Origin of the sequence: Citrobacter sp. Cpo142 (genome assembly GCF_030332425.1) — a bacterium.
Lineage (GTDB): Bacteria > Pseudomonadota > Gammaproteobacteria > Enterobacterales > Enterobacteriaceae > Citrobacter > Citrobacter portucalensis.
Map to the genome: position 1 here is coordinate 173,014 of NZ_JAOWHW010000124.1, position 115,343 is coordinate 288,356.

Consider the following 115,343-nt stretch of genomic DNA (forward strand, 5'->3'; position numbering starts at 1 on the left):
GGCGACATCTGTCGCATGACCTTTTCCGGTCAGGGAAAGCGATCCATAAAGATCGACCACAATATGCGTAGCTTTGGGAAGTTCCCCGCTGCTGACCAACAGATCGATAAAGCTTTTACCTGCGTTCATTGGCCCCACGGTATGGGAGCTGGAAGGTCCAATGCCAATCTTAAAAATATCGAATGCGCTAATCATATCCACACCCTCGGATTGCCGTTCAGTGAAGACCAGGTTTCACACTCATTAAGGATCGGGGCGATCCTGAGATCGCCCCGCAAGGGATTACAGCGTGTCGCCACGTACGGCGATGGCTTCAATCTCCAGCTTCACATCCTTGGGTAAGCGGGCGACCTGCACGCAGCTGCGCGTGGGGTAGATTGCCTTATGCTCATCAAAGAACTGCTGGTACACCTGATTAATGGTGGCGAAGTCGTTCAGGTCAGAAACGAAAACGGTCGTCTTCACGATATCGCTCACTTTCAAACCTGCAGACTCGACGATCGCTTTCACGTTCTCCAGGCTTTGACGTGCCTGATCCGCCACGTTTTCAGCCACTTCACCTGTCTGTGGACACACCGGGATTTGACCTGACGTCAACACCATGCTGCCCAGATCCACACCCTGTACGTAAGGCCCAATCGCCCCTGGCGCACATTCGGTTGCAATTACTTTTCTCATAGCCCCTCCAGCGTCAAAGCGCCTGGGTGAAAGTACGTGAAATAACATCCTGCTGCTGTTCGCGGGTCAGCGCGTTGAAGCGCACCGCATAGCCAGACACGCGGATCGTCAGGTTCGGATAGTTTTCCGGGTGCTCAATGGCATCCATCAACATTTCACGGTTCATAACGTTAACGTTTAGATGCTGACCACCTTCCACATGTGCTTCATGGTGGAAGTAACCGTCCAGCAGACCGACCAGGTTGGTTTTACGCACTCCATCCTCTTTGCCCAGCGCTGCCGGCACAATGGAGAAGGTGTACGAGATACCGTCTTTGGCATAGGTGAACGGCAGTTTGGCAACCGAGGTTAACGACGCTACCGCACCTTTGCGATCGCGGCCGTGCATCGGGTTCGCCCCTGGCGCAAACGGCGTACCTGCGCGACGTCCATCCGGCGTGTTACCGGTTTTCTGTCCGTACACCACGTTGGAGGTAATGGTCAGAATGGACTGCGTCGGCACCGCGTTACGGTAGGTTGGCAACACCTTAATTTTCTTCATAAAGCGTTCGACCAGGTCGCAGGCAATGCTGTCTACGCGCTCGTCGTTGTTACCGTATTGCGGATAGTCGCCTTCGATTTCGAAATCAACCGCCAGACCATTTTCATCGCGAATCGGTTTCACGCGAGCGTATTTGATAGCCGACAGAGAATCCGCCGCCACGGACAGACCCGCCATACCACAGGCCATCGTGCGATAGACATCACGATCGTGCAGCGCCATCAGCGAAGCTTCGTAGCTGTACTTGTCGTGCATATAGTGGATGATGTTCAGCGCGCTGATGTACTGCACCGCCAGCCAGTCCATAAAGTGGTCCAGGCTCTCCATCACGGTGTCGTAGTCCAACACGTCATCCATCAGCGGTGCCGTTTTCGGCCCGACCTGGATTTTCAGCTTCTCATCCACGCCGCCGTTGATTGCATACAGCAACGTTTTGGCGAGGTTGGCACGCGCCCCGAAGAACTGCATTTGCTTGCCGATAACCATCGGGCTGACGCAGCAGGCAATGGCATAGTCATCGCTGTCAAAGTCGGCACGCATCAGATCGTCGTTTTCATACTGCAAAGACGAAGTGATGATAGACACCTGGGCGGCGTACTTTTTGAAGGCAATCGGTAGCTGCTCAGACCAAAGCACCGTCAGGTTCGGCTCAGGTGCCGGGCCCATGGTGTGCAGCGTATGCAGATAGCGGAACGAGTTTTTCGTCACCAGCGTGCGGCCATCCAACCCCATACCGCCGATAACTTCGGTCGCCCAGATAGGGTCGCCTGAGAACAAGGTGTCGAATTCCGGCGTACGCAGGAAGCGCACCATACGGATCTTCATAATGAAGTGGTCGATCAGCTCCTGCGCCTGCTGCTCGTTTAAAATTCCCGCTTTGAAATCGCGCTCAATGTAGATGTCGAGGAACGATGCGGTACGGCCCAGCGACATAGCGCCACCGTTCTGAGATTTCACCGCAGCCAGGTAAGCAAAGTACACCCACTGCACCGCTTCCTGCGCATTACGCGCCGGACGGGAGATATCGCAGCCGTATTTCGCCGCCATTTCCTGCATTTGCAGCAGGGCGCGACGGTGTTCAGACAGCTCTTCGCGCAGACGAATCGTGGCTTCAAGATTCTGGCCCCACTCCAGGTTCGACTGGAGATCGGCAAACTGCAGTTCACGCTCACGCACCAGATAGCGGATACCGTACAGCGCGACGCGGCGATAGTCACCGATGATACGACCACGACCGTAACCATCCGGCAGGCCGGTCAGCACCCCGGATTTACGGCAGCGCAGCATATCCGGAGAGTAGGCGTCGAATACGCCCTGGTTATGGGTTTTACGCAGTTCAGTAAACTGGTATTCAAAATCAGCATCCATCTCACGACCATAAGCATCAAAAGAGCTTTTGATCATGTTGATGCCGCCAAAAGGATGCAGAGCGCGCTTGAGCGGCTTATCCGTTTGCAGACCGACGATTTTTTCCAGTTCTTGTTCAATATAACCCGCATCATGCGCGGTTATCGTGGTAGCAATATTGGTATCGAAATCAACCGGCGCGTGCGTCGAGTTTTCAATACGGATGCCCGCCATAACTTTTTCCCACAATGCAGTGGTCGCAGGCGTTGCTTCGGCGAGGAAAGATTCATCCCCTTCATAAGGCGTATAGTTGTGCTGAATAAAATCACGGACATTAATTTCTTCTTTCCAGTCCGTACCTTTAAAGCCATTCCAGGCTTCGGCATACAGCATATCGCTGGTATCGATATTTACCTTCATGAAAAATAATCTCTCTGCTGAAAATTAATTATGCAAATTCTACTGGTGTATTAATTTTGCCTAAGGCAATGGCATCACGTGCAATCATTTTCTCTTCATTTGTGGGAATTACCGCACAAATAACACGAGCATCTTTATTAGAGATAATTCTTTCGCCATGGGAATTTGGCAGGCTATTCATCTCGCTGTCGATATTCACGCCTAAAACGGCAAGGTGTTCAATAACCAGACGACGAATTAATACCGAGTTCTCACCTATTCCGCCGGTGAAAATAATCCCATCAAGACGATGCAGCGATGCGGCATGTCCGGCGATATGGCGTGCAATACGATGCACAAACGTTTTAATCGCCAGCTGCGCACGCTCATGTCCCTCGTGCCAGGCTTTTTCTAACGTACGTAAGTCAGAGGACAAACCGGAAATACCCAGTAAACCGGACTCTTTATTCACTACGCGCTCAAGGTCGCTCAGCGTCTGGTTGGTTTCGCTGGCAATCCACGCCATGGCGCCGAAATCGACGTCGCCGCTGCGTGTGCCCATCATCAGCCCTTCCAGCGGCGTCATGCCCATTGAGGTATCAACGCTCTGTCCATTACGTACCGCACAGATTGACGCGCCGTTGCCCAGGTGCGCCACAACCAGACCGGAGTCATCACTCTGCAGGTCGAGAAGCTCATGCGCTCGCTGAGAAACATAGCGATGCGACGTGCCGTGGAAGCCATAACGACGAACGCCCAACTCCTCAAAATATTTCCACGGTAAACCGTACAGATAGGCCTCAGGAGCCATCGTCTGGTGGAAGCTGGTATCAAATACCGCAACCTGCTGCACACCCGGGAAAAGGTGCTGAGCGGATTCGATCCCACTCAGGTTCGCATAATTATGTAGCGGTGCTAATGGTGATACCCGGCGAATATTATCGATAACTTCGTCAGTAATAATTGCTGATTCAGTAAAGATATTTCCGCCGTGGGCAATGCGGTGGCCAATTAAGGCCACGCTGTCCATTAAATTACGTTTCTCTAGTTCAACGGCAATTGCTTTTAATGCATCTTCGTAGCTGTGGTGAGCCAGCTTAGCTGGCTCTCCTCCATTAATTGCTATGAACGCATTTTCAGAGTTAATACCGTCTGCGATCCCCGCCATTAAAACTTCACAGTTTGCTGCATCCAGCACTGAGAATTTAATAGAAGACGAACCACAGTTAATAACCAGTACTACCGGAAACTCATTCATTTCACTACTCCGCTCATCCTGAGCTTAAGGATTAGAACAGTTTGTAGACGATGTTCAGGATGGTCAGCAGACCAATCGCGGTAACAAACACGTTATCCAGACGGCCACGGTATTTCGCCAGTGATGGCGTTTTACGGATGGCATACATCGGCAGCAGGCAGAGCAGAGAGGCAATAATCGGCGCGCCCATTGCTTCAATCAGGTCCAGGATGTTCGGGTTGGCGTAAGCCACTACCCAGGTGGAGCCCATGATGAAGATCATGCTGATGGTATTAAGTTTGCCGGCAGAAACTTTCGTTTTATCGCCTTTGTAACCAAACTTCAGCACCAGACCGTTCAGACCTTCCAGCGTGCCCAGATAGTGGCCGAAGAAAGATTTGAAGATAGCAACCAGGGCGATGATTGAAGCACCGTACTCCAGAACGGTCGCGAAGGTGGACTTCGTACCGGACAGTGAAGCGAAGTGGTTTGCCAGGTAAGACAGTACTGGAATGTTCTGTGCTTTCGCATCCGCCATGTTTGCCGGAGACAGCGTGAACAGGCAGCTAAAGGCGAAGAACATAACCACGGCAACCATCAGCATACTGGCGCGAGAGATGATTTTAGAACACTTCTGCTCGGTGAACTCGCGACCAAAATCTTTCTCATACTCTTCACGTTTGGAGACCACGAAGGAAGAAACAATCGGTGAGAAGTTGAAAGAGAACACCATGATGGAAATACCCAGCCACACGGTAACCAGGATACCGTCATGGCCGGTCAGTGCGATATTGCTGAGATCAACCTGATCGATAACCGCAGAGTTCCAGTATGGGATCAGGGACAGAGAAATAAGCACCAGGCTGGCAATGAACGGCCATACCAGGTAGCTCATCACTTTAACCATCAGATCTTTACCAAACCAGATGACGAATGCCATCAACAGCAGCAGGAAGAGTGCCACGAAGCCACGGTTTAACGCTGGCATCTGCAGCTGGTTTTCCCAGAAGGTCATAAAGGTGTTGGTAATGGTAACGCCATAAATCCACAGCAGCGGACAAATCGCAAAGAAGTAGAGGAACGTGATAACCACGCCACCCGTTTTACCAAAATGCTCTTCAACCGTTTCTGTGATGTTGCCGGAAGGGTTAGAACCGGAAAGACACAGGCGTGCCAGCGCACGGTGGCAATAGAAGGCGATGGGGTATGCTAGCACCAGCATGATCAGAATGGGGATCAGTCCGCCAAAACCTGCGCGGATAGGGAAGAACAGCACCCCAGCGCCGATGGCTGTACCAAATAAACCCAGTGTCCAGGTGGTGTCCGATTTGCGCCAGGACGACTGTTTTGTCTGGCTGGATACAATGCTATCAGTAGTACTCATATCCTATCCTCAACGAAGTATATTAAGCGTCAACTAAACCAGTAATTTGAGATACACGAGAAAGGTCGATATTACCGCCAGAAATAATGCTGACTGTTTTTCTGTTCTGGATATAGCTATCTAATTTCCCGCTTAATAATGCTGCGCATGCCAGCGCGCCGGCACCTTCAGTCACAACTTTATTTCGCTGAATTAATGCCACCATGCTGTTGCGAATTTCGTCTTCGCTGACCAGGACAATGTCATCCACCAACTCACGAACAATTTCATACGTTAAAGTACCCGGGCGGGAAACGTCACAACCATCCGCCAGGGTGCCGGTCGTTCGGTGCGTGGTTATTTCTCCAGCGTGGAAAGAAGCCGCCATGCCGTGAACGTTTTCAGACTGCACGCCAATAATTTTAATGGTCGGGTTAATAGATTTAATTGCCACCGCAATACCAGCAATCAGTCCGCCACCGCCAATTGGCACAATCACGTTATCGACATCGTACAGATCTTCCAGAATTTCCAGACCAATAGTGCCCTGACCAGCAATAACTTTCGGGTCATCATAGGGTGGAATAAAGATACGGCCTTCAGTTTCCACAATCTCGCTAACCTTAGCGATGGTGTCGTTGAAGTTGTCGCCGTGCAGTACAACTTCTGCAGAATAATCGCAGGTTGCCGCTACTTTAGACTTCGGTGCGCCTTTCGGCATCACCACTTTGCCGTCGATTCCGAGCATAGCGCAGGAGAGAGAAACGCCTTGCGCATGGTTACCTGCAGAGCAAGCCACCACGCCCTTACATCTTTCAGCTTCGGTTAATGAACTGAGCTTGTTAAAAGCACCACGGATTTTAAATGAACCGGTACGCTGCATGTTTTCAAATTTGAGGAAAATTTCCCCTTTGCAACGTTCACTAAAATAGTTAGAGCGAGGCATTCCCGTTTTATAAATTTTCCCCGCAAGTCTTTTTTTCGCTTCGAGGATATCTTCAATTGCAACTGGGAGATCGTATGTAATGTGCATTAGAACCTCTTACCTGGGTATTAAAGTAAATAGATAGCCGTGACCATTGTCAGATATAGACAGATGGCGTTTATTTCGTGTTAAAACAAATTCAATTTTTAATCAATTTCAATTAATTGCCTTCGTCTCCGACAATTATATGATGAATACTCTTTGGCTAATTCCACCAAAATAGATGCTGCTTTTTTAATTCGATAATTTTTCGACCACACGGCGGCATAACGCGCGACGGGTAAAGTTTCTTCTACCGGGATAGTAATAAACTGGTTTGAGCCAAACGGTGTGGTCATATCGCAGGGAATTACTGTTAAGAAATCAGCATTGAGAACAAGATTATAAATCGTAACGACAGAGTCTGTTTTAACGATGTTTTCACTGCTGATGCCATTATTCTGTAACGTGGTAAGAAGTTCGCTGTAGTACCCCATATTCGTTTGTGGCAACACCCACTGTTCGTTTTTCAACGCGCTCAGCGAGGTGATGCCGGTGCATGTTCGGGACTTGCTGGCAACCAGGATAAAGTCTGACTCAAAGAGCGGCTCAACGTGCAGATCATGCAGTTTCATCTCATCACTCAGCGTACCGATGGCGAAATCCAGACGTCCGTCACGAATCGCCGGTAAGAAGGAGGAGAGCTGAGCTTCATACATAGAAACCTGCGCCTTCGGGAACACTTCTTTGAATTTTTTAATCATGCCGGACATGATGGTGAAGGCAATCAGTGAAGGAAAGCCAAACGACACATCAACGACCGCGTTGCTCGTCATGCTGTTCATCTCATCAACCATGTTTTTCATTTCACGGGTAATAGATTCAGACCATGAGAGCATCACCTGACCTGCCTGAGTCAATGTCACACCAGTATTTTTACGTACTACCAACTCAATACCAAAATAAGCCTCAACATCATTGATGATTTTACTGACAGCGGGTTGAGTTAAACCTAATTCTTTTGCAGCTGAGCCGATAGAACCGCTTCTAATGACTTCCTGAAAGACCACTAAGTGCTGTGTTTTAGGGAGTGTAATAGTATTCATATCGACCTGCGTTAATTACTTTGTTGACGGCAGGAAGTGTACCAAATTAAGCGAACAAGGATATGTGCTACCCCTCACAAATCCCCTTGACTTACATTTTGTAAGACTATCGTTAAAATTTAAATCACTTAATAATCATATAGATATGAATTATCGATCTCGCTTTATCTTGACTTTAATCAAAAAAAGATGGGGGGATAACGATTTTTTATGGCTATAACACCTCCATTTTTTCCACTATTTTTTAAAACCATGAAAGGCTATATTTCAATCAATTACAGAACAATTATCAGGCAAGATGGCGCTTAAATTTAATAAACAACTTATCAAATTTAATTATATTTTAATGATTATGGCGATTAAATAACGTTATGCATCACATTTTTTCGCCATATTTGTTTGTAAAGAAACATTACATTTATTAAAATTCAATCTAAAAAACACAAACAATTATCATATGTAACATCACATTAACACTGATTTTGTGCGATTTATTAGCAAGTAATTTTGTGATGGCGATCGATTGCGTTCGATTATTCTCGATAAAAACGTATCGCGCAGCGTTTTGTGTTGGTCGTCACAAAATTAGAAATATCCACCGACACATTCCCCTCAGATAAAAGAAATTCGGTGCATAAATAATAGGGATATAAAAATTAGATAAGAAGGAAATAAGCGCCTGCATCCTCGAAAACCAATCTCAATGCTCGCTGTAAAACCTCTGCCGGATGGCGGTGTAAACACCTTATCCGGCCTACAAAACCAGTCTCTCCCCCACTAGGCCTGATAAGCACAGCGCCATCAGGCATGGCAACCGCCCAGAAAGCAAAAACCTCACCGAAGTGAGATTTTATAACGAGTGAAGCTGACCGATAAGTCAGGAAAAATCAACCATACGTCAGGCATCTGTGGCGTTTGTGTTGTCTTGTATCACAGACTGTATCCCACTTTGTATCACAACGATAGTCCTGAAATTTACTCGCTATCAGCCGTGTCGAAGCTTTTGCTGTACGGGCAATGTTTCGACTTCGTGATATAGGTAAACGTGTAAATGCTATTGCTATAAACACAGAGAGTCCGACCATTTTCCATCGTCGATTGATCTGGGTTACTCATCGTTATTCGACCCGCGCTGGCGTTAAACGGCAACAACAAACTGCAAAACATCAATACAGAACCTTTCATCCTTAACCCCTCAATGTTCGTTTTTCACCAATCACTACTACTTAGCAATCTTCAATCTCCTTAGGCGATTATAGTAACCATATTGATCAATTTTACCGATCGATTTTATAATATCAATCGATTAAAGTAATCTAAGCACATCCATGTGTTTGCCTATGGTGCACAAACTTTACTCAACTAATGAGGCTGTTATGAAAAAGATTGTTGCGGTATTTCTGGGGGTTAGCATGTCCAATTGCGTGCTGGCGAGTGATGGATCGCCTGAACTGAAATCAGAAAGCCAGGCTGTTATTCGTAATGCTGGTTATCAATGTGACAAAGTGAATGGTGTCTTCCCTGCTGCTTTTGGTGGCTCAGTCACTGTGTTCTGCGATGACGTATATCAGTACATAATTAAGGACAAAGGCGGGCGGTATACCGTCGAAGTTAATGATTAAGGACTTGTATCATGGCAATGAGGTCTTGCAGAGAGTGTGGGTAAAACTCAAGTAGCCAAAACGAAAACGGCTGGAGTGTTTACTGTTTCATACATGCGCCCTTCGGATAACTAGCGTTTTTCATTCGACTGTAAATTATCTGATGACAACGTGATTTGGACAGAGTCAGGTCAAAGTTCTAACCGTTGGCGGGGCACTGGTAATGTTGAATTTAATGTGGTGTTTATGGTTCGAAATGACGAACTCACAGTGAAAGAGTTACACGCGGACTCTGACGACGTAACGTACAAATTCAGAATGAAAGATATCCGATGACCCATCTCAGGGGCTGCATCTAGCGGCCTCCTTTCGTAACGTCATGTTGAAAACAAAACAAGATGCAAGATCAGCTAAACGACTCCATATTTATTGAATTAGCTACTCATTCTCTTGACCAAATATCCTTTTGAAAATATTGATAACCAACTGATAATATGAAGGTTTAATCAGAGTAATCTGAGGAGGTTATTCTGCTAACCCAGTCAAACATGATCTGCATATGGTTGCCATTAGGTCTAATCATTCCGACTTGACAAGCATTAACGCCTGTTGTTTCCCCTATCAGAATACGCCCATCTAGCATATGTACTTTTATACCCACCCCTTGTTTAAAGCACTTATTGCAGATAGAGAAAAAGTCTTTCCTTGTTGGGTCACATGGCTGAACATTAAAAACATCAGCAGCAATAAGTCTTGCGGTTAAACTTTCGCCAATCGGCAATTCTTCGAGTGATGTGAGAAACTCAAGTTTTACCTCAATCCTATTGCTTCCCTTAGCTTCATCAGATGCCAAGATCATATTTTCTTTCTGATTAAACTTTGAAATATAACCGATTATTGATTGCCCGTTGCCGCTTACCAACTTTACAGGATAATCATTGAAGCGTAGAAATTGTATCCTGCGAGCAAGCGTAGAATATTCACGGGGCCATTTTTCCGCTTCTCGACCATATGAGATATCATTCATAACAGTTGTACCTTAGAACCAGTTTTAGCACATTAAACAAAAAAGCCCCGCAATCACGGGGCTTAGTACTATAAACTATATTAACGCAGCAGAGACAGTACGTTCTGCGTGGTCTGGTTAGCTTGTGCCAGAACAGAAGTACCAGCCTGTTGCAGGATCTGTGCACGGGACATGTTGGATACTTCGGTCGCGTAGTCAGCATCTTCGATACGGCTACGAGCAGAAGTCAGGTTGTTAACGGTGTTGCCCAGGTTGGTGATGGTAGAATCGAAACGGTTCTGCACAGCACCCAGGTCGGAACGCAGGGAGTCAACTTTAGCCAGAGCGTCATCCAGCGCTTTCAGCGGGTCTTTGGTGGATTCTGATTTGGTGGTTTCTGCAGTGGTCAGTTTACCATCAGCAGTCTGGTAGATTTTAGAACCCGTTGCGTTGGTCACGTTGCCGTTTGCCTGCGCGTAGTAATGCACGGTTTCTTTATCAGTGGTGGTCAGGGCGCGATCGTTGTTAACATAAGCAGGATCAGCACCACCCACAACAGCTGTGTCAGCGTCATAGGTCACCGCACCGGTAGAACCATTAACAGCATACTGAGTCGTGCCGCGAGTCTGTGTATAGCTCTGGTCTTTCAGCGCTGCGCCCATCTGGTCAGCGGTAACTTTAGCGCCAGTCACATTGACGGTGTCAGTATCTTTAACAGTGCCAGCAGCCAGCGCGGTTACAGCATTATTACCTGCTGATGTTGCAGTAGTGTTAGCAGCTGCTGCAGCGCCTGTGTAATCAGTTCCTTGACCACTAACTGCCAGATAAGCAGCGTATGCGGTATCATAACTGGTAGCATAAGCAGTAGAGAACGTAGCCTGACTCACTGTGTTAGCGTTGCCACCAGCACTTTTGATTGTCATGCCTTTTGCTTCAATGGTAGTCGCAACAGCAGTGCTAACAGTATTACCGTGAGCGTCTTTACCAGTGCTATCCGTGTTAGCAACTAATTTATCCCAAGTGGCCGGAGCAGTTGCACCATTGCCAGTCTGAGTAAGGTTTCCTTTCGCATCCAGGTAAAGTGCTTTACCATCAGTTGAAGTGATGGTGCCGTCTTTGCTGACGTTAACATCCTGAGATTTAGAATTGATGGTCACTTTCGCAGTGAAAGAATCACCCGCGTTCGGTGCCAGGAAGTTCAGAGTATCGCTTGCTTTTGCACCAGTGGAGTCGAAACCATAGGACTTAGTGGCTGCGTTATACCTGTAGTTAGCACCGTCAGCAGCAAGACCCAACTTAGCTCCAGCTGTCCCGGAGTTGATAACGTCCTTATCCTGTGAAGAAGCCAGTACATCCGCTGAGGTTGCTTTGTTATATGTTACGTCTTTGCTGAAAGTTGTGCTGCCATCTGCGTTAGCAACACCGGCTTTAGCGAAGCCAGCCAGCGTCAGGCTATCTGCAGTAGCAGCTTTGTTCGCTACTTCACCTTTACCGTTCACGTTGAAGCCAGTCAGGCCAAGAGTCTTAGAGGTGATTTCTTTCAGGTCGATAGTGATGGTTTCGCCATCGTTCGCACCAACCTGGATTTTCATGGAGCTGTCGGACGCCAGCACTTTCACGCCGTTGAACTGAGTCTGACCGGATACGCGGTCGATTTCGCCCAGACGCTGGGTGATTTCATTCTGGATAGAGTCCAGGTCGGACTGGGAGTTGGTGCCGTTGGTTGCCTGAACTGACAGTTCACGAACACGTTGTAAGTTGTTGTTGATTTCAGACAGCGCGCCTTCAGTGGTCTGAGCGATGGAGATACCATCGTTGGCGTTACGGGAAGCCTGAGTCAGACCTTTGATGTTGGAGGTGAAGCGGTTAGCAATCGCCTGGCCAGCGGCGTCGTCTTTAGCGCTGTTGATACGCAGACCGGAAGACAAACGCTCAATAGCGGAGCTAAGGGAAGACTGGGATTTGTTCAGGTTATTTTGGGTCAACAGCGACAGGCTGTTAGTGTTGATAACTTGTGCCATAAAATTTTCCTTTTGGGTATATAAGTCAGGCTTACCTGTGTCATTCAAGTTATCGACCACTTTGGCCTAAACTTTATCTTTTTTTCATTTTTATCAATCTATTGTTTTTATTTGGTTTTTAGCAAACTAAGAGCAGCTAACAGTACATAACCAATTATGTGAATTTTTTCATCAAGTCTTACTCTCTTTTGCTACTTAACAAAAAATTGCTAAGCGATTGCCAGATCAGTCAAGCATGCTCCACCAGCTTCAAAAGGCAACTCTCAATCTTTTACAAATATCATACAGGCCAATGACATTGACCTGGTTAGTGTCAACAATCGAACGTTTTATGACACCAGTAAACCCTACCCTAAATTAGTATCATTAAATTAGCACATTGACATTATGATACCACTAGTTGATTGTGATACCGTTTTTGATACCAATCAGGAGAGCGATTATGAGCCGTACATTTGCATATTGCCGTGTGTCTACCAGCGAACAGTCAACAGAAAACCAGATTATGGCGATTCGTCAGGCTGGTTATGAAGTGCCTGAGAATCGTGTTGTCTCGGAGACGGTATCCGGTGGCGTACAGGCAATGAAGCGTAAAGGCTTTGCCGATATGGTTACTCATAAGCTGGAAGCTGGGGATCGACTGGTGGTGCTGAAGCTAGATCGCTTAGGTCGTGACAACATCGATGTGCAGCAAACTATAGCGATGTTGGTAGAAAAAGAGATAGATGTAGTGTCGCTGGATCTGCCTGTGCGTAACCTTTCCAGGGCGGAAGGGAAGCTGATGCTACAAATGTTTTCAGCGTTTGCGGAGTTCGAAAAATCCCGCATTATTGAACGCACAAAAGAAGGATTAGTAAGAGCCAGGAAGGAAGGGAAGAAGTTAGGCCGTCCGGTTGCGGCAGATACCCTTCAGCGTGTACAGGAAGCCAGAGCTAAGGGGCTGAGTCAGTCCAAAGCGGCGTTAGCACTGAATTTAAGTCTCCCGACTATCAAACGAAACTGGAACATCAAAGAGGCGTAAGATTTAACCTGTCTTCACTCAGATTCAGATGCTGCCCTGCCAACGTTTGAGGCTTAATTATGGCTATTTTCGGGTCAATTAATTCGAAATATTCCGGCGACAGTAAATCCAGCGGAGCCGCACACCAGCTTAAATCTACGTGGAAAAGATAAAGATGTGGTGCTATTTTTAAAAGTTAAGCCGTGATATATGAGAGAAGGCATTATTAAACGCAATGAGCGCTATCGTGAGCGCTTTTTGTGGCGTGGGTAATGCGAAGGTACTACCTTCTGATTTGAAGGCCGTAGAGAGCATTACGCGAAGGATTTAACGATTATGGTATTCAGGATGCTTTCATTTGTAATCTGGAACTGGAAAACATTTTTGGTTGTCCTTTCTGATCAGATGATTTTCCGCGATTCTTGGCAAGATAAGAAATTCGCTTAACCATCTCCACCAGTGAAGCATGGTCACATTGCCTGATTATATATCTGCCATGTGGAAGATGAACCCTTGAAACTCCGTTTGTCAGGTCAGTCCATATCCGGCTGATACGCCCGATCATTCCATCATCACCAAAGCCTGCCGTTCTGACTTGGAAGTAAGGCAGGGCAATCCAGCAGTGATAGTGTACCTGTTTCGCCTTTTCTTTTTCGCGAACCCAGCCGTAGGCAAACTTCCTGATTGGCTGATTACTCCACGCTTTCGCTGTAAACTCGCCACGCAGGCGGGTGAACAGTTCGCTGATTAATTTATTGCTTTCCTTAGTGCTCATTTCTTCCGGCACTGATAGGTCAAAGCGAAAACCATAGACTTCACGGTAGTGTGACTGCATGGCGCGGAGCTGAGTAATAAATTTATCTATGATCTCTTTACGGATGGGGTTGCTGTTTTTGTCATCCGGGTCGTGGTTGAGCTGGTATTCGAGACCACCAAGTGAATAAACGGGGCTATGGATCAGAGAGTAACGCCCACTACTGTCACGGTGATGCGAGATGTACTGAGTTAATGACAATTCATTAAGAACAGAAATAACAACCCCCACTTACCAGATATCTCTCTTTAAGATAATAATAAAAACCAGTACGCGACGAGCATAAGGGATGGCCCCCGAGCAGGCACCGGCGCTGGCTTTTACGGACAGAAATGTTTGTTTATTTTTACTCAGAAAACATGGCACAAACAAAACTTAACCAAGAATCATATTGTTTTTTTTATTTCAATTCAATGATTATTTTCTTCGTCGGCATTTTTCAGGTTTGTTTCTGCCATTTTTCCGCTTTTGCTATAGCCTAATTCAATGCTTCACAAGCGATAAGTTCTTGGCTACGGTCCAGCAACCCCATTGAATTAGAATGACTATCACTAAAACCAATCAACACTATCAACAACTGGAAGCAAATCCGAAACTTTCATCTTGCCCGTGTAAACCTTGGTTTGCCCTTGGTTTGAATGTTCGTGGCCTATCGTTTGCTGAACAAGTGTGAGGGTGTGCTTTGCCTGAATCTCAGTTACGAAAGTGTGACGTAAGCTGTGCACAATACGTCTATTTTTATAATCATCAAGATAATCAATACCCAATTGCTCACGTATCGCATGGAAAAACCGCGTTACCTGACTTGTATTAGTGATTTCTGGGAACAAGTTGGCATCTGCCTGTTTGCTATCCAAATAATCCAAAAAACCCATATTGATCAAACGTTTTGAGATAGGAACCTGCCGAATCCCCGCCTCAGTCTTACTATCTCCGATCATGATGTAATACCGTTGGCTATCGTCGTCCAAGCGCACATCTGAAACCTTCAGTTTTGCGATTTCAGAACGACGGGCCCCTGTATACGCTAGCAACAAAAAACCCCATTTATTCCAACCATCTAATGTCGCGAAGTGTTCTACCATCTTTCTCATTTCTGTACGATTGTAATGGCCGTAGCTGTGACTTTTTGCTTCATACTTGACGTTGTTTGTAGGCGGTAATTCAAGAATATCCTCTTCTTTGGTCAGGTAGGTTGAAAATAACCCCTGACAAAGTTTCAGATAATCTTTGACCGTTTTTGATGAAACTAAGTCTTCTTCTGGAACCTCATCCAAATCTAAACATTGCTGGATAGTCATCCTGTTGTATGGCCTCTTGTTTTGGCGAGGAAGACCTTCAACGACTTCAAGCAAGTGTTTAATATCGCGCCGAGTGATTTCAGTAACTAACGTATCAGCACCAAGAACCATCTCTATCACTTCATAATATTTCTCATTACCCTGTCGAATCTTAGGCACCCAATTAGGCTTAAATGCGAGAAATCCCTGCCATGCCTTAGATAAAGTAATCCCAGAGGCCAATGATTCTTCAAGTTTATCGGCTACGGTAGGCGCATAGTGGTTGTCTGGACGCATGGAGTTAACAATCTGTTGGTAATCAGAATGTCGCTGATCCATAAAGGCTATATGTGCATCGCAATAGTGTCTCCAGAGGAGGTCATACTGTGAAGCCACATTATCGATTTCATCCTCCATGCCCGTAAGATCAAACTGGCTACCAAGTTGTTCTATAACTGAATCTGTCGATAGCGGCTCAACATCTTGTTTGAAGGTTCCATCAAGTAGCAATCCAACATCAAGAGCAATACGTTTTTCACGGGCCAATGAACCTGATTTTCGCAAGGTACTACGTACAGTAGAGGGGATTTTTTTCGCTGCGGCATAAAAACCTGCCTGAATTTCAAGCAAATACTTATCAATATCGTCTTGTTCTAACTTCTTCATTTTCTGCACTATATCCATTAATAGCGTTGCTTCCATCTTGGATGATTTTACAAGAGAAATAAACATCGAGAGACGGGAAGATATAAATCTTGCTCTACTGGCTGAATCGCAGCCCAGCGACACACGAAAGAAACCGCCTGAAGGCAGTCTAAAATGAAGGCTGTAACGGTTGCCACGCTTTAGAATATTCGGGATGGAACAGCCGTTGGTGTGCCTCGTCTGTATCACAGTTTGTGTCACATTTTCACCTATTACGGCCTGAGACACACCAACGTATTGTTTTTGAATGAGTTGAAGCTGACCGATAAGCCGGGTTCTGTCGTGGACAGTCATTCATCTAGGCCAGCAATCGCTCACTGGCTCAAGCAGCCTACCCGGGTTCAGTACGGGCCGTACCTTGTGAACCCCTATTTGGCCTTGCTCCGGGTGGAGTTTACCGTGCCACGGACTGTTACCAGCCGCGCGGTGCGCTCTTACCGCACCCTTTCACCCTTACCTGATCCCACTTGCGTGGGCCATCGGCGGTTTGCTCTCTGTTGCACTGGTCGTGGGTTTCCCCCCCAGGCGTTACCTGGCACCCTGCCCTATGGAGCCCGGACTTTCCTCCCCTCCGCCCGTCTCCCCCGAAGAGGACGACGACGAAGCGGCGACTGTCTGGTCAGCTTCGGCGCGCAGTATAGAGGGTTTGCGGGGCAATGTCACCCCGCACTGCGCATTCCTATCGCTAACGTGGCAGCGATGTTTCTTGAGGCGCGATAAATATTATCAAATGCCCCACGGAAGGCCTCTTCCAGCGTGCTGATGCTGGTCAATACGCTAAACACCGCATCGATACCATATTGATGCACTACCTCCACATCGCGCGTCAGGCTACCACCAATACCAATAACCGGCTTGTGGTACTTCTTCGCGACATTCGCCACGCCGACCGGCACTTTGCCGTGAATGCTCTGGCTGTCGATCCGCCCTTCGCCAGTCACCACCAGCGTACAGTCGTGAATATGCTCTTCCAGATTGAGCGCCTGGGTCACAATCTCGATACCGCTGCGCAGCTCGGCACCTAAAAAAGCCATTAACGCCGCGCCCATTCCGCCTGCCGCACCGGAGCCTGGCACATCTTTCACATCGACCCGCAGCGATTTTTTAATGATGTCGGCATAATGAGACAGATTACGGTCCAGTTCGAGAATGCGTTCTTCCGTCGCCCCTTTCTGCGGGCCAAAAATGCGCGAAGCGCCAGAATCGCCGATGAGAGGATTAGTCACATCGCAGGCCACGCGAATGGAACAGGTTTTTAAGCGCGGATCCAGACCCGAGATATCGATGGAGTTCAGACTCATCAGGCTTCCACCACCGTAGCCAATCTCAGTCCCGTTGGCGTCGCAAAGTTTTGCCCCCAGTGCCTGCACCATACCCGCGCCACCGTCGTTGGTCGCACTGCCGCCGATGCCAATAATGATGCTCTGCGCACCGCTATCCAGCGCCTGCAAAATCAGCTCTCCGGTACCGCGTGACGTAGTGACTAAAGGGTTGCGCTTTTCAGGAGGCACCAACGCCAGACCGCTGGCTGCCGCCATTTCGATAAACGCGGTTTTACCATCTCCAGACATGCCCCAGCAGGCATTCACTTTTTCGCCCAGCGGCCCCGTTACTTGCGCTGAATGTTCACTCCCTTGCGTCGCGGCAATCATGGCTTCGACCGTTCCTTCGCCGCCATCGGCAACCGGAACAGAAACATATTGCGCATCGGGGAAAATTTCCCGAAATCCTTTTTCTATTGCCTGAGCTACCTCGGTGGCAGAAAGGCTTTCTTTATAAGAGTCTGGGGCAATTACGATTTTCATAGTTATGTAGCCTGACAGTGCCGCGCAAGGCAAGAAATACAGGGCGCACATCCGCGCCCTTCTTGTTAGCGAGTGACTTCCACTTTCGCCAGTTTTTCGTAGTAGCATGCGAGCGCACTGTGATCGGCTGTACCCAATCCATCTGCGCGTAGCGCCTGCATCATCTCCATGACTGCAGCAGTCAGCGGCAACTGAGCGCCAACGCCATGAGAAGTATCCAGCGCGTTCGCCAGGTCTTTGATATGCAGGTCAATACGGAAACCTGGTTTAAAGTTGCGATCCATCACCATCGGCGCTTTCGCATCCAGCACGGTGCTGCCTGCCAGCCCGCCACGGATCGCCTGATACACCAGATCCGGATTCACACCCGCTTTGGTCGCTAGCGTCAGCGCTTCAGACATCGCGGCAATGTTCAGCGCCACAATCACCTGATTTGCCAGCTTGGTGACGTTACCCGCGCCAATTTCACCGGTATGCACCACGGAGCCTGCCATCGCTTTCAGCAGATCGTAGTACTTGTCGAAAATCGCTTTATCACCGCCGACCATCACCGACAACGTGCCGTCAATCGCTTTTGGCTCGCCGCCGCTGACCGGCGCATCCAGCATATCCACTCCTTTCGCTTTCAGCGCGTCGCTAATTTCACGGCTGGCCAACGGTGCAATGGAGCTCATGTCGATAAGCACTGTGCCCGGTTTCGCCCCTTCAATAATGCCGCCTTCACCCAGTGCCACTTCCTTAACATGCGGAGAGTTCGGCAGCATGGTGATGATCACATCACACTGCTCAGCGATATCTTTCGCCGTGGCGGCGGTTTCAGCGCCTGCGGCAATTACTTCCGCAATGGATTCCGGGTTACGGTCAGCAACCACCAGCGAGTAACCTGCCTTGAGGAGGTTTTTACTCATTGGTTTACCCATAATACCGAGGCCAATAAAACCAACTTTCATTGTCATGTCTTTATCTCTCTCTACTGTCGATGGTGGTTATTTCTTAAAAGAATCAGCCAGTTTCTGCGTGGCTGAACGGAACACGCCAAGGTCGCTGCCAACGGCAACAAACGTCGCGCCCCACTCCAGATAACGACGCGCATCCGCCTCTACCGGGGCCAGAATGCCGCTTGGTTTGCCGTGTGCTTTCGCGCGGGCAAAAATGTGCTGGATAGCTTTCTGCACATCAGGATGTGACGCATTGCCGAGGTGGCCTAGCGCCGCGGCCAGATCGCTTGGTCCGACGAAGACACCGTCAACGCCTTCTGTCGCCGCGATTGCGTCAACGTTATCAACGCCCTGCTGACTTTCGATCTGCACGATGATGGTGATGTTCTTATTCGACTGCGCAAAGTAGTCCGGTACGGTGCCAAACATATTGGCGCGATGGGATACGGACACGCCACGAATACCTTCCGGCGGATAGCGGGTCGACGCCACAGCGTTAACCGCTTCTTCTTCCGTCTCAACGAACGGGATCAGGAAGTTGTAAAACCCGATATCCAGCAGGCGCTTGATAATCACTGGCTCGTTGGTTGGTACACGCACTACCGCCGCGCTGTCGCTGCCTTTCAGCGCCATTAATTGCGGAATAAACGTCGAGATATCATTCGGCGCATGTTCGCCATCCAGTACCAGCCAGTCAAAACCTGCCAGACCTAAAACTTCGGTACTGATTGGGCTGGCCAATGCAGACCAGCAGCCAATCTGAATTTGTTGCGCCGCGAGGGCCGCTTTAAACTTATTCGGGAAAATCGTGTTATTCATCGCCTATACCTTTGTTTATTTCTGCAATTCCATACGTTTAATGTCACCGACAATAAACAGGTAGCAAACCATTGCCATCAGCGCCGAGCACCCTACAAACATCAGCGCAGCATTAAATGAGTGCAGCTCGCTCACCAGATACCCAATCACCAGCGGGGTGACGATGGAAGCCACGTTGCCAAATACGTTAAATACCCCACCGCACAGACCGACAATCTCTTTCGGCGCGGTATCGGAAATCACCGGCCAACCCAGCGCGCCGAAACCTTTACCGAAGAAAGCCAGCGCCATCAGCGCCACCACAAGAGCGGTATTATCGGTGTAGTTACACAGAATAATGGTCGATGCGAGCAACATGCCGAGCACTATCGGCAGCTTTCGCGCCAGGGTAATGCTGAAACCACGTTTAATCAGATAATCAGAGAACACGCCGCCGAGCACGCCACCGAAAAACCCGCACAGTGCCGGAATCGAAGCCACCATGCCCACTTTCAGGATCGACATACCTTTTTCCTGAACCAGGTAAATCGGGAACCAGGTGAGAAAAAACCAGGTAATTGTGTTGATAAAATACTGGCCAAAGAACACACCAAGCATCATACGGTTCGTGAGCAACTGCTTGATATAATGCAGTTTAGGACCACCTGACTTCACATCGCCCGGCTTTTTATGGTCCATATCCACGACCGCGCCGTTTTCAGAGATAAACTTCAACTCTTCTTGCGACATGCGCGGGTGATCGGTTGGGTTATGAATAAACTTTACCCACAGTCCGGTAAGCACAAAACCAATCACGCCCATTACGGTAAAGACGTGCTCCCAGCCCCAGGCGAAGGTCAGCCAGCCCAGCAGCGGGGAAAACAGCGCCAGGGAAAAATACTGTGCAGAGTTAAAAATCGCAGATGCCGTACCGCGCTCTTTCGTTGGGAACCAGGCCGTCACGATACGGGCATTAGCCGGGAAGGATGGCGCTTCCGAGAAGCCCAGCATAAAGCGCATGATGAACATTGAAATACCCGCCCAGGCCAGCGGGAACATGTCCACAAAGCCCTGCAGGAAGGTAAACAGTGACCAGAAGAACAAACTGTAGGTGTAGACTTTCTTAGAGCCGAATTTATCCAGCAGCCAGCCGCCGGGGATTTGCATCAACAGGTAAGCCCAGCCGAAGGCGGAGAAAATGTAACCCATTGAGATGGCGCTGAGATGTAACTCTTTCGCCACTTCAGTTCCGGCAATAGACAGCGTCGCACGGTCCGCATAGTTAACGGCTGTAACAATAAATATTATCAGCAATATTAAATAACGGGTGTGCGTACCTTTCTTTTTCTCGACAACTGTATCCAATATCATTCTATTTACCTCGGGTACATAAAAGGTTTTTATTATTTTGTGGGTATTTTTCGTGATAAATTACCGATAATAGAAATAGATAATAATTTATCAGGCGTTATGAAACCGTGATTTAGTATAATCATCAACACAACGTTAATCATTGTTCAAACGCTCATTAAACTAGCGTTATTTAATTAATGTTTTGGGCATATGCACACATGCCTGGGCGCTAATGCACACATTTACGTATTGCTACCCCTGGCGACGCGGCCTTGCTGAGTTTAAGTGATCATCATCACATTCTTCACGTTAAACTCCTGACATTCTTATTTCACGATACCGAATCTTTATTACTTACAATTAGATTCAAAATATAAATATCCACACTATTATCACCACCTTGTTGGAGAATACTGGACAATGGCCGACATCGAAATCAGACAAGAATCGCCAACGGCGTTTTATATTAAAGTTCACGAAACAGATAATGTGGCGATAATTGTCAATGACAATGGTCTGAAAGCCGGAACGCGTTTTCCGGACGGACTGGAACTCATTGAACATATTCCCCAGGGTCATAAAGTGGCGCTATTGGATATTCCTGTTCATGGCGAAATCGTGCGCTATGGCGAAGTGATAGGCTATGCCGTTCGCCATATCCCACGTGGCAGCTGGATTGATGAATCAATGGTTGAGCTGCCCAAAGCCCCGCCGCTGGAGACGCTGCCGCTGGCAACTAAAGTGCCAGAGCCGCTGCCGCCTCTTGAGGGCTACACCTTTGAAGGTTACCGCAATGCAGACGGTAGCGTCGGCACCAAAAATCTGCTCGGCATCTCCACCAGCGTGCACTGTGTGGCGGGCGTGGTGGACTATGTGGTGAAAATCATTGAACGCGATCTGTTGCCCAAATACCCGAACGTTGACGGTGTGGTGGGGCTCAATCATCTGTACGGCTGCGGTGTGGCGATTAATGCCCCAGCTGCCATCGTTCCGATTCGTACCATTCACAATATTGCGCTAAATCCGAACTTTGGCGGCGAAGTGATGGTCATCGGCCTCGGTTGTGAAAAACTGCAGCCAGAGCGCCTGCTGGAAGGCACGCACGATGTGAAAAGTATTCCGGTCGACAGCGCCAGCGTCGTCAGCCTACAGGATGAAAAGCACGTCGGCTTTCAATCAATGGTCACCGATATTCTGCAAGTGGCCGAACATCATCTGGCAAAGCTCAATCAGCGCCAACGTGAAACTTGCCCGGCTTCAGAACTGGTGGTCGGCATGCAGTGCGGCGGTAGCGATGCGTTTTCCGGCGTGACGGCCAACCCGGCGGTGGGCTATGCCTCCGACCTGTTAGTACGCTGCGGCGCGACCGTAATGTTCTCTGAAGTAACAGAAGTGCGCGATGCCATCCACCTTCTGACCCCGCGTGCGATTAACGAAGAAGTCGGTAAACGCCTGCTCGAAGAGATGGCCTGGTACGATAACTACCTTGATATGGGCAAAACGGATCGCAGTGCCAACCCTTCTCCGGGCAACAAGAAAGGCGGTCTGGCAAACGTGGTGGAAAAGGCGCTAGGTTCGATTGCCAAGTCTGGCAAGAGCGCGATTGTCGAAGTATTGTCGCCGGGTCAGCGTCCAACCAAACGTGGCCTGATTTACGCTGCAACCCCCGCCAGTGATTTTGTTTGCGGTACACAGCAGGTCGCTTCCGGGATCACCGTGCAGGTGTTCACCACTGGTCGCGGTACGCCGTATGGCCTGATGGCCGTGCCGGTGATTAAAATGGCGACACGCACCGAGCTGGCCAACCGTTGGTTTGACCTGATGGACATTAACGCAGGTACCATCGCCACCGGAGAAGAAACCATTGAAGATGTGGGTCTGAAACTGTTCGAATTTATTCTCGACGTCGCCAGCGGGCGTAAGAAAACCTTCTCGGACCAGTGGGGACTGCATAACCAGCTGGCGGTGTTTAACCCGGCGCCAGTGACCTGATTATCTACCGTATTTTCTTAATGAGCATGCCTTCGGGCATGCTTTTTTTTTCGCCGCAACCTTTCGTAAACCTCCCATTTCTTTCGAAACTTTCATTTATCAGATCGAAATCACAAAAAAACGTTACGAAACCCTATACTTTATTTCGAAGAAAGAAATCGAAAGACTTCGGAGGAAGTATGTTTATCATCTCAAGCAAAATGATGCTGAAGAAGGCGCAGCAAGAAGGCTATGCCGTACCGGCGTTTAACATTCACAACCTGGAGACCTTACAGGTTGTCGTGGAAACAGCAGCCGAACTACGCTCTCCGTTGATCGTCGCCGGCACACCTGGCACTTTTAGTTATGCCGGGGTCGGTAACATCGTTGCAATCGCCAGTGAACTGGCAAGAAGCTGGAACCATCCTCTCGCCGTCCATCTCGATCACCATGAAAGCGCCACCGATATTGAAGCGAAAGTCACTACAGGCATTCGCTCCGTGATGATCGATGGTTCCCATCTGCCGTTTGCCGACAACATTGCATTAGTTAAACACGTAACAGACTACTGCCACCGCTATGACGTTAGCGTTGAAGCTGAGCTGGGACGGCTGGGTGGGCAAGAAGATGACCTGATCGTGGACGGAAAAGACGCGCTATATACCCACCCAGAACAGGCTCGGGAGTTCGTGGAAAAAACGGGTATCGACTCACTGGCTGTCGCGATTGGCACAGCTCATGGTCTGTATAACGCTGAACCTAAACTGGATTTCGATCGACTAGCCGAGATTCGTCAGCACGTTGATATCCCACTGGTTTTACATGGCGCATCTGGCCTGCCTACACATGATATTAAGCGCGCAATCTCCTTAGGGGTCTGCAAAGTTAACGTCGCTACCGAACTTAAAATCGCCTTTGCCGGCGCACTCAAAACCTACCTGAGCGCACATACCGATGCGAACGACCCACGGCATTACATGATGCCAGCAAAAGCGGCCATGAAAGAGGTAGTACGTAAGGTGATTGCCGACTGCGGCTGCGAAGGAAAGTTGTAATTGATTAATTAATTCGAATTGTACGGGTTCTGACAAAGGTCTGTTTTTAAAGCTGGATCACGAAAGATGCTTTTACCCTTTGCCTTCAATCCAAAAATATTATGAAGATAAACAAAAGATATCGGAGATAGAAGTGAAAGAAATAATCTCTCGTCATAAAGCAGGTGAGCATTTAGGTATTTGTTCTGTTTGTTCAGCCCATCCGCTGGTTATTGAATCTGCATTACGTTTTGATCTCAATACGAACACGAAAGTTCTAATCGAAGCGACCTCTAATCAGGTTAATCAGTTTGGTGGTTATACCGGGATGAAACCCGCTGATTTCCGTGACTTTGTCTATAGCATCGCACAAGCGGTTGGTTTTCCTCGCGAAAGGCTGATTCTGGGTGGCGATCATCTCGGCCCTAACTGCTGGCAAAACGAACCTGCGGCAGAAGCGATGGAAAAATCCGTAGCCTTAATCAAAGCTTACGTTGCCGCAGGGTTCAGCAAAATCCATCTTGATGCTTCGATGTCCTGTGCTGACGACCCAACGCCGTTAGATCCAATGGTTGTTGCCCAGCGAGCAGCCGTACTTTGCCAGGCCGCAGAAACAACGGCAACCGAAGAACAGAAACACCATCTGACTTACGTTATTGGAACAGAAGTTCCCGTACCAGGCGGAGAAGCCAGCACCATTGGCACCGTTCATGTCACACACGAAGAAGATGCCGCCCGGACACTGGAAACCCATCAGGTTGCCTTCCGCGCATTAGGGCTTGAAGAGGCGTTAACTCGTGTAATCGCCATTGTGGTTCAACCCGGCGTCGAGTTCGATCACACCCAAATCATTCACTACCAACCACAAGCAGCAGAAGCGCTATCCGCCTGGATAAAAGAGACACCAATGGTCTACGAAGCGCATTCTACCGATTATCAAACCCGCCAGGCATACCGTGCTCTGGTACGCGATCACTATGCAATATTGAAAGTGGGTCCGGCACTCACCTTTGCCCTGCGCGAAGCTATTTTTGCTCTTGCGCAAATGGAAAATGAACTGATCTCCCCAGAACAACGGAGCCGGGTTCTGGAAGTAATTGACGAAGTAATGTTGAATGAACCGGACTACTGGAAAAAATATTATCGCCCAACCTGGAGCCAGGCAATGGTCGATATTCACTTCAGCCTCTCCGACCGTATTCGTTACTACTGGCCGCATCCCCGCATTCGTCAAAGTGTAGAGAAATTAATCACCAACCTTAATGACATCGCTTTACCACTGGGACTCATTAGCCAGTTTATGCCCGTGCAATTTGAACGCCTGACTGAAGGGACGTTAACCGCCACACCACACAATCTGATTATCGACAAAATCCAGGACGTTCTGCGCGCCTATCGCTTTGGTTGCGCACCAGTAATTGCCTGAAATCTGGAGAATATATGAGCCAACTTTTTGTTCGAACAGGAATTAACTTTAGCTCGTGTCAGCATGCGCTGACACATATTGGGGAGGAGATGCTGGCCAAAGGGGTCGTGTATGAAAGCTATCCGCAGGCCCTGATTGAGCGTGAAGCAACTTTTCCAACCGGAATAGCGCGGGAACGTCATGCCGTTGCGATTCCACATTGTGAAGCTGTGCATGCGATATCCCCTGCTATCTATCTGATTCGCCCGGATACACCGGTCAACTTTCAACAAGCAGATGATGACGAAGAGATAGCCGTCTCTTTAATTATCGCCTTAATCGTTGAGAACCCGACTGCGCAGCTGAAGCTCCTGCGTCGTCTGTTTAGTGAGCTACAAAACCCGAACACCATTGAAGCATTGCTGAATGCGCCTGATGCAGAACTGGCCATGCTCTTTCGGGAAAAAATCCTTGAGTCTGAGCCCTGCGCACAGGCTTGATAAAAAACTGATAATAAAAGGAATACCCTATGAAACGTAAAGTAATTGTGGCCTGTGGCGGTGCTGTAGCAACTTCAACAATGGCGGCAGAAGAAATTAAAGAACTCTGTGAAGCCAACAATATCCAACTCGACCTGGTTCAATGTCGGGTAACAGAAATCGAAACCTATATGGATGGAGCGGATCTTATCTGTACCACCGCCCGCGTTGACCGTACGTTTGGCGATATCCCAGTGGTCCACGGCATGCCTTTTGTTTCAGGTGTGGGTATCGAAGCATTACAGCAAAAAATACTGACTATCCTCGTGGGGTAACGCCATGTTTAGCGAAATAATGCGTTATATCCTCGACTTAGGTCCAACGGTTATGCTGCCGTTAGTGATCATCATCTTCTCAAAATTGCTGGGAATGAAGCTCGGGGATTGTTTTAAATCAGGTTTGCATATCGGGATTGGCTTCGTCGGTATCGGTCTGGTGATCGGCCTGATGCTGGACTCTATTGGCCCTGCCGCAAAAGCAATGGCAGAACAATTTCAAATCAACCTGCATGTCATCGATGTCGGTTGGCCTGGCTCATCACAAATGACCTGGGCTTCGCAAATTGCGTTAATTGCGATTCCAGTCGCCATTGGGGTGAATATCCTGATGCTGGTTACCCGCATGACCCGTGTGGTGAACGTCGACATCTGGAATATCTGGCATATGACGTTTACCGGTGCCATGTTGCATCTGGCGACCGGCTCATACTGGCTGGGCATTCTCGGCGTGGTTGTTCATGCCGCCTTCGTCTATAAACTGGGTGACTGGTTTGCCAAAGACACGCGCGACTTTTTTGGCCTGGAAGGCATTGCCATTCCACACGGTTCCTCGGCATACCTGGGCCCGATAGCTGTCCTGGTTGATACGATCATTGAAAAAATCCCCGGACTGAACCGCATTCATTTCAGCGCGGATGATGTCCAAAAACGCTTCGGACCCTTCGGCGAACCTGTAACCGTCGGTTTTGTGATGGGATTAGTGATCGGCATGCTGGCTGGATATGACGTTAAAGCTGTGCTGCAACTGGCGGTGAAAACGGCTGCCGTTATGTTGCTCATGCCGCGTGTCATTAAACCGATTATGGATGGCCTGACTCCTATTGCTAAACATGCCCGTAAACGCCTGCAGGCAAAATTTGGCGGACAGGAGTTCTTAATCGGTCTGGATCCTGCACTACTGCTCGGCCATACGTCGGTGGTTTCCGCCAGTCTAATCTTTATCCCGCTGACCATTCTGATTGCTGTTCTGGTACCCGGAAACCAGGTTCTGCCATTCGGCGATCTCGCGACCATTGGTTTCTTTGTCGCCATGGCGGTAGCCGTTCATCAGGGGAACCTGTTCCGCACGCTGATCTCTGGCGTCATCATTATGGGTATCACCCTGTGGATAGCCACACAAACTATTGGTTTACATACCCAGCTTGCCGCTAATGCAGGCGCATTGAAAGCCGGTGGCATGGTGGCCTCAATGGATCAGGGCGGCTCCCCAATCACCTGGCTGCTAATCCAGCTCTTCACCTGGCAGAACGTGGTGGGCTTCATCATCATCGCTGCTATTTACCTGTTGGGTGTATTGCTGACCTGGCGTCGGGCACGTAATTTCGTGGCGGCTGAAAAAGCGGCAGCCATAACGGAAAGCCAGACCGCATCTTAATTTCTGGGGAGCATTTGCTCCCCTTCACATTTCTGGAGACACTTATGAAATCAGTGGTTATTCACGCTGAGGGCGACGTACGCGTTGAAGAACGTCCCATACCACAACTGCAAACTGATGAAGATGTATTGGTCAAAGTGGTCAGTTCAGGGCTTTGCGGCTCAGACATTCCCCGTATCTTCAATCATGGTGCGCACTATTATCCAATCACGCTCGGGCATGAGTTCAGTGGTTATGTTGAGTCCTACGGCGCAAGCGTAACCGACTTACAACCCGGTGATGCCGTGGCCTGCGTACCGCTGCTTCCCTGCTTTCATTGCCCTCAGTGCGAGCGGGGATACTTCTCGTTATGTAAACAATATCAGTTTGTCGGTTCACGAAGCGAAGGCGGGAACGCAGAATATGTGGTTGTAAAACGCGCCAACCTGTTCCGCCTGCCTTCAGATATGCCGATTGATGATGGCGCATTCATTGAACCGATTACCGTCGGTCTGCATGCTTTTCATCTGGCTCAGGGATGCGAAGGGAAAAATGTGATTATCGTTGGTGCTGGTACTATCGGTTTGCTGGCAATGCAATGTGCCCGTGAACTCGGTGCAAAAAGTATCACGGCGATTGATATCAACCCGCAAAAGCTGGCATTAGCAAAAGAACTGGGGGCAACCCATGTGTTTAATAGTCGTGAGATGAGTGCGGCTGAGATCCACGCGGGCCTGGAAAATATTCAGTTTGACCAACTCGTGCTGGAAACAGCGGGAACCCCGCAAACTGTGACGCTGTCGATTGAGATTGCAGGCCCTCGTGCTCAACTAGCGTTAGTCGGCACATTGCATCACGATCTGACGCTTGCTTCAGGTGTCTTTGGGCAAATATTACGTAAAGAATTAACCATTCTTGGCAGTTGGATGAACTATTCCAGCCCATGGCCTGGAGAAGAGTGGGAAACCGCTGCCCGTTTATTGACGGAAAAACGCCTACAGCTTGAGCCGTTAATTGCTCACACTGGCGATGCCGAAAGCTTTGCCAGCACCGTCAAGTCACTCCACGGCGCGCCGATGCAAGGAAAAATTCTACTCAAACTATCCTGAACCCATGAGCCAGCAACCTGCGCTGGCTCACATTTACTTTCGAAATTTAGCGTTCACCTTTCGCAATCCTTCGATTAAACTAGTGATAATTAAATTATCAGGCAAATCAATATGAACTCATTTGAGAGAAGGAATAAAATTGTCGACCTGATTAACACGCAAGGCAGCGTACTGGTAATGGACCTTTCGAATACCTTTGGTATTTCTGAAGTAACCATTCGCGCCGACCTACGGTTATTAGAAGAGAAGGGTCTGGTCACCCGTTTTCACGGCGGTGCGGCAAAACCAGGAAGCCATCTGGCTGAAGGTGACAATCAGGAAGTGTTATTAGAAGATCGGTATCAGCTTGCCAGCGATCCCAAAAAACGGATTGCCCAGGCCGCAACGGCAATGGTTGAGGAAGGAATGACCGTAATTCTGGATAGCGGAAGCACCACTTTATTGATTGCTGAAGCGCTAAACCGAAAAAGTAATATCACCGTTATTACCAATAGCCTGCCTGCCGCGTTCACGTTATCGGAAAACAAAGACATTACGCTGGTCGTCTGCGGCGGCACTGTGCGCCACAAAACGCATTCAATGCATGGCACTATCGCTGAACGTTCCCTACAAGGAATAAGCGCTGACCTGATGTTCGTGGGCGCTGACGGGATTGATGCTACTAACGGTATTACGACCTTCAACGAAGGTTATTCGATTAGTAGCGTGATGGCGGCGGCAGCACATAAGGTCATTGCCGTACTGGACGCGACAAAATTTAATCGACGTGGTTTTAATCAGGTGCTGCCAATGGAAAAGATTAACTGCGTAATAACCGACGACAGTATCAGCAAACAGGATAAATCAGCGCTGGCCAAAACAGGCGTTGAACTGCTGGTCGTTTAAATTACCCGCCACATCTCCCCTTTTGTCGCGCCAACGCGTTGCAGTTTACCTTTTAGCTGCAACGCTTTCAGATAGCGTTCTACGGTCCGGACTGAGATTTCACACTCATTAGCGATACCTTTGGCGGATCTGCTCGGCTGATTCGACAATATTTGTAGAATGCGTTTGTCTATATCCAGTAAATCAGCCGACATTTCTTCCGACAAGGCTGATGGTTTTCCCAATCCCTCCTGCAAAGCAGAGATAAAGAGGAGATGCCCTACCAGCCATCGCAGCCCAATGCCCCATCAACTCAGCAATTTCAATGACCTGGATGAGGATCAATGGAGTGACCACGAAAGGCGGTTGGTAGGTGCTCACTTTTACTCTCCCTGCTGTTCCAGCGCGTGCTTATACAACGCATTTTTTTTCACGCCATGGATTTCAGCAGCCAGCGCGGCGGCCTTTTTCAGCGGCAGTTCTGCCTGCAATAAGGCCAACGTACGCAGCGCATCGGCAGGAAGGTCGTCTTCCTGCGCTTTATGCCCTTCGACAATCAGCACCATTTCACCTTTACGACGGTTTTCATCTTCCTTGACCCACGCCAGCAATTCACCGACCGGTGCACCGTGAATAGTTTCCCAGGTTTTGGTCAGCTCGCGCGCCAGCACCACGTAACGGGATTCGCCCCAGACGGCAACCATGTCTTCCAGGCTATCCAGCAAGCGGTGGGTAGATTCATAAAAAATAAGCGTACGCGGCTCTGCCTCAATGGCTTTCATCGCATCACGACGCCCTTTCGATTTGGCAGGCAGAAATCCTTCATAGCAAAAACGGTCTGAAGGCAGGCCTGCAGCGCTCAGGGCAGCAATCGCCGCACAAGGACCAGGCAGAGGAACAACGCGGATCCCCGCTTCGCGACAGGTACGCACCAGATGGTAGCCAGGATCGTTAATCAGCGGCGTTCCGGCATCGGAAACCAGCGCAATGTTTTGTCCTTCTTTGAGCTTCGCGACCAGCGTTTCGGCCTTTTGCTGCTCGTTGTGGTCATGTAGCGCGAACAGACGCGCGTTAATCGCGAAGTGTTGTAACAATAATCCTGTATGACGAGTGTCTTCAGCGGCAATCAAATCAACGGCTTGTAAAACTTCGAGCGCTCGTTGGGTAATATCAGCCAAATTTCCTATAGGAGTAGGTACAATAAAGAGTTGGCCTTGAGAATTATCCGCCGATTCGTGTTGTTTCATTGTGTCGTCCGTATTGCCGATTTAATATTGAGCATTGAGTAAAAAATATCACTGGATACAGTATGGTACCCTCAACATTTTCTCGTTTGAAAGCCGCACGCGCGCTACCAGTCATTCTGGCAGCACTGATTTTCGCAGGCTGTGGCACCCAGGCGCCAGACCAGAGTGCAGCCCATATGCAGGGCACTGCGCAGGCTGATTCCGGCTTTTATCTGCAACAAATGCAGCAAAGCTCAGATGATAGCAAGACCAACTGGCAATTACTCGCCATTCGTGCACTGCTGAAAGAAGGCAAGAGCCAGCAGGCAATCGAACTGTTTAACCAGCTACCGCAGAAGCTAAGCGATACCCAGCAGCGTGAGCAGTCACTGCTGGCCGTCGAGATTAAGCTCGCGCAGAAAGATGTCGCTGGCGCACAGGCCCTGCTGGATAAGTTAACTCCCGCCGATTTCGATCAAAACCAACAGGCACGCTACTGGCAGGCGCAAATCGACGTCAACCAGGGTCGCCCATCTCTGACGCTGCTGCGCGCCCTGATCGCCCAGGAACCGCTGCTGGCCGCGAATGCTAAGCAGAAAAATATGGACGCCACCTGGCAGGCGCTGTCGTCCATGACCCAGGAGCAAGCGCAGGCGCTGGTCATCAATGCTGATGAAAATGTGCTGCAAGGCTGGTTGGATCTTCAGCGCGTCTGGTTCGATAACCGTAACGATCCGGACATGATGAAAGCCGGTATTGCGGACTGGCAGAAACGTTATCCGCAAAACCCAGGGGCAAAACTGTTACCAACACAGTTGGTTAACGTGCAGAGCTTTAAGCCCGCCTCCACCAGCAAAATCGCCCTGCTGCTGCCGCTGAACGGTCAGGCCGCTGTATTTGGCCGGACTATTCAGCAAGGCTTTGAAGCTGCGAAAAACATGGGCACTCAACCTGTCGCAGCCCCTGTTGCTGTCGCACCTGCCGCAGTTCCAGCTGCCGCGACCACCACAGAACAGCCGCAAACGACTGACGGCGTTGCCAGCCCCTCTCAGGCGTCAGTAAGCGATCTGACCAACGAGACGCCGGCTCAGCCAGAAACCCCTGCTGTGCAGCCCGCAGCATCCGCTCAGCCAACAACCGCCAGCGCACCGGCGAATCCATCCGCTGAGCTGAAAATCTACGACACTTCATCACAGCCGCTGAACCAGATCCTGACTCAGGTTCAGCAGGATGGCGCCAGCATCGTGGTTGGCCCACTGTTGAAGAACAATGTTGAAGAGCTGATGAAAAGCAACACGCCATTGAACGTCCTGGCGCTTAACCAGCCGGAGTCGGTGAAAAACCTGCCGAACGTCTGCTACTTCGCCCTGTCGCCAGAAGATGAAGCGCGCGACGCCGCGCGCCACATCCGCGATCAGGGAAAACAGACGCCGCTGTTGTTGATTCCACGGAGTTCATTAGGCGATCGCGTTGCCAACGCCTTTGCACAGGAATGGCAAAAACTGGGTGGCGGCGTGGTATTGCAGCAGAAGTTCGGCTCCACCGCTGAACTTAAAATGGGCGTCAACGGCGGCTCAGGGATTTCCCTGACAGGCAGCCCGGTGGCCTCCTCTGTGCCAGCCCAACCCGGCGTGACGATTGGCGGTGTGACCATCCCGGCAGCACCTACCGATGCGCAAATCACCGGCGGTAGCGGTCGTGTTGATGCCGTGTATATTCTGGCGACGCCGGAAGAAATTGCATTTATTAAGCCGATGATCGCCATGCGCAACGGCAGCCAGAGCGGAGCAACGCTGTACGCCAGCTCTCGTAGTGCGCAGGGCACTGCCGGCCCGGATTTCCGTCTGGAGATGGAAGGCTTGCAGTACAGCGAAATTCCGATGCTGGCAGGCGCTAACGCGCCTCTCATGCAGCAGGCGCTTGGCGCGGTTCGTAACGACTACTCGCTGGCGCGTATGTATGCCATGGGTGTCGATGCCTGGTCGCTTGCCAACCACTTCTCGCAAATGCGTCAGGTGCAGGGTTTCGAAATTAACGGTAATACCGGGGCCTTAACCGCAACGCAGGATTGTGTGATTAACAGGAAGTTATCATGGCTCAAATACCAGCAAGGACAAGTCGTCCCCGCCAGTTAACGAGTAAACAGACCGGTGACGCGTGGGAATCCACCGCGCGTGACTGGCTGCTGAGCAAGGGACTGCATTTTATCGCCGCCAACGTGCGTGAACGTGGCGGCGAAATCGACTTGATAATGCGTGAAGGCAACACCACCGTATTTGTTGAGGTTCGCTACCGACGCTCAGCACAGTTCGGCAGTGCGGCGGCGAGTGTGACCCGGAGCAAACAACACAAATTATTACAGACCGCCCGCTTGTGGCTTGCGCGCCACAATGGGAGTTTTGATACTGTGGATTGCCGGTTCGATGTGTTAGCCTTCACCGGAAATGATGTTGAGTGGTTTAAGGACGCGTTCAACGACCGCTCATAGTTGAAGATTCAGAGCCTGGTTCTTAAGGATTAGCGTGTTAGATAGAATTAAAGTCTGCTTTACAGAAAGCATTCAAACTCAGATAGCTGCGGCTGAAGCACTTCCGGATGCAATCTCCCGTGCCGCCATGACGCTGGTTCAGTCCCTGCTCAATGGCAACAAAATTCTCTGTTGTGGTAATGGGACGTCCGCTGCCAACGCACAGCATTTTGCTGCCAGCATGATCAATCGTTTTGAAACAGAACGCCCAAGTTTACCTGCGATTGCACTAAATACTGATAATGTGGTCTTAACTGCGATTGCCAACGATCGCCTGCACGACGAAGTTTATGCAAAACAAGTCCGTGCGCTGGGACATGCAGGTGATGTTCTGCTGGCAATCTCTACGCGTGGTAATAGCCGCGATATCGTAAAAGCCGTTGAAGCCGCCGTGACACGCGACATGACAATCGTCGCGCTGACCGGGTATGACGGAGGGGAACTGGCCGGATTACTGGGGCCACAGGATGTTGAAATCCGTATTCCCTCACACCACAGCGCCCGCGTTCAGGAAATGCACATGCTGACGGTCAACTGCCTTTGCGATCTTATCGATAACACGCTTTTCCCTCACCAGGATGATTAAGGAGTACACATGAAGGCATTTTCGCCGCTTGCTGTGATTATCGCTGCACTGCTGCTGCAAGGCTGTGTCGCTGCCGCCGTTGTTGGAACTGCAGCTGTCGGGACTAAAGCCGCGACGGATCCTCGCAGCGTCGGCACCCAGGTAGATGACGGAACCCTGGAATTACGCGTCAATACGGCGTTGTCGAAAGATGCCCAAATCAAGAAAGAAGCGCGAATCAACGTGAGCGCTTATCAGGGTAAAGTGCTGCTGGTAGGTCAGTCGCCAAATAGCGAACTGTCTGCGCGGGCAAAACAGATTGCGATGGGTGTAGAAGGAACGACTGAGGTCTTTAATGAGATCCGTCAGGGCCAGCCAATTGGTCTGGGCGATGCGTCCAACGATACCTGGATAACCACCAAAGTACGTTCCCAGTTACTGACCAGCGATCAGGTGAAATCCTCTAACGTGAAAGTAACGACTGAGAACGGGGAAGTGTTCCTGTTAGGTCTGGTGACCGAGCGTGAAGCGAAGGCGGCGGCGGATATCGCCAGCCGGGTAAGCGGCGTGAAACGCGTCACGACAGCCTTTACGTTTATTAAGTAACACGCCTGTAAATGGCATCTTATCCGGCCTATAGAACGTAATCGTTTGTAGGCCGGATAAGCGTCAGCGCCATCCGGCATTTTTTTATTTAGCCCTTTCGCGTAGCTCAGAAGAGGTCAGGATCGAAACCCCTTCATGCCCAGGCGCCAGCGCTTCTGCCAGCATTGCCCGAGCAACATCGCGCGCTTCAATCGACTTCCAGTTACCCGGCAGCAGCCTGAACAACGGCGCTAAAAACATCTCATTCGTCCGCTGCTTGTCCCTATCACCCAGGAGCATTGAAGGCCGGACAATCGTCAGCCGTGGCCAATTCTGCGCGATCAGCGCCTGCTCCATTTCACCTTTCACCCGATTATAAAAAAACGGTGAATTCGCATTGGCACCCATCGAACTCACTACCAGCATATGCTGGGCGCCTAACCTACGTCCCGTCAGGGCCGTATCTACCACCAGCGTATAGTCAGCATGGATAAACGCCTCTTTGCTGCCCGCTTCACGCCGGGTAGTCCCCAAACAACAAAAGACAATATCGACCGGATCGGTGACCTGCGCCAGAGCATCGGTTAGCTGCGGATCATGGGGGTTATAGATACCAACCGTATCAGCCAGCGGTCGACGCGTTGGTGCCGTGATGGCATTGACCCGGGGTTCATTGAGCAGCATACGCAGCAAATGTCCGCCCACCAGCCCCGTGGCTCCCGTTATTAACACCTGACTCATCGCTTATCTTCCCCAGGGTCTTCAATCACTCTTCTAACTATAGATCACGCAGCCAGTGCATCTTTTTACCGAAGCCCAGCGTGTTGTCCGTAAATTTGACTTCATCCAGTCGAATCTCCCATACGGGCGCTGGCAGCATTCTGGCAACGGGGAAACGGCGGTTGTAGGCTTTACGCGCGTCTTCGCTCTCCTGCCCCTCAAGACGCCGGATTTCCCCTTTAAACTGTACGCCACGAATCAGAGCGACGGTTTTAGGCTGACCGTTTACTGTACCGGCAATCGGCGCGCGGGGTCCGGACATCTGCGCATGACGCGTTTTCTCTTCAGTCAGCACATAGAACACCATCTTCTGCGCATCAAACAGGTAAAACGCATTGGCGCACCACAATTCACCTTCATGGTGTACGCACCAGGTCACGACGTGCTGTTTTGCCAGCCAGCGAGACACCGCAGTCAGTGTTTCCATTTCTGTTCTCTTTTATACTGTAGGCCTGAAAATTATCACGTCGATGGTGACAATGACACCCTGGTATCTGTACCTGATCCGTACCGCGGACAACGCCTTATACACCGGAATAACCACCGATGTGCAGCGCCGCTATAAGCAGCATCAAAGTGGGAAAGGCGCGAAGGCGCTACGCGGAAAGGGGGAACTCACGTTGGCATTTGCGGCGCAGGTCGGCGACCGTTCACTGGCCCTGCGCCTGGAGTATCGCGTCAAACAGCTCACCAAGCGGCAGAAAGAGCGCCTTGTCGAAGGCGAAGGGCTTGAGGCGCTACTGAGCAGCCTGCAAACCCCGGAGCTTAAAAACGATTGAAGTGGTCGTGGTATTCCACAAGGCCCGTCACGCCTTCCAGCGCATCGTCCGCCAGGCGATGAACCTGGAACGCGCTTTCGGTGCCCGGCCAGCGGCAACGCAGGTCATGATGGGCCGCCAGCTCAAAGCCAAAGCGGCTGTACAGGGCCGGATCCCCCAGCGTAACCACAGCTGCGTAGCCAAACTCGTTCAGTGAATCGAGTCCTTCATAGACCAGCTGACGCGCCAGGCCCTGCCCCCGGTAGTTTTCATCCACCGCGAGCGGCGCCATGCCGACCCATTGCAGATCTTCACCCTGAACATCGACTGGGCTGAACGCGACGTAACCCACTACCTGACCTTCGTCATCGGTAGCAACCAGACCCAGCGTTAAGAAACCATCTTCACGCAGGTCGTGCACTAATTTCGCTTCCGCATCGCTCTCAAATGAACGGCGCAGCAGCACATCAATACCTGGGGCATCAATGGGAATTTCAACTCGAATCAGCATGGCTCACCTACCGAGGTCTGTTTGGTTTCTGGCGACGTTTTCATCCCCGCCTCAACAAAATCTGCCAACTGCATCAACATGACGCGCAACGCTTTAGGCATCTGCTCCAGTTCGATGGCATCCATCAGATTTTTTACGTATAGCCCTAATTCTGTATCACCTTCAATCACCAGACGACGCTGGAAGAAAAGCGTATCCGGATCCTGCTTGCGGGCCACGATCATCAGCAGATCGCTGGCATCGGCGCTAAAACTCACATCCGCATCTGCATTCTGGCTGACGATAAGTTTATCGTTCTCAACAGAGGTATACCATTTGAGGTCAATGTCACGCACATGAATGCTCAGCCAGCGACCTTCGAGAAACTCCAGCTCCCCATCGGCCAGCGCCTGACTAAACTGCCAGCTCAGGACCTGCTCCAGAACCTGGCGCTTCAGCGCAAAGGGCGTCAGTTTAACTGGTACACTCATCAGAGAAGGACCAAATTGTACTAAGCGTGAACGCAGTTTATCCAACACGAGCTTTACTCCCTGTTTCAATAGTCCTGCTATTTTGCCATATCAAATAAACGACATAGCGGCATAAATCAACAATTCGATGCGAAATTGTTACCTCTTTATTGGTGTCACCAATACGACTTTAACTGCCTTAAATCAAAAATTGTCTCAGCAAGGTTAACTAAAATCCCCATTCGTTAACATTTCTGCGCCCATCACGGCGCAACGTTCAGGATAAATTATGGAGCTGCTCTGCCCTGCCGGAAACCTACCGGCGCTTAAGGCGGCCATCGAGAACGGCGCTGATGCTGTCTACATCGGGCTGAAAGATGATACCAACGCCCGTCATTTCGCCGGCCTTAATTTTACCGAGAAAAAATTGCAGGAAGCGGTGAGTTTTGTCCATCAGCACCGCCATAAGCTGCACATTGCGATTAACACCTTTGCGCACCCGGATGGTTACGCGCGCTGGCAACGTGCCGTGGATATGGCAGCGCAACTGGGTGCAGACGCGCTGATCCTTGCCGACCTCGCCATGCTTGAGTATGCCGCAGAGCGCTACCCGCATATTGAGCGCCATGTCTCTGTTCAGGCATCTGCAACCAATGAAGAGGCAATTAATTTCTATCATCGCAACTTTGACGTCGCCCGCGTGGTGCTGCCGCGCGTGCTGTCTATTCATCAGGTGAAGCAGCTCGCTCGCGTCACGCCAGTTCCCCTGGAAGTGTTCGCCTTCGGTAGCCTGTGCATTATGGCGGAAGGCCGTTGCTATCTTTCGTCCTATCTGACGGGTGAGTCTCCTAATACGGTTGGTGCCTGCTCGCCTGCCCGTTTTGTCCGCTGGCAACAGACCCAACAAGGGCTGGAATCCCGTCTTAATGAAGTGCTGATCGACCGCTATCAGGACGGGGAAAACGCCGGTTATCCGACGCTATGCAAAGGCCGCTATCTGGTTGACGGCGAGCGTTACCATGCGCTGGAAGAACCCACCAGCCTGAACACGCTGGAGCTGCTGCCGGAACTACTGGCAGCCAATATTGCCTCGGTGAAAATCGAAGGACGTCAGCGCAGCCCGGCCTATGTCAGTCAGGTGGCGAAAGTGTGGCGTCAGGCGATCGACCGCTGTATGGCCGACCCGCAAAACTACGTCCCGCAGGCCGCGTGGATGGAAACGCTCGGTTCAATGTCCGAAGGCACACAGACCACGCTTGGCGCGTATCACCGTAAATGGCAGTGAGAGAAGCAATGAAATATTCCTTAGGGCCGGTGCTGTGGTACTGGCCGAAAGAAACGCTGGAAGATTTTTATCAGCAGGCTGCCGTAAGCCAGGCCGACGTTATCTATCTTGGTGAAGCGGTATGCAGTAAACGCCGCGCCACCAAAGTGGGCGACTGGCTCGATATGGCGAAATCGCTCGCTGGCAGCGGTAAACAAGTTGTGCTGTCAACACTGGCGCTGGTGCAGGCCTCTTCTGAACTGGGAGAGCTGAAGCGCTATGTCGAAAACGGTGACTTCCTGCTGGAAGCCAGCGATCTCGGGGTGGTAAACATGTGCGCCGAGCGTAAGCTGCCGTTTGTCGCCGGGCATGCGCTCAACTGCTACAACGCGGTTACCCTGCGTATGCTGCTCAAACAAGGCATGGTGCGCTGGTGTATGCCGGTAGAGCTTTCCCGCGACTGGCTGGCAAACCTGCTCAACCAGTGTGATGAGCTGGGTATTCGCAATCAGTTTGAAGTTGAGGTGCTGAGCTACGGGCATCTGCCGCTGGCGTACTCTGCCCGCTGCTTTACCGCACGCTCTGAAGACCGTCCAAAAGACGAGTGTGAAACCTGCTGCATAAAATACCCGAACGGGCGCAATGTGCTGTCGCAGGAGAATCAGCAGGTCTTTGTCCTCAACGGGATCCAGACCATGAGCGGCTATGTTTACAACCTCGGCAACGAACTGACATCAATGCAGGGGCTGGTTGATATTGTGCGTCTGTCCCCTTCAGGCACTGAAACATTCGCCATGCTCGACGCCTTCCGCGCCAATGAAAATGGCAGTGCCCCATTACCGCTTGCTGCCCACAGTGACTGTAACGGCTACTGGAAGCGACTGGCTGGACTGGAGCTGCAGGACTAGCCGGATACGGCATAAATGCCTTATCGGGCCTACAAATAGCGATCCCGTAGGCCCGATAAGCGCAGCGCCATCGGGCATGTTATATTCGGTACCCGCCGTATAAAGCTCACTTTGTTAACAACATTCGCTAATCTTTAATGCAGTATTAAAAGATTAACCGGTAACAAAGTGAGCCGTTATGACTGACAAAACTATTCCGTTCTCGGTGCTAGATCTGGCGCCGATCCCTGAAGGATCCTCGGCAAAAGAGGCCTTCGCACACTCGCTTGATCTCGCTCAACTGGCCGAAAAACGCGGTTACCACCGCTATTGGCTGGCGGAACATCACAACATGACCGGCATCGCCAGCGCTGCTACCTCAGTGCTGATTGGTTATCTGGCTGCTAATACCACCACGCTGCATCTCGGGTCTGGCGGCGTGATGCTGCCTAACCATTCGCCGCTGGTGATCGCCGAGCAGTTCGGTACCCTGAATACGCTGTATCCGGGACGAATCGATCTCGGGCTTGGTCGCGCACCGGGCAGCGATCAGCCAACCATGCGCGCACTGCGCCGCCATATGAGCGGTGATATCGATAACTTCCCACGCGACGTCGCTGAACTGGTGGACTGGTTCGACGCCCGCGATCCTAACCCCCATGTACGTCCGGTTCCCGGCTACGGCGAGCAGATCCCCGTCTGGTTATTAGGCTCCAGCCTGTACAGCGCACAACTGGCGGCCCAGCTTGGTCTGCCGTTTGCCTTCGCCTCGCACTTTGCTCCGGATATGCTGCACCAGGCACTGCATCTGTATCGCAGCCAATTCAAGCCCTCAGCGCGTCTGGCAAAACCGTATGCGATGGTGTGCATCAACATTATTGCCGCCGACAGCAATCGCGACGCCGAGTTTCTTTTCACCTCCATGCAGCAGGCATTTGTGAAGCTGCGTCGTGGCGAAACCGGCCAGCTACCGCCGCCGGTAGAGAATATGCATCAGCTGTGGTCCGCTTCTGAGCAGTACGGCGTACAACAGGCGCTGAGCATGTCGCTGGTCGGTGATAAGGCAAAAGTGCGTCACGGTCTTGATGCCATTTTGCGTGAAACCCAGGCCGATGAGATTATGGTTAACGGCCAGATTTTTGATCATCAGGCACGTCTTCATTCGTTTGATTTGGCGATGGATGTGAAGCAGGAATTATTGGGATAGTACTATTTGTGCCGGATGGCGGCTACGCCTTATCCGGCCTACACGGTGATGTAGGCCCGGTAAGCGTAGCACCACCGGGCAACGGTTTTACTGATAAACCGGTAACAAATTAACGCTCGACAGAATATGGATAACCGCGTTGCCGATACCGAATACCAGGATCAGCGCAATCATCGGCTTACCGCCCCAGACACGGAATTTCGGGCTACCGAAACGCTCGCGAGATTTACGGGCCAGCAGCGCCGGAACAATGGCGGCCCAGATGGTTGCCGCGAGTCCTGCATAGCCAATGGCGTACAGGAAACCGTTCGGCCATAGCAAGCCACCGATAATTGGCGGGACAAACGTCAGCAATGCCGTTTTGAAACGTCCCATTGCCGAGTCATCAAAGCCAAACAGATCCGCCAGATAGTCAAACAGACCGAGCGTAACACCGAGGAATGAACTCGCCACCGCAAAGTTGGAGAACACCACCAGCAGCAGATCCAGACTGCGGCTATTTAACACACCGCTCAGCGCCTGTACCAGCACATCAATGTTACCGCCTTGCTGTGCAATACCAATAAATTCCGGACGCGGGATATTACCCATCGTCCCCAGTAACCACACGGTATACAGCACCAGCGCCAGCAGCGTGCCGTAAACCAGACACTTAACGATGGTCTTCGGATCTTTGCCGTAGTACTTCATCAGGCTCGGGACATTGCCGTGATAGCCGAATGAGGCCAGACAGAACGGCAGCGTCATCAGCAGGTACGGCGTATACGAAGCGTTGCTTTCCGCCACGTTAAACAACGTTGTGGGCTGAACGTGCCCTAATAAACTGCCGAAAGTCAGGAAAAAGGTAATTACCTTCGCACCCAGCACAATCGCCGTCATGCGGCTCACCGCTTTGGTGCTTAACCACACCACAAACGCCACCAGCAGCGCAAAACCAAGACCTGCCGCACGTGCAGGAACGTTCAACGACATCTCCGAGAAGGTGTGGTGCAGGATTGATCCGCTCGCCGAGATATACGCGTAGGTCAGAATATAGAGAACGAAAGCAATCGAGATGCCGTTCACCACGTTCCAGCTTTTGCCCAGCAGATCTTTCGTGATGGTGTCAAAACTGGAGCCAATGCGGTAATTGAGGTTAGCTTCAAGGATCATCAGCCCGGAGTGCAGCATGCAGAACCAGGTAAAGATCAGCGCCGCCATTGACCAGAAGAACCACGCCCCGGACATGACCACTGGCAGAGAAAACATCCCCGCGCCAATAATGGTGCCGCCGATGATCACCACGCCGCCGAGCAGCGAAGGTGACGTTTGGGTGGTGGTTAGTGTTGCCATTTAGCCATCTCTCCAGTCATTTATCTTGTGACTACATCTCAATGTGCTGCACTGTACCAGTACACGAGTACAATTGAAATAAAAAAAGCCCCGATTGTTGAGATCGGGGCCGTATATTTTACTTTACAGCTATAAAGCTAAAAGGCTTATGCATCACCGCCGAAACGACGACGACCAGCAGAGTCATCACGGCGCGGAGCAGAAGAATCGTCACGACGCGGACCACGGTTGCCTTCACGACGTTCGCCGCTGAAACGACGACCATCGCCACGACCGCCTTCACGACGTTCACCGCTAAAGTTACGACCTTCACCGCGACCGCCTTCACGACGCTCACCGCTGAAACGACCACCGCCACGACGCTCACCACCGGTGTGCGGAACTGCATCGCCAACCAGCTGCATGTTCATCGGCTTGTTCAGGATGCGAGTACGGGTAAAGTGCTGCAGCACGTCGCCCGGCATACCTTTCGGCAGTTCGATGGTGGAGTGGGAAGCAAACAGCTTGATGTTACCGATGTAACGGCTGCTGATATCACCTTCGTTAGCAATCGCACCAACGATATGACGAACTTCAACACCGTCATCACGGCCCACTTCAATGCGGTACAGCTGCATGTCACCAACGTCACGACGTTCACGACGCGGACGGTCTTCACCACCACGGTCATTACGGTCACGAGGGCCACGATCGTTGCGGTCACGAGGGCCACGATCGTTGCGGTCACGCGGACCACGGTCATCACGGTCGCGGAATTCGCGTTTCGGACGCATCGGCGCATCTGGCGGCAGGATCAGAGGACGTTCGCCCTGAGCCATTTTCAGCAGTGCAGCTGCCAGCGTTTCGATATCCAGCTCTTCTTCCGGCTGCATTTTCGCCAGCAGAGCACGGTACTGATCCAGATCGCTACTTTCCAGCTGCTGCTGTACTTTAGCGGCGAATTTTTCCAGACGGCGTTTGCCCAGCAGATCTGCGTTCGGCAGCTCTACTTCCGGAATAGTCAGCTTCATGGTGCGTTCGATGTTACGCAGCAGACGACGCTCGCGGTTCTCAACGAACAGCAGCGCACGACCCGCACGACCCGCACGACCGGTACGGCCGATACGGTGAACGTAAGACTCGGAATCCATCGGGATGTCGTAGTTGACAACCAGGCTGATACGCTCAACGTCCAGGCCACGGGCCGCAACGTCGGTGGCAATCAGAATATCCAGACGACCATCTTTCAGACGCTCCAGAGTCTGCTCACGCAGGGACTGGTTCATGTCGCCGTTCAGTGCAGCGCTGCTATAACCGCTACGCTCCAGCGCTTCTGCTACTTCCAGGGTCGCATTTTTGGTGCGAACGAAGATAATCGCCGCATCAAAGTCTTCTGCTTCCAGGAAACGCACCAGCGCTTCATTTTTACGCATGCCCCACACAGTCCAGTAGCTCTGGCTGATGTCAGGACGGGTAGTAACGCTGGACTGAATACGTACTTCCTGCGGCTCTTTCATAAAGCGGCGGGTAATACGACGAATCGCTTCCGGCATGGTTGCAGAGAACAGAGCGGTCTGATGACCTTCCGGGATCTGCGCCATGATGGTTTCAACGTCTTCGATGAAGCCCATACGCAGCATTTCGTCAGCTTCGTCCAGTACCAGACCGCTCAGTTTGGAGAGGTCCAGAGTACCGCGCTTCAGGTGATCCAGCAGACGGCCCGGCGTACCGACGACGATCTGTGGCCCCTGACGCAGGGCACGTAATTGCACGTCATAACGCTGGCCGCCGTACAGGGCAACCACGTTCACGCCGCGCATGTGTTTAGAGAAATCCGTCATGGCTTCTGCTACCTGAACCGCCAGTTCGCGGGTCGGTGCCAGCACCAGAATCTGAGGTGCCTTCAGCTCAGGATCAAGATTGTTGAGCAGCGGTAAAGAGAACGCTGCAGTTTTGCCGCTACCTGTCTGGGCCATACCCAGAACATCGCGGCCGCCCAGCAGATGCGGAATGCACTCTGCCTGGATTGGAGATGGTTTTTCGTAACCCAGATCGTTAAGGGCTTCAAGGATAGGAGCCTTCAGGCCCAGATCTGCAAAAGTGGTTTCGAATTCAGCCATGTAGTACGTGTGCCTCAAAATTAATGGCGGCCAGTCTACATAACTCATCATGAAATTGATCTGCAATTTTCATTGAAAAGTGTGAACCGGCTCAAAGTAGGTGTATTAACGAACAACAACGCCCTCACCCGTGAAGGTGATGGCAATCAAAAAAGATTACGGGCTGATGTGTACGTCAGCTATTGCTGGTCCGATTCTGCCAGGTCATCTTGGTCCTGGCCCAGGAGCGATAATTCCAACAATGCGTATCGGTGCTCAACAAAGTTATGAACGTTGTTAGCCACCGCCAGTTTGAACAATGCCGTAGCGTTGTCCAAATCCCCCAGACTTAGGTAGTACTTACCTAAATAGAAGTTGGTTTCACTGAGATGCTCAGCGAGCGAGGTGTTATCCGTTGCGTCCGCCTTCAGGCGTTCCATCAGCGTTGCTTCGCTAATGTTGCCCAGGTAGAACTCGACAATGTTCCATCCCCATTGCTCTTTATCCGATTTCTCAAAGCGTTGTTTCAACGCTTCTTTAGCCTGCTTCTCATCGAGCTTCTGCTCGGCAAGATAAAGCCACAGACTACGGAAAGGATCATTGGGATCGTCTTGATAAAACGCTAGCAGATCATCTTGCGCTAACTTGTCGCGACCGCCGTAATACAATGCGATACCGCGATTTAAGTGCGCGTAGTTGTAAGTTGGATCAAGCTCAAGTACAGAATCAAACGCTTCATAGGCAGCATCAAAATTGCCTGCCTGCGTTAAATATATACCTAAGTAATTGAATACTTCAGGCATATCTGGTCGGATTGCCAGCGCTTGTGAAAAATCATTTCGCGCCAGTGCCCTCAGACCGAGACTATCATACAACACTCCGCGCTCATATAAAAGCTGTGCGCGTTCGTCATCGGTTAAAGCCCGACTGGCAAGAATTTGTTCCATACGTGCCAGAATCACTTCCTGCTGCAAAGTCGGTTGCAATGGTACTGCGAGGACTTCACTCTTTCGCCAGGCGGAATTACTGCATCCAGCCAGCGTGAGTGCTGTCGCAACGAAACACCAGCGCAAAAAAGGCTTCATTTCCCACTCCCGAAGACAACGATTGAATGAACGTCCAGGTTCCCCGGTTGCTAACAAGGCATCCTGCCGGGTTAAAGGCCCTCCGCTTTCACGGAGGGCAATGGCAACCTTACTCGCCCTGGCTTGCCGGAGCTTCCGGTTCGCCTGCAGGCTGAGACTGCTCAGTTGCTTCTTTAATGCTCAGACGTACACGGCCCTGGCGATCAACTTCCAGAACTTTGACCGGTACTTCCTGGCCCATCTGCAGGTAGTCGGTCACTTTCTCTACGCGCTTGTCAGCGATCTGAGAGATGTGTACCAGACCTTCTTTACCGCCACCGATGGCAACGAACGCGCCAAAGTCAACGATACGGGTCACTTTACCATTGTAGATACGGCCAACTTCGATCTCTGCGGTGATCTCTTCGATACGACGGATAGCATATTTCGCTTTCTCACCGTCGGTCGCAGCAATCTTCACGGTACCATCATCTTCGATTTCAATGGTGGTGCCGGTTTCTTCGGTCAGAGCACGGATAACAGAACCGCCTTTACCGATAACATCTTTGATCTTGTCCGGGCTGATCTTGATGGTGTGGATACGCGGAGCGAACTGAGAAATGTCGCCGCGCGGAGCGTTGATCGCTTGTTCCATCACACCCAGGATGTGCAGACGCGCACCTTTAGCCTGGTTCAGAGCAACCTGCATGATTTCTTTGGTGATACCTTCAATTTTGATATCCATCTGCAGTGCAGAGATACCGTCGCGGGAACCCGCCACTTTGAAGTCCATATCGCCCAGGTGGTCTTCGTCGCCCAGGATGTCAGACAGAACAACAAAGTTGTCGCCTTCTTTCACCAGACCCATCGCGATACCCGCAACGGCGGCTTTGATCGGCACACCTGCGTCCATCAGCGCCAGGGAAGCACCACATACGGAAGCCATGGAAGAAGAACCGTTAGATTCGGTGATTTCAGAAACCACACGCACGGTGTACGGGAATTTATCCAGTTCCGGCATTACTGCCAGTACGCCACGCTTCGCCAGACGGCCGTGACCAATCTCACGACGCTTCGGAGAACCGACCATACCGGTTTCACCTACGCAGTACGGAGGGAAGTTGTAGTGGAACAGGAAGTTGTCAGTACGCTCGCCCATCAGTTCGTCGAGGTTCTGCGCATCACGCGTGGTGCCCAGGGTCGCAGTAACCAGCGCCTGAGTTTCGCCACGGGTGAACAGTGCGGAACCGTGGGTACGCGGCAGAACGCCAGTACGCACGTCCAGGCCACGGATCATGTCTTTTTCACGGCCATCGATGCGCGGCTCGCCTGCCAGTACGCGGCTACGAACAACGTTTTTCTCGATAGCGTGCAGGATTTCACCCAGTTCGTTAGCGTCCAGGGTTTCGTCTTCAGCCACCAGAGTCGCGATGGTTTCAGACTTGATCACGTCAACTTGAGCATAACGCTCTTGTTTGTCAGTGATACGGTAAGCATCGCTCAGACGAGCTTCTGCCAGTGCGGCAACGCGCGCGTTCAGCGCTTCGTTGACGGCTTCTGGCTGCCAGTCCCAACGCGGTTTGCCAGCTTCTTTCGCCAGCTCGTTGATCGCCTGAATCACAACCTGCTGCTGTTCGTGACCGAACACAACAGCGCCCAGCATCTGATCTTCGCTCAGCAGTTCAGCTTCGGATTCAACCATCAGTACGGCTGCTTCAGTACCTGCAACAACCAGGTCCAGCTTGCTTTCTTTCAGTTCGTCCTGAGTCGGGTTCAGTACGTACTGGTCATTGATGTAACCAACACGTGCAGCACCGATCGGGCCGTTGAATGGGATACCAGACAGAGTCAGCGCAGCAGATGCACCAATCATTGCCACGATGTCCGGGTTAACCTGCGGGTTAACGGAAACAACGGTCGCGATAACCTGAACTTCGTTAACGAAGCCTTCCGGGAACAGCGGGCGAACCGGGCGGTCAATCAGACGCGCGATCAGGGTTTCGCCTTCGCTCGGACGGCCTTCACGACGGAAGAAGCTACCCGGGATACGGCCAGCAGCGTAGGTACGCTCCTGATAGTTAACGGTCAGCGGGAAAAAGTCCTGGCCTGGTTTCGCTTTTTTCTGGCCAACAACGGTAACGAATACCGCGGTGTCATCCATGCTAACCATAACAGCGGCAGTCGCCTGACGCGCCATCATGCCGGTTTCCAGCGTAACGGTATGCTGACCGTACTGGAATTTACGAACGATCGGATTAAGCAAAATAATATCCTTTCTCTATTTTTTGACGGCACATTTTTGCGCCATCGTTAATACCCGATCTTCTGCGCATCCTCGCGACTAATGACAACCCTAACCCATAAGCATGAGTAAAGCCTCTCATTAGCCGCGCGAACCTCTGCAACGGAAGATCATTCATAGCAACAATACATTAGTTTCCAGCGAATTGCTGCCATCTGCTGGAAAAAAGGGGCCATGAAGGCCCCCTCTTTCTGAAACTCGAAAGAATTAGCGACGCAGGCCCAGACGCTCGATCAGCGCGGTGTAACGTGCAACATCTTTACGTTTCAGGTAGTCGAGCAGTTTACGACGCTGAGAAACCATGCGCAGCAGACCACGACGGCTGTGGTGATCTTTTTTGTGCTCTGCAAAGTGGCCCTGCAGGTGGTTAATCTGTGCAGTCAACAGAGCAACCTGAACATCGGTAGAACCGGTGTCGTTTGCATCACGACCAAACTCAGAAACGATTTTAGCGGTAGCTTCAGTACTTAGAGACATTTTAAAACTCCAAAGTGATAAGAATGAAAGGATGCCGATCTCTAATTCAGCTATCCCAGTGTATACACTTTATCCTTCAAACTTACTCTGCGTTGGCTGCGTCCGCTCACCTCAGTCACTTACCTAAGTAAGCTCCTGAGGATTCTCAGACTTGCCGCCTTGATGCAGCTCGAATGGTTTTGTGTATACGCCACGCAGATTGTTAAACAATTTACGCGACGTTAAGCGGCAGTATTCTACTCGCAGCGCCCTTTTATCGCAAGACAGAGAGCGCTATGCAGGATACTCAACCACCAGGCGGCGGGGGGCGACACGACCTTCATCGTCCATCTCCCCCATGCCAATAAACTTGCCGTCATCGCCTTCCGTCACGCGTACCAGCCCTTCCTGCGGGGCGCCTGTCGTCCGTACCGGATTACCATTTTTAAAGTAAACCGACGATGTTAAAGGCAAATTAACAACAGGATAGTCCGATGCCGGACTGTCCATTGGCATCAGCAAAGGATCAAGCAGCTGAGCCGCCGGAATGTTCTGCTGTTCTGCCTGTTCGACCAGCTCACGCAGGTGTTCCAGCGTGACCATACGATCCACCGGATACTTGCTGACCGTCAGACGACGCAGATACGTTACGTGCGCGCCGCAGCCCAGCTTCTCACCGAGATCGTCAACGATGGTACGAATATAGGTGCCTTTGGAGCAGTGAACTTCCAGCTCCAGTTCGTTACCTTCGTGACGGATAAACAGCAGCTCATAGACGGTAATCGGGCGCGCTTCACGCGGCACTTCAATGCCCTGACGCGCATATTCGTACAGCTTCTTACCCTGATACTTCAGCGCCGAATACATCGACGGAATCTGCTCGATATCGCCGCGGAAAGTCTCCAGCGCGCTCGCCAGTTGTTCTGCGGTGAAGGTTACCGGACGCTCCTGCACGATCTGTCCATCGGCATCGGAAGTGTCAGTACGCTGGCCCAGACGGGCAACCACGCGATAGCGTTTGTCAGAATCCAGCAAATACTGTGAAAACTTTGTCGCTTCACCGAGGCAGATAGGCAGCATACCTGTCGCCAGCGGATCCAACGCGCCGGTATGTCCCGCGCGGTTGGCATTGTAGATGCGCTTTACTTTTTGCAGCACGTCATTGCTGGACATGCCCTGCGGCTTATCCAGCAGCAGGACACCGTGAATATCGCGACCACGACGACGAGGACGACTCATCAGTCCTCCTTGCTGTCGTCCGCTGGGTTCACACGACGCTCATCGTCATGTTTCACCACGCTGGTCACCAGGTTGGACATGCGCATCCCTTCAACCAACGAGTTGTCGTAGAAGAAGGTCAGCTCAGGCACGATACGCAGACGCATTGCTTTACCCAGCAGAGAACGGATAAAACCAGAGGCTTCCTGCAGTGCCTTAATGCCGTTTTTCACAGCAGCTTCGTCCTGATCGTTGAGGAAAGTCACGAATACTTTGGCATATGCCAGATCACGGGACATCTCAACACCCGATACGGTGGTCATCATGCCAACACGCGGGTCTTTGATTTCGCGTTGCAGGATGAGTGCGATTTCTTTCTGCATCTCCTGCGCGACACGCTGCGGGCGACCAAATTCTTTCGCCATAATAAATTCTCCAGACAAAAAAGGGGCATTCAGCCCCTTTTGAAAATAATTCGGTGATTAGGCTGTAGGCCTGATAAGCGTAGAGCCATCAGGCATTACATTGCCGGATGTCGGCGTAAACGCCTTATCCGGCCTACACCCGAACAACCTTAAGCAATTGTACGTTTGATCTCGATGATCTCGAACACTTCGATCATATCGCCAACGCGAACGTCGTTGTAGTTCTTAACGCCGATACCACATTCCATACCGTTACGGACTTCGTTAACGTCATCTTTGAAGCGGCGCAGGGATTCCAGCTCGCCTTCATAGATAACCACGTTGTCACGCAGTACGCGGATTGGGTTGTGACGTTTAATCGTGCCTTCGGTAACCATACAGCCTGCGATAGCGCCGAATTTCGGTGATTTGAACACATCACGAACTTCAGCCAGACCAATGATCTGCTGTTTCAGCTCCGGAGACAGCATGCCGCTCATCGCAGCTTTCACTTCGTCGATCAGATGATAGATGACGGAGTAGTAACGCAGATCCAGGCTTTCTGATTCGATAACTTTACGTGCAGAGGCATCAGCACGTACGTTGAAGCCAACCAGAATCGCGTTGGATGCCGCAGCCAGGGTCGCGTCGGTTTCGGTGATACCACCTACGCCAGAACCGATGATCTTCACTTTTACTTCGTCGGTAGACAGTTTCAGTAAAGAGTCGGAAATCGCTTCTACAGAACCCTGTACGTCAGCCTTCAGCACGATGTTCACTTCGTGAACTTCGCCTTCGGTCATGTTGGCGAACATGTTCTCAAGTTTAGATTTCTGCTGACGAGCCAGTTTAACTTCACGGAATTTGCCCTGACGGTACAGTGCAACTTCACGCGCTTTCTTCTCGTCACGAACAACAGTAACTTCGTCACCCGCAGCCGGAACACCGGACAGACCGAGGATTTCCACCGGAATGGACGGACCTGCTTCCAGTACTTCCTGACCCAGTTCGTTACGCATCGCACGAACGCGGCCGTATTCGAAACCACACAGAACGATATCGCCCTTGTTCAGGGTACCTTCGCGAACCAGGACGGTAGCAACCGGGCCACGACCTTTATCCAGGAAGGATTCGATAACCGCACCGCTCGCCATACCTTTACGCACAGCTTTCAGTTCCAGTACTTCGGCCTGCAGCAGGATAGCATCCAGCAGTTCGTCGATACCGGTACCCGCTTTCGCAGAAACGTGAACGAACTGGCTCTCGCCGCCCCACTCTTCCGGCATGATGCCGTACTGGGACAGTTCGTTTTTAACGCGATCTGGATCCGCTTCCGGTTTATCGATTTTGTTGACTGCAACAACTACCGGCACACCTGCCGCTTTCGCGTGCTGGATAGCTTCGATAGTCTGCGGCATCACGCCGTCGTCTGCTGCAACAACCAGAACAACGATATCCGTTGCCTGAGCACCACGAGCACGCATGGAGGTAAACGCGGCGTGACCCGGGGTGTCCAGGAAGGTGATCATACCGTTGTCAGTTTCAACGTGGTACGCACCGATGTGCTGAGTAATGCCGCCCGCTTCGCCAGAGGCCACTTTCGTTGAACGAATGTAGTCCAGCAGAGACGTTTTACCGTGGTCAACGTGACCCATGATGGTCACTACCGGTGCGCGCGGTTCAGCCGCAGCGCCGGTGTCACGGTCGCTCATTACTGCTTCTTCCAGCTCGTTTTCACGACGCAGGATAACTTTGTGGCCCATCTCTTCGGCAACCAGCTGTGCGGTTTCCTGGTCGATGACCTGGTTGATGGTCGCCATTGCGCCCAGTTTCATCATCGCTTTGATGACCTGAGAGCCTTTGACCGCCATCTTGTTCGCCAGATCGCCAACGGTGATGGTTTCGCCGATCACAACGTCACGGTTAACGGCCTGAGCTGGCTTCTGGAAGCCCTGCTGCAGAGCGGAACCTTTACGCTGCTTACCGCCTTTACCGCCGCGAACCGCTGCACGTGCTTCTTCACGGTCAGCTTTAGATTCAGCGTGTTTGTTACCTTTTTTCGCCGGACGCGCTGCTTTAGTGCTGCGAGTACGACCACGACCGCCTTCAACTTCACGATCGTTCTCGTCTTCAGCCTGGCGAGCATGCTGAGAGGTGGTGACGTGATAATCACTGGTGTCTTCGACAGGTTCAGCGTTATTCACACCATTTTTCTCGTTTTCTTCCGCCATACGGCGAGCTTCTTCCGCTACGCGGCGCGCTTCTTCTTCAAGCTTGCGACGTGCTTCTTCTTCCGCTTTACGCTTCAGTTCTGCGGCTTCATTTTCACGGCGGGCTTTTTCGGCCTGGGCGGTTTTAGTCATATCGTCGGTCTGTTGATTGCTCACTTTGTCTTTTTCCGCAGCTTCACGTTTCGCTTTATCAGCGGCTTCACGCTTAGCTTGTTCTGCGGCCTCACGTTCGGCTTTTTGTTGCGCCTCGCGTTTGGCAGCTTCTTCTGCCTCACGACGGGCTTGCTCTTCCGCTTCACGCTGCGCCTGCTCTTCCGCGGCAAGGCGTTCAGCCTCTTGCGGATCGCGTTTCACAAAGGTGCGTGTCTTGCGGACTTCGATTTGTACCGATTTGCTTTTTCCACCGGTACCTGGAATATTGAGAGTACTGCGCGTTTTACGCTGCAATGTCAACTTATCCGGCGCTGAGCCGTTTTCACGGTTCAAATGCGCCAGTAAGGTTTGTTTCTCTTGTGCGGACACAGAGTCGTCAGCAGACTTCGGAATACCGGCATCAGCAAATTGCTGTACCAGGCGATCTACGGAAGTCTGTATCTCTGCAGCCAGCGTTTTTACGGTTACATCTGTCATACTGTTCCTTCCTGCTACAGTTTATTACGCTTCGTCGCCGAACCAGCAAATATTACGGGCAGCCATAATCAGCTCACCGGCTTTTTCGTCGGTCAACCCTTCGATATCAGCCAGATCATCAATGCCCTGTTCAGCGAGATCTTCCAGCGTACAAACACCACGGGCCGCCAGTTTGAAGGCCATCTCACGATCCAATCCTTCCAGATTCAGCAGATCGTCAGCCGGTTTGTTATCACCGAGGCTTTCTTCCTGGGCCAGTGCCAGAGTGGTCAGTGCGTTTTTAGCACGCTCGCGCAGCGCTTCAACGGTCTGTTCATCCAGGCCGTCAATTTCCAGCAGTTCTTTCATTGGCACGTAGGCCAGTTCTTCCAGCGTCGCAAAACCTTCTTCCACCAGAACGGTCGCGAAATCTTCATCGATATCGAGATATTTGGTGAAGGTATCGATGGCTGCATGTGCTTCAGCCTGATGCTTCGCTTGCAGGTCATCAACGGTCATCACGTTGAGTTCCCAACCGCTCAGTTGTGAAGCCAGGCGGACGTTCTGACCATTACGTCCAATCGCCTGAGCCAGGTTACCGGCTTCAACCGCGATATCCATGGTGTGTTTGTCTTCATCCACCACGATAGAAGCGACGTCTGCTGGCGCCATTGCGTTAATCACGAACTGCGCCGGGTTATCATCCCACAGGACGATATCGATACGCTCGCCGCCCAGTTCGGTAGAAACCGCCTGAACGCGCGCACCGCGCATACCAACACAGGCGCCGACCGGATCAATACGCTTGTCGTTGGTCTTAACGGCGATTTTCGCACGCGATCCCGGATCGCGAGCAGCCGCTTTAATTTCGATAACTTCTTCGCCGATTTCCGGCACTTCAATGCGGAACAGCTCAATCAGCATTTCCGGCTTGGAACGGGTTACGAACAGCTGTGCACCGCGCGCTTCCGGGCGAACTGAGTACAGAACGCCACGAATACGGTCACCAGGGCGGAAGTTTTCACGCGGCAGCATGTCTTCACGCAGGATCACAGCTTCAGCATTACTGCCCAGATCCAGAGAAATGTTGTCGCGGTTTACTTTCTTCACCACACCGGTGACGATTTCGCCTTCGTGTTCGCGGAACTGATCAACAACCATTGCGCGTTCAGCTTCACGTACTTTCTGTACGATAACCTGCTTCGCGGTCTGGGTGGTGATACGGTCAAAGGTGACAGATTCAATCTGATCTTCAACATATTCGCCCACGTTCAGACTTTCGTCTTCGAAGCGTGCCGCTTCCAGCGTAATTTCTTTGGTCGGCTGAGTAACTTCTTCTACGATTACCCAACGACGGAAGGTATCGAAATCACCGCTTTTACGATCGATTTCTACGCGAACGTCGATCTCTTGCTCATATTTTTTCTTTGTTGCTGTAGCCAGCGCACTTTCCAGCGCTTCAAAAATTTTCTCGCGTGGCAGCGCTTTTTCGTTGGATACGGCTTCAACAACAGCCAAAATTTCTTTGTTCATCGCGGGCTTTTCACCTCAATCCAGACTGTTAAAAGTGGGGAACCAGGTTCGCCTTCTGGATATTACTCAGCGCGAACACTTCATCTTTGCCTTCGACTGTGACCGTGATCATCTCACCGTCCACCGCTTTGATAACGCCCTGCCATTTACGACGGTTTTGTACCGCCATACGAAGAACCAGCGTGACTTCTTCACCCAGGAAACGCACGTAGTGTTCAGCTGTGAACAGAGGACGGTCGAGACCCGGAGAGGAGACTTCAAGGTTATAGGCAACGGTGATTGGGTCTTCGACATCCATCACGGCGCTTACCTGATGGCTCACATCAGCACAATCATCAACATTGATGCCATCTTCACTATCAATATAGATGCGCAGTGTGGATGTGCGACCACGAATAAATTCGATGCCGACCAGTTCGTAGCCCAGGGCTTCAACTGGCGCTGTAATCATCTCTGTTAATTTTTGCTCTAATGTGGACAAGCCCACCCCCAAGACATAAAAAAAGGGCCTAAAGCCCAGTTATTCTGTAGTCAGATAACAAAAAACCCCGATAAATCGGGGCTTTAGATAACTGAACCCTATAACCGCACCTGCGGTTCGGAGAACCTTCCGAAAGAATTTTTTTCAAATCCAGCTACGAAGGCCTAAGTCTTCACAGTATATTTGAAAAAGAACTCTAAGGGAAAGTGGTTGCGGGGGCCGGATTTGAACCGACGACCTTCGGGTTATGAGCCCGACGAGCTACCAGGCTGCTCCACCCCGCGCCTGAAACGTGGCAAATTTTACTCGTTTTGGGTAAAAAATGCAAATACTGCTGGGATTTGGTACCGAGACGGGACGTAAAATCTGCGCACAGTATATTGATTTACTATGCGTTATGTCAACCTTGTTACGACTATGCAAATCAATGAATGCTGCCCAGCACTAGCCCAGCAAGATAAATATGCCGCCCACGCCGTTATTTAACGAAATTCTCACTAAACTCTTCCTGTCATCCAGAAAAGATGATTAAATGAAAACTCATTTATTTTGCATAAAAATGCAATTAATATAATAAGCCGACCTCTTCACCAGTCTATCAAGCAGGGTTTTATTTTATGACGACGATTCTCAAGCATCTCCCGGTAGGTCAACGTATTGGTATCGCTTTTTCCGGCGGCCTGGACACCAGCGCAGCACTGCTGTGGATGCGACAAAAAGGGGCTGTCCCATATGCATATACTGCGAATTTGGGCCAGCCGGATGAGGATGACTATGACGCCATTCCTCGCCGTGCAATGGAATATGGTGCTGAGAATGCTCGCCTGGTAGATTGCCGTAAGCAGCTGGTTGCCGAAGGGATCGCTGCCATTCAGTGCGGTGCATTCCACAACACCACCGGCGGACTGACCTACTTCAATACCACCCCGCTGGGCCGTGCCGTGACCGGCACCATGCTGGTTGCCGCAATGAAAGAAGATGGTGTAAACATCTGGGGCGACGGTAGCACCTATAAAGGTAACGATATTGAACGTTTCTATCGTTACGGTCTGCTGACCAACGCCGAACTGCAGATTTACAAACCATGGCTGGATACCGATTTTATCGATGAACTCGGCGGTCGCCATGAGATGTCCGAATTTATGATTGCCTGTGGTTTCGACTACAAAATGTCCGTTGAGAAAGCCTACTCCACTGACTCCAATATGTTGGGTGCAACGCACGAAGCTAAAGATCTGGAATTTCTGAACTCCAGCGTCAAGATTGTTAACCCGATCATGGGCGTCAAATTCTGGGACGAAAACGTCAAAATTCCTGCGGAAGAAGTTACCGTTCGTTTTGAACAGGGTCATCCGGTTGCTCTGAACGGTAAAACCTTCAGCGACGACGTTGAGATGATGCTGGAAGCCAACCGTATCGGCGGCCGTCACGGTCTGGGTATGAGCGATCAGATTGAAAACCGCATCATTGAAGCGAAGAGCCGTGGCATCTACGAAGCCCCGGGGATGGCATTGCTGCATATCGCCTACGAGCGTCTGCTGACCGGTATTCACAACGAAGATACCATCGAGCAGTATCACGCACATGGTCGCCAGCTTGGTCGTCTGCTGTATCAGGGACGCTGGTTCGACTCTCAGGCGCTGATGCTGCGTGACGGTCTGCAGCGTTGGGTTGCCAGCCAGATTACCGGTGAAGTCACGCTGGAACTGCGTCGTGGTAATGACTACTCAATCCTCAACACCGTGTCTGACAATCTGACGTACAAACCAGAACGTCTGACGATGGAAAAAGGCGACTCCGTATTCTCTCCGGACGATCGTATCGGTCAGTTGACCATGCGTAACCTGGATATCACCGATACCCGCGAGAAGCTGTTCGGCTATGCGCAGTCTGGCCTGCTGACCGCCTCTTCCGCAACCGGCCTGCCGCAGGTTGAGAATCTGGAAAATAAGGCGAAGTAAAGATTCACTATCTTAAGGCCGCGCAAGCGGCCTTTTTTATGCGCGGAATATAGGATGTCTGTAGGTCGGATAAGGCGTTTACGCCGCCATCCGACATTATTACAACGCCTGATGATGCTACGCTTATCCGACCTACAGACAGCCATAAATAACAGACGAAAAAAAAGACGCTTTGCAGCGTCTTTTTTTTGGAATTTGGTACCGAGGATGGGACTCGAACCCACAAGCCCGTTAGGGCACTACCACCTCAAGGTAGCGTGTCTACCAATTCCACCACCTCGGTACAGAATACTTAGCGTGGGATATCGCTGGTCGGCTGAGCCGGAGCAGCTGGCTGAGTTTGCTCGGTTTTCGCCGGTGCGCTCAGATTTTCCCACTCACTTCCTTTATTGGTCTTATTGCTGTTCATGTTACCCAGCACCAGACTGATGATGAAGAACAAGGTTCCCAATACAGCTGTCATACGGGTCATGAAGTTACCAGAACCACTTGAACCAAACAGAGTACCAGAAGCGCCTGCGCCAAAAGAGGCTCCCATATCAGCGCCTTTGCCTTGCTGCAGCATGATCAAGCCTACCAGGCCAATTGCCACAATAAGGAAAACTACTAAAAGAGCTTCGTGCATAATCAACCTGTTCCTTGCGGAGTTGCCGCGTACAATGCTTCGACCATTAAAGCGGGAATATTTACTGTTTCCCACTGAAGCGGGTGTGAATACTAACCAAAGCGAATAACCTTCGCAAGGGCAATTTGTTAGCATTGTATCAACTGCGGAAAAAATCGCCATATCAATCAAAAACGCAGCAACTTCTCCCAGCATCTCTGCATAACGGCACGTTGATCTTCAAGATTCGCCCATACCACAACGGGGATTTCACAAATCAGGTCTGTATTTTCTGGCCAGCAGTGAATAATTTGCTGATTCACCAACTCTTCCGCCACCATCGATTCAGGTAACCAGGCCACTCCCATATGGCGCAGTACCATTTCTCGTATCGTTTCGCTTAAACCACTCTCAAATACTTTTTTTAGCCGTGGGCGGACGCGTTGTTCTGCCGACTCAATAATACGTCTGACAAAGGTGTAGTCGCTGTAGCATAGCCACGGAATCGGAGCATGCGGATCATTAAGCGCATCAGCCAACTGGGCTGAAATAACCGGTATAAATCGCTCATACCGCCATAGGGAACGTTTTAACCCTCCAGCGATCTCCAGCCCAGGCTGCGCGGACGGTAAATCGTAGGTCACCAGCAAATCAATTTGCCGGTTCATCAGGGCATTGAAGTGGTTGTCTATCCCCTGGATACTGGCGTTTACCGTAAAGTTTAACTGCGGCTCACTCTGTCGCAGGTAGTTGATCATATCCGGCAGGATATTCACCGACAGCGTATGCAGGCTGACCATCACCAGCGTGTTATCCGTTGCTGGCGTCATCGCCGACAGCTCATGACGTGCCTCTGTTAACGTGCTGAGGACATGCCGGGCATAAGGCTCAAAGCGTTCACCATAGCGCGTCAGCGTGACGGGGGTCGTTGTCCGGTCAAACAAAGGTACGCCCAGCACCTCTTCCAGCGCCTTTATACGCCGACTCAACGCAGGTTGAGTAATATGCCGCTGCGCCGCGGCCTGAGAGTAGTTTCCATGCTGGCTCAAGGCCAGAAAATCTTCCAGCCACTTACAATCCACTTTGTGCTCTCCGCCATGCCATAACCGCATCCTCCAATAACAAATCGGTAATAGTCATAGTTATAGTAATGGCTTTATGGTGGGCATCATAACAACAATATTTCGTTTCACCTGCCGACTCTCACCCTCGACGTTTGACAGGACCGCTATGTTTACTTTATTGACCAATGCCCGTGTTTTTTCTCCTGAGGATTTAGGCCTCTGCTCCCTACTCATTCATGCCGACCGAATTGTGGCGGTAGAAAAAGATATTTCATTGTTTGATGGCATCAACGAGGTCATCGATTGTCGGGGTAAATGGGTTATCCCTGGTATCATCGATCAGCATGTTCATCTTACCGGTGGCGGTGGTGAAGCCGGATTTGCCAGTCGGACGCCCGCCGTCAAGCTGCGCGATCTGATTCAGGCAGGTATTACCACGGTGGTTGGCGTGTTAGGCACCGATGCCATTTCTCGTTCACCCAAAGACCTCTACGCTAAAATGCAGTCTCTCAACCTTGAGGGATTACGCGCGTTTATGCACACGGGAGCCTACGCCGTTCCCAGCCCAACTATTACGCGATCCATCCGCGATGATATGGCCTTCATTCCGGCAATTCTTGGTGTAAAAATCGCCCTCGCCGATCACCGTGGCTCTTACCCCTCTTTCCAGGAGTTGCTGAGGATAGTGAGCGATATTCGCGTCGCTTCCCTGCTGGCAGGGAAAAAAGGCTTGCTGCATGTGCACCTGGGGAATCTGCCGGAAGGGATGTCGCAACTTATTGAGCTGTGTGATGCGGGTATTCCGATTCACCATATTTCACCGACGCATGTTGCGAGAACTGAGCCCTTGTTCGAACAGGCAATTGCTTTTGCCCATCGCGGCGGCCATATCGATGTTACGTCAGGTGGCAGTCGTTTTATGCCTCAGGAACAAGCGATTCTCCACGCACTCGAAGCACAGGTTCCGGCGGAGCGCATCACGATCAGTTCTGACGGCAACGGCAGCGTTCCACGCTTTAACGCTCAGGGTATCGTTGAAGGTTTAAGCGCAGCACCGGTCGCAGGCAATCTTAACCTGCTTCCTCGCCTGATTGATGTCGGGATTCCGGTGCAACAGGCCATCGCGATGCTGACGGCAAACGTTGCGCGCTCGCTGGGTATTTCCGGGGGCGTGCTCTGCGCCGGAGAACGTGCTGATATCTGTGTACTAAATGATGACCTCTCGCTGGCCCATCTGTTTGCCGCGGGTAAACCGTTGCTGCGGGATGGCGAGTGCCTGGTTACCGGCAACTTCGAGTAAGGGGGCAAGAATGTCGTTACTACTGGCGCTAATCGCCATCATTTTTGCCGGACGTCTAATCCTCAAAAAATATCACCCCCAGTCGGTACTGTTATTGACCGGGATTGTGCTGTTGCTTATCGCGCATTTTAGCGGAATGACCTCACTCAGTGGCCTGGTGAAAAAGAGCACTGGATTTGGCCCCTTTGACGCCTTTGAGTTTATTCGCGATACCCTGAGCGTGCGTCTCGGCGGCCTCGGTCTGCAAATTATGCTGATTGGTGGTTTTGCCACCTATATGTCGGCCATTGGCGCAAGCCAGGTACTGGTTCGGGTGACATCTCGTCCTTTGCAACGCCTGAACTCGCCTTATCTGCTGCTGGGGCTGGCACTGCTACTGGGTCAATTCCTGTCGCTGTTTATCAGCAGCGCCACCGGATTGGGTCTGCTGTTGATGGCGACGCTTTACCCATTGCTTACCCGTCTTGGCTGTAGCCGCGCCGCGGTTGCCGCCGTTATCGCCAGTACCTGTGCGGTTGAGTTTGGCCCCGGTTCCGGCAACTCTGTTCTCGCCGCCAAAACTGCAGGCATCGAGGTCGTGAACTATTTCGTGCAGGATCAGTTGCCGATCGTTGTACCCGTCATTCTTTTCATCGCCCTACTGCATATTGTTGTGCAACGCTTTTTTGACCGTCGGGAAAGTGGCGACAATACAGCTCAGCAAATGCAGACATTAACGGCGACTGATGAAGCCGACGCACCTATCGCCTGGCTGTTTCTGCCCATGCTGCCGCTGGTATTGATGCTGGTGTGCAGCGATTTAGTATTCAGCTCACTCAAGATCACGCTGGATACCGCCGTACTGATAAGCCTCGCTATTACGCTGGTTTGTGAGTACTGCCGTCATCGCAAGGCGCGCGAGGTGATGGCTGGCGTACAAAAGGTTTTCGACAGCATGGGCAGCGTTTTTGCCACCGTCGTGACACTGATTATCGCCGGTGAAGTCTTTTCCGCCGGACTGAAAGCCATTGGTGCCGTTGACGCACTGTTGTCACTTTCCGGTGAATTTGGCTTAAGCGCCGCCTCTATTATCCTGCTGATGACCCTGATCACCTTCGCAATTTCAGCGCTGATGGGCTCCGGGAATGCGGCATTTTTCTCCTTCGCACCCATGGTGCCGGACATCAGCCGTCATATCGGCAGCGATATCGCTGTCATGATGTTGCCTATCCAGATCTCTGCGGGTATTGGTCGTACGTTATCGCCCATCGCCGGCGTAATCATTGCTATCGCAGGGATTGCAGGTGTCTCGCCTGTGGATATTGTTAAGCGTACCGCGATTCCGATGCTGGGCGGTTGGCTACTGATGATTGCGTTAACCTTTGCCCGGTCTGGGCATCTGCTGGCGGTTCTGCCGTGGCTGGCAGCCCTTGTGCTACTGATGGTCGGTGGTTACTTCTGGCAGCGCCGACGTAAACAGCCGCTTGCCGTACAGTAAAAAAAAGCCGGAGTCTCAGACTCCGGCTTTCACTTTCTTCGGAATTACGCCGCTTTCACAGCATCGGCAATACGGTGGGCGAATTCAGTCACCTGCGCTTCGTCTTCACCTTCAACCATCACACGAATTAACGGTTCGGTACCAGACTTACGCAGCAGGACGCGTCCACGGTTACCCAGCGCCGCTTCCACTTCCGCCATCACCGCTTTCACGTTTTCATGTTCCAGCGGATCGCCGCTACCTGCTGTGTATCGTACGTTAACCAGCAGCTGTGGGAACATTTTCATGCCGCTGCACAGGTCGTGCAAGCTCATATGGTTGCGCACCATCGCCGCCAGCACCTGCAGGCCCGCCACGATGCCGTCACCAGTGGTGGTTTTGTCCAGCAGGATCACATGACCAGAGTTTTCGGCACCGATACGCCAGCCTTTTTCCTGCATTTTTTCCAGCACATAACGGTCGCCAACTTTTGCACGGGCAAACGGAATACCCAGCTGTTTCAGCGCCAGCTCGAGGCCCATGTTGCTCATCAGCGTACCTACCGCGCCACCGCGCAGCTGACCCTGACGCAGGGCTTCACGGGCGATGATGTACATGATCTGATCGCCATCGACCTTATTACCTTCGTGGTCAACCATAATGACGCGGTCGCCATCGCCATCCAGCGCAATACCCAGATCGGCTTTTTCCGCAATCACGCGCGCCTGCAGGGCACGGACGTCGGTGGCACCGACTTCTTCATTGATATTCACACCGTTTGGCTCACAGCCAATGGCAATCACGTTTGCACCCAGTTCACGCAGTACATTTGGCGCAATGTGGTACGTCGCACCGTTAGCGCAATCCACCACAATTTTAAGCTCATTCAGGCTCAATTCGTTCGGGAAGGTGCCTTTGCAAAACTCGATATAGCGACCGGCAGCATCAACGATACGTGTGGCTTTACCCAGTTCAGCGGAATCCACGCAGGTGATCGCTTTTTCCATCTCGGCTTCAATGGCTTCTTCCACTGCATCCGGCAGTTTAGTCCCGTCGGTAGAGAAGAATTTAATCCCGTTGTCATAGTACGGGTTGTGCGAAGCGGAGATAACAATCCCGGCCTCAGCACGGAAGGCGCGCGTCAGATACGCAACGGCGGGTGTTGGCATTGGCCCTGTGAATGAGGCTGAGAGTCCGGCGGCAGCCAGGCCCGCTTCCAGCGCAGACTCCAGCATATAGCCGGAAATACGCGTATCTTTACCGATAATAATTTTACGTGAACCATGACGAGCAAGCACTTTCCCTGCAGCCCAGCCCAGCTTGAGCACAAAGTCAGGAGTAATTGGGGCATCGCCTACGCGGCCGCGGATCCCATCAGTGCCAAAATATTTACGATTACTCATAGCGTTTTTTTTCCTTTGCAGACAATGTGGCTTCCACCACACGCATCGCTTCTACGGTTTCTTTGACGTCATGGACACGAACGATCTGCGCCCCCTGCATTGCGGCAATCACCGCGCACGCAAGGCTACCGCTCAGGCGTTCAGATGGCCCCACATTCAGTAACTGGCCAACCATTGATTTTCGTGACATCCCAACCAGCAATGGCAGATTAAAATGATGAAACTCAGACAAACGTGCCAGTAATGTGTAGTTGTGAGTGAGATTTTTACCGAATCCGAATCCGGGGTCGAGCAACAATTTATCTTTTGTGATTCCAGCCCGCTCGCAACGTGCTATTTGCTCAACAAAGTAACGGTTTACCTCAGCAAAAACATCCTCATACTTTGGCGCTTCCTGCATGGTTTTCGGCTGCCCCTGCATATGCATCAGGCAAACCGGCAATCCGGTCTCCGCTGCGGCTTCCAGCGCTCCAGGCTCCGAGAGTGAGCGAATATCATTGATGATATGCGCGCCAACTCTGGCGCATTCGCGAATCACTTCGGGTTTTGAGGTATCGACCGAAATCCACACTTCAAAACGCTGAGCAATCGCCTCGACCACTGGGATCACTCGCTGCAACTCTTCTTCCACACTCACATCAGCCGCGCCCGGACGCGTGGACTCACCGCCCACATCAATGATAGTCGCCCCGGCGTTAATCATCAGGTTTGCGTGTTTTACCGCCTCAACCAGAGAGTTGTGCGCTCCGCCATCGGAAAAAGAATCTGGCGTGACGTTCAAAATCCCCATGACGTGCGGATGGCTGAGATCCAGTGAAGAACCCTGAGCAAAGAGTTTCATAGTTTTATCCCTGGTAAAATCTTGAATATGCAGATAAGAAAAACCCCGGAGCAAGCCCCAGGGTTTTCAATTAAAACACGGTCATCATCAACGATAACTTATTTGTCGCCCAGTTGCTCTGACATAGTGCCAGAGTCCGGCGCACGCGGTTCATCAACCGGACGCGGTGCACTCGGCTTGCCGGTGCTGCCAGAGTTGTTATTAGAAGAACCCGGTTCTTCCCAACCCGCTGGCGGACGCACATCGCGGCGAGCCATCAGATCGTCAATCTGCGGCGCATCGATGGTCTCATATTTCATGAGCGCATCTTTCATCGAGTGCAGAATGTCCATGTTTTCGTTAAGCAAACGACGTGCACGGTCATAGTTACGCTCAATCAGCAGTTTAACTTCCTGATCGATAATGCGAGCGGTTTCATCGGACATGTGTTTAGCTTTCGCCACAGAACGTCCCAGGAACACTTCGCCTTCTTCTTCAGCGTACAGCAACGGACCGAGTTTATCGGAGAAGCCCCACTGAGTAACCATGTTACGCGCCAGGTTAGTCGCGACTTTAATGTCGTTCGACGCACCGGTAGAAACATGTTCAGCACCGTAGATGATCTCTTCCGCCAGACGGCCACCGTACAGTGTGGAGATCTGACTTTCCAGTTTCTGACGGCTGGCGCTGATTGCGTCGCCTTCAGGCAGGAAGAAGGTCACACCCAGTGCACGACCGCGCGGGATAATCGTTACTTTGTGCACCGGATCGTGTTCCGGTACCAGGCGACCGATAATCGCGTGGCCAGCTTCGTGATACGCGGTAGATTCTTTCTGCGCTTCCGTCATCACCATGGAGCGACGTTCCGCACCCATCATGATTTTGTCTTTCGCTTTTTCGAATTCAACCATCGACACTACGCGCTTGTTGCCACGAGCAGCAAACAGCGCCGCTTCGTTCACCAGGTTCGCGAGGTCAGCACCGGAGAAGCCAGGCGTACCACGTGCAATGATTGCCGCATCGATATCCGGAGACAGCGGTACGCGACGCATATGCACTTTCAGGATCTGTTCACGACCGCGAACGTCTGGCAGACCAACCACAACCTGACGGTCGAAACGGCCTGGACGCAGCAGCGCAGGGTCAAGAACGTCTGGACGGTTAGTTGCTGCGATAACGATAATACCTTCGTTACCTTCGAAGCCGTCCATCTCAACCAGCATCTGGTTCAGCGTCTGTTCACGTTCATCGTGACCACCGCCCAGACCTGCGCCACGCTGGCGACCTACGGCGTCGATTTCATCGATGAAGATGATGCACGGTGCCGCTTTCTTGGCTTGTTCGAACATGTCACGCACACGAGATGCACCGACACCCACGAACATTTCCACGAAATCAGAACCGGAAATTGTGAAGAATGGAACCTTCGCTTCACCTGCGATAGCTTTCGCCAGCAGGGTTTTACCCGTACCCGGAGGACCAACCATCAGGACGCCTTTCGGGATTTTACCGCCCAGTTTCTGGAAACGGCTCGGTTCGCGCAGATACTCAACCAGCTCAGCGACTTCTTCTTTTGCTTCGTCACAACCCGCAACGTCAGCAAAAGTCGTTTTGATCTGATCTTCCGTCAGCATGCGCGCTTTGCTCTTGCCGAACGACATGGCACCTTTGCCACCACCGCCCTGCATCTGACGCATGAAGAAGATCCAGACACCAATCAGCAGCAGCATTGGGAACCAGGAAATGAAGATAGAAGCCAGCAGGCTCGGCTCTTCAGGTGGTTCGCCAACAACCTTGACGTTTTTGGTCAGCAGGTTATCAAGCAGCTTCGGATCGTTAACCGGGATGTAGGTCGTGTAACGGTTACTATCTTTCTTGGTAACGTTAATCTCACGTCCGTTGATCTTCGCTTCACGAACCTGGTCCTGATTGACCTCTTGCAGGAAGGTAGAGTAATCAACCTTACGGCCATTAGACTCGCTGGGCCCAAAGCTCTGGAATACTGACATCAGCACAACGGCAATGACCAGCCAGAGAATTAGGTTTTTCGCCATGTCACTCAAGGGATTAACCTCATATTACAACTGTGTTAAAAACAGCGTCAGGATACTCTATATCCAGTTTCTTTCAAACTTTCGTTTGAAATCTGCCGGTTATGGTTTACGCCCGGTCGCTACAATATACACTTCACGCGAACGGGCGCGTGAAGAGTCCGGCTTACGAACTTTGACCTTCGTAAACAGGGAGCGAATCTCTCTTAGATACTCATCGAAGCCTTCGCCCTGGAACACCTTCACTACAAAACTACCACCTGGCGCTAATACATCACGAGCCATTCCAAGCGCCAGCTCTACCAGATACATGGCCCGGGGAATATCCACCGCCGGTGTTCCACACATATTTGGCGCCATATCAGACATGACAACTTGTACTTTACTGTCACCTACGCGTTCAAGTAACGCTTTCAGGACTAATTCATCACGAAAGTCGCCCTGAAGGAAGTCCACACCAACGATTGGATCCATAGGTAAAAGATCGCAAGCGATAATGCGGCCGGTGTTGCCGATCTGCGTAACTGCATATTGCGACCAGCCACCGGGTGCAGCACCGAGATCAACTATCGTCATCCCCGGTTTAAAAATTTTGTCACTTTGCTGTATTTCATCAAGTTTAAACCAGGCACGGGAACGTAACCCCTTTTTCTGTGCCTGTTGAACATATTTATCGCTAAAGTGTTCCTGAAGCCAGCGACTCGAGCTGGCAGAACGCTTTTTACCTGTCATTTCACATTCCCAAAGGGCAGTTCATCGTAACCAATGGTGTAAATTTCTACACAGCTATTTGGTGATATATGGGAGATGGCGGTAGAATGACCCGTTTTCAATCCCAACGTAAGCAAAAATATACGATGAATCTGAGTACTAAACAAAAACAGCACCTGAAAGGTCTGGCACATCCGCTCAAGCCTGTAGTTATGCTTGGCAATAATGGTTTGACCGAAGGGGTACTGGCCGAGATTGAACAAGCGTTAGAGCACCATGAACTTATCAAGGTGAAAATCGCCTCGGAAGATCGCGATACTAAAACCTTGATCGTGGAAGCTATCGTACGCGAAACCGGCGCCTGCAATGTACAGGTCATCGGCAAAACGCTGGTACTGTATCGCCCGACTAAAGAACGTAAAATCTCGCTGCCACGCTAAGAATATCCCAAAGTTGCACACGAAGTTTGTGTAAAACGCGGGGTTTTCCGCTAGCAGGAGAGCAAAATGCCACGCTCTCTTCGTTGATAAAAGGCCGCTATGCGGCCTTTTTCCTTTCTTTACAATGTATCAACATCTTAACCAAGATGCGAATTACAGGTATTCTACCTTCGTCACTTCATATTCCACTTCGCCGCCCGGCGTTTTGATAACCACGACGTCATCCTGCTCTTTACCGATAAGGCCACGAGCGATAGGCGAGTTCACTGAAATCAGGTTCTGTTTAAAATCGGCTTCATCATCGCCGACAATACGCCATGTCTGCTCTTCATCGTTATCGAGATTCAGAACGGTAACCGTCGCACCGAAAACAACGCGGCCATTGTTCGGCATTTTAGTAACGTCGATTACCTGCGCGTTGGACAGTTTAGCTTCGATATCTTTAATGCGTCCTTCGCAGAAACCCTGCTGTTCGCGCGCCGCGTGATACTCCGCGTTCTCTTTCAGGTCACCGTGCTCACGCGCTTCAGCGATAGCGGCAATAATTTCAGGACGGCGCACAGATTTCAGAAAATCCAGCTCTTCGCGCAGTTTTTCAGCACCACGTAAGGTCATCGGGATAGCTTGCATTTGTTATACCTCTTGAACATTCCTGTAGGGGGTAGTTGCTCTCACCCCGGCTGCTAAGCCCACCCTGGCGTGTGTCATGCCAGAGTCAGAAGCAAAAAAATACCGACCCGGGGCTCAAGGTCCCAGGTCAGCTACAATTCTCTATTTGATGATCATTTTACCCTGGAGTTCCTTATGGGTCATCGTTTACTTTTTGGGGCGTTGCGCCGTAGTATGACGGCCTGTTTCCAGGTTGTTAGCGCGAGATTATGCGATTTTCCAGATTTACCATCGGATTGACTGCCAGTATAGCGTTCAGCGTTCAGGCTGCGAACGTCGACGAGTATATCAATCAGCTCCCTGCCGGGGCCAACCTCGCCCTTATGGTACAGAAGGTTGGCGCACCTGCACCCGCTATTGATTTTCATAGCCAGCAGATGGCGCTGCCCGCCAGCACCCAGAAAGTAATCACCGCGCTGGCGGCATTGATTCAGCTCGGGCCTGACTTTCGTTTTACCACCACGCTTGAGACCAAAGGCAGCGTGGAAGGCGGCGTATTGAAAGGTGACTTAGTGGCACGATTTGGTGCCGATCCGACGCTAAAACGCCAGGATATTCGCAATATGGTGGCAACCCTGAAAAAATCAGGTGTGACGCAAATTGCCGGGAATGTCCTGATCGACACCTCTATTTTTGCCAGTCATGATAAAGCGCCCGGTTGGCCCTGGAACGATATGACGCAGTGTTTTAGCGCACCGCCCGCAGCGGCTATTGTCGATAGAAACTGTTTCTCGGTTTCACTCTACAGCGCGCAAAAACCCAACGATCTCGCCTTTATTCGCGTGGCATCTTATTACCCGGTCACCATGTTCAGTCAGGTGCGTACCCTCGCCCGAGGTTCTGCGGAAGCGCAATATTGTGAACTGGATGTGGTTCCCGGCGATCTCAACCGCTATACGCTGACCGGATGTCTGCCACAACGAGCCGATCCGCTGCCGCTGGCGTTCGCCATTCAGGACGGTGCCAGCTATGCCGGGGCAATTATCAAAGATGAGCTAAAACAAGCAGGTATCACCTACAGCGGTACGCTGCTGCGCCAGACGTTGGTCAACGAACCGGGAACGGTGGTCGCCAGTAAACAGTCTGCGCCGCTACATGACCTGCTTAAGATTATGCTGAAAAAATCGGACAACATGATTGCCGATACCGTTTTCCGTATGATTGGTCATGCCCGGTTTAACGTGCCGGGCACCTGGCGGGCGGGTTCTGATGCCGTGCGCCAGATTTTACGTCAGCAGGCAGGCGTTGATATCGGCAACACCATTATTGCCGACGGTTCTGGCCTCTCCCGCCATAACCTGATTGCCCCAGCGACCATGATGCAGGTGCTGCAATATATCGCTCAACACGATAACGAGCTGAACTTTATCACTATGCTGCCGCTGGCGGGCCACGACGGCTCCCTGCAATACCGTGCGGGTCTGCATCAGGCTGGTGTGGATGGCAAAGTATCGGCGAAGACAGGCTCGCTGCAGGGGGTTTATAACCTCGCAGGTTTCATCACCACGGCAAGTGGCCAACGCATGGCATTCGTGCAGTATTTATCTGGTTATGCGGTAGAGCCAGCTGACCAGCGTAATCGCCGTATTCCGTTGGTGCGCTTCGAGAGCCGGTTGTACAAGGATATTTATCAGAACAACTAAATGGGTAATTTGATTGTCGGATGGCGGCATTAACGTGCCTTATCCGGCCTACAGAGAGGCCTGGAAACAAAAACCCCGGCAACATGGCCGGGGTTTTTAATGCGATTAACGCTTGTAGATGAACTCAACGCCTTCTTCGTCGTCTTCGTCCCAATCGTCATCCCAGTCATCTTCCGCTTCGTCTTCGACTTCAGCGAGCTGCTGGCGGTGATAATCATCCCACATGAACTCAACTTTCTCTGGCTGTTTCGCTTCTTCAGCCTGAACAATCGGGTTCTCAATGATAAAGGTCATCACATCCCAGCAGAGATCTTTCACGCCCAGCTGGCTGGCGGCAGAGATCAGGTAATATTTACCTTCCCAACCCAACGCTTCTGCGATCGCTTTCGCTTTCTCTTCCGCTTCGGCCTTGTCCATCAAATCAATTTTGTTGAACACTAACCAACGCGGTTTAGATGCCAAATCCTGACTGTATTTTTCCAGTTCGCCAATAATGATGCGGGCGTTTTCAACTGGATCAGAGCCATCAATCGGATCGATATCGATGAGGTGAAGCAGTACACGGCAACGTTCCAGGTGTTTCAGGAAGCGGATACCCAGGCCTGCGCCTTCAGCCGCGCCTTCAATCAGTCCCGGAATGTCGGCAACCACGAAGCTCTTTTCGTTGTCCATACGAACCACGCCCAGGCTCGGCACCAGGGTGGTAAACGGATAATCAGCGACTTTCGGCTTCGCCGCGGACACCGCACGGATAAACGTCGATTTCCCGGCGTTTGGCATGCCCAGCATACCCACGTCCGCCAGCAGCATCAGCTCCAGCATCAGATCGCGCTTATCACCCGGCGTACCCATTGTTTTCTGACGCGGAGTACGGTTAACCGAGGATTTGAAACGGGTGTTGCCCAGACCGTGCCAGCCGCCTTTAGCGACCATCAGACGCTGACCGTGTTTGGTCATGTCGCCCATGGTTTCGCCAGTGCCCTGATCGATAACACGCGTACCAACAGGTACTTTAATCGTAACGTCTTTACCACGCTTGCCGGTGCAATCACGGCTCGCGCCATTCTGACCACGTTCCGCACGGAATGATTTTTCAAAACGGTAATCGATCAGCGTGTTCAGGTTTTCGTCGGCTTCCAGCCAAACGTCACCACCGTCACCACCATCACCACCGTCCGGACCGCCTTTTGGGATGTACTTTTCGCGGCGGAAGCTGACGCAACCATTACCGCCATCACCTGCAACGACCAGAATCGATGCTTCATCAACAAACTTCATTTTACTCTCCGTAAATCATTCGCCTGAGCGGGGTTGCGAAACCACCGTTTCATGCTTACGTAAACCGCCCCAAATTCGATGACCAATGGCGGAATACATCGCGCCCGCAACCACGATAAACGCACCGAGATAACCTAATAGGTTTAGCATCGGTCTGGCGAAGAAATCGGGCCAGGCCAGTGATAATAAATCTGAAAATAACAACGTAAACAGCGGCGTGAGCGTGATAAGAGCGCTCACCTGCGCCGCCTGCCAACGCGCCATCGCTTCCGCGAGAGCGCCATATCCTACCAGCGTATTCAGGCCGCAGAATACCAGGCATGCCAGCTGCCAGTCGCTGAGCTGCGTGATGACACCGGGCTTAGCCAGCGGCAACAACGCTATCGTACACAAAGTGTACAGTAAAAACAGGATCTGCGGTGATGCCAGGCGGCGCAATAACACCTTTTGCGCGACCCCATAGCTCACCCAGACCATCGCCGCACCGACACCAAAGATAACGCCCCAGGTGTAATCGGTGAGTCGGGTAAAAATCTCGATCAGACTGGTATTAAAAAACAGAACCAGGCCGCTCAGAAGCATAATGGCGCCAATAACCTGCGTGCCGCGCATCTTTTCTTTCAGGATAAAGACGCTGGCGATCATCATACCAACCGGTGACAGCTGGCCGATAACCTGCGAAGCCGTTGGGCTCAAATACTGCAAGGATGAACTAAACAGAATGAAGTTACCGAACAGCCCACCGGTTGCGATAGCCAGCAACACCAGCCAACGCGCTTTGCGAAAAATACGCAACGGAGGGAGCTTTTTTTTAACCGCAAGAATAGCGCCAAGACCAACGCTTGCCATTAAAAAACGGTAGAACACCACGGTAGGAGGCTCCATCACCTCCAGCACTTGCTTCATTGCTATTGGCAAAGCGCCCCAACATACTGCCGTTGTGAGTGCTAACAGAATACCAATGCCTGCCTGCTGCTTCATGCCGTATTCCCTGCAAGGGCTCGTTTCCGGGTTGTCGGCGCGACGAGCGTATTTACCGGCCGTCGAATGTAAAAAGCCCCGCAACGTGTTGCGGGGCTTTTATCCGTTACCGGGACGCGAAAAACTTATTCAGCAACGATGCTGATGAATTTACGGTTTTTCGGGCCTTTCACTTCAAATTTCACTTTACCGTCTGCTTTAGCAAACAGAGTGTGGTCTTTGCCGCAACCAACGTTGGAGCCAGCGTGGAATTTAGTACCACGTTGACGAACGATGATGCTACCAGCCAGAACTGTTTCACCGCCGAAGCGTTTTACGCCCAGACGTTTAGCTTCTGAATCGCGACCGTTACGAGTCGAGCCGCCAGCCTTTTTATGTGCCATTTAATCTGCTCCCCTTAACTTAAGCGCTGATGCCAGTGATTTTCACATCAGTGAACCACTGACGATGGCCCTGCTGCTTACGGTAGTGTTTACGACGACGAAACTTAACAATTTTAACTTTCTCGCCACGACCGTGAGCAACGACTTCAGCTTTGATAACGCCGCCATCAACGAAAGGAACGCCGATTTTGACTTCTTCACCGTTTGCGATCATCAGAACTTCTGCGAATTCAACAGATTCGCCAGTTGCGATGTCCAGCTTTTCCAGGCGAACGGTCTGACCTTCGCTTACTCGGTGTTGTTTACCACCACTTTGGAAAACCGCGTACATAAAAAACTCCGCTTCCGCGCACACCTTTTTGATGATTCAGAGTGCGCTATAAATATTCACAATAGGGCGCGAATATTACGCAAAACGCGAGCCTTTGACAAGTGCTACCGTCAATACATGAAGAAAAAAAACACAACACGTACGGTAACGTTTATCTACGGCGTTTTTTCAGTACAATCAGCATATATTTATAACCCTAAACCCGACGTTACCTTCCCACACAGTAAGGTAATCGGGGCGAGAAGCCCGGCTTTTGCGATGAATTTAGAAAAAATCAATGAGTTAACCGCGCAAGATATGGCGGGGGTCAATGCGACAATCCTTGAACAGCTCAATTCCGACGTTCAGCTGATCAATCAACTGGGGTACTACATCGTTAGCGGCGGCGGAAAACGCATTCGCCCAATGATCGCCGTCCTCGCCGCGCGGGCCGTTGGTTACCAGGAAAATGCGCACGTTACGATTGCGGCCCTCATCGAGTTTATCCACACAGCGACCCTGCTGCACGACGATGTTGTGGATGAGTCAGACATGCGCCGTGGGAAAGCCACAGCAAATGCGGCGTTTGGTAATGCGGCCAGCGTACTGGTTGGCGATTTTATCTATACCCGAGCATTTCAGATGATGACCAGCCTTGGCTCGTTGAAAGTGCTGGAAGTCATGTCGAAAGCAGTCAACGTCATTGCCGAAGGTGAAGTCTTGCAGTTGATGAACGTCAACGACCCGGACATCACCGAAGAAAACTATATGCGCGTCATCTACAGTAAGACCGCGCGTTTGTTTGAAGCGGCAGCCCAATGTTCAGGTATTCTGGCTGGCTGTAGCGAAGAACAAGAAAAAGGGTTGCAGGATTATGGCCGTTATCTCGGTACCGCTTTCCAGTTAATTGACGATTTGCTGGATTACAGCGCAGATGGCGAGCAGCTGGGTAAAAACGTCGGTGATGACCTCAACGAGGGTAAACCAACGCTGCCGCTGCTGCATGCCATGCGCCATGGTACCCCAGAACAAGCGCAAATGATCCGCCAGGCCATTGAGCAAGGTAATGGTCGTCACCTTCTGGAGCCGGTTCTGGAAGCAATGAACGCCTGCGGCTCCCTGGAGTGGACTCGCCAACGTGCAGAAGAAGAGGCTGATAAGGCTATCGCTGCGCTGCAGGTGCTGCCTGATACGCCGTGGAGAGAAGCGCTGATTGGTCTGGCACATATCGCCGTACAGCGCGACCGTTAATTCCCTACTGCATCCTCTCTCATCCCGTGCCCTGCACGGGATTTTCTTATAAGTTCTAGTAAATATTTCCTCCGCTCCAAAAAAAACACACACAGCCTTGGCATATTCTGAATATGCACACACTTTACATGAACATTTTAGAACATTCGTTCTTCGGGCGTTATAGTGTCGGCACAACCGATCGTGAAACCGTAAGCCGTTAACCAAAGGAGAGATGAATTTATGGAAAGCAAGCTGATTGACTGGCATCCGGCCGACATCATCGCCGGACTGCGCAAGAAAGGGACCTCAATGGCCGCTGAATCACGTAAAAATGGATTGAGTTCATCAACGCTGGCCAATGCGTTAACGAGACCATGGCCAAAAGGTGAGTTGATTATCGCCCGGGCACTGGGAACTGACCCTTGGGTGATTTGGCCGTCACGCTATCACGATGCCAAAACGCATGAGTTCATCGACAGAACGCGAATGATGAGGAGTCGCAAAGAGAAAAAGAATCCGGAATGAACATTTAGCTGTAACCCCCGGCCAACTGAACTGGGGGTTACAAGAGACGTTGACGATTACTCGCCTTTCACGCGCTCAATGTTTGCGCCCAGCGCACGCAGTTTATCTTCGATGCGCTCATAGCCGCGATCGATGTGATAAATACGATCGACTACCGTCGTACCTTCAGCAATACAACCTGCCAGCACCAGGCTTGCAGATGCGCGCAGATCGGTCGCCATAACCTGTGCGCCAGAGAGCGTTTCCACGCCGTGGCAAATCACGGTATTGCTTTCGATTTCTGCGTGAGCGCCCATACGGCTCAGCTCAGGCACGTGCATAAAGCGGTTCTCAAACACGGTCTCCGTGATGAAGCCGGTTCCTTCAGCTACCAGGTTCAGCAGCGTGAACTGGGCCTGCATATCAGTTGGGAATGCCGGATGCGGTGCAGTACGCACATTGACCGCTTTCGGACGTTTACCGTGCATATCGAGGCTTATCCAGTCGTCGCCAACTTCAATATCCGCACCCGCATCACGCAGCTTCGCCAGAACGGCATCCAGCGTGTCCGGCTGTGCATTACGGCAGATAATTTTGCCGCGAGAAATTGCCGCCGCCACCAGGAAGGTACCGGTTTCGATACGATCTGGCAGAACGCGATAAACACCACCGCCGAGACGCTCAACGCCTTCGATGGTAATACGGTCGGTGCCCTGACCCGTGATCTTCGCGCCCAGCGCAATCAGGAAGTTCGCGGTATCCACAATCTCCGGCTCGCGCGCGGCGTTTTCGATGACGGTGGTGCCTTCGGCAAGCGTTGCTGCGCACATAATGGTGACCGTCGCACCGACGCTCACTTTGTCCATGACGATATGCGCGCCTTTCAGACGACCATCAACGGACGCCTTCACATAGCCTTCTTCCAGCTTGATAGTCGCGCCTAACTGCTCCAGACCGGTAATGTGCAGGTCAACCGGACGCGCGCCGATGGTGCAGCCGCCCGGCAGTGAAACCTGGCCCTGACCAAAGCGGGCAACCAGCGGCCCGAGCGCCCAAATGGATGCACGCATGGTTTTCACCAGATCGTATGGCGCACAGAAGACGTTCACATCACGCGCATCAATGTGCACGGAACCATTACGCTCAACTTTCGCACCCAGCTGGCTCAGCAGCTTCATCGAGGTGTCAACGTCCTTCAGTTTCGGGACGTTTTGGATCTCTACAGGTTCTTCAGCCAGCAGCGCCGCAAACAGGATCGGCAGTGCGGCATTTTTAGCGCCTGAAATTGTGACTTCGCCCTGGAGCTTGGTTGGCCCCTGAACACGAAATTTATCCATTATTCTGTTCTCTGTTAAGAATTTATCTTCGCTACCGGCACATCACCCGTAGCTCAAAAACCGTTAAGTTTGCGATCGCGCGCCCATTCCGCTGGGGTAAACGCCTTAATCGACACGGCATGAATGCGGTTGTCCGCAATGTACTCCATCAACGGGCCATAGACCGATTGCTGCTTCTTGACCCGGCTCATGCCTTCAAACATCTCACCCACGGCAATAACCTGAAAGTGACTGCCGTCGCCAGAAACGTGGACTTCCTGGAGGGAGAGTGCATTCATCAGCACGCTCTGAATTTCATTATTTTCCATGGGCTCTTCATTCGTCAGATAGTGAAAACAGCCCAACATCTTAGAGCAAAGTGGCGCTGTCATAAATAAGCAAAAAGCCTCGCTGATAAATCAGACAAGGCTTTAGTAGCAGCTCCCCCTCAGGGGTTTTGCCGGATAGTGGCACAAGACCTTATCCGGCCTGGAAAAATTAACGCGGAAGGACGTCGTCAGGCAAATTGTAAAGCTGCGCCAGCGTGTACACTTTATCGTTCACGCCAGTGAGCGAAACGCTGTTTCCCTGCTGCTTGCCCTGATTAATCAGATGCAACAGTAACGCCAGACCGCCGGTATCTACCCGGGATACCTGGTTCAGATCGATGCAAGATACCCCTTTCATCGCCTCAATTCGCGCATCCCATAAGGGATTTAACACGTCCTGATCCAGCTCTCCCACCAGCACCAGCTTGTCGCCTTCACGCGTCCAGGTGAGTGACTGCGTCATTATTTTTTCTCTTCCAGCGTGATTTTCTGCTGAGAAATAGATTTCAGCTGCGCCGTCAGACCATCAATACCTTTGGTACGCAGCAGGTCGCTCCACTCATTCTGTTTGGTGGTGATCATACTTACGCCTTCGGCGATCATGTCATACGCCTGCCAGTTACCGGTCTGGGAGTTTTTACGCCACTGGAAATCCAGACGTACCGGAGGACGACCGTTTGGATCGATGATGGTTACGCGGATAGGTACGATAGTCGCATCACCCAGCGGTTGTTCAGGGGCAATCTGATAGGTCTGGCCGTGGTACATCGCCAGTGCCTGGCCGTAAGCCTGCTTCAGATATTCACGGAATGCGGCAAAATAGGCTTCACGTTGGGCAGGAGTCGCATCTTTGTAGTAACGGCCCAGCACCAGCGCACCGGCATACTTAACCTGCACATAAGGCAGCAGTTCCTGATCGACGACCTGACGCAGGTAATCGGGGTTGGAACGGATTTTTGGTTGCTCGTTTTTCAGACGGTCAAAGGTCTTCTGCGCCGCCTCATCCATCAGTTTGTACGGGTTAGTCTGGTCTGCTGCGGTTGCCGCGCTAAGTGGAGCAATCACCAGCATAGCCACCATCATCAATCGTTTAAACATACGTCGATTCTCCTGAGATTATTTCGTTGCGCCCGCAGGCGTAGTGGCTTCATTATTGCCGTCAGTTGCGGCTGGCGCATCGCCAGAATTCTTATTGTCATCACCTTTACTGTTGCTGTTGCTGTTGTAAAGGAACTGACCAATCATATCTTCCAGCACCATCGCGGATTTCGTGTCCTGAATCGTACCGCCATCTTTGAGGATAGACGTTCCCAGCTCAGGATCTTCAAAACCCACGTTCAATGCCAGATACTGTTCGCCCAGCAGACCGGAAGTACGGATGCTCAGAGAACTGGTGTCAGGAATATGGTTAAAACGCGATTCGATTTCCAGCGTCACGCGCGGCAGGTACGTTTTCGGATCTAACGAGATGTCCGATACGCGTCCAACTACCACCCCGCCAATCCGCACCGGAGAACGCTCTCTCAGGCCGCCGATATTATCAAAGGTCGCATAAATCGTGTAAGTCGGCTCAGTACGCATTGAGGTGACGTTCGCTGCCTTCAGGCACACAAACAGCGCTGCCAGCAGCGCAACCAGCAAGAATAACCCGACCCAAATTTCATTTTTTTTCGTTTGCATGAACTCAATTCCCAAACATCAGTGCGGTCAGCACAAAATCCAGCCCCAGAACGGCAAGAGAGGCGTGCACAACGGTGCGTGTCGTTGCCCGGCTAATCCCGGCAGAGGTCGGGATCGCATCATAACCATTGAACAATGCAATCCATGTGACCGTAATGGCGAACACCACGCTCTTAATCAGACAGTTGACCAGGTCCAGACGCCAGTCGACGGCATTTTGCATAGCCGACCAGAAAAAGCCCGCATCAATACCCTTCCAGCTTACGCCAACCAGTGAACCACCCCAGATCCCGACTGCGACAAAAATAATCGTCAGCAGCGGCAATGAAATAACACCGGCCCAAAAACGTGGGGAAATCACCCGGCGCAGTGGATCGACGGCCATCATTTCCAGACTGGAAAGCTGTTCGGTCGCCCGCATCAGGCCAATTTCTGCGGTTAAGGCCGACCCGGCCCGCCCGGCAAACAGCAGCGCCGCAACAACCGGTCCCAGCTCACGTAACAATGACAGTGCCACCAGCATACCGAGGCTGGTTTCCGCGCTGTAAGTCGTCAGCACCAGGTATCCCTGCAACCCCAGCACCATACCGATGAACACGCCAGAAACAATAATGATCAGCATCGATAAGACACCGACATTATAGAGCTGGCGTATCAGCAGCGGCGCATGTTTGCGAAACTCCGGCTTGCCGACAACCGCATTGAACAACATTAATCCGGCTCGCCCGAACGTCCTGAGGGTTTTTATTCCCCGATGTCCGAGTGATGCCAGCGCATTTAACAACATGGGTGGCTTAACTCCCTGTTTTGAGTAAATCGATGTGGTAGTCGCCCGCCGGGTAACGGAACGGAACCGGTCCATCGGCAATGCCGTCAAGGAACTGGCGTACGCGCGGATCGGCATTTTCTTGTAGCGCCTGAGCACTACCGTAGGCCACTATTTTTTTGTCCGCCATTATATAGGCGTAATCCGCAATACTCAGTACCTCAGGCACATCATGGGATACCACCACACAGGTGACGCCCAGCGCGCTGTTCAGTTCTGAAATCAGCTTCACCAGAACGCCCATGGTGATGGGATCCTGGCCGACGAACGGCTCATCAAACATGATGAGGTCTGGCTCCAGCGCGATAGCACGTGCTAACGCGGCGCGACGCGCCATCCCACCGGATAATTCAGAAGGCATTAATTTGGCCGCACCCCGCAGGCCGACGGCCTCGAGCTTCATCATCACCGTGCTCTTCAGCAACGGCGCTGGCAACGTCGTATGCTCGCGCAGAGGGTACGCGACGTTGTCAAAAACATTCATGTCGGTAAATAGCGCACCAGACTGAAACAGCATACTCATGCGCTTACGCACGGTAAATAAACGCGAACGGGACATGGCCGGGACGTTCTCACCGTCAAACAGGATCTCGCCCTTATCCGGGGGGATCTGTCCGCCAATCAGACGCAACAGCGTCGTTTTGCCGATGCCTGATGGCCCCATGATCGCCGTCACCTTACCGCGCGGTACCGTCAGGGAAATATTATCAAAGATGCAGCGGTCACCCCGGGAAAAGCTGACATCGCGCATATCGACTAGATTCGCCACAGACTGCCCCATTGATTCATCCTTTACTATTGCCTCGTTGATCGAAGAGTTTGGCGCTCAATTTAGCCCTGAACCCAACATATTTACAGATTATTGCCTGTCCTGGTTAGCGAAAGCTGGCATTTGTTTTACTTTTTAGCCGCATAAAGTCAAAATTAAGACTTCGTTACGGCTTCCAGAAGATCCTTCAAGTGGACCGGCGAGTATACCTGAAGAAAGGACTTTAGATGCTTTTAGCGACGGCGCTGTTAATAATTGGTTTACTTCTGGTGGTCTACGGTGCCGACCGTCTGGTATTTGCCGCATCCATTTTATGTCGAAATTTCGGTATTCCTCCCATTATCATCGGAATGACCGTGGTCAGCATGGGTACGTCGTTACCCGAGATAATTGTCTCCGTTGCCGCATCGATGAATGGGCAACTCGATCTGGCTGTCGGGACCGCCATAGGTTCTAACATCACCAACATTCTGCTTATTTTAGGCCTGTCGGCGCTGATTCATCCTTTTACCGTGCATTCTGATGTTCTGCGTCGTGAATTACCGCTAATGTTGCTGGTAAGTATTTTAGCTGCATCTGTCCTGTATGACGGGCAGTTGAGCCGCAGCGACGGTTTCTTTCTTCTGCTTCTGGCCGTGCTATGGCTGCTATTCATTGTTAAAATCGCCCGTCTGGCCGAGCGACAAGGCAATGACAGCCTGACACGTGAGCAGATAGCTGAGCTGCCGCGCGAAGGCGGATTACCTGTCGCATTTTTGTGGTTGGGCATTGCGCTGATTATCATGCCAATGGCAACACGTATGGTGGTGGATAACGCTACCGTACTGGCGAACTATTTCGCCATGAGCGAACTTACCATCGGGCTGACGGTGGTCGCCATTGGTACCAGTCTGCCGGAGCTGGCAACGGCGATTGCGGGTCTGCGTAAAGGTGAAAACGATATTGCCGTCGGTAACATTATCGGCGCGAACATTTTTAATATTGTTATCGTCCTCGGGCTACCGGCGCTGATTACGCCGGGTGAAGTCAATCCGATGGCCTTCACCCGCGACTATAGCGTCATGCTGCTGGTGAGCGTAATTTTTGCACTACTCTGCTGGCGACGTCCGCGCCAGATTGGTCGCGGCGCAGGTGCGCTGCTGACCGGCGGTTTTATCATATGGCTGGCGATGCTGTATTGGTTATCGCCACTTCTCGTTGGATAACTGGAAACGCATTATGTCGCACTTAGAGTTGCAACCGGGTTTTGACTTTCAGAAAGCAGGCAAGGAAGTCCTGGCAATTGAACGTGAAGGCCTGGCGGAGCTTGATCAGTACATCAACCAAAATTTTACCCTCGCATGCGAGAAAATATTCAGCTGCCCGGGCAAAGTGGTGGTGATGGGAATGGGGAAATCCGGCCATATCGGGCGGAAAATGGCAGCCACATTTGCCAGCACCGGCACCCCCTCATTTTTTGTACACCCAGGCGAAGCCGCACATGGCGATTTGGGTATGGTCTCACCGCAGGATGTGGTCATCGCCATCTCTAACTCCGGTGAATCCAATGAGATAGCGGCGCTGATCCCGGTATTAAAACGTCTTCATGTACCACTTATCTGCATGACCGGTCGTCCGGAAAGCAGTATGGCGCGTGCGGCAGATGTGCATCTGTGTGTTAAAGTGCCCAAGGAAGCCTGTCCGTTAGGCCTGGCACCGACCAGCAGCACGACAGCAACACTGGTGATGGGCGATGCCCTTGCGGTGGCATTATTAAAAGCGCGCGGCTTTACCGCGGAAGATTTTGCGTTGTCTCATCCCGGTGGCGCACTCGGCCGTAAGCTTTTACTGCGCGTTAACGATATTATGCATACGGGCGACGAGATCCCGCATGTGACTAAAAACGCCAGCCTGCGTGACGCCTTAATTGAGATCACACGTAAAAATCTCGGTATGACCGTCATTTGCGATGATGCCATGAAGATTGACGGTATTTTCACCGATGGCGATTTACGTCGTGTCTTCGATATGGGCGTTGATGTACGCCAGTTAGGCATTGCTGATGTGATGACCCCTGGAGGCATTCGCGTGCGTCCGGGTATTCTTGCCGTCGATGCCCTGAACTTAATGCAGTCCCGCCATATCACCTCGGTAATGGTTGCTGATGGCGACCAGTTACTCGGTGTGTTACATATGCATGATCTGCTGCGTGCAGGTGTAGTGTAAGAAACTCAAGGATAACGAAAATGAGTAAAGCAGGTGCGTCGCTTGCGACCTGTTATGGACCCGTCAGCACAGACGTTATCACCCGGGCAGAAAACATCCGTTTGCTGATCCTGGATGTGGATGGCGTACTGTCTGATGGTCTGATTTATATGGGCAACAACGGTGAAGAGCTGAAGGCTTTTAACGTCCGTGATGGTTACGGAATTCGCTGTGCGCTCACTTCCGGTATTGAGGTTGCCATTATTACCGGACGAAAGGCTAAACTTGTAGAAGATCGCTGTGCCACTTTGGGGATCACCCACCTGTATCAGGGGCAGTCAGACAAACTGGTTGCCTTTGGCGATCTCCTTAGCAAACTGGCGATCGCGCCGGAGAATGTCGCCTACGTTGGCGATGATCTGATCGACTGGCCGGTGATGGCTAAAGTGGGATTAAGCGTCGCGGTGGCAGATGCCCACCCTTTGCTGATCCCGCGGGCCGATTATGTCACCCGTATTAATGGGGGACGTGGCGCTGTGCGTGAAGTCTGCGATTTATTACTCCTGGCGCAGGGCAAACTGGACGAGGCCAAAGGGCAATCGATATGAGCAAAACCAGACGTTGGGTTATCATTCTACTGTCGCTGGCTGTCCTTGTGATGATTGGTATTAATCTGGCAGACAAAGATGACACCGCTCAGGTCGTCGTCAATAACAACGAGCCAACCTATAAGAGCGAACATACTGATACCGTCGTGTATAGTCCGGAAGGCGCGCTGAGCTATCACTTGATCGCACAACACGTTGAATATTATTCGGAACAAGCGGTTTCGTGGTTTACTCAACCGGTATTAACCACGTTTGATAAGGATAAAGTACCGACCTGGACGATCAAGGCCGATAAAGCCAAATTGACCAACGATCGGATGCTGTATCTGTACGGCCATGTTGAGGTTAACGCCCTGGTGCCTGACTCTCAACTACGCAGAATTACGACCGATAACGCGCAGATTAACCTGGTGACACAAGACGTCACTTCCGATGATCTGGTGACGTTGTATGGCACAACATTTAACTCCAGCGGACTGAAGATGCGCGGCAACTTACGCAGCAAGAACGCCGAGCTGATTGAAAAGGTTAGAACCTCATATGAAATCCAAAACAAACAAACTCAGCCTTAATCTTGTACTTGCCAGCTCACTTCTGGCCGCCAGCATTCCGGCATTTGCCGTCACCGGCGATACCGAGCAGCCGATTCACATTGAATCGGACCAGCAGTCCCTGGATATGCAGGGCAACGTGGTGACGTTTACTGGCAACGTGATTGTGACTCAGGGCACCATCAAAATTAACGCCGATAAAGTCGTCGTGACCCGTCCTGGCGGTGAAGACGGCAAAGAAGTGATTGATGGCTATGGCAATCCAGCGACGTTTTACCAGATGCAGGACAACGGTAAACCGGTTAAAGGCCACGCCTCTCAGATGCACTATGAACTGGCGAAAGACTTTGTCGTTCTCACCGGCAAGGCGTATCTGGAACAGCTCGATAGCAACATCACGGGCGATAAGATCACTTATCTGGTAAAAGAGCAGAAAATGCAGGCCTTCAGCGATAAAGGCAAACGCGTCACCACCGTTCTGGTTCCGTCGCAGTTGCAGGACAAAAACAAGGCTCCGGCAGAGAAAAAAGGTAACTGATTCGTTATGGCAACATTAACTGCAAAGAACCTTGCAAAAGCCTATAAAGGCCGTCGTGTGGTTGAAGATGTCAGTCTGACCGTCAACTCCGGGGAGATCGTCGGTCTGCTCGGTCCTAACGGTGCAGGCAAGACAACAACCTTTTACATGGTAGTCGGCATTGTCCCGCGCGATGCGGGTAACATTATCATTGATGACGAAGACATCAGTCTGCTGCCTCTGCATGCGCGCGCGCGTCGCGGCATCGGCTACTTACCGCAGGAAGCATCGATTTTCCGTCGCCTGAGCGTGTTTGATAACCTGATGGCGGTGCTGCAAATTCGTGACGATCTGACCAGCGAGCAGCGCGAAGATCGCGCCAACGAGCTGATGGAAGAATTCCACATCGAGCACCTGCGCGACAGCTTAGGTCAGTCGCTCTCCGGTGGTGAACGACGCCGCGTGGAGATCGCTCGCGCACTGGCCGCCAATCCGAAATTTATCCTGCTGGATGAACCGTTTGCCGGTGTTGACCCGATTTCTGTTATTGATATTAAACGGATCATCGAACACCTGCGCGACAGCGGCCTTGGCGTGCTGATTACCGACCACAACGTCCGCGAAACGCTGGCAGTGTGTGAGCGCGCCTATATCGTAAGTCAGGGGCACCTGATCGCGCACGGCACGCCAACAGAAATACTGCAGGATGAGCACGTTAAGCGCGTATACCTTGGGGAAGACTTCAGACTCTGATAGGGTAGAAGACTTCACGTCACTGCAGGAGAAAACAACTCTGAACATGAAGCAAGGTTTGCAACTCAGGCTTAGCCAACAACTGGCGATGACGCCTCAGCTACAACAGGCTATCCGTCTGTTGCAGTTGTCCACGCTGGAACTTCAGCAAGAACTTCAGCAAGCGCTGGAAAGTAACCCACTGCTCGAGCAAACCGATCTTCACGACGAAATTGATACCCAGGAAAAACAGGACAGCGAAACCCTCGACACCGCAGATGCACTCGAACAAAAAGAGATGCCTGAGGAGTTGCCGCTTGACGCCAGTTGGGATGAAATTTACACCGCCGGGACGCCTTCGGGCACCAGCGGAGATTACATCGACGACGAACTGCCAGTCTATCAGGGTGAGACCACGCAATCACTACAGGATTACCTGATGTGGCAAGTGGAACTGACCCCGTTCTCGGATACCGATCGCGCCATTGCGACATCCATTGTGGATGCGGTAGACGAAACCGGTTATCTCACCGTGACACTGGACGATATTCTCGAAAGCATGGGCGATGACGACGTCGGTATGGACGAAATCGAAGCCGTGCTTAAACGTGTTCAGCGCTTTGATCCCGTTGGCGTGGCCGCCAAAGATCTCCGTGACTGCTTACTGATCCAACTTTCGCAGTTTGATAAAGCCACACCGTGGCTGGATGAAGCGCGCCTGATCATCAGCGATCATCTCGATCTGTTAGCCAACCATGACTTCCGCACGCTGATGCGCGTGACCCGACTGAAAGAAGACGTGCTGAAAGAAGCCGTCAACCTCATCCAGTCGCTTGATCCCCGCCCAGGGCAGTCGATCCAGACTGGCGAGCCGGAGTACGTCATTCCGGATGTGCTGGTGCGTAAGCATAACGATCGCTGGGTGGTCGAACTCAACGGCGACAGCATTCCGCGCTTACAGATTAACCAGCACTACGCCGCGATGTGCAATAGCGCACGCAACGATGCCGACAGCCAGTTTATTCGTAGCAATCTGCAAGATGCGAAGTGGCTGATTAAAAGCCTGGAAAGCCGCAATGATACGTTGCTGCGCGTCAGCCGCTGCATCGTTGAGCAGCAGCAAGCTTTCTTTGAACAAGGCGAAGAGTATATGAAACCGATGGTACTGGCGGATATCGCCCAGGCCGTCGAGATGCACGAATCGACCATTTCCCGTGTGACCACGCAAAAGTATCTGCACAGTCCGCGCGGCATTTTTGAATTGAAGTATTTCTTTTCCAGTCACGTTAACACTGAAGGCGGAGGTGAAGCCTCATCCACAGCTATCCGTGCGCTGGTGAAGAAATTAATTGCTGCGGAAAACCCCGCGAAACCGCTGAGTGACAGCAAGTTAACCTCTATGCTGTCAGAACAGGGTATCATGGTGGCGCGCCGCACTGTTGCGAAGTACCGAGAGTCTTTATCCATTCCGCCGTCTAACCAGCGCAAACAGCTGGTCTGACCCAACCGATAAGGAAGACACTATGCAGCTCAACATCACTGGAAACAACGTCGAAATCACCGAAGCCCTGCGCGATTTTGTGAATACAAAATTTGCCAAGCTCGAACAATATTTCGACCGGATTAATCAGGTCTATATTGTGTTGAAAGTGGAGAAGGTTACACATATCTCGGATGCAACACTGCATGTGAACGGTGGCGAAATTCATGCCAGCGCGGAAGGTCAGGATATGTACGCCGCCATTGACGGTTTAATTGATAAACTGGCTCGGCAGTTAACAAAACATAAAGATAAACTGAAACAGCACTAACTTGTCCGGGCAGTTAGCGGGTGCAGGACGGCCTGTTGTGTAGCACAACGGGCCATTTGTACAGTTAGCGCTTAGGTGAAATTATGACAAATAACGATACGACTCTACAACTGAGCACTGTTCTTAACCAGGAATGTACACGCGCAGGCGTTCACTGCCAAAGCAAGAAACGCGCACTGGAAATCATCAGCGAACTTGCGGCAAAACAGCTTAGCTTGCCTTCTCAGGTGGTATTTGAAGCCATTCTGACGCGTGAAAAAATGGGCAGTACCGGCATCGGTAATGGTATTGCTATCCCGCACGGAAAGCTGGAAGAAGACACGATGCGCGCGGTTGGTGTGTTTGTTCAACTCGAAACACCCATCGCCTTCGACGCCATTGATAATCAACCTGTCGATCTGCTTTTCGCCCTGCTGGTCCCGGCAGACCAAACCAAGACGCATTTGCATACGTTGTCACTGGTCGCAAAACGTCTGGCAGATAAAACCATCTGTCGTCGTCTGCGCGCCGCGCAGAGTGACCAGGAGTTGTATCAAATCATCACGGACACCGAAGGTGGACAGGATGAAGCATAACAACCCAATGGCATCCTTTTTTGTCGTTGTGAGGAGAAACAGTACATGGTACTGATGATCGTCAGCGGCCGTTCAGGGTCAGGTAAATCTGTCGCCCTGCGTGCGCTGGAAGATATGGGTTTTTACTGCGTGGATAACCTTCCCGTAGTGCTGTTGCCCGATCTGGCTCGTACACTGGCCGATCGCCAGATTTCTGCGGCCGTCAGCATTGATGTGCGCAACATGCCTGAGTCCCCGGAAATTTTCGAGCAGGCAATGAATAATCTGCCCGAGGGTTTCTCACCACAGCTGCTGTTCCTTGATGCAGACCGTAACACGCTGATTCGTCGCTACAGCGACACGCGCCGTTTACACCCGCTCTCCAGCAAGAACTTGTCTCTGGAAAGCGCTATCGATAAGGAAAGCGATTTGCTGGAGCCTCTGCGCTCTCGCGCTGACCTGATCGTTGATACCTCCGAAATGTCCGTACACGAACTGGCGGAAATGTTACGTACCCGACTGCTGGGTAAACGTGAACGTGAATTGACGATGGTATTCGAATCCTTTGGTTTCAAACACGGTATCCCGATTGATGCGGATTACGTCTTTGACGTGCGCTTCCTGCCTAACCCACACTGGGATCCGAAGCTGCGCCCAATGACCGGTCTTGACCGCCCCGTCGCCGCATTCCTCGACAGGCACACAGAAGTACACAATTTTATCTACCAGACTCGCAGCTATCTTGAGCTATGGTTACCCATGCTGGAGACCAACAACCGTAGCTACCTTACCGTAGCCATCGGCTGTACCGGCGGGAAACACCGTTCGGTGTATATTGCAGAGCAGCTGGCAGACTACTTCCGCTCACGCGGTAAAAACGTGCAGTCACGCCATCGTACGCTGGAAAAACGTAAATCATGACCGTGAAGCAAACCGTTGAAATCACCAATAAGCTGGGCATGCATGCCCGCCCAGCGATGAAACTGTTTGAATTGATGCAGGGTTTCGAAGCAGAAGTTTTACTGCGTAATGATGAAGGAACGGAAGCCGAGGCCAACAGCGTTATCGCTCTGCTGATGCTGGATTCAGCCAAAGGGCGTCAGATAGAAGTCGAAGCCACGGGACCACAGGAAGTAGAAGCCCTGGCCGCAGTGATTGCCCTGTTTAATTCAGGGTTTGATGAAGATTAATCGAGTACACAGAACGTAGCCAGTAGGCCGGATAAGGCGTTTACGCCGCATCCGGCAATAACTACGCTAATACAGCTTATTTTCCCGCATAAACGACTCACCACCTAACTGACGCATTTGGCGCATAATCCAAGCCTGGCGGTTACGCACATAACCAGAAGGCGCATTCGCCTTAAAACGCAAAGGATTGGGCAATACTGCTGCCAGCAAGGCCGCTTCAGACAGGCTCAACCGACTGGCCGGTTTATGAAAATACCGTTGCGCCGCCGCCTCCACGCCAAATACTCCATCGCCAAACTCGGCGATATTCAAATAGACGGTCAGAATACGTTTCTTACTCCAGACGGTTTCCATACCCAGCGTTAGCCCGGCTTCAAGGCCCTTACGCACCCAGCTACGTCCATCCCATAAAAACAGGTTTTTCGCCGTCTGTTGCGATAACGTCGACGCCCCGCGAATGCGGTTTTCATTGCGTTCATTGTGCGCCAGCGCTTTCTCTATGGCGGTGACGTCAAACCCCCAGTGGTCTGGAAACTTCTGATCCTCCGCAGCAATAACCGCCAGTCCCATCCACGGTGAGATCTCATCCATACTCACCCAGTCCGAGTGCGCCACATAGCCGAAATCACCGGACAGCCATGCGCCCAGCTGTCGCTCGACCATCACCGCCGAGAAAGGCACAGGCATCACGCTGAAAAGTGCGATACCCCCGCCCCAGAATACGGCGAGGACAACCACCACCCGCAGAAAAATACGTCGCAGAAAGGCGGTTACTCCTTTTCTCATTCAGTCAGCACCAACACACGCGATACCAGTTTATCAATGCCACTCGCAGCCTGAGCGATGTCCTGCGCCAGCATATAGGCAGGCGTGGTGACGATTTTGTTGTCTTCATCGACGACAATGTCATCAACCGGACAAGGCACATGCTCAGCGCCCATCTCTTCCAGCACCTCTGCCGTGTCGATATCAGTGCCGATGGTCAGACGCAGCGGGAAGTCAAAAATTTTAGGTAACATGGCAGGCGCAATGCACATAAATCCCAACGGCTTACCCGCCTGATGCATGGCCACCGCCAGCGCGGCTAAATCGCTGTCAACCCGGCATTCGCTGCCCTGACTGGCAAAATTGCTCAGATTTTTGGCCGCACCAAACCCACCCGGCACGATCAACGCATCCAGTTCCGATGAGACTGCCTGCGCAAGTGGGCGAATATCGCCACGTGTGATGCGCGCGGCTTCAATCAGCACATTGCGAGTTTCCAGCATCGGCTCGCCGGTCAGATGATTAATCACATCCGCTTGTTGTTTATCCGGTGCAAAACAGACGGCTTGAGCGCCGTTGCGGGCAATGGCCAGAAGCGTGAGAACAGTTTCATGGATCTCTGCACCGTCATACACGCCGCATCCGCTGAGCACTACACCCACTTTTTTCATCGTGATACTCCTTTCTCAACTGGCTGAAACATATTAGTTATTATGATTTAAATGCTACGCTTCACACATTTAACTGATTCATGTAACAAATTATTTAAGATTTGCTATCTTAACTGCGTGCGGCCTGAAAATTAGGGCTGCGCCCTTGTAAACAATGATAATAATTTACGGCGCAGCCACGATTTCCCTGGTGTTGGCGCAGTATTCGCGCACCCCGGTCAAGCCGGGGTCATTTTTTTTCCACGCTCGCCACCCAGGCTTTTAATACTGCCACGTCGTGCTGCCACTCCTGCTTCATCTCTTCAATCCATTCAGCAACGTTATCTTCCCAGGCAGGAAGATCCGGCGACTGGATTTGCTGACCTAGCTGTTGCAGGTGACGCAGCCCCACTGAACCTGCTGCGCCTTTAATTTTATGGCCTTCCTCAACAACACCTTTTTTATCCCGTGCCGTCAGGTTGGACTCCAGCACGCTCAAATATCCCGGCATCATCTTCTCAAACACCGCCAGCCCGTCGGTAATTAACTTCGGTCCCACCAGCTCGAGGTATTGTTCCAACATAGGAATATCTAACAGCGCTTGCGATTTACTGCTTTCTTCAGATGTCACAGTGCTCTCCTCTTCGTTTCGGGTATCCCAGTATTTTTTGATCATGGCGGTTAGCGCCGGAACCGACAGCGGCTTACTCAGCACGTCGTCCATGCCTGCGTCCAGATACTCTTTTTTATCTTTCAGTACGTTGGCGGTGAGTGCGACCAGCGGTGGCAGATCTTCACGGGCGTATTTTTGCGTGAGCTCCCGCGAGATATCCAGACCGGTCATATCCGGTAGCTGAATATCCAACAACACCAGGTCATATTCACCCGGCGTAAACATTTCCAGCGCGGCTTTCCCGGTCATCGCGACATCCACGCTGTTGCCTAATTTTTCCAGCACGGAGCGCGCAACAATAACGTTCAGCTCAATGTCTTCCACCAGCAGCACATTCAGGGCTGGCAGCGGCAGTTCATCGTCTTCAAAAGCATCTTCAATCTCTTCCGCTACTGCAGGGGCATGCACGGTCAGCGTAAAGATGGACCCTTTTCCTGCCTGGCTGGAAACCGTAATATCACCGCCCATGTTTTTCGCAAGACGCTTCGACACGGCTAAACCAATCCCTGTCCCCGTGGCCGGTTTACCGCCATTGCTGTCCTTCACCTGATAATACATGGCGAAGATTTTATCCTGCTCATCCTGCGGAATGCCGATCCCTGAATCTTCAACTTCGAAATGCAGCATATTCCCCTGGTCATAGCGCGCCCGCACGGTCACCTGCCCCTGCTGGGTAAACTTCACGGCGTTGCTGATCAGATTCCACAGGATCTGACGCAAACGCGTGCCGTCGGTAATGACCTTATGCGGCAGCGGTAGCGTTGGCTCAAGCACAAAACGCAGCCCTTTTTGCTGCGCCTGTAGGCCAGAGAGGTTTTCCAGATCCGCCATAAAGCTGGTGAAATCAACAGGCTGGTTATCGAGCTGGACTTTACGTCGCTCCATCTTATCCATGTCGATAATATCGTTGAAAATATTCCCCAGCGTCACGGCAGAGACGTGGATTGTTTTCAGGTATTTTTCCTGCTCCGCGGTCAGATCCGTATCCAGCAGGATCCGGCTTAAGCCGACAATGCCATTAAGCGGGGTGCGTAGCTCGTGGCTGATGGTAGAAATGAAGGTGGTCTTATCGCGGCTGGCGCGCTCAAGCGCATCCTGATAACGCTTACGTTCGGTGATATCGCGCCCAAAGCCCATCAGACCATGTCGCTTACCTACGCGGTCATAGTAAGGCACCTTGCGAATTTCAAAGCAGGCTTTGCGCCCGTCCGGGTAGTCCAGCCACTGTTCGTAGGTGAGCGAGACATTATGACGGAACACCTTCTCGTCGGTCTCAATCACCTTTTCAGCCGCTTCAGGAGAGTAAACGTCAGCCGGTTTTAAGTTCACCAGCTGCTTTTCGCTTTTGCCAGTCAGCAGCTCCATGGCACGGTTACAGCCGGAAAACTCTTTATCTTCATTGCGATAAAAAACCAGATCCGGCGAGGCATCGAGGAAAGAGCGTAAAAAGGAAGACTGTTGCTTAAGCTGGATCTGCGCTTCTTCGCGCTCTTTGATTTCGACTTTAAGCTGCTCGAATGTTTCCTGGCGCTCTGCTTCAGCTTTTTCACGCTCAACAATTTCCTGATTGAGCTGGGCAATATTATCTTTCAACTGCACATTGAGCTTGAGATCGCGCTCGCGCATCTCTTCCAGCTTTTGTACCAGTCGTGACAGGCGTTGCCGGGACTCCTCAAGTTGCTCCACCACCACGGACAAGAAATATACGGCCCAGGGGGTAATTAACAGACCAAAAAAGATAGAGCGGATGACATCAATGCTTTCTACCTGGCCATGCAGCACCATGGTGACAGCCATCTGCACCACAATTGCCAACACGACCAGAGCCAGCGCCAACAGCAGCGAAAAGCGCACCAGACCTAACTTCATCATCAGGTCGACGTAATATTGCGCCAGCATACGGATTTGCTTCATAGAGGGTTCCTTCACGACAACTTGGCACAATAATACTCAATTCTCAGCGTGACGTTGAAGATTGTGCAAGAAATGCGGAGGTTATCGGTGAAATGACCGCGGAGAGGCCATCGTACGCCTGATAAGCAAAGCGCCATCAGGCAAGCAGGCGCAGATTTCCGGATGTCGGCTTTGCCTTATCCGGCCTACGGAGAGTTAGTTCTCAGGCAGCACCCATGGCGTACCGAGCGCCGAGCCTTGCACACCGTACTTGTTAAGGTACTTATCCAGTTCGACCATGCCGGTCCAGCGGTTTTCACACCATAGAGGTGCCAACAGCGTTGGGCGGCGCGCGCTGGCGGAAATTCGATGATAAATCACCTCTGGCGGCGTATGACGGATCATCTCCCCGGCGGTAACCGTATAGTCGTCCAGTTCAATTCCGTTCAGCCGCCCGGCTTCCCAGGCTTTCGCCATCGTACTGCCTTTCACAATATGCAGCGGGTGCAGCTTAATACCGTCAACACCCGTCTCCACCACACGTTCCATGGTTTGCAGGCATTCTGCCTGCCCTTCTCCCGGCAGACCGACAATCAGGTGTGAGCACACTTTCAGCCCGCGCTCGCGTGCCAGTCGCGTAGTGCGTTGGTAACAGGCAAAATCATGGCCGCGGTTAATACGGTGCAAGGTTTTGTCATGCGCAGTTTGCAAACCGAGTTCCAGCCATACCTCATAGCCGAGGTCTTTATACTCGCAAAGCAGATCGAGTACCGCATCCGGCACACAGTCGGGGCGCGTCCCAACGCATAACCCAACGATACTGGCCTGGCTAACCGCCTGCTGATACATCGAACGCAGCACCTGCACTTCAGCAAAGGTGCTGGTATAGGCCTGGAAATAGGCCAGATAGCGTTTCGCACGATTGACCAGATGCGCCTGATGATCAAGCTGCTCGGCAATAGAATGGTGCTGCTGTGCTTCATCGGCAAACGAGGCGACATTGCAGAAAGTACATCCGCCACGTCCGATAGTGCCATCTCGATTTGGACAGCTAAAGCCGCCGTGAAGCGTGAGTTTATGAACCTTTTGCCCGTAACGGCGAGAAAGATCCCCACCAAACATATTGACTAATTTCTGTAACTGCATAATCTGGTAGACCGCGCCTTGAAAAGAGGCCAAAGCCTGCCATTTTTTGCCCCAGTCGGCGATGACCTGGATCAATCGCCCTGGCGTGCCTTTATTTATTGCATAACGAATCAAAATAATCGAAATTTCATTCATTCAAAATGAAATTACTTTTCCTTATATCCGACTGTTTTTTTTATCTTCTTATACTCTCAGCATAAAAACAGTATCTTTAAGACGCCAAAACTCTAAAAACCAGCATAAAATGCCAAGCATAGCGATAAATAAAGGGAGGACGGGGGATATACAGCCTTTCTGACAGTGAGACAGATCACACTTCGCACTCCATTCCCCTTGCGTTAAATCAATGTAAAAAAGCCTTAAATTTCAACACATTCATAAAGTTAATCGCCCTATAGCACATTTTTGCATAAATAAGATTGCCATTTGACCTGTGTGTGGATTCCCGATAACGTGGAAATCCGCTGGAAGCTTTCTGGATGAGCAGTCTGCTCATCATATTTATGCAGTAATTGAGATTCCCTCTGAAGCAAGTCCTCAAACTTGTTTGACCTATGCGAAAAGGATAAAGAGGGCGAATGCGAGGTAAGCGTATGACACGCAAACCCCGTCGCCATGCTCTTGGTGTGCCCGTGCGCAACGGTCCAGATGGGAATCCCGCAGAGCCTGGGGAGGTTCACTGATATGTTGTACGATAAATCCCTTGAGAGGGATAACTGTGGTTTCGGCCTGATCGCCCACATAGAAGGCGAACCTAGCCACAAGGTAGTGCGTACCGCCATACACGCACTGGCCCGCATGCAGCACCGTGGCGCAATTCTTGCCGATGGTAAAACCGGCGATGGTTGCGGTTTGCTGTTACAAAAACCTGACCGCTTTTTCCGCATCGTGGCGCAAGAGCGCGGCTGGCGTTTAGCTAAAAACTACGCCGTCGGCATGATCTTTTTAAATAAAGACGCTGAACTGGCTGCGGCTTCTCGTCGCATTGTCGAAGAAGAATTACAGCAGGAGACCCTGTCGATTGTCGGCTGGCGCGACGTGCCGACCAACGAAGGTGTTCTCGGTGAAATCGCCCTCTCCTCCCTGCCTCGTATCGAGCAAATTTTTGTCAACGCCCCTGCGGGCTGGCGTCCGCGTGATATGGAGCGTCGCCTGTTCATCGCGCGCCGTCGTATCGAAAAACGCCTCCAGGACGATAAAGACTTCTACGTCTGTAGCTTGTCGAACCTGGTCAATATCTATAAAGGTCTGTGTATGCCGGCGGATCTGCCGCGCTTTTACCTGGACCTGGCGGATCTGCGTCTGGAATCGGCCATCTGCCTGTTCCACCAGCGCTTCTCCACTAATACCGTACCGCGCTGGCCGCTGGCGCAACCGTTCCGCTACCTGGCTCATAACGGTGAAATTAACACCATCACCGGCAACCGCCAGTGGGCACGCGCACGTACCTATAAATTCCAGACACCGCTGATCCCTGACCTGCACGACGCCGCACCGTTCGTTAACGAAACCGGCTCCGACTCCAGCTCAATGGATAACATGCTGGAACTGCTGCTGGCTGGCGGGATGGACATTATCCGCGCCATGCGTTTACTGGTGCCGCCGGCCTGGCAGAACAACCCGGATATGGACCCGGAGCTGCGCGCGTTCTTTGACTTTAACTCCATGCACATGGAGCCGTGGGATGGCCCGGCGGGCATTGTTATGTCCGACGGCCGCTTTGCCGCCTGTAACCTTGACCGTAACGGCCTGCGTCCGGCGCGCTATGTCATCACCAAAGACAAGCTGATTACCTGCGCCTCTGAAGTCGGGATCTGGGATTATCAGCCGGATGAAGTCGTCGAGAAAGGTCGCGTCGGCCCAGGCGAGCTGATGGTTATCGATACCCGCAGCGGGCGCATTCTGCACTCCGCCGAAACCGATGACGATCTGAAAAGCCGCCATCCGTACAAAGAGTGGATGGAGAAAAACGTTCGCCGTCTGGTGCCGTTCGAAGATCTGGCTGACGATCAGGTCGGCAGCCGCGAACTGGACGATGACACCCTCGCCAGCTATCAGAAACAGTTTAACTACAGCGCCGAAGAGCTGGACTCCGTGATCCGCGTGCTCGGTGAAAACGGTCAGGAAGCGGTCGGTTCAATGGGTGATGATACCCCGTTTGCGGTGCTCTCAAGCCAGCCACGCATCATTTATGATTACTTCCGCCAGCAGTTCGCGCAGGTGACTAACCCGCCGATCGACCCGCTGCGTGAAGCGCACGTTATGTCGCTGGCCACCAGCATCGGTCGTGAGATGAACGTCTTCTGCGAAGCCGAAGGTCAGGCACACCGCCTGAGCTTTAAATCGCCGATCCTGCTGTACTCCGATTTCACCCAGCTCACCACCATGAAAGAGGAACATTACCGCGCCGATCGCCTGGATATCACCTTCGACGTGACCGAATCCACGCTCGAAGAGACCGTCAAAGCATTGTGCGATAAAGCCGAACAGATGGTGCGTAACGGTACAGTGCTGCTGGTGCTCTCTGACCGTAACATCGCGAAAAACCGCCTGCCGGTTCCGGCACCGATGGCCGTAGGCGCAGTGCAAACGCGTCTGGTAGAACAAAGTCTGCGTTGCGACGCCAACATCATCGTTGAAACCGCCAGCGCCCGTGACCCGCACCATTTTGCTGTCCTGCTCGGCTTTGGCGCGACGGCCATTTATCCGTATCTTGCGTATGAAACGCTGGGACGATTGATCGACACTCAGGCGATTGCCAAAGATTACCGGACCGTGATGCTGAACTACCGTAACGGCATCAACAAAGGTCTGTACAAAATCATGTCCAAAATGGGCATCTCGACCATCGCCTCTTACCGCTGCTCGAAGCTGTTTGAAGCGGTTGGTCTGCATGATGATGTCGTGGCGCTGTGCTTCCAGGGCGTAGTCAGCCGCATCAGCGGCGCAGGGTTTACCGACTTCCAGCAGGATCTGCTGAACCTCTCCAAACATGCATGGCTGGCACGTAAGCCTATCAGTCAGGGCGGTTTGCTCAAATACGTCCACGGCGGCGAATACCATGCCTACAACCCGGACGTGGTGCGCACGCTGCAACAGGCGGTACAAAGCGGTGAGTACAGCGACTATCAGGAATATGCCAAGCTGGTCAATGAGCGTCCGGCGGCCACGCTGCGCGATCTGCTGGCGATCACGCCTGGCGACGAAGCCGTAAGCATTAGCGAAGTAGAACCCGCAACCGAACTGTTTAAACGCTTTGATACCGCGGCGATGTCCATCGGTGCATTAAGCCCCGAAGCACACGAAGCGCTGGCCGAAGCCATGAACAGCATCGGTGGCAACTCGAACTCCGGTGAAGGCGGCGAAGACCCGGCGCGCTACGGCACTAACAAGTTGTCGCGCATTAAGCAGGTTGCCTCCGGTCGCTTTGGCGTAACCCCGGCGTATCTGGTCAATGCCGATGTCATTCAGATTAAAGTCGCTCAGGGCGCGAAGCCTGGCGAAGGCGGTCAGTTACCGGGTGATAAAGTCACCCCGTACATCGCTAAACTGCGCTATTCGGTACCGGGCGTGACGTTGATCTCCCCGCCGCCGCACCACGATATTTACTCTATCGAAGACTTAGCACAGCTGATTTTCGACCTCAAACAGGTCAACCCGAAAGCGATGATCTCCGTGAAGCTGGTTTCCGAACCGGGTGTCGGCACTATCGCCACAGGCGTGGCAAAAGCCTATGCGGATCTGATCACCATTGCTGGCTACGATGGCGGTACCGGCGCAAGCCCGCTCTCCTCGGTGAAATATGCGGGCTGCCCGTGGGAACTCGGTCTGGTGGAAACCCAGCAGGCGCTGGTCGCTAACGGTCTGCGTCACAAGATTCGTCTGCAGGTTGATGGCGGTCTGAAAACCGGTGTCGATATCATTAAAGCGGCGATTCTGGGTGCGGAAAGCTTCGGCTTCGGTACCGGTCCAATGGTGGCGCTGGGCTGTAAATACCTGCGTATTTGCCACCTGAACAACTGCGCAACCGGCGTGGCGACTCAGGATGACAAACTGCGTAAGAACCACTATCACGGCCTGCCGTTCAAAGTGACTAACTACTTTGAATTTATCGCCCGCGAAGTCCGTGAGCTGATGGCGCAACTGGGTGTGAAGCGTCTGGTGGATCTGATTGGTCGTACCGACCTGCTCAAAGAGCTGGAAGGGTTTACCGCTAAGCAACAGAAACTGGAACTGTCTCGTCTGCTGGAAACCGCCGAACCGCATCCGGGTAAAGCGCTGCATTGCACCGAGAACAACCCGCCGTTTGATAACGGCGTGCTGAACGCTCAGTTGTTACAGCAAGCGAAACCGTTTGTCGACGAGCGCCAGAGCAAAACCTTCTGGTTCGATATCCGCAACACCGACCGTTCTGTTGGCGCGTCGCTGTCGGGCTATATCGCGCAAACACATGGCGATCAGGGGCTGGCGTCTGACCCAATCAAAGCGCACTTCAGCGGTACCGCAGGCCAGAGCTTCGGCGTGTGGAACGCGGGCGGCGTGGAGCTGTATCTGACCGGCGATGCCAACGACTATGTCGGTAAAGGCATGGCTGGCGGCCTGCTGGCAGTGCGTCCTCCGGTTGGCTCTGCTTTCCGTAGCCATGAGGCGAGCATCATTGGTAACACCTGTCTGTACGGCGCCACCGGTGGCCGCCTGTTTGCCGCGGGTCGTGCGGGTGAGCGCTTTGCAGTACGTAACTCCGGCGCAATCACCGTGGTTGAAGGTATTGGCGACAACGGCTGCGAATATATGACCGGCGGCATCGTCTGTATTCTCGGAAAAACGGGCGTCAACTTCGGAGCGGGTATGACGGGCGGATTTGCCTACGTGCTCGACGAAGACGGTGAGTTCCGCAAACGCGTGAACCCGGAACTGGTAGAAGTGCTGAGCGTGGACTCGCTGGCTATCCACGAGGAACACCTGCGCGGTTTGATTACCGAGCACGTACAGCATACCGGCTCTTCACACGGCGAAGAGATCCTGGCTAACTGGCCAGCATTCTCGGCGAAATTCGCGCTGGTAAAACCAAAATCCAGTGATGTGAAAGCACTGTTGGGTCACCGTAGTCGTAGCGCAGCAGAGCTGCGTGTGCAGGCGCAGTAAGGGGTAGCAGCAATGAGTCAGAACGTATACCAATTTATCGACCTGCAGCGCGTTGATCCGCCTAAGAAGCCGCTGAAGATCCGTAAGATCGAGTTTATTGAGATCTACGAGCCGTTTTCCGAAGGCCAGGCCAAAGCACAGGCAGACCGTTGCCTGTCCTGCGGTAACCCGTACTGCGAGTGGAAGTGCCCGGTGCATAACTACATCCCGAACTGGCTGAAACTGGCGAACGAGGGGCGTATTTTTGAAGCAGCAGAACTGTCGCACCAGACCAACACTCTGCCGGAAGTCTGTGGCCGCGTGTGCCCGCAGGATCGTCTGTGTGAAGGATCCTGTACGCTGAACGATGAGTTCGGCGCGGTAACTATCGGCAACATCGAGCGCTATATCAACGATAAAGCATTCGAAATGGGCTGGCGCCCGGATATGACCGGCGTGCGTCAAACCGACAAGCGCGTGGCGATCATCGGTGCCGGTCCGGCAGGCCTGGCCTGTGCTGATGTGCTGACCCGCAACGGCGTGAAGGCGGTGGTATTTGACCGCCACCCGGAAATCGGCGGTCTGCTGACCTTCGGTATTCCAGCCTTCAAACTGGAAAAAGAGGTGATGACCCGCCGTCGTGAAATCTTCACCGGTATGGGCATTGAGTTCAAATTGAACGTGGAAGTGGGCCGCGATGTACAGCTTGACTCCCTGCTGAAAGATTATGACGCCGTGTTCCTTGGCGTAGGTACCTATCAGTCTATGCGCGGTGGGCTGGAAAACGAAGACGCTTCCGGCGTATTTGATGCCCTGCCGTTCCTGATCGCCAATACCAAACAGTTGATGGGCTTTGGCGAAAGCAGCGACGAGCCGTACATCAGCATGGAAGGCAAACGCGTCGTCGTTCTCGGTGGCGGCGATACCGCGATGGACTGCGTGCGGACCTCGGTTCGCCAGAACGCAGCACACGTTATCTGTGCTTATCGTCGTGACGAAGAGAACATGCCGGGTTCCAAACGCGAAGTGAAAAATGCGCGTGAAGAAGGCGTCGAATTCCAGTTCAACGTCCAGCCTTTAGGCGTGGAAGTGAACGCCAACGGTAAGGTATGCGGTGTGAAAATGGCGCGTACCGAAATGGGCGAACCGGATGCTAAAGGGCGTCGCCGCGCGGAGATCGTCGTCGGTTCCGAACACGTTGTTCCGGCAGATGCGGTGGTACTGGCGTTTGGCTTCCGTCCGCACAATATGGAGTGGCTGGCAAAACACAGCGTCGAACTGGATTCTCAGGGCCGCATTATTGCTCCTGAGCGCAGCGACAACGCCTTCCAGACCAGCAACCCGAAAATCTTCGCCGGTGGTGACATCGTGCGCGGTTCGGATCTGGTAGTCACCGCGATTGCCGAAGGTCGTAAAGCGGCGGACGGCATCCTGAACTACCTGGAAGTGTAATACCTCTGGCTCCCCTGCCACAGCCTGACGCTGATGGATGGGGAGCCCATATTTCTCCGCAAAATACATGCGGGAACATTCTTCGAAAGCCGCTCGCAAACCATGCTGGAAACTCAACTCGCACGCGGTGGTTCACTGACGACGGAGAAAAACCAGCTAATCATTAACCCCACGAATAATTATCAAGAAAATATCACACGAAAACGTTTGCTTTACGTTGAGAACTGTATATTATGCGGCGGATTTTTTGGGCAAAATTCATGGAGGCGTTGTGTCGCAAGACAACAATTATAGCCAGGGCCCCGTCCCTCTGGCGGCGCGAAAAGGCGTAGTTCCACTAACATTTGTGATGTTGGGGCTCACATTTTTTTCCGCCAGTATGTGGACCGGTGGCACACTCGGTACCGGTCTTTCCTATAATGATTTCTTCCTGGCAGTTCTCTTCGGTAATCTTCTCCTCGGTATTTACACTGCATTTCTCGGTTTTATCGGCGCAAAAACAGGGCTATCAACCCACCTTCTGGCGCGTTACTCATTTGGTGTGAAAGGTTCATGGCTTCCCTCTCTGCTGCTAGGCGGCACACAGGTAGGCTGGTTTGGCGTTGGTGTGGCCATGTTTGCTATCCCGGTTGGCAAAGCGACGGGAATTGACGTCAATATCCTGATTGCGGTTTCCGGTCTGCTGATGACCCTGACCATCTTTTTTGGCATCTCAGCGCTGACCATTTTATCTATCATCGCCGTACCTGCCATCGTCATTCTTGGCAGCTACTCCGTCTGGCTGGCAGTGAGCGATGTCGGCGGTTTGGAGCATTTAAAAGCGATAGTGCCGCAAACGCCGCTGGATTTCTCCACCGCACTGGCGCTGGTAGTCGGCTCGTTTGTCAGCGCAGGGACGTTAACCGCTGACTTCGTCCGTTTTGGTCGCAACGCCAAAGGTGCGGTGCTGATCGCCATGGTGGCATTTTTCCTCGGCAATTCGCTTATGTTTATCTTCGGCGCTGCGGGCGCGGCTGCGGTTGGGCAGGCGGATATCTCTGACGTGATGATTGCCCAGGGACTGCTGCTGCCCGCAATCATCGTTCTCGGCCTGAATATCTGGACCACCAACGATAATGCGTTGTATGCATCGGGCCTGGGATTTGCCAATATTACCGGCCTTTCCAGCCGTACGCTGTCAGTGGCTAACGGTATTATCGGCACACTGTGCGCGCTATGGCTTTACAATAACTTTGTCGGCTGGCTGACATTTCTGTCGGCAGCGATTCCCCCGATTGGCGGGGTGATCATCGCCGACTATCTGCTGAACCATCGCCGATATGCCGACTTCAGCAAAGCGCAATTTATTTCCGTAAACTGGATAGCGCTCCTGTCCGTTGCACTGGGCATTGCCGCAGGTCACTATATTCCAGGCATCGTGCCCGTCAATGCCGTACTCGGCGGCGTATTCAGCTATATCCTGCTGAATCCACTTTTCAATCGCAGCCTTGCTAAATCACCGGAGGTCAGCCATGCAGAATAATAACATCACCATTCATCAGGCGCGTTTACAGGGACGTGAAGGGTTATGGCAAATCACGATTGAAAACGGGCGCTTTAGCCGTATTGAGCCTCAAGACGCAGCGACGATACCACAGGGTGAAGTGCTTGATGCTGAAGGCGGTCTGGCTATCCCACCGTTCGTTGAGCCACATATCCATCTGGACACTACGCAAACCGCGGGCGAGCCGAGCTGGAATCAGTCTGGTACGCTGTTTGAGGGCATTGAGCGCTGGGCTGAACGTAAGGCAATGCTCACTCACGAAGACGTCAAAGCGCGCGCCATGCAGACCCTGAAGTGGCAGATGGCCAACGGCATCCAGTATGTCCGTACTCACGTTGACGTTTCCGACCCTACGTTGACGGCGCTAAAAGCCATGCTGGAGGTAAAGCAAGAAGTCGCTCCGTGGGTAGAGCTACAGATTGTCGCGTTCCCGCAAGAAGGCATTCTTTCTTATCCCAACGGTGAAGCGCTCCTGGAGGAAGCTGTGCGTCTGGGCGCCGACGTCATTGGCGCGATCCCGCACTTTGAATTCACGCGTGAATATGGCGTAGAGTCGCTGTATAAGATTTTCGCTCTGGCGCAAAAATACGACAGACTTATCGACGTGCACTGTGACGAAATCGATGATGAGCAATCCCGCTTTGTTGAAACCGTTGCGGCCCTGGCGCATCGCTACAATATGGGCGAACGCGTGACCGCCAGCCATACCACGGCAATGCATTCCTATAACGGCGCGTATGCTTCCCGTCTTTTCCGTCTGTTGAAAATGTCCGGTATTAACTTTGTCGCAAATCCACTGGTTAATATTCACCTGCAAGGACGCTTCGACACGTACCCTAAGCGTCGTGGTGTTACGCGCGTCAAAGAGATGCTGGAGGCGGAGATCAACGTCTGCTTCGGTCATGATGACGTCTTCGATCCGTGGTACCCGCTGGGCACTGCGAATATGCTGCAGGTGCTGCATATGGGATTACACGTGTGCCAGTTGATGGGATACGGACAAATTAACGATGGGTTGAACCTGGTCACCACCCACAGCGCGAAAACCCTGCACCTGCAGGACTACGGTCTGAACGTGGGGAATTCTGCGAATCTGGTGATTTTGCCTGCAGAAAATGGGTTTGATGCGGTTCGTCGCCAGACGCCTGCCCGTTATTCCATTCGTCATGGTCGAGTCATTGCCGAGACGGTCCCAAGCCAAACCACACTGCATCTGACGCAGCCAGAAACGGTGACTTTTAAGCGCTAGGTCGTTACATTCCATGTCGGATGGCGTAAGCCTTGCCATCCGACACAGTCTCTCATTCTCAAGCTTGTAATAAACTGGCGCGGACTTTGATCACCACCTTTTTGATGTCCATCGGGGCCTGCACCACACAACCCGGTTTATGCGGCTCGCCCGGCATAAAAATCACAAATTTTCCCGGCTTCAGTACCATAGCCTGCTCATCGGCAATCTGACTGCACAGCTGATAATCATCCTCAACGTGCATCTCTTCGCAGTGACGAGCAGAATCGGTCATCCCAAACAGAATACGTTCTTCGCCGGACAACAGCATCTGAATATCAATGTACTGCTGATGCAGCTCCGCTTTCTTTTGCTCTGGGCTCTGCGTTGTAAATTGCATGACATTCATAAAAATATTCTCGCCCTGCAACGTGTAGCGCCCAGGCGTCTTCTCCTGCGGATTCGCCGCAATGGCAAGCGTTAACGCCTGCTGCAAGACCGGATGTAATCCGGCAGAAGGCAGTGAATTCAACGCATCTGATATCATCATCATTCTCCCTGGGCCAACAGCGCGGCCCCCAGTAATCCAGCGTCATGACGGTAATGCGCCGCCAGCAATTCCACGTGATAGGCCAAAGGCTCTTGTGCCAGATAATGTTCCACCAGCGCCAGATACCCTTCAGCCAGCCCAACGCTGCCGCCAATCACCACAATCTGGCAATCGGTCGTGGCCTTCACATCGGCAACAAGCCTTGCCAATGTTCGCGCTGAGCGATGGATCAACCGACTTGCCTGCTCATCCCCCTGCCCGGCACAGCTAAAAATAGTTTTGGCGTCGCATCCGGCAAGCGCGCCTTCGGCTGCCGCCGCTATTCCACGACCGGATGCGATCGCCTCAACGCAGCCCACACGCCCGCAGCCGCACATGGGCCCATGCGGGTCAGCCAGCGTATGCCCCAGATGCCCGGCCAGACCGCCAGTCCCGGTCAGCAGTTTCCCACCGCTGACGACTCCCCCGCCCACACCGGTGGAGACGGTAATAAACACCAAATCGCGGTACTCACCGCCAAGCGCATGGTACTCAGCCCACGCCGCTGCCTGTGCGTCATTGACGGCCAGCGTCGGCAGGCCGGTGATTTGTTCCAGCGTTTGTGTCAGTGGAAAATGCATCAACCCGCCGAGGTTATGCGGATTCAGCGCCAGCAAAGCCCCCTCACGGATAATCCCCGTCGAGGCGCTCGCCACCCGATTAGCATGCCTCTGTAGCGGTGCAACCAGTGTTTGTAACGCGGCGCGCAGCGCTTGCGGCGTTTTACTGGCAGGCGTCGGCAGTTCACGCCGCTCGCGGATTTGCAGATTGTTCTCTACCAGCGCGGCAGCCAATTTGGTGCCGCCGATGTCAATCGCCAGCGTGGTCATGACACAGCCTTTTGCATCGTGGTGGCGCTCTGTAGCTCGAAGAACGACATATTTCTTCCCTTACGGCTATTGCCTGGTTCTGCGCCGGGCAATTGGATTAACTTTTGGATTTCACCATAGTGCTTTTGTCACCGCCGAACGGCACGGCACCGCTAAACGGTCGACCATCAATGGCATCATGCGTACGCAACGCTTCAGGACGCAGCCAGCGCTGTACACGGGACGGCATATCAAGACCAATCAGCAGGATCACTACAAATGTCAGGCCGAAAGAGAGCGATCCCAGCGCGGTACCCAGATCAAGACGTTGGGCAATCAGCGCGCCGATGATCGGTGCCAAAGCCCCGCCCAGTGCGCCCACGTTATAGGTGAAGCCCAATCCCGCCGCACGCTGATCGGTATCGAAATAGCCGCCAATCAGTTTTGGTAAGATCCCGGAGATCCCCTGGCCGAGCATTTGTTGGAAAAACAGCAGCAAACCCAGTACCCAAACGTTTGAACCGCCTATCGCAAATACCGGAATAATCAGCAACTGCGAGGCCAGCAGACTGCAGACATAGGCTTTACGCGTGCCCAGCCAGTCACCAAGAAAACCGCCGACGCAACAACCAACCGCCGCACCAAAGCCGCTAAAGAAGAGCACTCTGGCCACCGTGGAAGGATCGTACAGCAGTTCCGTTTTCAGATAGGTTGGCAACAGCGCCTGAATCGGCCACGAGTACAGGAAGGCAAATAGCACGACCACCATCAGCATCACGCCCGTCGGCCAGCGTTTCCCGCTGCTTTGCACCATAAAGCTAATGAAGATAAAGGCGCATATCAGTCCCAGGACCGCCACGATAGCCGCATTTTGCAGGTTGCCAGCAAAGCAGAACCACAGCGCGGTTGCAGCGGCGAGCGTCATCAGAATATTAATTACCCGATGCTCGCCCCGGTAGAGAATGTCCACCATCGTGCGTACCGGCGCTTTGCCTTCGTGTTTCTCTTTCCAGTCTTCCGCTTCCGGAATATTTTTACGCAGCCAGAGGGCGAAGATAATTGGCAGGATGCCGATGAAAAACAGCGCACGCCATCCCCAGACCGGGACCACCAGGCTGTAAACCTGGGCGGCGATCACGGCACCAACGGAAAAGCCGGAAATCAGGAAACCACTGGCTTTGTTTCGCAGGTGTTTAGGCCAACTTTCAATAACATAGGTTGCGCTGGAGCCATACTCACCGGCCATTCCCATACCGATAACCAGGCGGGCGATAAACATGGTGGTGTAGCCCGGCGCGAAACCGCAGGCCAGCGTTCCCACAGAGAACAGAATGATGCTGGTGACCATTGCCAGGCGGCGTCCGTAGCGGTCGCCCATTGCCCCCAGCATTAACCCGCCAAACCAACGGGAGATAAAGGCGGCCGAGATCAGGCTGGCGGCCTGCACCGTCGTCAGTCCGAATTCGCCCTGCACTTCTGTCAGCACCAGGGCGATTAACACAAAATCGAAACCATCAAGCAAATATCCCAGCCAGGCGGCGGAAAATGCCCGCCATTGTGCCCGATTGAGATGGCGATACCACGGGATGCTCTGGGTAGAAGTACTCATTTTACTCTCCCGACGATTTTTGTTGTTGTGCTGGGTGGTGGCTTTGCCTTACCCGGCCTACGGTCGAAAAATCCAGGCCGGGCAAGCGAAGCGCCCCCGGCGACCCGCGATTACGCCTTTTCCGCCAGCAGTTGGTTTGCCAGCGCTTTCAGTTCCGGCAGATAGCGTTCATCTACCGGAGCAAAGGGTTTACGGCACAGTGGAACAGAAACCACATCCATATAGTGCAGCACTGTTTTCAGGCCGCGGAATACGCCAACCTTAATAAGCAGATCGATAACTTTATTGCACTCGGTTTGCAGCTTTTGCGCCGTGCGGATGTCACCTTCTTTGAGCGCTTTCACAATTCCCTGATAACGCCATCCCATGATGTTGTAAGTGCTACCGATGCCGCCATCTGCGCCCGCGAGCAGACCAGAAGCGAAGATCTCGTCATAACCGTTGTACAGCACCAGATCGGGATGAGCGCGGCGGATCTGCTCCATCTGATAGAGATCGCCCGAAGTTTGCTTTAGTGCGCCAACACCTGGCAGCGTCACCAGCGTGTTGATCTGATCCAGCGTCAGTTTTACGCCGCTCAGCGCCGGAATGTTATAGACCACCATCGGTAAACCATCAGCGGAATCAATAATTGCGCGGTAGTGATCGCAATGTTCTTCAAAGCTGAACGGATAGTAAAACGGCGTGACGGCCGAAACCGCATCAAAGCCGTAACGATGTGCGGCGCTCGCCAGCTGTTCGCTCTCTTCGGTGCTCACCGTGCCAACGTGGGCAATCAACGTCACCTTGCCCTTTGCCTCTTCGGCAACAATTTCCAGTACCTGCTCTCTTTCAACGCGGTTTTGGACAAAGGCCTCACCCGTTGAGCCACCGACATAGAGCCCGTCTACACCCTGACCAATGTTGAAACGCACCAGGCGGCGCAAACTCTCGATGTCCAGTCTCTGTTGGTTATCGAATGGGGTTAACAACGCTGGCATTACGCCTTTTAAATCTCTTGCCATAACGACCTCTGACGATGATTAGTGTTATCTGACTGCATACCTTTATACCTGTTATACCAGATCAAATAAGCAGCAATACAATAGAGAACGCTTATAGTGCGATCTACTTCACTAAACACGTCACCCTTCGAGTCGCCTCTGCGTTAGCTGCGTTCGCTCACCCCTGTCACATAGTTATCTATGCTCCAGGGAACTCGCTCTCCTGCCGCCTTGATGCAACTTGAATGATTTTGTGTTTAAACGATCGTCAGGATCGCGATCACTTACGCAATTTTTTACTTTTGCTGAAGGCGTGCCAGGTCGCGGAAACGCTGTTGAGGTGTTCTTGCAGTGCGCGGTCAGCTTCCTCAGGATCGCGCTGACGAATAGCTTCTACAATCGCAATATGCTGCAGATAACTCACGTTGTTATGCTCATACAACTCTTGATCGGCAACGGTCGGACGGGCGGCAATCAGCCAGTCTAACAGCGCAACATGGATAGCCATAAAGATAGGATTACCCGGGATCTCAGCCAGTACACGGTGAAAATCAACGTCCGAGCGGATGAACAACGTATTGTCATCGAGCGACTGGCTGTTGATCTCCAGTGCTTTAGCCAGTCTGGCGATTTGCTCATCTGTCGCATGTTCGGCGGCGTATCGTACCAGGCTGGATTCAAAGAACAGTCGCAACTGCTCGAAGTGGGCAATGCCGCCGGGATGTGCGAGGAAATCTTTCGCCATACCAGACAGCTCGCTAATGATGGTATCAGCTGAAGGACGCGAAACGCGGGCGCGCTCGCCGTTGTTGATTTGTACCAGACCTTTGCGTTTTAACGCGGCCAGCGCTTCTCGTACAGAAGGACGGCCCACGTTAAAGAAGGCCATCAGCTCCCGCTCAGACGGCAACTGTTCGCCCTCGCCAAATTCCCGACGACGAATCATCTGCTCCAGTTCTTCTTCAACCATTTCAGACAGTTTTTTACGCGCCAACGGGCGATTGCGTAAGCTACGGCCAATGGTGGATGGAGAGTCTTCAGCTTGCGAATCAAATGCGTTCATAGGGTCCATTCAGCTAAGTCGTGGTGACAAACAACAGCGGGTTTATCCTAACACAGGATCGAAAGCAGGGTGAAATGATGGACGATCTGATCCGGCTGGCTTATTGATAATATACGTAACAGCAATATTATTTTAAGCGAGTATCTTCTGCCTCATTTTAATTGAATGGAGTTAAATAGCTTCATGAAAATTATGAACATGAACGTGATAATTTATCATAACCTTCTATTTTATAACGATAAATAATTACATCATTGAATTAAAAATAAGATATTCACTCCATAAAAAATGCCCAGAAAAATATAACATCCGTTTTGACAACAGCGTTATTACCGGATTTATCTTCTTCTCTGGCATGGAGTGAAACAATGTTCGGCATCATTATCTCTGTCATCGTTTTATTAACGATGGGTTACCTGATCCTCAAAAACTACAAACCGCAGGTCGTGCTGGCCGCCGCCGGGATCTTCCTGATGATCTGCGGCGTCTGGCTGGGCTACGGCGCGTTGGTCGCTGACGACAAAAGCAGTGGCTATCTACTGGTCGATATTTACAACGAAATTTTGCGTATGCTCTCCAACCGTGCGGCCGGACTGGGGTTATCAATCATGGCGGTGGGCGGTTATGCCCGTTATATGGACAGAATGGGGGCCAGCAGAGCGATGGTTAGCCTGTTAAGTCGCCCGCTCAAGCTAATCCGTTCCCCCTATGTAGTTCTTGCCGCCACCTATGTGATTGGTCAGATCATGGCGCAGTTCATTACCAGCGCATCTGGGTTAGGTATGTTGCTGATGGTGACGCTGTTCCCAACACTGGTTAGTCTTGGCGTGAGCCGTTTATCCGCTGTTGCGGTCATTGCCACTTCGATGTCGATTGAATGGGGCATTCTGGAAACCAACTCTATTTTTGCCGCGCAGGTCGCGGGCATGAAAATCGCCACCTATTTCTTTCAATACCAGTTGCCCGTCGCGTCGTGTGTCATTGTCGCCGTCGCCATTGCGCATTTTTTCGTTCAGCGTCAATTTGATAAAAAAGCCGCACCGGAAAGTAACGGATTTGCGGAACAAAAGACGCTGGAAAACGTACCTCCGCTCTATTACGCCATTCTACCTGTCATGCCGCTGATCCTGATGCTGGGCTCGCTTGCCCTTGCACAAATGGGACTAATGAAAGCAGAGTTGAATCTGGTGGTGGTGATGTTGATGAGCATGACGCTGACTATGTTTGTTGAATTCCTGCATAAACATAATCTGCGCGAAACGATGGATGATGTGCAGGCTTTTTTTGACGGCATGGGGACGCAGTTTGCCAACGTTGTCACGCTGGTGGTCGCCGGTGAAATCTTTGCGAAAGGGTTGACGACTATCGGGACTGTCGACGCCGTCATAAAAGGCGCAGAGCATTCCGGTCTTGGCGGCATCGGCGTGATGATCATCATGGCTGTAGTCATTGCCGCCTGTGCGATCGTCATGGGGTCAGGCAACGCGCCGTTTATGTCTTTTGCCAGCCTCATTCCGGATATTGCCGCCGGGCTGCATATTCCTGCCGTAGTAATGATTATGCCGATGCATTTTGCCACTACGCTGGCCCGGGCGGTGTCACCCATTACCGCGGTCATTGTCGTGACATCGGGTATTGCCGGCGTATCGCCCTTTGAAGTGGTAAAACGTACAGCAATCCCGATGGCAGTAGGATTTGTGGTGAATATGGTAGCCACCATCGCGCTGTTTTATTGATGCCAAAGCCAGAAAACAGAACAGGCCCCAAAGGGCCTGTTTTTTATTTCACTATTTATTTCACTACGCGCAGCGCTGGACGCCCACCGCGAGGCGGTGGCGGAGTATCATCCGGATCGTTGTCGTCGCCATTATCAGGCTTATCGCCATCAATGACCGACATGACCGTTTCACTCTCAAAACCAGACGCGTCGTTGTCGTCATCATTTAAGCTGGCAACATCTTCGTCGTAGGCGGCTTCCGGTTCGAACATCGTACCGGCGCCATTTTCACGTGCATAAATTGCCAGAACGGCAGCCAACGGCACAGACACCTGACGCGGCACACCACCGAAGCGCGCGTTAAAGCGCACTTCATCGTTAGCCAGTTCCAGGTTGCCCACCGCACGCGGTGCAATATTCAGAACAATTTGCCCGTCACGCGCATATTCCATTGGAACCTGCACGTCCTGGAGCGTCACATCCACCACCAGATGCGGCGTGAGCTGGTTGTCTAGCAACCACTCATAGAACGCGCGCAGCAGATACGGACGGCGTGGTGTTAGCTGTGGCAAATCCATACAGGTTAACCCCGGCCCAGACGCATTTCACGTTCAGGCTCAGTCAGAGAAGCCAGGAAAGAGTCACGTTCGAAGACGCGAGTCATGTACCCTTTCAGTTCTTTCGAACCTGCGCCGTTGAATTCAATGCCCAGCTGCGGTAAACGCCACAGCAGCGGCGCCAGGTAGCAGTCTACCAGGCTGAACTCATCGCTCAGGAAGTAAGGTTTCTGGCCAAATACTGGCGCAATTGCCAGCAGTTCTTCGCGCAGACGCTTACGCGCGACTTCGGCTTCAGATGCAGAACCGTTCACGATGACGTTCATCAGCGTGTACCAGTCTTTTTCAATACGCTGCATGTACAGGCGGCTTTCACCACGCGCAACCGGGTAAACCGGCATCAGCGGCGGATGCGGGAAGCGCTCATCCAGGTATTCCATAATGATGCGAGATTCCCACAGGGTCAGCTCACGATCCACCAGTGTCGGTACGCTCTGATTCGGGTTGAGGTCGATCAGATCCTGAGGTGGATTGTCCTTCTCCACATGCTCAATCTCGAAACTAACACCTTTCTCAGCCAGCACAATGCGGACCTGATGGCTATAGATGTCAGTAGGACCAGAAAACAGCGTCATTACCGAACGTTTGTTGGCAGCGACAGCCATGAAAACCTCCAGGTATATTCAGAATTTTTACTGCTACCAGCCACTCAGTGGCCAGCCAGAAGTGATGTCACCCAGGCTCGGGAAAGTCATTGCTGTTCAAAATACAAACAAAAAATGAACGATACCGGACATTTGGGCAGAAAATTGGATGATAGTTTACCAGATTTTGTGACCTTTGTGGTGAGTCGATTCTTGAAATGGGGAAAAAGAGGTGGCAATCAGCGGATTAGCGTGGATCTGAGGCGAGAAATAACGATAAAAAAACCCGCCGAAGCGGGTTTTTTCGCAAATTGTCGTCTGCCGAAGCAGAGTACAATTAACGTTTGGAGAACTGAGGACGACGACGTGCTTTACGCAGACCGACTTTCTTACGTTCAACCTGACGAGCATCACGAGTAACGAAGCCAGCTTTACGCAGTTCGCCACGCAGGGATTCGTCGTACTCCATCAGAGCGCGGGTGATACCGTGACGGATCGCACCAGCCTGACCAGAGATACCACCACCTTTAACAGTGATGTACAGATCCAGTTTCTCAACCATGTCGACCAGTTCCAGCGGCTGACGAACTACCATGCGGGCAGTTTCACGACCGAAGTACTGTTCCAGAGAACGTTGGTTGATTACGATTTTACCACTGCCCGGTTTGATGAAAACGCGAGCTGCGGAACTTTTGCGGCGACCAGTGCCGTAGTATTGATTTTCAGCCATTGCCTATAATCCCGATTAGATGTCAAGAACTTGCGGTTGCTGTGCCGCGTGGTTGTGCTCGTTGCCAGCGTAAACTTTCAGTTTACGGAACATAGCACGACCCAGCGGGCCTTTTGGCAGCATGCCTTTAACCGCGATTTCAAGCACACGCTCAGGACGGCGAGCAATCATCTCTTCAAAGGTCGCTTGTTTGATACCACCGATGTGGCCGGTGTGGTGATAGTACACTTTGTCAGTACGCTTGTTGCCGGTTACAGCAACTTTGTCAGCGTTCAGAACGATGATGTAATCACCGGTATCTACGTGCGGAGTGTATTCCGCTTTGTGCTTACCGCGCAGGCGCAGAGCCAGTTCGGAAGCCAGACGGCCCAGAGTTTTACCGGTCGCGTCAACAACATACCAGTCGCGTTTTACGGTTTCTGGTTTAGCTGTAAAAGTTTTCATTAAAAGCTTACCCAAATAAATAAGTTACACGTTGGTGAACACCCAAACGTTTTGTCAGTTGAGGTTCACACGACATTGTCCAGCAAACCTACCCCTTCGAATAGCCTATGCCGGCGCATAGAAAGTTTTGGGAAAAAAACTCTCTCGTAACGTGGGGTCGCAAGATTATAGAGAAGTCAGGGTCAAAGATCGACCCCTTTATGTGATTTGCGGCAGGTTTAACCGGCTAAATGTTCCCGCTTCAGATACTCTTCGCTTTGCATCTCCTGCAAACGCGACAAACAGCGCTGAAATTCAAACTTCAAACGCTCGCCCTGATAAATTTCATAGAGGGGTGATGCCGCACTGACCACCAGCTTGACGTGGCGTTCGTAGAACTCATCCACCAGTGCGATAAAGCGCCGCGCTTCACTCTCCATCAGCGGGGTCATGACCGGCACATCAGACAACAGCACCGTGTGAAACAGACGCGACAACGCAATGTAGTCATGCTGACTCCGGGCATCGACACAGAGCGTGGTAAACGACACCGCCAGCGTCTGATTTTCTACAGCCAGGGTTTGCATAGGACGATGGTTAATCTCCAGCGTTGGCGCATGTTCACCTTTGGTTCCCGCTAATGCCAGCCAGAGCTTATCCATCTGCTGGCGGGTTTTCTCATTCAATGGCGACAACCACAAATGCGCCTGCGTTAAGGTACGCAGACGATAATCGACGCCGGCATCGACATTCATGATGTCACAATGCTGTTTGATGGCATCAATGGCAGGAAGAAAACGCGTGCGTTGCAAACCGTTGCGATATAGCTCATCTGGCGGAATATTGGAGGTCGCCACCAGCGTAATGCCACGGGCAAACAGCGCCTTCATCAGGCCGCCAAGCAGCATGGCGTCGGTGATATCAGAAACAAAAAATTCGTCGAAGCACAGCACGTCCGTTTCGGCCTTAAAGCGGTCGGCGATGATTTCCAGCGGATCGCTCTGCCCTTGTAAGGCAGTAAGCTCTTCATGCACGCGCAGCATAAAACGGTGAAAGTGCAAACGCTGTTTACGTTCGCCCGGCAGGCTATGGTAAAACAGATCCATCAGCCAGGTTTTTCCACGCCCAACTCCGCCCCACATATACAAGCCACGCACCGATGCGTTGATCGGCGACTCACGCTTGCCCAGCAATTTACCAAAACGCGCCATCAGTCCGCTCTCCTGCGGTGCAGGACGTGCTGGCGTCGTAAGCGCCTGGAAAATTGTTTCCAGTCGATTCACGGCTTCGAGTTGTACGTTGTCGGGCTGATGACTGCCGTCGCTGAGGGCTTGCTGGTAACGCGATGTCGGGGAAAGGCTTTGCATGATGTTATTGTTATTCCTTGAGAATCGATGTGCCGTCGCTCACGGTTGACGAAAAAAAGGCCGTTCTACATTACGTGATATAAACACGGGATTCCACTTCTACGGGATTAGCGGTTATAGTGGCATAATCAGGCGCAGGCATGGAGCCTAAAGCCAACACCCTACGGAAACACAAGACAACGGGAGATGTTCATGACCTGGGAATATGCGCTAATTGGGTTAGTCGTCGGTATCATTATTGGTGCTGTAGCCATGCGTTTTGGTAATCGTAAATTACGCCAACAGCAGGCATTGCAGTACGAACTGGAAAAAAATAAAGCTGAGCTGGAAGAGTACCGCGAAGAGCTGGTGAGCCACTTTGCCCGCAGCGCTGAATTGCTGGATAACATGGCGGACGATTATCGTCAGATTTACCAACACATGGCGAAAAGCTCCAGCAACCTGCTGCCGGGTATGTCGCCGGAAAACAACCCGTTCCGTAACCGTCTGGCAGAGTCTGAAGCAGGCAACGATCAGGCGCCGGTTCAGATGCCACGTGACTATTCTGAAGGGGCATCCGGCCTGCTGCGTAGCGGCGCAAAGCGCGACTAACCGCACATCGTTAAGAAATTTATTGGGCGCAGCAATTGCGCCCTCCGCTTCTCTTCCTGTCCCAGCTATTATTTAGTCGTTAGCCGCATTGTGACCTAACCGAAAATTCAATAACATCAACCTGTTTTGAATCATCTTCCGTTTACTCAAGGTACGAGAGCAGGATCCATGAAAAAACAAACCCAGCTGTTGAGTGCATTAGCGTTAAGTGTCGGGTTAACTCTCTCGGCGCCATTCCCGGCCATTGCGTCGATTCCCGGCCAGGTTCCCGGTCAGGCAGCGCTTCCCAGCCTCGCTCCGATGCTGGAGAAAGTGTTACCAGCAGTGGTGAGCGTAAGGGTCGAAGGCACCGCCACTCAGGGGCAGAAAGTCCCGGAAGAGTTCAAAAAGTTTTTTGGTGATGAACTTCCCGATCAACCTTCACAACCTTTTGAAGGGCTGGGTTCAGGGGTCATTATTGATGCCGCCAAAGGCTACGTCCTGACCAATAACCACGTCATTAACCAGGCGCAAAAAATCAGCGTTCAGCTTAATGATGGCCGTGAGTTCGACGCTAAGCTTATCGGCAGCGACGATCAGAGCGATATCGCACTGCTACAAATTCAGCACCCCAGCAACCTGACACAAATTGCTATTGCCGACTCAGACAAACTCCGCGTAGGTGATTTCGCGGTGGCTGTGGGTAACCCGTTCGGTTTGGGTCAAACGGCCACCTCCGGCATTGTATCGGCTTTAGGTCGCAGTGGGTTGAACCTGGAAGGTCTGGAAAACTTTATTCAGACTGACGCCTCTATCAACCGCGGTAACTCAGGCGGCGCATTGCTCAACCTGAACGGTGAGCTGATCGGTATTAACACCGCGATTCTGGCCCCCGGCGGCGGCAGCATCGGGATTGGTTTTGCAATCCCGAGCAACATGGCGCGCACGCTGGCACAGCAGCTGATGCAGTTTGGTGAAATCAAACGCGGTCTGTTGGGTATCAAAGGCACCGAAATGACCTCGGATATCGCCAAAGCGTTCAAACTGGACGTACAGCGTGGCGCGTTTGTCAGTGAGGTTCTGCCTAACTCCGGCTCCGCAAAAGCGGGAGTGAAATCTGGTGACGTCATTACCAGCCTCAACGGTAAACCGCTCAACAGCTTCGCCGAACTGCGTTCACGCATTGCGACAACCGAACCTGGGACCAAGGTCAAACTGGGCCTGCTGCGTAACGGTAAACCGCTGGAGGTTGAAGTCACCCTCGATACCAGCACATCTTCGTCCGCCAGCGCAGAGATGATTGCGCCTGCGTTGCAAGGGGCCACGCTCAGCGACGGTCAGTTAAAAGACGGCACCAAAGGCATCAGAATTGATAACGTAGAAAAAAGCAGCCCTGCCGCACAGGCCGGTCTGCATAAAGATGACGTTATCATTGGTGTTAACCGCGATCGCGTAAACTCAATCGCCGAAATGCGCAAAGTGCTGGAAGCGAAACCGTCGATCATTGCTCTGCAGGTGGTGCGCGGTAACGAGAGTATTTACCTGCTCCTGCGTTAACGCATGCAACCGGACATCAGCCCCTCGTGTGATGTCCGGTAAACTCGTGATATGCTGCTGCCGTTCCCTTTATTAATGACGCCGCCATCATGTTTGTGAAGCTTTTACGTTCGGTCGCGATTGGTTTAATCGTCGGCGCCATCCTGCTGGCCGCGATGCCCTCTCTGCGAAAAATTAATACGCTTACCGCACCGCAGTTCGACAGTGCAGATGAAACGCCCGCTAGCTATAACCCGGCGGTTCGCCGCGCAGCGCCTGCCGTCGTGAACGTTTATAACCGCAGTATGAACAGTACCGCGCACAACCAGCTTGAGATCCGCACGCTCGGCTCAGGCGTTATCATGGATCAGCGCGGCTATATCATTACCAATAAGCACGTCATTAACGATGCCGACCAAATCATCGTCGCATTGCAGGACGGCCGCGTATTTGAAGCGCTGCTTGTGGGGTCTGATACGTTAACCGACCTTGCGGTGCTGAAAATCAACGCCACTGGCGGGCTGCCAACAATCCCAATTAATAACAAACGCGTGCCGCACATTGGTGACGTGGTACTCGCCATCGGTAACCCGTACAACCTTGGGCAAACCATCACTCAGGGGATCATCAGCGCCACCGGTCGAATTGGCCTGAACCCAACAGGACGGCAAAACTTCCTGCAAACAGATGCTTCCATCAACCACGGAAACTCCGGCGGTGCGCTGGTCAACTCACTGGGTGAATTGATGGGGATTAACACGCTGTCATTTGATAAGAGCAACGATGGCGAAACCCCGGAAGGGATCGGCTTTGCCATTCCGTTTCAGTTGGCGACTAAAATCATGGATAAGCTGATTCGTGACGGGCGCGTGATTCGTGGCTACATCGGCATCAGCGGTCGCGAAATTGCACCACTGCACGCTCAGGGCGGCGGGATGGATCAAATTCAGGGGATTGTGGTTAACGAAGTAGCCCCGGACGGTCCGGCTGCGCAGGCAGGCATTCAGGTTAACGATCTGATTATCTCGGTCAATAACAAACCGGCAGTGTCTGCACTGGAAACGATGGACCAGGTGGCAGAGATTCGACCAGGTTCAGTTATCTCCGTTGTCGTGATGCGTGATGACAAACAGTTGACGCTGCAGGTAACGATCCAGGAATACCCAGCCACCAATTAACGTCACGTCTGGCGGCCTACTGACCATAAAAAACTGCACCTTACTTCGTTGGGTGTCCAACTTTTTGGGTGCAGTTCATGTTGGCTCCGGTTTTTTTTTAGGCGATATCGTAGAGAGTTAGTACGTAATGCCTGATGGCATTACGCTTATCAGGCCTACAAATACACGCAGGCCTTTCTTCGCGTTACTTAACGAACTCTTCGCCCAGAGTAATATCTTTTTTCAGCGTATCCAACATGCCTTCCAGCGAGCTTTGTTCAAACGCGCTCAGCTTGCCGATAGACTGACGCTCTTCTACGCCGTTTTTACCCAGCAGCAGCGGCTGAGAGAAGAAACGAGCGTACTGGCCGTCGCCTTCAACGTAAGCACATTCAACCACACCTTTTTCGCCGCTCAATGCGCGAACCAGGGACAGGCCGAAACGTGCAGCAGCCTGACCCATAGACAGGGTTGCAGAACCGCCACCAGCTTTGGCTTCCACAACTTCAGTACCCGCATTCTGGATACGTTTAGTCAGGTCAGCGGCTTCTTGTTCGGTGAAGCTTACGCCAGGAATTTGTGACAGCAGTGGCAGGATGGTTACGCCAGAGTGGCCGCCAATAACCGGAACTTCAACGTCGCCAGGTTGTTTGCCTTTCAGTTCCGCAACAAAGGTGTTGGAGCGGATGATGTCCAGCGTGGTCACGCCAAACAGTTTGTTCTTATCGTATACGCCTGCTTTTTTCAGCACTTCTGCAGCGATAGCAACGGTAGTATTCACCGGGTTGGTGATGATACCGATACACGCTTTCGGGCAGGTTTTAGCAACTTGCTGGACCAGGTTCTTCACGATACCGGCGTTGACGTTGAACAGGTCGGAACGATCCATACCCGGTTTACGTGCGACGCCCGCAGAGATCAGTACCACATCAGCACCTTCCAGTGCAGGGGTAGCGTCTTCGCCGCTGAAGCCTTTGATTTTCACAGCAGTAGGGATATGGCTCAAATCAACGGCCACACCAGGTGTTACTGGAGCGATGTCGTACAGGGAGAGTTCTGAACCTGAAGGCAGTTGGGTTTTTAACAGTAATGCTAGCGCCTGACCGATACCACCAGCAGCGCCGAGGACTGCAACTTTCATCCTAAACTCCTTATTATATTGATAAGCAAAATGTCTATTGCTCCGCGGCGGCGACCTTAATTCACAAATCCAATGAATACAACAACCACGCGTCAAGAATGCGTAGTCACGCAAATTTG

110 protein-coding genes, 2 tRNA genes, 1 other RNA gene and 2 pseudogenes (1 of these 115 running past the window's edge) are annotated in these 115,343 nt (G+C 51.9%); 45 read left to right on the plus strand and 70 right to left on the minus strand.

What is annotated here, in order from left to right; all coding sequences use genetic code 11:
- The 8 genes from tdcG to OGY18_RS14245 all read right to left on the minus strand — a co-directional run.
- On the minus strand, positions 1 to 195 hold the 5' end (the start) of the coding sequence (tdcG, locus tag OGY18_RS14210; protein ID WP_003828583.1) for an L-serine ammonia-lyase. It extends 1,170 nt beyond the left edge of the window; only the first 195 of its 1,365 coding nucleotides appear in the window; the start codon lies at positions 193 to 195; the stop codon falls past the left edge of the window.
- 87 nt (positions 196 to 282) lie between these two features.
- The gene (locus tag OGY18_RS14215) at positions 283 to 678 is read right to left on the minus strand and encodes an enamine/imine deaminase (RefSeq protein WP_003828585.1); all 396 of its coding nucleotides are present in this window, start codon (positions 676 to 678) and stop codon (positions 283 to 285) included.
- A gap of 13 nt (positions 679 to 691) precedes the next feature.
- Positions 692 to 2,986, minus strand: coding sequence for a formate C-acetyltransferase (pflB, locus tag OGY18_RS14220; RefSeq protein WP_043017750.1), 2,295 nt, complete (start codon positions 2,984 to 2,986; stop codon positions 692 to 694).
- Between the two features lie 28 nt (positions 2,987 to 3,014).
- Entirely contained in the window at positions 3,015 to 4,223 is a 1,209-nt protein-coding gene (gene tdcD, locus OGY18_RS14225) for a propionate kinase (protein WP_100271876.1), read from the minus strand.
- A 31-nt stretch (positions 4,224 to 4,254) separates the two neighbouring features.
- Positions 4,255 to 5,586, minus strand: a complete 1,332-nt coding sequence (tdcC, locus tag OGY18_RS14230) for a threonine/serine transporter TdcC (RefSeq protein ID WP_079938296.1) — start codon at positions 5,584 to 5,586, stop codon at positions 4,255 to 4,257.
- A 22-nt stretch (positions 5,587 to 5,608) separates the two neighbouring features.
- Complete coding sequence (tdcB, locus tag OGY18_RS14235) at positions 5,609 to 6,598, minus strand: bifunctional threonine ammonia-lyase/L-serine ammonia-lyase TdcB (RefSeq protein WP_003828594.1); 990 nt, start codon at positions 6,596 to 6,598, stop codon at positions 5,609 to 5,611.
- A gap of 98 nt (positions 6,599 to 6,696) precedes the next feature.
- Complete coding sequence (tdcA, locus tag OGY18_RS14240; RefSeq protein WP_003828596.1) at positions 6,697 to 7,635, minus strand: transcriptional regulator TdcA; 939 nt, start codon at positions 7,633 to 7,635, stop codon at positions 6,697 to 6,699.
- Positions 7,636 to 8,610: 975 nt separating this feature from the next.
- The gene (locus tag OGY18_RS14245; RefSeq protein WP_071681678.1) at positions 8,611 to 8,820 is read right to left on the minus strand and encodes a hypothetical protein; all 210 of its coding nucleotides are present in this window, start codon (positions 8,818 to 8,820) and stop codon (positions 8,611 to 8,613) included.
- A gap of 191 nt (positions 8,821 to 9,011) precedes the next feature.
- Between OGY18_RS14245 and OGY18_RS14250 the strand changes: the two genes are divergently transcribed.
- A complete protein-coding gene (locus OGY18_RS14250) occupies positions 9,012 to 9,257 on the plus strand; it encodes a hypothetical protein (protein WP_057687788.1) in 246 nt (81 codons plus the stop codon).
- A gap of 481 nt (positions 9,258 to 9,738) precedes the next feature.
- On the opposite strand, the gene OGY18_RS14255 is transcribed toward OGY18_RS14250, so the two are convergent.
- A complete protein-coding gene (locus tag OGY18_RS14255) occupies positions 9,739 to 10,263 on the minus strand; it encodes a phase 1 flagellin transcriptional repressor (RefSeq protein ID WP_286553419.1) in 525 nt (174 codons plus the stop codon).
- Between the two features lie 80 nt (positions 10,264 to 10,343).
- Positions 10,344 to 12,263, minus strand: a complete 1,920-nt coding sequence (locus OGY18_RS14260) for a FliC/FljB family flagellin (RefSeq protein WP_200055268.1) — start codon at positions 12,261 to 12,263, stop codon at positions 10,344 to 10,346.
- Positions 12,264 to 12,705: 442 nt separating this feature from the next.
- Here OGY18_RS14260 and OGY18_RS14265 point away from each other — a divergent pair, with 442 nt between their 5' ends.
- Positions 12,706 to 13,284: a recombinase family protein gene (locus tag OGY18_RS14265; protein WP_079225950.1), complete on the plus strand. Its 579-nt coding sequence runs from the start codon at positions 12,706 to 12,708 to the stop codon at positions 13,282 to 13,284.
- Between the two features lie 322 nt (positions 13,285 to 13,606).
- Here OGY18_RS14265 and OGY18_RS14270 read toward each other — a convergent pair whose 3' ends face one another.
- The 7 genes from OGY18_RS14270 to garP form a co-directional block, all read right to left on the minus strand.
- A complete protein-coding gene (locus OGY18_RS14270; protein WP_079225949.1) occupies positions 13,607 to 14,308 on the minus strand; it encodes a YagK/YfjJ domain-containing protein in 702 nt (233 codons plus the stop codon).
- A gap of 320 nt (positions 14,309 to 14,628) precedes the next feature.
- The gene (locus OGY18_RS14275; protein WP_233639276.1) at positions 14,629 to 16,263 is read right to left on the minus strand and encodes a tyrosine-type recombinase/integrase; all 1,635 of its coding nucleotides are present in this window, start codon (positions 16,261 to 16,263) and stop codon (positions 14,629 to 14,631) included.
- A gap of 49 nt (positions 16,264 to 16,312) precedes the next feature.
- Positions 16,313 to 16,689, minus strand: an RNA gene (gene rnpB / locus OGY18_RS14280) — RNase P RNA component class A.
- Positions 16,690 to 16,721: 32 nt separating this feature from the next.
- Positions 16,722 to 17,867, minus strand: coding sequence for a glycerate 2-kinase (gene garK / locus OGY18_RS14285; RefSeq protein ID WP_032934186.1), 1,146 nt, complete (start codon positions 17,865 to 17,867; stop codon positions 16,722 to 16,724).
- 65 nt (positions 17,868 to 17,932) lie between these two features.
- Positions 17,933 to 18,823, minus strand: a complete 891-nt coding sequence (gene garR, locus OGY18_RS14290) for a 2-hydroxy-3-oxopropionate reductase (protein ID WP_003828600.1) — start codon at positions 18,821 to 18,823, stop codon at positions 17,933 to 17,935.
- Positions 18,824 to 18,853: 30 nt separating this feature from the next.
- Positions 18,854 to 19,624 (minus strand): 2-dehydro-3-deoxyglucarate aldolase, encoded by a 771-nt coding sequence (gene garL, locus OGY18_RS14295; protein WP_008785889.1) that lies wholly within the window; start codon positions 19,622 to 19,624, stop codon positions 18,854 to 18,856.
- 15 nt (positions 19,625 to 19,639) lie between these two features.
- Positions 19,640 to 20,974, minus strand: coding sequence for a galactarate/glucarate/glycerate transporter GarP (gene garP / locus OGY18_RS14300; protein ID WP_286553421.1), 1,335 nt, complete (start codon positions 20,972 to 20,974; stop codon positions 19,640 to 19,642).
- A gap of 402 nt (positions 20,975 to 21,376) precedes the next feature.
- Between garP and garD the strand changes: the two genes are divergently transcribed.
- The 8 genes from garD to OGY18_RS14340 all read left to right on the plus strand — a co-directional run bounded on the left by garD (position 21,377) and on the right by OGY18_RS14340 (position 29,531).
- A complete protein-coding gene (garD, locus tag OGY18_RS14305; RefSeq protein WP_126317350.1) occupies positions 21,377 to 22,948 on the plus strand; it encodes a galactarate dehydratase in 1,572 nt (523 codons plus the stop codon).
- A 179-nt stretch (positions 22,949 to 23,127) separates the two neighbouring features.
- Positions 23,128 to 23,982: a tagatose bisphosphate family class II aldolase gene (locus tag OGY18_RS14310; RefSeq protein WP_063941601.1), complete on the plus strand. Its 855-nt coding sequence runs from the start codon at positions 23,128 to 23,130 to the stop codon at positions 23,980 to 23,982.
- A gap of 133 nt (positions 23,983 to 24,115) precedes the next feature.
- Positions 24,116 to 25,387, plus strand: a complete 1,272-nt coding sequence (gene gatZ / locus OGY18_RS14315; protein ID WP_286553424.1) for a tagatose-bisphosphate aldolase subunit GatZ — start codon at positions 24,116 to 24,118, stop codon at positions 25,385 to 25,387.
- Positions 25,388 to 25,401: 14 nt separating this feature from the next.
- A complete protein-coding gene (gatA, locus tag OGY18_RS14320; RefSeq protein ID WP_286553427.1) occupies positions 25,402 to 25,866 on the plus strand; it encodes a PTS galactitol transporter subunit IIA in 465 nt (154 codons plus the stop codon).
- Positions 25,867 to 25,895: 29 nt separating this feature from the next.
- Positions 25,896 to 26,180, plus strand: coding sequence for a PTS galactitol transporter subunit IIB (gene gatB / locus OGY18_RS14325; protein ID WP_003828616.1), 285 nt, complete (start codon positions 25,896 to 25,898; stop codon positions 26,178 to 26,180).
- A 4-nt stretch (positions 26,181 to 26,184) separates the two neighbouring features.
- The gene (locus OGY18_RS14330; protein ID WP_286553429.1) at positions 26,185 to 27,558 is read left to right on the plus strand and encodes a galactitol-specific PTS transporter subunit IIC; all 1,374 of its coding nucleotides are present in this window, start codon (positions 26,185 to 26,187) and stop codon (positions 27,556 to 27,558) included.
- Between the two features lie 44 nt (positions 27,559 to 27,602).
- Positions 27,603 to 28,646 carry a galactitol-1-phosphate 5-dehydrogenase gene (gatD, locus tag OGY18_RS14335; protein WP_126317348.1) on the plus strand — a complete coding sequence of 348 codons (1,044 nt, stop codon included), beginning with the start codon at positions 27,603 to 27,605 and terminating at the stop codon, positions 28,644 to 28,646.
- 111 nt (positions 28,647 to 28,757) lie between these two features.
- On the plus strand, positions 28,758 to 29,531 hold the full coding sequence (locus tag OGY18_RS14340) for a DeoR/GlpR family DNA-binding transcription regulator (RefSeq protein WP_003828620.1): 774 nt from the start codon (positions 28,758 to 28,760) through the stop codon (positions 29,529 to 29,531).
- On the opposite strand, the gene OGY18_RS14345 is transcribed toward OGY18_RS14340, so the two are convergent.
- The 3 genes and pseudogenes from OGY18_RS14345 to rsmI all read right to left on the minus strand — a co-directional run bounded on the left by OGY18_RS14345 (position 29,528) and on the right by rsmI (position 30,757).
- On the minus strand, positions 29,528 to 29,755 hold the full coding sequence (locus tag OGY18_RS14345; protein WP_223240832.1) for a winged helix-turn-helix transcriptional regulator: 228 nt from the start codon (positions 29,753 to 29,755) through the stop codon (positions 29,528 to 29,530). The genes OGY18_RS14340 and OGY18_RS14345 overlap by 4 nt on opposite strands.
- 22 nt (positions 29,756 to 29,777) lie before the next feature.
- Positions 29,778 to 29,891 (minus strand): annotated as a pseudogene (locus OGY18_RS27555) (Fic family protein); the annotation flags it as partial.
- A gap of 2 nt (positions 29,892 to 29,893) precedes the next feature.
- On the minus strand, positions 29,894 to 30,757 hold the full coding sequence (rsmI, locus tag OGY18_RS14350) for a 16S rRNA (cytidine(1402)-2'-O)-methyltransferase (protein ID WP_003024942.1): 864 nt from the start codon (positions 30,755 to 30,757) through the stop codon (positions 29,894 to 29,896).
- Between the two features lie 62 nt (positions 30,758 to 30,819).
- On the opposite strand from rsmI, the gene OGY18_RS14355 reads away from it, so the two are divergent.
- Genes OGY18_RS14355 through dolP form a run of 4 tightly spaced genes read left to right on the plus strand, consistent with a single transcriptional unit; the run spans position 30,820 to position 34,434 of the window.
- Positions 30,820 to 32,871, plus strand: coding sequence for a penicillin-binding protein activator (locus OGY18_RS14355; protein WP_286553433.1), 2,052 nt, complete (start codon positions 30,820 to 30,822; stop codon positions 32,869 to 32,871).
- On the plus strand, positions 32,829 to 33,224 hold the full coding sequence (locus tag OGY18_RS14360; protein ID WP_063941604.1) for a YraN family protein: 396 nt from the start codon (positions 32,829 to 32,831) through the stop codon (positions 33,222 to 33,224). The genes OGY18_RS14355 and OGY18_RS14360 overlap by 43 nt, the downstream gene beginning before the upstream one ends.
- 34 nt (positions 33,225 to 33,258) lie before the next feature.
- Positions 33,259 to 33,849, plus strand: a complete 591-nt coding sequence (gene diaA, locus OGY18_RS14365; RefSeq protein ID WP_003024948.1) for a DnaA initiator-associating protein DiaA — start codon at positions 33,259 to 33,261, stop codon at positions 33,847 to 33,849.
- Positions 33,850 to 33,858: 9 nt separating this feature from the next.
- Entirely contained in the window at positions 33,859 to 34,434 is a 576-nt protein-coding gene (gene dolP, locus OGY18_RS14370; RefSeq protein ID WP_003024954.1) for a division/outer membrane stress-associated lipid-binding lipoprotein, read from the plus strand.
- Positions 34,435 to 34,518: 84 nt separating this feature from the next.
- Here dolP and OGY18_RS14375 read toward each other — a convergent pair whose 3' ends face one another.
- Both OGY18_RS14375 and OGY18_RS14380 read right to left on the minus strand, forming a co-directional pair.
- Positions 34,519 to 35,154, minus strand: a complete 636-nt coding sequence (locus OGY18_RS14375) for an NAD(P)H-binding protein (RefSeq protein ID WP_003828632.1) — start codon at positions 35,152 to 35,154, stop codon at positions 34,519 to 34,521.
- A gap of 37 nt (positions 35,155 to 35,191) precedes the next feature.
- A complete protein-coding gene (locus OGY18_RS14380) occupies positions 35,192 to 35,620 on the minus strand; it encodes a YhbP family protein (RefSeq protein WP_003828634.1) in 429 nt (142 codons plus the stop codon).
- A 52-nt stretch (positions 35,621 to 35,672) separates the two neighbouring features.
- On the opposite strand from OGY18_RS14380, the gene OGY18_RS14385 reads away from it, so the two are divergent.
- Positions 35,673 to 35,972 carry a GIY-YIG nuclease family protein gene (locus OGY18_RS14385; RefSeq protein ID WP_286553435.1) on the plus strand — a complete coding sequence of 100 codons (300 nt, stop codon included), beginning with the start codon at positions 35,673 to 35,675 and terminating at the stop codon, positions 35,970 to 35,972.
- On the opposite strand, the gene OGY18_RS14390 is transcribed toward OGY18_RS14385, so the two are convergent.
- Both OGY18_RS14390 and ubiT read right to left on the minus strand, forming a co-directional pair.
- Positions 35,959 to 36,462 carry a GNAT family N-acetyltransferase gene (locus OGY18_RS14390; protein WP_218667151.1) on the minus strand — a complete coding sequence of 168 codons (504 nt, stop codon included), beginning with the start codon at positions 36,460 to 36,462 and terminating at the stop codon, positions 35,959 to 35,961. The genes OGY18_RS14385 and OGY18_RS14390 overlap by 14 nt on opposite strands.
- Positions 36,456 to 36,980: a ubiquinone anaerobic biosynthesis accessory factor UbiT gene (gene ubiT / locus OGY18_RS14395; protein WP_003828637.1), complete on the minus strand. Its 525-nt coding sequence runs from the start codon at positions 36,978 to 36,980 to the stop codon at positions 36,456 to 36,458. Before ubiT ends, OGY18_RS14390 begins: the two co-directional genes overlap by 7 nt.
- A 220-nt stretch (positions 36,981 to 37,200) precedes the next feature.
- Between ubiT and ubiU the strand changes: the two genes are divergently transcribed.
- From ubiU to OGY18_RS14410, 3 genes are all read left to right on the plus strand, one after another.
- Positions 37,201 to 38,196: a ubiquinone anaerobic biosynthesis protein UbiU gene (ubiU, locus tag OGY18_RS14400; protein ID WP_286553439.1), complete on the plus strand. Its 996-nt coding sequence runs from the start codon at positions 37,201 to 37,203 to the stop codon at positions 38,194 to 38,196.
- An 8-nt stretch (positions 38,197 to 38,204) separates the two neighbouring features.
- Positions 38,205 to 39,083, plus strand: coding sequence for a U32 family peptidase (locus OGY18_RS14405; RefSeq protein WP_412098584.1), 879 nt, complete (start codon positions 38,205 to 38,207; stop codon positions 39,081 to 39,083).
- A gap of 178 nt (positions 39,084 to 39,261) precedes the next feature.
- Complete coding sequence (locus OGY18_RS14410; RefSeq protein WP_286553442.1) at positions 39,262 to 40,269, plus strand: luciferase-like monooxygenase; 1,008 nt, start codon at positions 39,262 to 39,264, stop codon at positions 40,267 to 40,269.
- An 87-nt stretch (positions 40,270 to 40,356) separates the two neighbouring features.
- On the opposite strand, the gene mtr is transcribed toward OGY18_RS14410, so the two are convergent.
- From mtr to OGY18_RS14470, 12 genes are all read right to left on the minus strand, one after another.
- Complete coding sequence (mtr, locus tag OGY18_RS14415; RefSeq protein ID WP_149282135.1) at positions 40,357 to 41,601, minus strand: tryptophan permease; 1,245 nt, start codon at positions 41,599 to 41,601, stop codon at positions 40,357 to 40,359.
- Between the two features lie 146 nt (positions 41,602 to 41,747).
- A complete protein-coding gene (locus tag OGY18_RS14420; RefSeq protein WP_286553444.1) occupies positions 41,748 to 43,700 on the minus strand; it encodes a DEAD/DEAH family ATP-dependent RNA helicase in 1,953 nt (650 codons plus the stop codon).
- A complete protein-coding gene (yrbN, locus tag OGY18_RS14425) occupies positions 43,693 to 43,773 on the minus strand; it encodes a protein YrbN (RefSeq protein ID WP_010723222.1) in 81 nt (26 codons plus the stop codon). The genes OGY18_RS14420 and yrbN overlap by 8 nt, the downstream gene beginning before the upstream one ends.
- A 106-nt stretch (positions 43,774 to 43,879) precedes the next feature.
- Complete coding sequence (gene nlpI, locus OGY18_RS14430; RefSeq protein ID WP_003024982.1) at positions 43,880 to 44,764, minus strand: lipoprotein NlpI; 885 nt, start codon at positions 44,762 to 44,764, stop codon at positions 43,880 to 43,882.
- Positions 44,765 to 44,873: 109 nt separating this feature from the next.
- Positions 44,874 to 47,006, minus strand: coding sequence for a polyribonucleotide nucleotidyltransferase (pnp, locus tag OGY18_RS14435; protein WP_008785911.1), 2,133 nt, complete (start codon positions 47,004 to 47,006; stop codon positions 44,874 to 44,876).
- Between the two features lie 246 nt (positions 47,007 to 47,252).
- Positions 47,253 to 47,522, minus strand: a complete 270-nt coding sequence (gene rpsO, locus OGY18_RS14440) for a 30S ribosomal protein S15 (RefSeq protein WP_000059465.1) — start codon at positions 47,520 to 47,522, stop codon at positions 47,253 to 47,255.
- Positions 47,523 to 47,795: 273 nt separating this feature from the next.
- The gene (truB, locus tag OGY18_RS14445) at positions 47,796 to 48,740 is read right to left on the minus strand and encodes a tRNA pseudouridine(55) synthase TruB (RefSeq protein WP_286553446.1); all 945 of its coding nucleotides are present in this window, start codon (positions 48,738 to 48,740) and stop codon (positions 47,796 to 47,798) included.
- Entirely contained in the window at positions 48,740 to 49,144 is a 405-nt protein-coding gene (gene rbfA, locus OGY18_RS14450) for a 30S ribosome-binding factor RbfA (RefSeq protein WP_003024988.1), read from the minus strand. Before rbfA ends, truB begins: the two co-directional genes overlap by 1 nt.
- A 149-nt stretch (positions 49,145 to 49,293) precedes the next feature.
- Entirely contained in the window at positions 49,294 to 51,984 is a 2,691-nt protein-coding gene (infB, locus tag OGY18_RS14455; RefSeq protein ID WP_003828710.1) for a translation initiation factor IF-2, read from the minus strand.
- Between the two features lie 24 nt (positions 51,985 to 52,008).
- Positions 52,009 to 53,496: a transcription termination factor NusA gene (nusA, locus tag OGY18_RS14460; protein WP_003024992.1), complete on the minus strand. Its 1,488-nt coding sequence runs from the start codon at positions 53,494 to 53,496 to the stop codon at positions 52,009 to 52,011.
- A 28-nt stretch (positions 53,497 to 53,524) separates the two neighbouring features.
- Positions 53,525 to 53,977, minus strand: a complete 453-nt coding sequence (gene rimP, locus OGY18_RS14465) for a ribosome maturation factor RimP (protein WP_003024996.1) — start codon at positions 53,975 to 53,977, stop codon at positions 53,525 to 53,527.
- 207 nt (positions 53,978 to 54,184) lie between these two features.
- A tRNA-Met gene (locus tag OGY18_RS14470) sits at positions 54,185 to 54,261 on the minus strand.
- 333 nt (positions 54,262 to 54,594) lie between these two features.
- Here OGY18_RS14470 and argG point away from each other — a divergent pair.
- Positions 54,595 to 55,938, plus strand: a complete 1,344-nt coding sequence (gene argG, locus OGY18_RS14475; protein ID WP_003828714.1) for an argininosuccinate synthase — start codon at positions 54,595 to 54,597, stop codon at positions 55,936 to 55,938.
- Positions 55,939 to 56,134: 196 nt separating this feature from the next.
- On the opposite strand, the gene OGY18_RS14480 is transcribed toward argG, so the two are convergent.
- From OGY18_RS14480 to OGY18_RS14490, 3 genes are all read right to left on the minus strand, one after another.
- Positions 56,135 to 56,221, minus strand: a tRNA-Leu gene (locus OGY18_RS14480).
- A 9-nt stretch (positions 56,222 to 56,230) separates the two neighbouring features.
- Complete coding sequence (gene secG, locus OGY18_RS14485) at positions 56,231 to 56,563, minus strand: preprotein translocase subunit SecG (RefSeq protein WP_003025000.1); 333 nt, start codon at positions 56,561 to 56,563, stop codon at positions 56,231 to 56,233.
- Positions 56,564 to 56,730: 167 nt separating this feature from the next.
- Complete coding sequence (locus OGY18_RS14490; protein WP_003828716.1) at positions 56,731 to 57,624, minus strand: LysR family transcriptional regulator; 894 nt, start codon at positions 57,622 to 57,624, stop codon at positions 56,731 to 56,733.
- 148 nt (positions 57,625 to 57,772) lie between these two features.
- Here OGY18_RS14490 and iadA point away from each other — a divergent pair, with 148 nt between their 5' ends.
- A complete protein-coding gene (gene iadA / locus OGY18_RS14495) occupies positions 57,773 to 58,906 on the plus strand; it encodes a beta-aspartyl-peptidase (protein ID WP_003828718.1) in 1,134 nt (377 codons plus the stop codon).
- A 10-nt stretch (positions 58,907 to 58,916) separates the two neighbouring features.
- Positions 58,917 to 60,383: a C4-dicarboxylate transporter DcuC gene (gene dcuC / locus OGY18_RS14500; RefSeq protein WP_003828720.1), complete on the plus strand. Its 1,467-nt coding sequence runs from the start codon at positions 58,917 to 58,919 to the stop codon at positions 60,381 to 60,383.
- A 44-nt stretch (positions 60,384 to 60,427) separates the two neighbouring features.
- Here the strand turns inward: dcuC (OGY18_RS14500) and glmM are convergent, their stop codons facing one another.
- From glmM to rlmE, 4 genes are all read right to left on the minus strand, one after another.
- Positions 60,428 to 61,765, minus strand: a complete 1,338-nt coding sequence (gene glmM, locus OGY18_RS14505; protein ID WP_008785919.1) for a phosphoglucosamine mutase — start codon at positions 61,763 to 61,765, stop codon at positions 60,428 to 60,430.
- Complete coding sequence (folP, locus tag OGY18_RS14510; protein WP_048225717.1) at positions 61,758 to 62,606, minus strand: dihydropteroate synthase; 849 nt, start codon at positions 62,604 to 62,606, stop codon at positions 61,758 to 61,760. Before folP ends, glmM begins: the two co-directional genes overlap by 8 nt.
- 98 nt (positions 62,607 to 62,704) lie before the next feature.
- Positions 62,705 to 64,639: an ATP-dependent zinc metalloprotease FtsH gene (ftsH, locus tag OGY18_RS14515; protein WP_003025013.1), complete on the minus strand. Its 1,935-nt coding sequence runs from the start codon at positions 64,637 to 64,639 to the stop codon at positions 62,705 to 62,707.
- 99 nt (positions 64,640 to 64,738) lie between these two features.
- Positions 64,739 to 65,368, minus strand: coding sequence for a 23S rRNA (uridine(2552)-2'-O)-methyltransferase RlmE (gene rlmE / locus OGY18_RS14520; protein ID WP_003025015.1), 630 nt, complete (start codon positions 65,366 to 65,368; stop codon positions 64,739 to 64,741).
- Positions 65,369 to 65,493: 125 nt separating this feature from the next.
- Here rlmE and yhbY point away from each other — a divergent pair, with 125 nt between their 5' ends.
- The gene (gene yhbY / locus OGY18_RS14525; protein ID WP_003025016.1) at positions 65,494 to 65,787 is read left to right on the plus strand and encodes a ribosome assembly RNA-binding protein YhbY; all 294 of its coding nucleotides are present in this window, start codon (positions 65,494 to 65,496) and stop codon (positions 65,785 to 65,787) included.
- Between the two features lie 153 nt (positions 65,788 to 65,940).
- Here the strand turns inward: yhbY and greA are convergent, their stop codons facing one another.
- Entirely contained in the window at positions 65,941 to 66,417 is a 477-nt protein-coding gene (greA, locus tag OGY18_RS14530; protein ID WP_003025019.1) for a transcription elongation factor GreA, read from the minus strand.
- Between the two features lie 248 nt (positions 66,418 to 66,665).
- Here greA and dacB point away from each other — a divergent pair, with 248 nt between their 5' ends.
- Entirely contained in the window at positions 66,666 to 68,099 is a 1,434-nt protein-coding gene (gene dacB, locus OGY18_RS14535) for a serine-type D-Ala-D-Ala carboxypeptidase (RefSeq protein ID WP_032945109.1), read from the plus strand.
- Between the two features lie 105 nt (positions 68,100 to 68,204).
- On the opposite strand, the gene cgtA is transcribed toward dacB, so the two are convergent.
- The 4 genes from cgtA to rplU all read right to left on the minus strand — a co-directional run bounded on the left by cgtA (position 68,205) and on the right by rplU (position 71,072).
- Positions 68,205 to 69,377, minus strand: coding sequence for an Obg family GTPase CgtA (cgtA, locus tag OGY18_RS14540; protein WP_003828732.1), 1,173 nt, complete (start codon positions 69,375 to 69,377; stop codon positions 68,205 to 68,207).
- Between the two features lie 15 nt (positions 69,378 to 69,392).
- The gene (locus OGY18_RS14545) at positions 69,393 to 70,358 is read right to left on the minus strand and encodes a DMT family transporter (RefSeq protein ID WP_032945110.1); all 966 of its coding nucleotides are present in this window, start codon (positions 70,356 to 70,358) and stop codon (positions 69,393 to 69,395) included.
- A gap of 125 nt (positions 70,359 to 70,483) precedes the next feature.
- Positions 70,484 to 70,741 carry a 50S ribosomal protein L27 gene (gene rpmA, locus OGY18_RS14550; protein ID WP_003025030.1) on the minus strand — a complete coding sequence of 86 codons (258 nt, stop codon included), beginning with the start codon at positions 70,739 to 70,741 and terminating at the stop codon, positions 70,484 to 70,486.
- Positions 70,742 to 70,760: 19 nt separating this feature from the next.
- Complete coding sequence (gene rplU / locus OGY18_RS14555; RefSeq protein WP_003025032.1) at positions 70,761 to 71,072, minus strand: 50S ribosomal protein L21; 312 nt, start codon at positions 71,070 to 71,072, stop codon at positions 70,761 to 70,763.
- Positions 71,073 to 71,330: 258 nt separating this feature from the next.
- Here rplU and ispB point away from each other — a divergent pair, with 258 nt between their 5' ends.
- Both ispB and sfsB read left to right on the plus strand, forming a co-directional pair.
- Positions 71,331 to 72,302 (plus strand): octaprenyl diphosphate synthase, encoded by a 972-nt coding sequence (gene ispB, locus OGY18_RS14560; RefSeq protein WP_003025033.1) that lies wholly within the window; start codon positions 71,331 to 71,333, stop codon positions 72,300 to 72,302.
- Between the two features lie 222 nt (positions 72,303 to 72,524).
- Positions 72,525 to 72,809 (plus strand): DNA-binding transcriptional regulator SfsB, encoded by a 285-nt coding sequence (gene sfsB, locus OGY18_RS14565; protein WP_200921100.1) that lies wholly within the window; start codon positions 72,525 to 72,527, stop codon positions 72,807 to 72,809.
- A 56-nt stretch (positions 72,810 to 72,865) separates the two neighbouring features.
- Here sfsB and murA read toward each other — a convergent pair whose 3' ends face one another.
- The 7 genes from murA to mlaF form a co-directional block, all read right to left on the minus strand.
- On the minus strand, positions 72,866 to 74,125 hold the full coding sequence (murA, locus tag OGY18_RS14570; protein ID WP_003828741.1) for a UDP-N-acetylglucosamine 1-carboxyvinyltransferase: 1,260 nt from the start codon (positions 74,123 to 74,125) through the stop codon (positions 72,866 to 72,868).
- 53 nt (positions 74,126 to 74,178) lie between these two features.
- On the minus strand, positions 74,179 to 74,433 hold the full coding sequence (gene ibaG / locus OGY18_RS14575; RefSeq protein WP_003025040.1) for a BolA family iron metabolism protein IbaG: 255 nt from the start codon (positions 74,431 to 74,433) through the stop codon (positions 74,179 to 74,181).
- 169 nt (positions 74,434 to 74,602) lie between these two features.
- On the minus strand, positions 74,603 to 74,896 hold the full coding sequence (mlaB, locus tag OGY18_RS14580) for a lipid asymmetry maintenance protein MlaB (protein WP_003025045.1): 294 nt from the start codon (positions 74,894 to 74,896) through the stop codon (positions 74,603 to 74,605).
- Positions 74,896 to 75,531 (minus strand): phospholipid-binding protein MlaC, encoded by a 636-nt coding sequence (gene mlaC / locus OGY18_RS14585; RefSeq protein ID WP_003025047.1) that lies wholly within the window; start codon positions 75,529 to 75,531, stop codon positions 74,896 to 74,898. Before mlaC ends, mlaB begins: the two co-directional genes overlap by 1 nt.
- 18 nt (positions 75,532 to 75,549) lie before the next feature.
- On the minus strand, positions 75,550 to 76,113 hold the full coding sequence (gene mlaD / locus OGY18_RS14590) for an outer membrane lipid asymmetry maintenance protein MlaD (RefSeq protein WP_286553453.1): 564 nt from the start codon (positions 76,111 to 76,113) through the stop codon (positions 75,550 to 75,552).
- A gap of 4 nt (positions 76,114 to 76,117) precedes the next feature.
- Positions 76,118 to 76,900, minus strand: a complete 783-nt coding sequence (gene mlaE / locus OGY18_RS14595; protein ID WP_003025053.1) for a lipid asymmetry maintenance ABC transporter permease subunit MlaE — start codon at positions 76,898 to 76,900, stop codon at positions 76,118 to 76,120.
- 7 nt (positions 76,901 to 76,907) lie between these two features.
- Complete coding sequence (gene mlaF, locus OGY18_RS14600) at positions 76,908 to 77,720, minus strand: phospholipid ABC transporter ATP-binding protein MlaF (protein ID WP_003828749.1); 813 nt, start codon at positions 77,718 to 77,720, stop codon at positions 76,908 to 76,910.
- Positions 77,721 to 77,935: 215 nt separating this feature from the next.
- Here mlaF and OGY18_RS14605 point away from each other — a divergent pair, with 215 nt between their 5' ends.
- The 11 genes from OGY18_RS14605 (at position 77,936) to npr (ending at position 85,855) form a co-directional block, all read left to right on the plus strand.
- Positions 77,936 to 78,913 (plus strand): calcium/sodium antiporter, encoded by a 978-nt coding sequence (locus OGY18_RS14605; RefSeq protein ID WP_003828751.1) that lies wholly within the window; start codon positions 77,936 to 77,938, stop codon positions 78,911 to 78,913.
- A 13-nt stretch (positions 78,914 to 78,926) separates the two neighbouring features.
- Positions 78,927 to 79,913 carry an arabinose-5-phosphate isomerase KdsD gene (gene kdsD, locus OGY18_RS14610; protein WP_148361423.1) on the plus strand — a complete coding sequence of 329 codons (987 nt, stop codon included), beginning with the start codon at positions 78,927 to 78,929 and terminating at the stop codon, positions 79,911 to 79,913.
- 20 nt (positions 79,914 to 79,933) lie between these two features.
- Complete coding sequence (kdsC, locus tag OGY18_RS14615; RefSeq protein ID WP_148361422.1) at positions 79,934 to 80,500, plus strand: 3-deoxy-manno-octulosonate-8-phosphatase KdsC; 567 nt, start codon at positions 79,934 to 79,936, stop codon at positions 80,498 to 80,500.
- Positions 80,497 to 81,072 carry an LPS export ABC transporter periplasmic protein LptC gene (lptC, locus tag OGY18_RS14620; protein WP_003828757.1) on the plus strand — a complete coding sequence of 192 codons (576 nt, stop codon included), beginning with the start codon at positions 80,497 to 80,499 and terminating at the stop codon, positions 81,070 to 81,072. The genes kdsC and lptC overlap by 4 nt, the downstream gene beginning before the upstream one ends.
- Positions 81,041 to 81,589, plus strand: a complete 549-nt coding sequence (gene lptA / locus OGY18_RS14625) for a lipopolysaccharide ABC transporter substrate-binding protein LptA (protein WP_003828759.1) — start codon at positions 81,041 to 81,043, stop codon at positions 81,587 to 81,589. The genes lptC and lptA overlap by 32 nt, the downstream gene beginning before the upstream one ends.
- A gap of 6 nt (positions 81,590 to 81,595) precedes the next feature.
- Positions 81,596 to 82,321 (plus strand): LPS export ABC transporter ATP-binding protein, encoded by a 726-nt coding sequence (gene lptB, locus OGY18_RS14630; protein ID WP_003828761.1) that lies wholly within the window; start codon positions 81,596 to 81,598, stop codon positions 82,319 to 82,321.
- A gap of 46 nt (positions 82,322 to 82,367) precedes the next feature.
- Positions 82,368 to 83,801, plus strand: a complete 1,434-nt coding sequence (rpoN, locus tag OGY18_RS14635; protein WP_032934192.1) for an RNA polymerase factor sigma-54 — start codon at positions 82,368 to 82,370, stop codon at positions 83,799 to 83,801.
- Positions 83,802 to 83,823: 22 nt separating this feature from the next.
- Positions 83,824 to 84,111 (plus strand): ribosome hibernation promoting factor, encoded by a 288-nt coding sequence (gene hpf, locus OGY18_RS14640; RefSeq protein ID WP_003025078.1) that lies wholly within the window; start codon positions 83,824 to 83,826, stop codon positions 84,109 to 84,111.
- An 83-nt stretch (positions 84,112 to 84,194) separates the two neighbouring features.
- On the plus strand, positions 84,195 to 84,686 hold the full coding sequence (ptsN, locus tag OGY18_RS14645) for a PTS IIA-like nitrogen regulatory protein PtsN (RefSeq protein WP_003025083.1): 492 nt from the start codon (positions 84,195 to 84,197) through the stop codon (positions 84,684 to 84,686).
- Between the two features lie 45 nt (positions 84,687 to 84,731).
- A complete protein-coding gene (rapZ, locus tag OGY18_RS14650; RefSeq protein WP_003025085.1) occupies positions 84,732 to 85,586 on the plus strand; it encodes an RNase adapter RapZ in 855 nt (284 codons plus the stop codon).
- A complete protein-coding gene (gene npr / locus OGY18_RS14655) occupies positions 85,583 to 85,855 on the plus strand; it encodes a PTS phosphocarrier protein NPr (RefSeq protein WP_003828770.1) in 273 nt (90 codons plus the stop codon). The genes rapZ and npr overlap by 4 nt, the downstream gene beginning before the upstream one ends.
- Before the next feature lie 66 nt (positions 85,856 to 85,921).
- Here the strand turns inward: npr and mtgA are convergent, their stop codons facing one another.
- The 4 genes from mtgA to mnmL form a co-directional block, all read right to left on the minus strand.
- The gene (gene mtgA / locus OGY18_RS14660; RefSeq protein WP_057067621.1) at positions 85,922 to 86,641 is read right to left on the minus strand and encodes a monofunctional biosynthetic peptidoglycan transglycosylase; all 720 of its coding nucleotides are present in this window, start codon (positions 86,639 to 86,641) and stop codon (positions 85,922 to 85,924) included.
- Positions 86,638 to 87,291, minus strand: coding sequence for an isoprenoid biosynthesis glyoxalase ElbB (gene elbB, locus OGY18_RS14665; protein WP_003828774.1), 654 nt, complete (start codon positions 87,289 to 87,291; stop codon positions 86,638 to 86,640). The genes mtgA and elbB overlap by 4 nt, the downstream gene beginning before the upstream one ends.
- 229 nt (positions 87,292 to 87,520) lie before the next feature.
- Positions 87,521 to 89,857, minus strand: coding sequence for an aerobic respiration two-component sensor histidine kinase ArcB (gene arcB / locus OGY18_RS14670; RefSeq protein WP_286553459.1), 2,337 nt, complete (start codon positions 89,855 to 89,857; stop codon positions 87,521 to 87,523).
- Positions 89,858 to 90,052: 195 nt separating this feature from the next.
- Positions 90,053 to 90,982, minus strand: coding sequence for a tRNA modification radical SAM protein MnmL/YtqA (gene mnmL / locus OGY18_RS14675; protein WP_286553487.1), 930 nt, complete (start codon positions 90,980 to 90,982; stop codon positions 90,053 to 90,055).
- A gap of 684 nt (positions 90,983 to 91,666) precedes the next feature.
- Between mnmL and gltB the strand changes: the two genes are divergently transcribed.
- The 5 genes and pseudogenes from gltB to OGY18_RS14700 all read left to right on the plus strand — a co-directional run bounded on the left by gltB (position 91,667) and on the right by OGY18_RS14700 (position 100,350).
- On the plus strand, positions 91,667 to 96,127 hold the full coding sequence (gltB, locus tag OGY18_RS14680; protein WP_286553462.1) for a glutamate synthase large subunit: 4,461 nt from the start codon (positions 91,667 to 91,669) through the stop codon (positions 96,125 to 96,127).
- 12 nt (positions 96,128 to 96,139) lie between these two features.
- Entirely contained in the window at positions 96,140 to 97,558 is a 1,419-nt protein-coding gene (locus tag OGY18_RS14685) for a glutamate synthase small subunit (protein WP_286553464.1), read from the plus strand.
- A gap of 90 nt (positions 97,559 to 97,648) precedes the next feature.
- Positions 97,649 to 97,711: pseudogene (locus OGY18_RS14690) on the plus strand (hypothetical protein); the annotation flags it as partial.
- 118 nt (positions 97,712 to 97,829) lie between these two features.
- Positions 97,830 to 99,080 carry a cytosine permease gene (gene codB / locus OGY18_RS14695; RefSeq protein WP_063941617.1) on the plus strand — a complete coding sequence of 417 codons (1,251 nt, stop codon included), beginning with the start codon at positions 97,830 to 97,832 and terminating at the stop codon, positions 99,078 to 99,080.
- The gene (locus tag OGY18_RS14700; RefSeq protein WP_286553467.1) at positions 99,070 to 100,350 is read left to right on the plus strand and encodes a cytosine deaminase; all 1,281 of its coding nucleotides are present in this window, start codon (positions 99,070 to 99,072) and stop codon (positions 100,348 to 100,350) included. Before codB ends, OGY18_RS14700 begins: the two co-directional genes overlap by 11 nt.
- Positions 100,351 to 100,408: 58 nt before the next feature.
- Here the strand turns inward: OGY18_RS14700 and nanQ are convergent, their stop codons facing one another.
- From nanQ to nanR, 5 genes are all read right to left on the minus strand, one after another.
- On the minus strand, positions 100,409 to 100,876 hold the full coding sequence (gene nanQ, locus OGY18_RS14705) for an N-acetylneuraminate anomerase (RefSeq protein ID WP_003828788.1): 468 nt from the start codon (positions 100,874 to 100,876) through the stop codon (positions 100,409 to 100,411).
- A 2-nt stretch (positions 100,877 to 100,878) separates the two neighbouring features.
- On the minus strand, positions 100,879 to 101,748 hold the full coding sequence (nanK, locus tag OGY18_RS14710; protein ID WP_286553469.1) for an N-acetylmannosamine kinase: 870 nt from the start codon (positions 101,746 to 101,748) through the stop codon (positions 100,879 to 100,881).
- Positions 101,749 to 101,845: 97 nt separating this feature from the next.
- The gene (nanT, locus tag OGY18_RS14715) at positions 101,846 to 103,336 is read right to left on the minus strand and encodes a sialic acid transporter NanT (protein ID WP_048215451.1); all 1,491 of its coding nucleotides are present in this window, start codon (positions 103,334 to 103,336) and stop codon (positions 101,846 to 101,848) included.
- Positions 103,337 to 103,446: 110 nt separating this feature from the next.
- Positions 103,447 to 104,340, minus strand: a complete 894-nt coding sequence (gene nanA / locus OGY18_RS14720) for an N-acetylneuraminate lyase (RefSeq protein ID WP_149385006.1) — start codon at positions 104,338 to 104,340, stop codon at positions 103,447 to 103,449.
- Positions 104,341 to 104,599: 259 nt separating this feature from the next.
- Positions 104,600 to 105,391, minus strand: a complete 792-nt coding sequence (nanR, locus tag OGY18_RS14725; protein WP_149385007.1) for a transcriptional regulator NanR — start codon at positions 105,389 to 105,391, stop codon at positions 104,600 to 104,602.
- Between the two features lie 359 nt (positions 105,392 to 105,750).
- On the opposite strand from nanR, the gene dcuC (OGY18_RS14730) reads away from it, so the two are divergent.
- Positions 105,751 to 107,118 carry an anaerobic C4-dicarboxylate transporter DcuC gene (gene dcuC / locus OGY18_RS14730; protein WP_003828798.1) on the plus strand — a complete coding sequence of 456 codons (1,368 nt, stop codon included), beginning with the start codon at positions 105,751 to 105,753 and terminating at the stop codon, positions 107,116 to 107,118.
- Between the two features lie 55 nt (positions 107,119 to 107,173).
- On the opposite strand, the gene sspB is transcribed toward dcuC (OGY18_RS14730), so the two are convergent.
- From sspB to zapE, 5 genes are all read right to left on the minus strand, one after another.
- Entirely contained in the window at positions 107,174 to 107,677 is a 504-nt protein-coding gene (sspB, locus tag OGY18_RS14735) for a ClpXP protease specificity-enhancing factor (protein WP_003025130.1), read from the minus strand.
- A gap of 5 nt (positions 107,678 to 107,682) precedes the next feature.
- Positions 107,683 to 108,321: a stringent starvation protein SspA gene (gene sspA, locus OGY18_RS14740; RefSeq protein WP_003025132.1), complete on the minus strand. Its 639-nt coding sequence runs from the start codon at positions 108,319 to 108,321 to the stop codon at positions 107,683 to 107,685.
- Positions 108,322 to 108,637: 316 nt separating this feature from the next.
- Positions 108,638 to 109,030, minus strand: coding sequence for a 30S ribosomal protein S9 (rpsI, locus tag OGY18_RS14745; protein ID WP_003025138.1), 393 nt, complete (start codon positions 109,028 to 109,030; stop codon positions 108,638 to 108,640).
- A 15-nt stretch (positions 109,031 to 109,045) separates the two neighbouring features.
- Positions 109,046 to 109,474, minus strand: coding sequence for a 50S ribosomal protein L13 (gene rplM, locus OGY18_RS14750; protein WP_003025141.1), 429 nt, complete (start codon positions 109,472 to 109,474; stop codon positions 109,046 to 109,048).
- A 218-nt stretch (positions 109,475 to 109,692) separates the two neighbouring features.
- Positions 109,693 to 110,820 (minus strand): cell division protein ZapE, encoded by a 1,128-nt coding sequence (gene zapE / locus OGY18_RS14755; RefSeq protein ID WP_286553472.1) that lies wholly within the window; start codon positions 110,818 to 110,820, stop codon positions 109,693 to 109,695.
- A 192-nt stretch (positions 110,821 to 111,012) separates the two neighbouring features.
- Here zapE and zapG point away from each other — a divergent pair, with 192 nt between their 5' ends.
- From zapG to degS, 3 genes are all read left to right on the plus strand, one after another.
- Complete coding sequence (gene zapG, locus OGY18_RS14760; RefSeq protein ID WP_003025147.1) at positions 111,013 to 111,411, plus strand: Z-ring associated protein ZapG; 399 nt, start codon at positions 111,013 to 111,015, stop codon at positions 111,409 to 111,411.
- A gap of 168 nt (positions 111,412 to 111,579) precedes the next feature.
- Positions 111,580 to 112,947 carry a serine endoprotease DegQ gene (gene degQ, locus OGY18_RS14765; RefSeq protein WP_003828805.1) on the plus strand — a complete coding sequence of 456 codons (1,368 nt, stop codon included), beginning with the start codon at positions 111,580 to 111,582 and terminating at the stop codon, positions 112,945 to 112,947.
- 89 nt (positions 112,948 to 113,036) lie between these two features.
- Positions 113,037 to 114,104 (plus strand): outer membrane-stress sensor serine endopeptidase DegS, encoded by a 1,068-nt coding sequence (gene degS, locus OGY18_RS14770; protein WP_003025154.1) that lies wholly within the window; start codon positions 113,037 to 113,039, stop codon positions 114,102 to 114,104.
- A gap of 184 nt (positions 114,105 to 114,288) precedes the next feature.
- Here degS and mdh read toward each other — a convergent pair whose 3' ends face one another.
- Entirely contained in the window at positions 114,289 to 115,224 is a 936-nt protein-coding gene (mdh, locus tag OGY18_RS14775) for a malate dehydrogenase (RefSeq protein ID WP_008785953.1), read from the minus strand.
- Positions 115,225 to 115,343 lie beyond the last annotated feature (119 nt).

Bases quoted from the DNA above. Each gene is read 5' to 3' on its own strand.
- mlaD (WP_286553453.1), bottom strand. From the start codon at position 76,113: ATGCAAACGAAAAAAAATGAAATTTGGGTCGGGTTATTCTTGCTGGTT.
- degS (WP_003025154.1), top strand. From the start codon at position 113,037: ATGTTTGTGAAGCTTTTACGTTCGGTCGCGATTGGTTTAATCGTCGGC.
- garD (WP_126317350.1), top strand. From the start codon at position 21,377: ATGGCCGACATCGAAATCAGACAAGAATCGCCAACGGCGTTTTATATT.
- OGY18_RS14265 (WP_079225950.1), top strand. From the start codon at position 12,706: ATGAGCCGTACATTTGCATATTGCCGTGTGTCTACCAGCGAACAGTCA.
- OGY18_RS14255 (WP_286553419.1), bottom strand. From the start codon at position 10,263: ATGAATGATATCTCATATGGTCGAGAAGCGGAAAAATGGCCCCGTGAA.
- mtgA (WP_057067621.1), bottom strand. From the start codon at position 86,641: ATGAGAAAAGGAGTAACCGCCTTTCTGCGACGTATTTTTCTGCGGGTG.
- OGY18_RS14380 (WP_003828634.1), bottom strand. From the start codon at position 35,620: ATGGAAACACTGACTGCGGTGTCTCGCTGGCTGGCAAAACAGCACGTC.
- mlaF (WP_003828749.1), bottom strand. From the start codon at position 77,720: ATGGGGCAGTCTGTGGCGAATCTAGTCGATATGCGCGATGTCAGCTTT.
- garK (WP_032934186.1), bottom strand. From the start codon at position 17,867: ATGAAAATCGTAATTGCCCCAGACTCTTATAAAGAAAGCCTTTCTGCC.
- kdsC (WP_148361422.1), top strand. From the start codon at position 79,934: ATGAGTAAAGCAGGTGCGTCGCTTGCGACCTGTTATGGACCCGTCAGC.
- OGY18_RS14390 (WP_218667151.1), bottom strand. From the start codon at position 36,462: ATGCTGATTCGAGTTGAAATTCCCATTGATGCCCCAGGTATTGATGTG.
- lptA (WP_003828759.1), top strand. From the start codon at position 81,041: ATGAAATCCAAAACAAACAAACTCAGCCTTAATCTTGTACTTGCCAGC.
- nanK (WP_286553469.1), bottom strand. From the start codon at position 101,748: ATGACCACGCTGGCGATTGACATCGGCGGCACCAAATTGGCTGCCGCG.
- greA (WP_003025019.1), bottom strand. From the start codon at position 66,417: ATGCAAGCTATCCCGATGACCTTACGTGGTGCTGAAAAACTGCGCGAA.
- cgtA (WP_003828732.1), bottom strand. From the start codon at position 69,377: ATGAAGTTTGTTGATGAAGCATCGATTCTGGTCGTTGCAGGTGATGGC.
- sspA (WP_003025132.1), bottom strand. From the start codon at position 108,321: ATGGCTGTCGCTGCCAACAAACGTTCGGTAATGACGCTGTTTTCTGGT.
- rpsI (WP_003025138.1), bottom strand. From the start codon at position 109,030: ATGGCTGAAAATCAATACTACGGCACTGGTCGCCGCAAAAGTTCCGCA.
- ptsN (WP_003025083.1), top strand. From the start codon at position 84,195: ATGACAAATAACGATACGACTCTACAACTGAGCACTGTTCTTAACCAG.
- rplU (WP_003025032.1), bottom strand. From the start codon at position 71,072: ATGTACGCGGTTTTCCAAAGTGGTGGTAAACAACACCGAGTAAGCGAA.
- ftsH (WP_003025013.1), bottom strand. From the start codon at position 64,639: ATGGCGAAAAACCTAATTCTCTGGCTGGTCATTGCCGTTGTGCTGATG.
- truB (WP_286553446.1), bottom strand. From the start codon at position 48,740: ATGAGTCGTCCTCGTCGTCGTGGTCGCGATATTCACGGTGTCCTGCTG.
- mlaB (WP_003025045.1), bottom strand. From the start codon at position 74,896: ATGACGCAGTCACTCACCTGGACGCGTGAAGGCGACAAGCTGGTGCTG.
- lptB (WP_003828761.1), top strand. From the start codon at position 81,596: ATGGCAACATTAACTGCAAAGAACCTTGCAAAAGCCTATAAAGGCCGT.
- OGY18_RS14340 (WP_003828620.1), top strand. From the start codon at position 28,758: ATGAACTCATTTGAGAGAAGGAATAAAATTGTCGACCTGATTAACACG.
- OGY18_RS14410 (WP_286553442.1), top strand. From the start codon at position 39,262: ATGACTGACAAAACTATTCCGTTCTCGGTGCTAGATCTGGCGCCGATC.
- rsmI (WP_003024942.1), bottom strand. From the start codon at position 30,757: ATGAAACAACACGAATCGGCGGATAATTCTCAAGGCCAACTCTTTATT.
- pflB (WP_043017750.1), bottom strand. From the start codon at position 2,986: ATGAAGGTAAATATCGATACCAGCGATATGCTGTATGCCGAAGCCTGG.
- OGY18_RS14330 (WP_286553429.1), top strand. From the start codon at position 26,185: ATGTTTAGCGAAATAATGCGTTATATCCTCGACTTAGGTCCAACGGTT.
- OGY18_RS14250 (WP_057687788.1), top strand. From the start codon at position 9,012: ATGAAAAAGATTGTTGCGGTATTTCTGGGGGTTAGCATGTCCAATTGC.
- tdcA (WP_003828596.1), bottom strand. From the start codon at position 7,635: ATGAATACTATTACACTCCCTAAAACACAGCACTTAGTGGTCTTTCAG.
- OGY18_RS14420 (WP_286553444.1), bottom strand. From the start codon at position 43,700: ATGGCTGAATTCGAAACCACTTTTGCAGATCTGGGCCTGAAGGCTCCT.
- dcuC (WP_003828720.1), top strand. From the start codon at position 58,917: ATGTCGTTACTACTGGCGCTAATCGCCATCATTTTTGCCGGACGTCTA.
- OGY18_RS14360 (WP_063941604.1), top strand. From the start codon at position 32,829: ATGGCTCAAATACCAGCAAGGACAAGTCGTCCCCGCCAGTTAACGAGT.
- mdh (WP_008785953.1), bottom strand. From the start codon at position 115,224: ATGAAAGTTGCAGTCCTCGGCGCTGCTGGTGGTATCGGTCAGGCGCTA.
- kdsD (WP_148361423.1), top strand. From the start codon at position 78,927: ATGTCGCACTTAGAGTTGCAACCGGGTTTTGACTTTCAGAAAGCAGGC.
- garR (WP_003828600.1), bottom strand. From the start codon at position 18,823: ATGACAATGAAAGTTGGTTTTATTGGCCTCGGTATTATGGGTAAACCA.
- yhbY (WP_003025016.1), top strand. From the start codon at position 65,494: ATGAATCTGAGTACTAAACAAAAACAGCACCTGAAAGGTCTGGCACAT.
- arcB (WP_286553459.1), bottom strand. From the start codon at position 89,857: ATGAAGCAAATCCGTATGCTGGCGCAATATTACGTCGACCTGATGATG.
- OGY18_RS14405 (WP_412098584.1), top strand. From the start codon at position 38,205: ATGAAATATTCCTTAGGGCCGGTGCTGTGGTACTGGCCGAAAGAAACG.
- gatA (WP_286553427.1), top strand. From the start codon at position 25,402: ATGAGCCAACTTTTTGTTCGAACAGGAATTAACTTTAGCTCGTGTCAG.
- npr (WP_003828770.1), top strand. From the start codon at position 85,583: ATGACCGTGAAGCAAACCGTTGAAATCACCAATAAGCTGGGCATGCAT.
- gatD (WP_126317348.1), top strand. From the start codon at position 27,603: ATGAAATCAGTGGTTATTCACGCTGAGGGCGACGTACGCGTTGAAGAA.
- yrbN (WP_010723222.1), bottom strand. From the start codon at position 43,773: ATGAAAATTGCAGATCAATTTCATGATGAGTTATGTAGACTGGCCGCC.
- murA (WP_003828741.1), bottom strand. From the start codon at position 74,125: ATGGATAAATTTCGTGTTCAGGGGCCAACCAAGCTCCAGGGCGAAGTC.
- rbfA (WP_003024988.1), bottom strand. From the start codon at position 49,144: ATGGCGAAAGAATTTGGTCGCCCGCAGCGTGTCGCGCAGGAGATGCAG.
- rapZ (WP_003025085.1), top strand. From the start codon at position 84,732: ATGGTACTGATGATCGTCAGCGGCCGTTCAGGGTCAGGTAAATCTGTC.
- tdcB (WP_003828594.1), bottom strand. From the start codon at position 6,598: ATGCACATTACATACGATCTCCCAGTTGCAATTGAAGATATCCTCGAA.
- OGY18_RS14605 (WP_003828751.1), top strand. From the start codon at position 77,936: ATGCTTTTAGCGACGGCGCTGTTAATAATTGGTTTACTTCTGGTGGTC.
- mlaC (WP_003025047.1), bottom strand. From the start codon at position 75,531: ATGTTTAAACGATTGATGATGGTGGCTATGCTGGTGATTGCTCCACTT.
- nanR (WP_149385007.1), bottom strand. From the start codon at position 105,391: ATGGACCCTATGAACGCATTTGATTCGCAAGCTGAAGACTCTCCATCC.
- dolP (WP_003024954.1), top strand. From the start codon at position 33,859: ATGAAGGCATTTTCGCCGCTTGCTGTGATTATCGCTGCACTGCTGCTG.
- garP (WP_286553421.1), bottom strand. From the start codon at position 20,974: ATGATATTGGATACAGTTGTCGAGAAAAAGAAAGGTACGCACACCCGT.
- tdcD (WP_100271876.1), bottom strand. From the start codon at position 4,223: ATGAATGAGTTTCCGGTAGTACTGGTTATTAACTGTGGTTCGTCTTCT.
- rpmA (WP_003025030.1), bottom strand. From the start codon at position 70,741: ATGGCACATAAAAAGGCTGGCGGCTCGACTCGTAACGGTCGCGATTCA.
- mnmL (WP_286553487.1), bottom strand. From the start codon at position 90,982: ATGCAGTTACAGAAATTAGTCAATATGTTTGGTGGGGATCTTTCTCGC.
- rplM (WP_003025141.1), bottom strand. From the start codon at position 109,474: ATGAAAACTTTTACAGCTAAACCAGAAACCGTAAAACGCGACTGGTAT.
- ibaG (WP_003025040.1), bottom strand. From the start codon at position 74,433: ATGGAAAATAATGAAATTCAGAGCGTGCTGATGAATGCACTCTCCCTC.
- OGY18_RS14355 (WP_286553433.1), top strand. From the start codon at position 30,820: ATGGTACCCTCAACATTTTCTCGTTTGAAAGCCGCACGCGCGCTACCA.
- infB (WP_003828710.1), bottom strand. From the start codon at position 51,984: ATGACAGATGTAACCGTAAAAACGCTGGCTGCAGAGATACAGACTTCC.
- rpsO (WP_000059465.1), bottom strand. From the start codon at position 47,522: ATGTCTCTAAGTACTGAAGCTACCGCTAAAATCGTTTCTGAGTTTGGT.
- rlmE (WP_003025015.1), bottom strand. From the start codon at position 65,368: ATGACAGGTAAAAAGCGTTCTGCCAGCTCGAGTCGCTGGCTTCAGGAA.
- glmM (WP_008785919.1), bottom strand. From the start codon at position 61,765: ATGAGTAATCGTAAATATTTTGGCACTGATGGGATCCGCGGCCGCGTA.
- argG (WP_003828714.1), top strand. From the start codon at position 54,595: ATGACGACGATTCTCAAGCATCTCCCGGTAGGTCAACGTATTGGTATC.
- OGY18_RS14385 (WP_286553435.1), top strand. From the start codon at position 35,673: ATGACACCCTGGTATCTGTACCTGATCCGTACCGCGGACAACGCCTTA.
- gltB (WP_286553462.1), top strand. From the start codon at position 91,667: ATGTTGTACGATAAATCCCTTGAGAGGGATAACTGTGGTTTCGGCCTG.
- OGY18_RS14685 (WP_286553464.1), top strand. From the start codon at position 96,140: ATGAGTCAGAACGTATACCAATTTATCGACCTGCAGCGCGTTGATCCG.
- degQ (WP_003828805.1), top strand. From the start codon at position 111,580: ATGAAAAAACAAACCCAGCTGTTGAGTGCATTAGCGTTAAGTGTCGGG.
- OGY18_RS14245 (WP_071681678.1), bottom strand. From the start codon at position 8,820: ATGAAAGGTTCTGTATTGATGTTTTGCAGTTTGTTGTTGCCGTTTAAC.
- sspB (WP_003025130.1), bottom strand. From the start codon at position 107,677: ATGGATTTGCCACAGCTAACACCACGCCGTCCGTATCTGCTGCGCGCG.
- nanA (WP_149385006.1), bottom strand. From the start codon at position 104,340: ATGGCAAGAGATTTAAAAGGCGTAATGCCAGCGTTGTTAACCCCATTC.
- tdcC (WP_079938296.1), bottom strand. From the start codon at position 5,586: ATGAGTACTACTGATAGCATTGTATCCAGCCAGACAAAACAGTCGTCC.
- rpoN (WP_032934192.1), top strand. From the start codon at position 82,368: ATGAAGCAAGGTTTGCAACTCAGGCTTAGCCAACAACTGGCGATGACG.
- sfsB (WP_200921100.1), top strand. From the start codon at position 72,525: ATGGAAAGCAAGCTGATTGACTGGCATCCGGCCGACATCATCGCCGGA.
- gatB (WP_003828616.1), top strand. From the start codon at position 25,896: ATGAAACGTAAAGTAATTGTGGCCTGTGGCGGTGCTGTAGCAACTTCA.
- elbB (WP_003828774.1), bottom strand. From the start codon at position 87,291: ATGAAAAAAGTGGGTGTAGTGCTCAGCGGATGCGGCGTGTATGACGGT.
- garL (WP_008785889.1), bottom strand. From the start codon at position 19,624: ATGAATAACACGATTTTCCCGAATAAGTTTAAAGCGGCCCTCGCGGCG.
- zapE (WP_286553472.1), bottom strand. From the start codon at position 110,820: ATGCAAAGCCTTTCCCCGACATCGCGTTACCAGCAAGCCCTCAGCGAC.
- nanT (WP_048215451.1), bottom strand. From the start codon at position 103,336: ATGAGTACTTCTACCCAGAGCATCCCGTGGTATCGCCATCTCAATCGG.
- OGY18_RS14545 (WP_032945110.1), bottom strand. From the start codon at position 70,358: ATGAAGCAGCAGGCAGGCATTGGTATTCTGTTAGCACTCACAACGGCA.
- hpf (WP_003025078.1), top strand. From the start codon at position 83,824: ATGCAGCTCAACATCACTGGAAACAACGTCGAAATCACCGAAGCCCTG.
- ubiU (WP_286553439.1), top strand. From the start codon at position 37,201: ATGGAGCTGCTCTGCCCTGCCGGAAACCTACCGGCGCTTAAGGCGGCC.
- nusA (WP_003024992.1), bottom strand. From the start codon at position 53,496: ATGAACAAAGAAATTTTGGCTGTTGTTGAAGCCGTATCCAACGAAAAA.
- ispB (WP_003025033.1), top strand. From the start codon at position 71,331: ATGAATTTAGAAAAAATCAATGAGTTAACCGCGCAAGATATGGCGGGG.
- OGY18_RS14260 (WP_200055268.1), bottom strand. From the start codon at position 12,263: ATGGCACAAGTTATCAACACTAACAGCCTGTCGCTGTTGACCCAAAAT.
- nanQ (WP_003828788.1), bottom strand. From the start codon at position 100,876: ATGATATCAGATGCGTTGAATTCACTGCCTTCTGCCGGATTACATCCG.
- iadA (WP_003828718.1), top strand. From the start codon at position 57,773: ATGTTTACTTTATTGACCAATGCCCGTGTTTTTTCTCCTGAGGATTTA.
- nlpI (WP_003024982.1), bottom strand. From the start codon at position 44,764: ATGAAGCCTTTTTTGCGCTGGTGTTTCGTTGCGACAGCACTCACGCTG.
- OGY18_RS14700 (WP_286553467.1), top strand. From the start codon at position 99,070: ATGCAGAATAATAACATCACCATTCATCAGGCGCGTTTACAGGGACGT.
- OGY18_RS14310 (WP_063941601.1), top strand. From the start codon at position 23,128: ATGTTTATCATCTCAAGCAAAATGATGCTGAAGAAGGCGCAGCAAGAA.
- zapG (WP_003025147.1), top strand. From the start codon at position 111,013: ATGACCTGGGAATATGCGCTAATTGGGTTAGTCGTCGGTATCATTATT.
- folP (WP_048225717.1), bottom strand. From the start codon at position 62,606: ATGAAACTCTTTGCTCAGGGTTCTTCACTGGATCTCAGCCATCCGCAC.
- dcuC (WP_003828798.1), top strand. From the start codon at position 105,751: ATGTTCGGCATCATTATCTCTGTCATCGTTTTATTAACGATGGGTTAC.
- lptC (WP_003828757.1), top strand. From the start codon at position 80,497: ATGAGCAAAACCAGACGTTGGGTTATCATTCTACTGTCGCTGGCTGTC.
- OGY18_RS14375 (WP_003828632.1), bottom strand. From the start codon at position 35,154: ATGAGTCAGGTGTTAATAACGGGAGCCACGGGGCTGGTGGGCGGACAT.
- dacB (WP_032945109.1), top strand. From the start codon at position 66,666: ATGCGATTTTCCAGATTTACCATCGGATTGACTGCCAGTATAGCGTTC.
- mtr (WP_149282135.1), bottom strand. From the start codon at position 41,601: ATGGCAACACTAACCACCACCCAAACGTCACCTTCGCTGCTCGGCGGC.
- OGY18_RS14215 (WP_003828585.1), bottom strand. From the start codon at position 678: ATGAGAAAAGTAATTGCAACCGAATGTGCGCCAGGGGCGATTGGGCCT.
- secG (WP_003025000.1), bottom strand. From the start codon at position 56,563: ATGCACGAAGCTCTTTTAGTAGTTTTCCTTATTGTGGCAATTGGCCTG.
- mlaE (WP_003025053.1), bottom strand. From the start codon at position 76,900: ATGTTGTTAAATGCGCTGGCATCACTCGGACATCGGGGAATAAAAACC.